Origin of the sequence: Paenarthrobacter sp. NPDC018779 (assembly GCF_044391085.1) — a bacterium.
Classification (GTDB): domain Bacteria; phylum Actinomycetota; class Actinomycetes; order Actinomycetales; family Micrococcaceae; genus Arthrobacter.
Genome location: NZ_JBIRZS010000003.1, coordinates 220,214 through 335,556, shown reverse-complemented (window position 1 = coordinate 335,556; position 115,343 = coordinate 220,214). Strand labels below are relative to the sequence as shown.

The 115,343-nt window shown below is 64.2% G+C and carries 98 protein-coding genes and 1 tRNA gene (1 of these 99 cut by a window edge); 58 read left to right on the top strand and 41 right to left on the bottom strand.

Annotated features, from left to right (window positions below; genetic code table 11):
- The 14 genes from murD to dnaE form a co-directional block, all read left to right on the top strand.
- A protein-coding gene (gene murD / locus ACH488_RS06000; RefSeq protein WP_397322888.1) for a UDP-N-acetylmuramoyl-L-alanine--D-glutamate ligase crosses the window boundary here: on the top strand, window positions 1-1,428 show its 3' portion. 153 nt of this gene lie to the left of the window's left edge; the window shows 1,428 of its 1,581 coding nt (coding positions 154-1,581); its start codon lies beyond the left edge, outside the window; it ends in the stop codon at window positions 1,426-1,428.
- A 2-nt stretch (window positions 1,429-1,430) separates the two neighbouring features.
- On the top strand, window positions 1,431-2,741 hold the full coding sequence (gene ftsW, locus ACH488_RS05995) for a putative lipid II flippase FtsW (protein ID WP_397322887.1): 1,311 nt from the start codon (window positions 1,431-1,433) through the stop codon (window positions 2,739-2,741).
- Window positions 2,738-3,856 carry an undecaprenyldiphospho-muramoylpentapeptide beta-N-acetylglucosaminyltransferase gene (gene murG, locus ACH488_RS05990; protein ID WP_397322886.1) on the top strand — a complete coding sequence of 373 codons (1,119 nt, stop codon included), beginning with the start codon at window positions 2,738-2,740 and terminating at the stop codon, window positions 3,854-3,856. The genes ftsW and murG overlap by 4 nt, the downstream gene beginning before the upstream one ends.
- The gene (gene murC / locus ACH488_RS05985; RefSeq protein WP_397322885.1) at window positions 3,853-5,223 is read left to right on the top strand and encodes a UDP-N-acetylmuramate--L-alanine ligase; all 1,371 of its coding nucleotides are present in this window, start codon (window positions 3,853-3,855) and stop codon (window positions 5,221-5,223) included. Before murG ends, murC begins: the two co-directional genes overlap by 4 nt.
- Entirely contained in the window at window positions 5,216-6,184 is a 969-nt protein-coding gene (locus tag ACH488_RS05980) for an FtsQ-type POTRA domain-containing protein (RefSeq protein ID WP_397322884.1), read from the top strand. The genes murC and ACH488_RS05980 overlap by 8 nt, the downstream gene beginning before the upstream one ends.
- Before the next feature lie 214 nt (window positions 6,185-6,398).
- Window positions 6,399-7,619 carry a cell division protein FtsZ gene (ftsZ, locus tag ACH488_RS05975; RefSeq protein ID WP_397322882.1) on the top strand — a complete coding sequence of 407 codons (1,221 nt, stop codon included), beginning with the start codon at window positions 6,399-6,401 and terminating at the stop codon, window positions 7,617-7,619.
- A 20-nt stretch (window positions 7,620-7,639) separates the two neighbouring features.
- Window positions 7,640-8,353 carry a polyphenol oxidase family protein gene (locus ACH488_RS05970; protein ID WP_397322881.1) on the top strand — a complete coding sequence of 238 codons (714 nt, stop codon included), beginning with the start codon at window positions 7,640-7,642 and terminating at the stop codon, window positions 8,351-8,353.
- Entirely contained in the window at window positions 8,340-9,095 is a 756-nt protein-coding gene (locus ACH488_RS05965) for a YggS family pyridoxal phosphate-dependent enzyme (protein ID WP_397322880.1), read from the top strand. The genes ACH488_RS05970 and ACH488_RS05965 overlap by 14 nt, the downstream gene beginning before the upstream one ends.
- 86 nt (window positions 9,096-9,181) lie before the next feature.
- Window positions 9,182-9,715 carry a cell division protein SepF gene (locus ACH488_RS05960; protein ID WP_397322879.1) on the top strand — a complete coding sequence of 178 codons (534 nt, stop codon included), beginning with the start codon at window positions 9,182-9,184 and terminating at the stop codon, window positions 9,713-9,715.
- A 109-nt stretch (window positions 9,716-9,824) separates the two neighbouring features.
- A complete protein-coding gene (locus tag ACH488_RS05955) occupies window positions 9,825-10,112 on the top strand; it encodes a YggT family protein (RefSeq protein WP_397322878.1) in 288 nt (95 codons plus the stop codon).
- Window positions 10,113-10,266: 154 nt separating this feature from the next.
- Window positions 10,267-10,977, top strand: coding sequence for a DivIVA domain-containing protein (locus ACH488_RS05950; RefSeq protein ID WP_397322877.1), 711 nt, complete (start codon window positions 10,267-10,269; stop codon window positions 10,975-10,977).
- A gap of 97 nt (window positions 10,978-11,074) precedes the next feature.
- Window positions 11,075-11,665, top strand: coding sequence for a signal peptidase II (lspA, locus tag ACH488_RS05945; protein ID WP_397322876.1), 591 nt, complete (start codon window positions 11,075-11,077; stop codon window positions 11,663-11,665).
- Complete coding sequence (locus ACH488_RS05940) at window positions 11,658-12,584, top strand: RluA family pseudouridine synthase (RefSeq protein ID WP_397322875.1); 927 nt, start codon at window positions 11,658-11,660, stop codon at window positions 12,582-12,584. Before lspA ends, ACH488_RS05940 begins: the two co-directional genes overlap by 8 nt.
- A 70-nt stretch (window positions 12,585-12,654) precedes the next feature.
- Window positions 12,655-16,212 carry a DNA polymerase III subunit alpha gene (gene dnaE, locus ACH488_RS05935; protein WP_397322873.1) on the top strand — a complete coding sequence of 1,186 codons (3,558 nt, stop codon included), beginning with the start codon at window positions 12,655-12,657 and terminating at the stop codon, window positions 16,210-16,212.
- Window positions 16,213-16,225: 13 nt separating this feature from the next.
- On the opposite strand, the gene ACH488_RS05930 is transcribed toward dnaE, so the two are convergent.
- Window positions 16,226-16,684: a flavin reductase family protein gene (locus ACH488_RS05930; RefSeq protein WP_397322962.1), complete on the bottom strand. Its 459-nt coding sequence runs from the start codon at window positions 16,682-16,684 to the stop codon at window positions 16,226-16,228.
- Window positions 16,685-16,842: 158 nt separating this feature from the next.
- Between ACH488_RS05930 and ACH488_RS05925 the strand changes: the two genes are divergently transcribed.
- The 3 genes from ACH488_RS05925 (at window position 16,843) to nrdR (ending at window position 19,413) form a co-directional block, all read left to right on the top strand.
- On the top strand, window positions 16,843-17,376 hold the full coding sequence (locus ACH488_RS05925; RefSeq protein ID WP_397322872.1) for a hypothetical protein: 534 nt from the start codon (window positions 16,843-16,845) through the stop codon (window positions 17,374-17,376).
- 4 nt (window positions 17,377-17,380) lie between these two features.
- A complete protein-coding gene (hisD, locus tag ACH488_RS05920) occupies window positions 17,381-18,745 on the top strand; it encodes a histidinol dehydrogenase (RefSeq protein WP_397322871.1) in 1,365 nt (454 codons plus the stop codon).
- Window positions 18,746-18,909: 164 nt separating this feature from the next.
- Window positions 18,910-19,413: a transcriptional regulator NrdR gene (gene nrdR, locus ACH488_RS05915; RefSeq protein WP_397322870.1), complete on the top strand. Its 504-nt coding sequence runs from the start codon at window positions 18,910-18,912 to the stop codon at window positions 19,411-19,413.
- A 93-nt stretch (window positions 19,414-19,506) separates the two neighbouring features.
- Here nrdR and ppgK read toward each other — a convergent pair whose 3' ends face one another.
- Both ppgK and map read right to left on the bottom strand, forming a co-directional pair.
- Window positions 19,507-20,310: a polyphosphate--glucose phosphotransferase gene (gene ppgK, locus ACH488_RS05910; RefSeq protein ID WP_397322960.1), complete on the bottom strand. Its 804-nt coding sequence runs from the start codon at window positions 20,308-20,310 to the stop codon at window positions 19,507-19,509.
- Window positions 20,311-20,380: 70 nt separating this feature from the next.
- A complete protein-coding gene (gene map, locus ACH488_RS05905; RefSeq protein WP_397322868.1) occupies window positions 20,381-21,259 on the bottom strand; it encodes a type I methionyl aminopeptidase in 879 nt (292 codons plus the stop codon).
- Between the two features lie 108 nt (window positions 21,260-21,367).
- Here map and ACH488_RS05900 point away from each other — a divergent pair, with 108 nt between their 5' ends.
- On the top strand, window positions 21,368-21,532 hold the full coding sequence (locus tag ACH488_RS05900; protein WP_397322867.1) for an SPOR domain-containing protein: 165 nt from the start codon (window positions 21,368-21,370) through the stop codon (window positions 21,530-21,532).
- Here ACH488_RS05900 and panB read toward each other — a convergent pair.
- Window positions 21,529-22,434: a 3-methyl-2-oxobutanoate hydroxymethyltransferase gene (gene panB, locus ACH488_RS05895; protein WP_397322866.1), complete on the bottom strand. Its 906-nt coding sequence runs from the start codon at window positions 22,432-22,434 to the stop codon at window positions 21,529-21,531. The two genes, ACH488_RS05900 and panB, sit on opposite strands and share 4 nt — an antisense overlap.
- Before the next feature lie 188 nt (window positions 22,435-22,622).
- Between panB and glnA (ACH488_RS05890) the strand changes: the two genes are divergently transcribed.
- A complete protein-coding gene (gene glnA / locus ACH488_RS05890; RefSeq protein WP_397322864.1) occupies window positions 22,623-23,963 on the top strand; it encodes a type I glutamate--ammonia ligase in 1,341 nt (446 codons plus the stop codon).
- Window positions 23,964-23,971: 8 nt separating this feature from the next.
- Complete coding sequence (locus tag ACH488_RS05885) at window positions 23,972-26,983, top strand: bifunctional [glutamine synthetase] adenylyltransferase/[glutamine synthetase]-adenylyl-L-tyrosine phosphorylase (RefSeq protein WP_397322863.1); 3,012 nt, start codon at window positions 23,972-23,974, stop codon at window positions 26,981-26,983.
- Here the strand turns inward: ACH488_RS05885 and ACH488_RS05880 are convergent.
- Window positions 26,971-28,455, bottom strand: a complete 1,485-nt coding sequence (locus tag ACH488_RS05880; RefSeq protein ID WP_397322862.1) for an arylsulfatase — start codon at window positions 28,453-28,455, stop codon at window positions 26,971-26,973. The two genes, ACH488_RS05885 and ACH488_RS05880, sit on opposite strands and share 13 nt — an antisense overlap.
- Window positions 28,456-28,545: 90 nt before the next feature.
- On the opposite strand from ACH488_RS05880, the gene ACH488_RS05875 reads away from it, so the two are divergent.
- Genes ACH488_RS05875 through ACH488_RS05865 form a run of 3 tightly spaced genes read left to right on the top strand, consistent with a single transcriptional unit; the run spans window position 28,546 to window position 29,638 of the window.
- A complete protein-coding gene (locus ACH488_RS05875) occupies window positions 28,546-29,085 on the top strand; it encodes a GNAT family N-acetyltransferase (protein WP_397322860.1) in 540 nt (179 codons plus the stop codon).
- A 56-nt stretch (window positions 29,086-29,141) separates the two neighbouring features.
- Window positions 29,142-29,357, top strand: a complete 216-nt coding sequence (locus tag ACH488_RS05870) for an AsnC family protein (RefSeq protein WP_397322859.1) — start codon at window positions 29,142-29,144, stop codon at window positions 29,355-29,357.
- 53 nt (window positions 29,358-29,410) lie between these two features.
- Window positions 29,411-29,638 (top strand): hypothetical protein, encoded by a 228-nt coding sequence (locus ACH488_RS05865; protein WP_397322858.1) that lies wholly within the window; start codon window positions 29,411-29,413, stop codon window positions 29,636-29,638.
- 375 nt (window positions 29,639-30,013) lie between these two features.
- Here the strand turns inward: ACH488_RS05865 and glnA (ACH488_RS05860) are convergent, their stop codons facing one another.
- Window positions 30,014-31,438 (bottom strand): type I glutamate--ammonia ligase, encoded by a 1,425-nt coding sequence (gene glnA / locus ACH488_RS05860; RefSeq protein ID WP_397322857.1) that lies wholly within the window; start codon window positions 31,436-31,438, stop codon window positions 30,014-30,016.
- A 311-nt stretch (window positions 31,439-31,749) separates the two neighbouring features.
- On the opposite strand from glnA (ACH488_RS05860), the gene ACH488_RS05855 reads away from it, so the two are divergent.
- Window positions 31,750-32,187 carry an RDD family protein gene (locus ACH488_RS05855; protein ID WP_397322855.1) on the top strand — a complete coding sequence of 146 codons (438 nt, stop codon included), beginning with the start codon at window positions 31,750-31,752 and terminating at the stop codon, window positions 32,185-32,187.
- Between the two features lie 74 nt (window positions 32,188-32,261).
- On the opposite strand, the gene ACH488_RS05850 is transcribed toward ACH488_RS05855, so the two are convergent.
- Entirely contained in the window at window positions 32,262-33,023 is a 762-nt protein-coding gene (locus ACH488_RS05850) for a DUF4191 domain-containing protein (RefSeq protein WP_397322854.1), read from the bottom strand.
- Window positions 33,024-33,219: 196 nt separating this feature from the next.
- Between ACH488_RS05850 and ACH488_RS05845 the strand changes: the two genes are divergently transcribed.
- A complete protein-coding gene (locus tag ACH488_RS05845; RefSeq protein WP_397322852.1) occupies window positions 33,220-35,244 on the top strand; it encodes a CDP-glycerol glycerophosphotransferase family protein in 2,025 nt (674 codons plus the stop codon).
- The gene (locus ACH488_RS05840; protein ID WP_397322851.1) at window positions 35,241-37,142 is read left to right on the top strand and encodes a hypothetical protein; all 1,902 of its coding nucleotides are present in this window, start codon (window positions 35,241-35,243) and stop codon (window positions 37,140-37,142) included. The genes ACH488_RS05845 and ACH488_RS05840 overlap by 4 nt, the downstream gene beginning before the upstream one ends.
- A 94-nt stretch (window positions 37,143-37,236) precedes the next feature.
- Here the strand turns inward: ACH488_RS05840 and lipA are convergent, their stop codons facing one another.
- Together lipA and lipB are read right to left on the bottom strand one after the other, a co-directional pair.
- Entirely contained in the window at window positions 37,237-38,244 is a 1,008-nt protein-coding gene (gene lipA / locus ACH488_RS05835) for a lipoyl synthase (protein WP_397322849.1), read from the bottom strand.
- The gene (gene lipB / locus ACH488_RS05830) at window positions 38,241-38,909 is read right to left on the bottom strand and encodes a lipoyl(octanoyl) transferase LipB (RefSeq protein WP_397322847.1); all 669 of its coding nucleotides are present in this window, start codon (window positions 38,907-38,909) and stop codon (window positions 38,241-38,243) included. Before lipB ends, lipA begins: the two co-directional genes overlap by 4 nt.
- Window positions 38,910-39,057: 148 nt before the next feature.
- Here lipB and ACH488_RS05825 point away from each other — a divergent pair, with 148 nt between their 5' ends.
- Window positions 39,058-40,797 (top strand): serine/threonine-protein kinase, encoded by a 1,740-nt coding sequence (locus tag ACH488_RS05825; protein WP_397322846.1) that lies wholly within the window; start codon window positions 39,058-39,060, stop codon window positions 40,795-40,797.
- A 17-nt stretch (window positions 40,798-40,814) separates the two neighbouring features.
- Here ACH488_RS05825 and ACH488_RS05820 read toward each other — a convergent pair whose 3' ends face one another.
- Complete coding sequence (locus tag ACH488_RS05820; protein WP_397322844.1) at window positions 40,815-41,714, bottom strand: TIGR01777 family oxidoreductase; 900 nt, start codon at window positions 41,712-41,714, stop codon at window positions 40,815-40,817.
- 85 nt (window positions 41,715-41,799) lie between these two features.
- Here ACH488_RS05820 and ACH488_RS05815 point away from each other — a divergent pair, with 85 nt between their 5' ends.
- Window positions 41,800-45,291, top strand: a complete 3,492-nt coding sequence (locus ACH488_RS05815) for a S41 family peptidase (RefSeq protein WP_397322843.1) — start codon at window positions 41,800-41,802, stop codon at window positions 45,289-45,291.
- A gap of 100 nt (window positions 45,292-45,391) precedes the next feature.
- Here the strand turns inward: ACH488_RS05815 and ACH488_RS05810 are convergent, their stop codons facing one another.
- Entirely contained in the window at window positions 45,392-45,820 is a 429-nt protein-coding gene (locus tag ACH488_RS05810; protein WP_397322841.1) for an OsmC family protein, read from the bottom strand.
- Between the two features lie 133 nt (window positions 45,821-45,953).
- Here ACH488_RS05810 and ACH488_RS05805 point away from each other — a divergent pair, with 133 nt between their 5' ends.
- The gene (locus ACH488_RS05805; protein ID WP_397322840.1) at window positions 45,954-46,334 is read left to right on the top strand and encodes a VOC family protein; all 381 of its coding nucleotides are present in this window, start codon (window positions 45,954-45,956) and stop codon (window positions 46,332-46,334) included.
- Window positions 46,335-46,404: 70 nt separating this feature from the next.
- Here the strand turns inward: ACH488_RS05805 and ACH488_RS05800 are convergent, their stop codons facing one another.
- From ACH488_RS05800 to ACH488_RS05785, 4 genes are all read right to left on the bottom strand, one after another.
- Window positions 46,405-46,758, bottom strand: coding sequence for a hypothetical protein (locus tag ACH488_RS05800; protein WP_397322838.1), 354 nt, complete (start codon window positions 46,756-46,758; stop codon window positions 46,405-46,407).
- Window positions 46,759-46,886: 128 nt separating this feature from the next.
- A complete protein-coding gene (gene sucB / locus ACH488_RS05795; protein WP_397322837.1) occupies window positions 46,887-48,653 on the bottom strand; it encodes a 2-oxoglutarate dehydrogenase, E2 component, dihydrolipoamide succinyltransferase in 1,767 nt (588 codons plus the stop codon).
- Window positions 48,654-48,767: 114 nt separating this feature from the next.
- The gene (lpdA, locus tag ACH488_RS05790) at window positions 48,768-50,150 is read right to left on the bottom strand and encodes a dihydrolipoyl dehydrogenase (protein WP_397322836.1); all 1,383 of its coding nucleotides are present in this window, start codon (window positions 50,148-50,150) and stop codon (window positions 48,768-48,770) included.
- A gap of 295 nt (window positions 50,151-50,445) precedes the next feature.
- Window positions 50,446-51,969, bottom strand: a complete 1,524-nt coding sequence (locus ACH488_RS05785) for a leucyl aminopeptidase (protein WP_397322835.1) — start codon at window positions 51,967-51,969, stop codon at window positions 50,446-50,448.
- Between the two features lie 335 nt (window positions 51,970-52,304).
- On the opposite strand from ACH488_RS05785, the gene ACH488_RS05780 reads away from it, so the two are divergent.
- From ACH488_RS05780 to ACH488_RS05765, 4 genes are all read left to right on the top strand, one after another.
- A complete protein-coding gene (locus ACH488_RS05780) occupies window positions 52,305-53,243 on the top strand; it encodes a proteasome assembly chaperone family protein (RefSeq protein WP_397322834.1) in 939 nt (312 codons plus the stop codon).
- Between the two features lie 35 nt (window positions 53,244-53,278).
- The gene (locus tag ACH488_RS05775; protein ID WP_397322833.1) at window positions 53,279-54,640 is read left to right on the top strand and encodes a nitrate/nitrite transporter; all 1,362 of its coding nucleotides are present in this window, start codon (window positions 53,279-53,281) and stop codon (window positions 54,638-54,640) included.
- Window positions 54,641-54,732: 92 nt separating this feature from the next.
- Window positions 54,733-56,082: a DUF4192 domain-containing protein gene (locus ACH488_RS05770; RefSeq protein WP_397322832.1), complete on the top strand. Its 1,350-nt coding sequence runs from the start codon at window positions 54,733-54,735 to the stop codon at window positions 56,080-56,082.
- Window positions 56,083-56,328: 246 nt separating this feature from the next.
- Window positions 56,329-57,645, top strand: coding sequence for an RNA polymerase sigma factor (locus ACH488_RS05765; RefSeq protein WP_397322830.1), 1,317 nt, complete (start codon window positions 56,329-56,331; stop codon window positions 57,643-57,645).
- Between the two features lie 153 nt (window positions 57,646-57,798).
- On the opposite strand, the gene ACH488_RS05760 is transcribed toward ACH488_RS05765, so the two are convergent.
- Window positions 57,799-58,020 (bottom strand): hypothetical protein, encoded by a 222-nt coding sequence (locus ACH488_RS05760; protein WP_021473125.1) that lies wholly within the window; start codon window positions 58,018-58,020, stop codon window positions 57,799-57,801.
- A 256-nt stretch (window positions 58,021-58,276) separates the two neighbouring features.
- Here ACH488_RS05760 and ACH488_RS05755 point away from each other — a divergent pair, with 256 nt between their 5' ends.
- A complete protein-coding gene (locus ACH488_RS05755; RefSeq protein WP_397322829.1) occupies window positions 58,277-60,385 on the top strand; it encodes a type IIA DNA topoisomerase subunit B in 2,109 nt (702 codons plus the stop codon).
- Here ACH488_RS05755 and ACH488_RS05750 read toward each other — a convergent pair.
- From ACH488_RS05750 to ACH488_RS05740, 3 genes are all read right to left on the bottom strand, one after another.
- Window positions 60,382-61,572: an MFS transporter gene (locus ACH488_RS05750; RefSeq protein WP_397322828.1), complete on the bottom strand. Its 1,191-nt coding sequence runs from the start codon at window positions 61,570-61,572 to the stop codon at window positions 60,382-60,384. The two genes, ACH488_RS05755 and ACH488_RS05750, sit on opposite strands and share 4 nt — an antisense overlap.
- Before the next feature lie 279 nt (window positions 61,573-61,851).
- On the bottom strand, window positions 61,852-62,841 hold the full coding sequence (locus ACH488_RS05745) for a M56 family metallopeptidase (RefSeq protein WP_397322826.1): 990 nt from the start codon (window positions 62,839-62,841) through the stop codon (window positions 61,852-61,854).
- Window positions 62,842-62,846: 5 nt separating this feature from the next.
- Window positions 62,847-63,233, bottom strand: coding sequence for a BlaI/MecI/CopY family transcriptional regulator (locus ACH488_RS05740; protein ID WP_397322825.1), 387 nt, complete (start codon window positions 63,231-63,233; stop codon window positions 62,847-62,849).
- A 282-nt stretch (window positions 63,234-63,515) separates the two neighbouring features.
- Between ACH488_RS05740 and ACH488_RS05735 the strand changes: the two genes are divergently transcribed.
- From ACH488_RS05735 to ACH488_RS05720, 4 genes are read left to right on the top strand one after another with little or no spacing between them, the layout of a single operon-like run.
- A complete protein-coding gene (locus tag ACH488_RS05735) occupies window positions 63,516-65,099 on the top strand; it encodes a cytochrome ubiquinol oxidase subunit I (protein WP_397322824.1) in 1,584 nt (527 codons plus the stop codon).
- An 18-nt stretch (window positions 65,100-65,117) separates the two neighbouring features.
- Window positions 65,118-66,215 (top strand): cytochrome d ubiquinol oxidase subunit II, encoded by a 1,098-nt coding sequence (gene cydB / locus ACH488_RS05730; RefSeq protein WP_397322823.1) that lies wholly within the window; start codon window positions 65,118-65,120, stop codon window positions 66,213-66,215.
- 6 nt (window positions 66,216-66,221) lie between these two features.
- The gene (cydD, locus tag ACH488_RS05725; RefSeq protein WP_397322822.1) at window positions 66,222-69,581 is read left to right on the top strand and encodes a thiol reductant ABC exporter subunit CydD; all 3,360 of its coding nucleotides are present in this window, start codon (window positions 66,222-66,224) and stop codon (window positions 69,579-69,581) included.
- 9 nt (window positions 69,582-69,590) lie between these two features.
- On the top strand, window positions 69,591-70,616 hold the full coding sequence (locus ACH488_RS05720; protein WP_397322821.1) for a GNAT family N-acetyltransferase: 1,026 nt from the start codon (window positions 69,591-69,593) through the stop codon (window positions 70,614-70,616).
- A 9-nt stretch (window positions 70,617-70,625) separates the two neighbouring features.
- Here ACH488_RS05720 and ACH488_RS05715 read toward each other — a convergent pair whose 3' ends face one another.
- Window positions 70,626-71,144, bottom strand: a complete 519-nt coding sequence (locus ACH488_RS05715; protein WP_397322820.1) for a DinB family protein — start codon at window positions 71,142-71,144, stop codon at window positions 70,626-70,628.
- Window positions 71,145-71,270: 126 nt separating this feature from the next.
- Here ACH488_RS05715 and ACH488_RS05710 point away from each other — a divergent pair, with 126 nt between their 5' ends.
- The gene (locus ACH488_RS05710) at window positions 71,271-71,663 is read left to right on the top strand and encodes a VOC family protein (RefSeq protein ID WP_397322819.1); all 393 of its coding nucleotides are present in this window, start codon (window positions 71,271-71,273) and stop codon (window positions 71,661-71,663) included.
- Window positions 71,664-71,720: 57 nt separating this feature from the next.
- Here the strand turns inward: ACH488_RS05710 and ACH488_RS05705 are convergent, their stop codons facing one another.
- Window positions 71,721-74,246, bottom strand: a complete 2,526-nt coding sequence (locus ACH488_RS05705; RefSeq protein ID WP_397322818.1) for a DNA topoisomerase (ATP-hydrolyzing) subunit A — start codon at window positions 74,244-74,246, stop codon at window positions 71,721-71,723.
- 55 nt (window positions 74,247-74,301) lie between these two features.
- On the opposite strand from ACH488_RS05705, the gene ACH488_RS05700 reads away from it, so the two are divergent.
- The 4 genes from ACH488_RS05700 (at window position 74,302) to ACH488_RS05685 (ending at window position 79,732) form a co-directional block, all read left to right on the top strand.
- Window positions 74,302-76,989, top strand: coding sequence for a GNAT family N-acetyltransferase (locus ACH488_RS05700; RefSeq protein WP_397322817.1), 2,688 nt, complete (start codon window positions 74,302-74,304; stop codon window positions 76,987-76,989).
- Window positions 76,990-77,068: 79 nt separating this feature from the next.
- Complete coding sequence (locus ACH488_RS05695; RefSeq protein ID WP_397322816.1) at window positions 77,069-77,794, top strand: DUF5998 family protein; 726 nt, start codon at window positions 77,069-77,071, stop codon at window positions 77,792-77,794.
- A 2-nt stretch (window positions 77,795-77,796) separates the two neighbouring features.
- Window positions 77,797-79,002 (top strand): alkaline phosphatase family protein, encoded by a 1,206-nt coding sequence (locus tag ACH488_RS05690; RefSeq protein ID WP_397322815.1) that lies wholly within the window; start codon window positions 77,797-77,799, stop codon window positions 79,000-79,002.
- Window positions 78,995-79,732, top strand: a complete 738-nt coding sequence (locus tag ACH488_RS05685; RefSeq protein ID WP_397322814.1) for a thymidine kinase — start codon at window positions 78,995-78,997, stop codon at window positions 79,730-79,732. The genes ACH488_RS05690 and ACH488_RS05685 overlap by 8 nt, the downstream gene beginning before the upstream one ends.
- Here ACH488_RS05685 and sepH read toward each other — a convergent pair.
- Window positions 79,729-81,108: a septation protein SepH gene (gene sepH, locus ACH488_RS05680; RefSeq protein ID WP_397322813.1), complete on the bottom strand. Its 1,380-nt coding sequence runs from the start codon at window positions 81,106-81,108 to the stop codon at window positions 79,729-79,731. The two genes, ACH488_RS05685 and sepH, sit on opposite strands and share 4 nt — an antisense overlap.
- A gap of 288 nt (window positions 81,109-81,396) precedes the next feature.
- Here sepH and ACH488_RS05675 point away from each other — a divergent pair, with 288 nt between their 5' ends.
- Window positions 81,397-81,696: a DUF4193 domain-containing protein gene (locus tag ACH488_RS05675; RefSeq protein ID WP_397322811.1), complete on the top strand. Its 300-nt coding sequence runs from the start codon at window positions 81,397-81,399 to the stop codon at window positions 81,694-81,696.
- Here the strand turns inward: ACH488_RS05675 and ACH488_RS05670 are convergent.
- Window positions 81,693-82,193 (bottom strand): DUF3093 domain-containing protein, encoded by a 501-nt coding sequence (locus tag ACH488_RS05670; RefSeq protein WP_397322810.1) that lies wholly within the window; start codon window positions 82,191-82,193, stop codon window positions 81,693-81,695. The genes ACH488_RS05675 and ACH488_RS05670 overlap by 4 nt on opposite strands.
- A gap of 54 nt (window positions 82,194-82,247) precedes the next feature.
- Between ACH488_RS05670 and dut the strand changes: the two genes are divergently transcribed.
- The 4 genes from dut to ACH488_RS05650 all read left to right on the top strand — a co-directional run bounded on the left by dut (window position 82,248) and on the right by ACH488_RS05650 (window position 84,761).
- Window positions 82,248-82,784, top strand: a complete 537-nt coding sequence (gene dut / locus ACH488_RS05665; RefSeq protein WP_397322808.1) for a dUTP diphosphatase — start codon at window positions 82,248-82,250, stop codon at window positions 82,782-82,784.
- Between the two features lie 108 nt (window positions 82,785-82,892).
- Window positions 82,893-83,627: a DUF3710 domain-containing protein gene (locus ACH488_RS05660; protein ID WP_397322806.1), complete on the top strand. Its 735-nt coding sequence runs from the start codon at window positions 82,893-82,895 to the stop codon at window positions 83,625-83,627.
- Complete coding sequence (locus ACH488_RS05655) at window positions 83,620-83,997, top strand: hypothetical protein (protein ID WP_397322805.1); 378 nt, start codon at window positions 83,620-83,622, stop codon at window positions 83,995-83,997. The genes ACH488_RS05660 and ACH488_RS05655 overlap by 8 nt, the downstream gene beginning before the upstream one ends.
- Window positions 83,994-84,761: a DUF3159 domain-containing protein gene (locus ACH488_RS05650; protein WP_397322804.1), complete on the top strand. Its 768-nt coding sequence runs from the start codon at window positions 83,994-83,996 to the stop codon at window positions 84,759-84,761. Before ACH488_RS05655 ends, ACH488_RS05650 begins: the two co-directional genes overlap by 4 nt.
- On the opposite strand, the gene ACH488_RS05645 is transcribed toward ACH488_RS05650, so the two are convergent.
- Window positions 84,728-85,465 carry a potassium channel family protein gene (locus ACH488_RS05645; RefSeq protein WP_397322803.1) on the bottom strand — a complete coding sequence of 246 codons (738 nt, stop codon included), beginning with the start codon at window positions 85,463-85,465 and terminating at the stop codon, window positions 84,728-84,730. The genes ACH488_RS05650 and ACH488_RS05645 overlap by 34 nt on opposite strands.
- Window positions 85,465-86,136, bottom strand: coding sequence for a potassium channel family protein (locus ACH488_RS05640; protein WP_397322802.1), 672 nt, complete (start codon window positions 86,134-86,136; stop codon window positions 85,465-85,467). Before ACH488_RS05640 ends, ACH488_RS05645 begins: the two co-directional genes overlap by 1 nt.
- Before the next feature lie 113 nt (window positions 86,137-86,249).
- On the opposite strand from ACH488_RS05640, the gene ACH488_RS05635 reads away from it, so the two are divergent.
- The 8 genes from ACH488_RS05635 to ACH488_RS05600 all read left to right on the top strand — a co-directional run bounded on the left by ACH488_RS05635 (window position 86,250) and on the right by ACH488_RS05600 (window position 97,171).
- Entirely contained in the window at window positions 86,250-88,226 is a 1,977-nt protein-coding gene (locus ACH488_RS05635) for an APC family permease (protein WP_397322801.1), read from the top strand.
- Complete coding sequence (locus ACH488_RS05630) at window positions 88,223-89,590, top strand: class I SAM-dependent RNA methyltransferase (RefSeq protein WP_397322800.1); 1,368 nt, start codon at window positions 88,223-88,225, stop codon at window positions 89,588-89,590. Before ACH488_RS05635 ends, ACH488_RS05630 begins: the two co-directional genes overlap by 4 nt.
- 189 nt (window positions 89,591-89,779) lie before the next feature.
- A complete protein-coding gene (gene acnA / locus ACH488_RS05625; RefSeq protein WP_397322799.1) occupies window positions 89,780-92,587 on the top strand; it encodes an aconitate hydratase AcnA in 2,808 nt (935 codons plus the stop codon).
- Window positions 92,588-92,765: 178 nt separating this feature from the next.
- Window positions 92,766-94,739, top strand: coding sequence for a 1-deoxy-D-xylulose-5-phosphate synthase (dxs, locus tag ACH488_RS05620; protein WP_397322797.1), 1,974 nt, complete (start codon window positions 92,766-92,768; stop codon window positions 94,737-94,739).
- Complete coding sequence (locus ACH488_RS05615) at window positions 94,736-95,305, top strand: DUF402 domain-containing protein (protein WP_397322796.1); 570 nt, start codon at window positions 94,736-94,738, stop codon at window positions 95,303-95,305. The genes dxs and ACH488_RS05615 overlap by 4 nt, the downstream gene beginning before the upstream one ends.
- Window positions 95,302-95,862: a hypothetical protein gene (locus tag ACH488_RS05610; RefSeq protein ID WP_397322795.1), complete on the top strand. Its 561-nt coding sequence runs from the start codon at window positions 95,302-95,304 to the stop codon at window positions 95,860-95,862. The genes ACH488_RS05615 and ACH488_RS05610 overlap by 4 nt, the downstream gene beginning before the upstream one ends.
- A gap of 44 nt (window positions 95,863-95,906) precedes the next feature.
- Window positions 95,907-96,140 carry a hypothetical protein gene (locus tag ACH488_RS05605; protein ID WP_397322794.1) on the top strand — a complete coding sequence of 78 codons (234 nt, stop codon included), beginning with the start codon at window positions 95,907-95,909 and terminating at the stop codon, window positions 96,138-96,140.
- A gap of 53 nt (window positions 96,141-96,193) precedes the next feature.
- Window positions 96,194-97,171 (top strand): aldo/keto reductase, encoded by a 978-nt coding sequence (locus ACH488_RS05600; RefSeq protein WP_397322793.1) that lies wholly within the window; start codon window positions 96,194-96,196, stop codon window positions 97,169-97,171.
- A 106-nt stretch (window positions 97,172-97,277) separates the two neighbouring features.
- Here ACH488_RS05600 and ACH488_RS05595 read toward each other — a convergent pair whose 3' ends face one another.
- From ACH488_RS05595 to ACH488_RS05555, 9 genes are all read right to left on the bottom strand, one after another.
- Window positions 97,278-99,416 carry a 3-hydroxyacyl-CoA dehydrogenase NAD-binding domain-containing protein gene (locus ACH488_RS05595; protein ID WP_397322791.1) on the bottom strand — a complete coding sequence of 713 codons (2,139 nt, stop codon included), beginning with the start codon at window positions 99,414-99,416 and terminating at the stop codon, window positions 97,278-97,280.
- Entirely contained in the window at window positions 99,413-100,666 is a 1,254-nt protein-coding gene (locus tag ACH488_RS05590; protein ID WP_397322789.1) for a thiolase family protein, read from the bottom strand. The genes ACH488_RS05595 and ACH488_RS05590 overlap by 4 nt, the downstream gene beginning before the upstream one ends.
- 159 nt (window positions 100,667-100,825) lie before the next feature.
- The gene (locus tag ACH488_RS05585; protein ID WP_397322788.1) at window positions 100,826-102,169 is read right to left on the bottom strand and encodes an HRDC domain-containing protein; all 1,344 of its coding nucleotides are present in this window, start codon (window positions 102,167-102,169) and stop codon (window positions 100,826-100,828) included.
- Between the two features lie 59 nt (window positions 102,170-102,228).
- Complete coding sequence (locus tag ACH488_RS05580; protein WP_397322786.1) at window positions 102,229-102,888, bottom strand: DUF3000 domain-containing protein; 660 nt, start codon at window positions 102,886-102,888, stop codon at window positions 102,229-102,231.
- 59 nt (window positions 102,889-102,947) lie between these two features.
- Window positions 102,948-104,048 carry a threonine aldolase family protein gene (locus ACH488_RS05575; RefSeq protein ID WP_397322784.1) on the bottom strand — a complete coding sequence of 367 codons (1,101 nt, stop codon included), beginning with the start codon at window positions 104,046-104,048 and terminating at the stop codon, window positions 102,948-102,950.
- Window positions 104,049-104,070: 22 nt separating this feature from the next.
- Window positions 104,071-104,799: an SDR family NAD(P)-dependent oxidoreductase gene (locus ACH488_RS05570; protein ID WP_397322782.1), complete on the bottom strand. Its 729-nt coding sequence runs from the start codon at window positions 104,797-104,799 to the stop codon at window positions 104,071-104,073.
- Window positions 104,799-106,166: a DUF6421 family protein gene (locus ACH488_RS05565; RefSeq protein WP_397322781.1), complete on the bottom strand. Its 1,368-nt coding sequence runs from the start codon at window positions 106,164-106,166 to the stop codon at window positions 104,799-104,801. Before ACH488_RS05565 ends, ACH488_RS05570 begins: the two co-directional genes overlap by 1 nt.
- A 183-nt stretch (window positions 106,167-106,349) precedes the next feature.
- A complete protein-coding gene (gene msrB / locus ACH488_RS05560; RefSeq protein WP_397322780.1) occupies window positions 106,350-106,778 on the bottom strand; it encodes a peptide-methionine (R)-S-oxide reductase MsrB in 429 nt (142 codons plus the stop codon).
- Between the two features lie 14 nt (window positions 106,779-106,792).
- A complete protein-coding gene (locus ACH488_RS05555) occupies window positions 106,793-107,284 on the bottom strand; it encodes a hypothetical protein (protein WP_397322779.1) in 492 nt (163 codons plus the stop codon).
- A 112-nt stretch (window positions 107,285-107,396) separates the two neighbouring features.
- On the opposite strand from ACH488_RS05555, the gene ACH488_RS05550 reads away from it, so the two are divergent.
- Entirely contained in the window at window positions 107,397-108,677 is a 1,281-nt protein-coding gene (locus ACH488_RS05550; protein WP_397322777.1) for an alpha/beta hydrolase family protein, read from the top strand.
- Here the strand turns inward: ACH488_RS05550 and ybaK are convergent.
- From ybaK to ACH488_RS05535, 3 genes are read right to left on the bottom strand one after another with little or no spacing between them, the layout of a single operon-like run.
- Window positions 108,667-109,164, bottom strand: a complete 498-nt coding sequence (gene ybaK, locus ACH488_RS05545) for a Cys-tRNA(Pro) deacylase (RefSeq protein WP_397322776.1) — start codon at window positions 109,162-109,164, stop codon at window positions 108,667-108,669. The genes ACH488_RS05550 and ybaK overlap by 11 nt on opposite strands.
- 3 nt (window positions 109,165-109,167) lie before the next feature.
- Window positions 109,168-109,626 carry a SufE family protein gene (locus tag ACH488_RS05540; RefSeq protein ID WP_397322775.1) on the bottom strand — a complete coding sequence of 153 codons (459 nt, stop codon included), beginning with the start codon at window positions 109,624-109,626 and terminating at the stop codon, window positions 109,168-109,170.
- Between the two features lie 37 nt (window positions 109,627-109,663).
- Window positions 109,664-110,590: a sulfurtransferase gene (locus ACH488_RS05535; protein ID WP_397322774.1), complete on the bottom strand. Its 927-nt coding sequence runs from the start codon at window positions 110,588-110,590 to the stop codon at window positions 109,664-109,666.
- Window positions 110,591-110,802: 212 nt separating this feature from the next.
- On the opposite strand from ACH488_RS05535, the gene zapE reads away from it, so the two are divergent.
- A complete protein-coding gene (gene zapE / locus ACH488_RS05530; RefSeq protein ID WP_397322958.1) occupies window positions 110,803-111,840 on the top strand; it encodes a cell division protein ZapE in 1,038 nt (345 codons plus the stop codon).
- Window positions 111,841-111,936: 96 nt separating this feature from the next.
- Here zapE and ACH488_RS05525 read toward each other — a convergent pair whose 3' ends face one another.
- The 4 genes from ACH488_RS05525 to ACH488_RS05510 all read right to left on the bottom strand — a co-directional run bounded on the left by ACH488_RS05525 (window position 111,937) and on the right by ACH488_RS05510 (window position 115,303).
- Window positions 111,937-113,151, bottom strand: coding sequence for a benzoate/H(+) symporter BenE family transporter (locus ACH488_RS05525; RefSeq protein ID WP_397322773.1), 1,215 nt, complete (start codon window positions 113,149-113,151; stop codon window positions 111,937-111,939).
- Between the two features lie 120 nt (window positions 113,152-113,271).
- Entirely contained in the window at window positions 113,272-113,505 is a 234-nt protein-coding gene (locus ACH488_RS05520) for an antitoxin (RefSeq protein WP_397322772.1), read from the bottom strand.
- An 84-nt stretch (window positions 113,506-113,589) separates the two neighbouring features.
- Window positions 113,590-115,044, bottom strand: coding sequence for an amino acid permease (locus ACH488_RS05515; RefSeq protein WP_397322770.1), 1,455 nt, complete (start codon window positions 115,042-115,044; stop codon window positions 113,590-113,592).
- A 183-nt stretch (window positions 115,045-115,227) separates the two neighbouring features.
- Window positions 115,228-115,303: transfer RNA gene (locus ACH488_RS05510), tRNA-Gly, on the bottom strand.
- Window positions 115,304-115,343 lie beyond the last annotated feature (40 nt).

Sequence of the window (115,343 nt, the reverse complement as noted above, 5' to 3'; positions counted from 1 at the left end):
ATCGAACTCGGTGCCCGCGTTGTGGTGGTGGATGCCGCCACTTCGGCGAAAGCCAAGGCACAGGCCGATACGCTGAAGATCGTCGGGGCCGTGGACGTGCTCCTGGGCGAAGACGCCGTCAGCGTCCTGCCGTTGATCGACGGTGAAAAGCCAGAGCTTGTGGTCACCTCCCCGGGATGGCGGCCCGACCAAGCATTGTTGGCTGCAGCCAAACGCAAACACATCCCGGTCTGGGGCGATGTGGAACTGGCATGGCGCCTCCGGGTGCGCGAGGGCCGGAAAACGGCGGACTGGCTCGCGATTACGGGAACCAACGGCAAAACCACCACGGTGGGGATGACCGAGTCGATGCTGCAGGCCGCAGGGCTCAAGGCCATTGCCGTGGGAAACGTGGGCACGCCCATCCTGGACGCCTTGCGTGATCCCGTGGAGTACGACGCCTTTGCCGTGGAACTGTCCAGTTTCCAGCTGCACTGGAGCCACTCACTCTCACCTGTGGCCAGTGTTTGCCTCAACGTCGCCGAGGACCATGTGGATTGGCATGGTTCCTACGAGTCCTACCTTGCGGACAAGGCCAAGGTGTATGAGAACACCCGGATAGCCGCCATCTACAACGCCGAGCAAATCGAAACCGAGCGCATGGTGGAGAATGCCGACGTCGTGGAGGGGTGCCGGGCAGTCGCGTTCACCACCAACACGCCGTCCATCAGCATGGTGGGCGTGGTGGAGGGCCTTCTCGTGGACCGGGCTTTCATCCCGGAACGGAAGGACTCGGCCGCGGAACTCGCTGCCATGTCCGACCTTGGGCCGGTGGCTCCGCGCCACATGGTGGCCAATGCATTGGCAGCTGCCGCACTGGTCCGTGCATATGGCGTTGAGCCGTCCGCGGTCAAGCAAGGGCTGATCAACTTCCTGCCGGGCGCGCACCGGATCCAGGCCGTTGCAAAACACAACGATGTCCTGTGGATCAACGACTCCAAGGCCACCAATCCTCATGCCGCCGCCGCGGCGCTCTCCGCTTTCCACAACGTGGTCTGGATTGCGGGCGGCCTGTCCAAGGGAGTCAACTACGACGACCTCGTCAAGGATCAGGCAACTCGCCTGAAGGCAGTCGTGCTGATTGGCACGGACACGGAGGCGCTTGAAGGCTCCCTCAGGCGACACGCACCCGATGTCCCCGTAATAGCGCAACCGAAGGGCGAAACTGAAAAGGTGGAGACCGCAGCCGCCTCACCGATTTTTGGTGAGACCATCATGGCCCAGGCCGTGGCATCGGCGGCGGGTGTGGCACAGCCCGGGGACACCGTCCTCATGGCACCCGCCGCAGCCTCCATGGATCAGTTCTCTTCCTACGCTCACCGTGGCGATGCTTTCATCCAGGCAGTCCGCGAGCTCGTGGAAGGGCAGGCACAGACCACCGAGGAGTAGCAATGGTCAGCACGCCCACCCGTAGCCGCGGCGACGCCGGCGGCACCGGGAAAGCCAAGACCCCCAGGGCTCCCGGCCAACAATCCACGGGACTCCGCGGACACCTCCGGAAATTCTGGGAGGGCCTGGAAGGCAAGAGCAAGGCTCCCAACAGCTCCACGTACTACCTCATTCTTGGCTGTGCCATGGCGTTGACGGCAATCGGCGTGATGATGGTGTTGTCGGCCTCCAGTGTCGAAGCCATCTCGGAAGGCAAGTCTCCGTATGCCGATGCCTTGAAGCAGGCGATGTTCGGCGTTGTGGGGCTGGTGGCCATGTACGTCATTTCCCGGACCAACGTGAGCTGGATGAAGAAGCTGTCGTGGTGGGGACTCGGCGGGGTCGTGGTCCTGCTGATCGCTGTCCAGGTCTTTGGGCGCAGCACACTGGGTAACCAGAACTGGCTGGACATCGGTGGGATCAGCATCCAGCCCTCGGAAATTTCCAAACTGGTGCTGTGCGTGTGGATCGCCGCGGTTCTGGCGCGCAAGGAAAAGTACCTGGACCGCTGGCTGCACGTCATCATCCCGGTTGTTCCGGGGGCCGGTTTGGTTCTTGGCTTGATCCTCATCGGCAACGACCTTGGCACGGCGATAGTGGTCATGGCCATCATCGCGGCCGGACTCTACTTTGGTGGCGTTCCCGGCAGGATGCTGGCGATCGCGGGCGCCGTCGGTGCCATCGGTGCCACGGCGATGACCGTGATCAGCCCCAACCGCATGTGCCGTGTGACAGCCTGGCTGGGAGTCGCGGGTGATTCCTGTACGGCGGACTCGGACTTCAGCTACCAATCCACCAACGGCATGTACGGACTTGCGCAAGGCAGTTGGACCGGGCTGGGCCTGGGCCAGAGCCGGCAGAAGTACAACTGGCTCCCCGAAGCCCACAACGACTTCATTTTTGCCATCATCGGCGAAGAACTGGGGCTGGTGGGGACCACTGTGGTGCTGGTCCTTTTCGCTATCCTGGGCATCGCGATCTTCCGCGTGGTGGTCCGCCAGACCGACCCGTTCCAGCGCACGCTCGCGGGTGGCATCATGGTGTGGCTGCTCGGCCAGGCCAGTATGAACATGGCGGTGGTCACGCAGCTGCTTCCTGTGATCGGTGTCCCTCTGCCGTTCATCTCTGCGGGTGGCTCGGCGCTGGTCATGTCCCTGTGCGGCGTCGGCGTAGTGTTGTCCTTGGCCCGTGGTCAGTTGCCCCCGCAGCAGAGGCCGCGCCTCCTGCCACGACGAACACCCAAATCCGCACGAAAGCGTACCCGTACTTCATGACTCCTGACTCGCCCCGGTCCAGCAGGCCGCTGTCCGTCGTTCTCGCCGGAGGCGGTACAGCCGGACACATCAGTCCGCTCCTTGCCATTGCGGACGCCATCAAGGCCAAGCGCCAGGACGCCGCGATCCTGGCGGTAGGTACGCCGTCGGGCATGGAAACCCGGCTGATCCCGGCGGCGGGCTACGAGCTGGCCACCATTGACCGGGTGCCGTTTCCCCGTCGTCCGTCCTTGGACCTGCTTAAGCTGCCCGGGCGCTTGTCCGGTGCCGTCAGGCAGGCCGGCCGCATCCTCGACGACGCGAAGGCGGACGTGCTTGTGGGCGTGGGCGGCTACGTGTGCACACCTATGTACCTGGCCGCCCGCAAACGCCGCATCCCGATCGTGATCCACGAGGCCAACATGAAGGCCGGGCTCGCCAACCGTGTCGGTGCCCGTTTCAGCGACCATGTGGCGGTGGCCTTCGCTGGAACCAAGCTGCGGGGCGCCCGCCATGTGGGCATGCCCATGCGCCGGGCCATATCAGGATTGGACCGCGCCTCGGCAGCCCCTGCCGCCAAGGAACTGCTCGGCCTGGATGCCGACCGGCCGGCACTCATCGTTACTGGTGGATCGTCGGGCGCAGCCAGCATCAACCGTTCCGTGGCGGCCGCCCTCCCCGCATTCGCCGCAGCAGGAATCCAGACGCTGCACATCACTGGAACAGGGAAGGCCATCCACGACGCCGACGGCGGCCTGCTCGCCGCCGAGGGATACCGGCAAGTCGAGTACGTGGATGGGATGGAGAATGTCTACGCCGCCGCCGACGTGCTCCTGGCGCGGGCCGGAGCTGCGACCGTCAGCGAAGTGGCGGCGGTGGGAGTACCCGCTGTCTTTGTTCCTTTGCCGATCGGCAACGGGGAGCAGGCCTTGAACGCTGCAGCTTTGGTGGAAGCGGGCGGTGCGCTCCTCGTCGAGGACAAAGCACTGACTCCCCACTGGTTGGAGACCCGGCTGGTGCCCCTGCTGTCCGACCGGCAGCGATTGGAAACCATGGCCCGGACCTCGGAGCACCTTGGTATTAGAAACGCCGATCAGCGCATGGCTGATCTTGTCCTGGAAGCGGTAGCCGCATGACCCACTCTCTCCACGCACTCGAGTCCCTTGGCCGCGTCCATTTCATCGGGATAGGCGGAGTGGGCATGTCTGCCGTGGCCCGGATCATGGTGGCCAGTGGCGTGCCCGTGAGTGGCAGCGATGCCAAGGACCTCCCGGTCATGCATGACCTTGCGGCCGCGGGGGCGCGCATCAACGTGGGCTATGAGGCCGGCCACGTGGGCGATGCCCAGACAGTCGTAGCCGGCTCCGCGATCCGCGACGACAACCCGGAGCTCGCCGCTGCCCGGCAGGCGGGCCTTCCCGTCCTTCACCGTTCGGAAGCGCTGGCTGCCACGATGGCGGGCCACAAGGTAGTGACCGTCGCCGGAACGCACGGTAAATCGACAACCACCTCCATGGTTGCCGTTTTGCTGAAGGAAGCTGGTTTCGACCCCACATTCGCCATCGGCGCGAATGTGCCGTCCCTCGGGGTCAACGCCGCGCGTGGCTCTTCGGACATCTTCGTGGCCGAGGCCGACGAATCGGATGGTTCCTTCCTGAACTACCGCCCCCTGATCGCCGTCGTGACCAACGTCGAGGCGGACCACCTGGACCACTACGGAACGGCGGAGGCCGTCTTCGCTTCCTTTGACGCTTTTGCCGCGCTCTTGCCGCCGGAAGGCCTCCTGCTGGCCTGCGCGGACGATCCCGGCGCCAAGGCACTTGCCGAACGTACCGCCGCCAGCGGAACCACCCGGGTACTTACTTACGGAACAGCGGACGACGCCGGTATCCGCCTTAAGGACGACGGAACCGGAAACGTTTCGATCGCCGTCGACGGTGCCAGCCACGGAGTGCACCTGCAGGTGCCTGGCCGGCACAACGCCCTGAATGCGGCCGCAGCCTTTGGTGTCGCGCTCGAACTTGGTGTGGAGCCGGCGGCCGCTGCTGCTGCCCTGGGGCACTTCACGGGTGCCTCGCGGCGCTTCGAATTCAAAGGAGAGGGCAGGGGAGTGCGGGTCTACGATGACTATGCACACCACCCGACCGAGGTCCGAGCGGCCCTGTCGGCTGCAAGGTCCGTAGCCGGTAACAACAAAGTGCATGTCCTGTTCCAACCGCACCTGTTCTCCAGGACCCGGGAATTCGCTGCCGATTTTGCCGGAGCCCTGGACCTGGCGGACACCGCCCTGGTGTTGGACATCTACCCTGCCCGCGAAGATCCGATTCCCGGTGTGACGAGCGCGCTCATCGCGGACAAGCTCTCGAGCGGCCGCCTGGTGGCGGCGGCCGATGCCGTCTCTGCCCTCGTTTCGGGCGCAGGGGACGGGGATGTTGTCCTGACAGTGGGGGCGGGGGACGTTACCTCCTACGGACCCGCGATCGTGGAGGCACTGGATGGCTAGTACCCGCAGGCCAACTTTCAAACCCGGAAGCGACGCCCAGCGCGCTGCACCGGGATCTCCGGCCACCGGGCAGCAGGACCCGGGCGTCATCAGTGCCGAGCGCGCAGTGGAGCCTGCGGTGAGTGCTGCCACTGGAAAAGCCGCGCCGGCCCCGAAGACCTCCCCGAAGGGCAAAGCTGTTCGGAGCGGCAAACGCGGTGACAAGGCGGGCCCGGCATCCGGCCAGATGGCCGAGCCGGGAAACGTCATTGCCTTTCCGGAACCGAAGCGCCGGCGGGTCAGGCGCCACGTCCTCTGGACCCTTTTGGGGGTCCTGGCCATTGTTGCCTTGGTGGTTGGTGGCGCCGTCTTCTCGCCGGCCTTGGCAGTCCGGACCATCACGGTGGACGGGACCAAGCTCCTGACGCCGGATGCGGTTCGGACTGCGCTGGCCAAGGTCCAGGGCAAACCGCTTCCCCAGGTCACCGAGCAGGAAGTGGGCGAACTGCTCAAGCCGTTGGTGCAGGTGCGTTCGGCCACCATCGAGGCCCGGCCCCCGTCCGAACTCCTGGTGCACGTGGAAGAGCGTGTACCGGTGGCCCTGTTGAAACAGGGGGAATCTTTCGTCCTGGTCGACGTGGACGGCGTGCAGCTCGGAGCCACGCAGGACCAGTCGGCGGTCGCGCTCCCACTGATTGATGCGGGTGCCGGGGCCGGCAACACGGCTCTCTTCAAATCGATCGCCGCCGTCCTGAACACTCTGCCGGCAGATGTGCTGGCCAAAATGTCCACGGCATCGGCTGCTTCGCCGGACGCGGTGGAGCTAAAATTGGTGGACGGAAAGACGGTAGTGTGGGGCAATGCCGAGGACAGGGAACTGAAGGCGAAGGCGCTTGAGGCTTTGTTGAAGATGCCGCCCGATCCCAAGGTGCCCGTGAGCGTCTATGACGTCAGCGTGCCGCGGCACCCGTTCACAAAATAGCTGTTTCACAAAGTAACCCAGCGGCCGGAAGGGCCTTATTTCTGCTGAATCAAGCGACACGCGCAAGCGGTCATTGCATGAGTGAAGCAGAGCAAATACCGTCGCTGTAGAGTTACTTGACATAACTATAACCTTCAACTAGAGGGTTAAGGTCCAAGGATTCACGTTGGACTCGATCAGTTTCGCAATAGGACACAAGCAAGGGGCACGAAACGTGGCAGCACCGCAGAATTACTTGGCCGTCATCAAGGTCGTCGGCATCGGCGGCGGTGGCGTGAATGCAGTCAACCGGATGATCGAAGTGGGCCTTCGCGGGGTCGAGTTCATCGCCATCAACACTGACGCGCAGGCGCTGCTCATGAGCGATGCCGACGTCAAGCTTGACGTTGGACGCGAACTCACCCGTGGCCTCGGCGCAGGTGCCAACCCTGAGGTTGGCAAGCAGGCCGCCGAGGATCACGCCGACGAGATCGAAGAGGTCCTTCGCGGCGCAGACATGGTCTTCGTCACGGCGGGCGAAGGCGGCGGGACCGGCACTGGCGGCGCCCCCGTGGTGGCCCGCATCGCCCGTTCGCTTGGCGCCCTGACCATCGGCGTTGTTACCCGCCCGTTCACGTTCGAAGGCCGCCGCCGTGCAGGTTCTGCCGAGGCCGGTATCGATGCCTTGCGCGATGAAGTCGACACCTTGATCGTCATCCCCAACGACCGGCTCCTCTCCATCAGCGACCGCAACGTCTCCGTCCTGGACGCTTTCCGCTCAGCTGACCAGGTGCTCCTTTCGGGTGTCCAGGGCATCACTGACCTCATCACCACTCCCGGCTTGATCAACCTTGACTTCGCCGACGTGAAGTCCGTGATGCAGGGTGCGGGTTCGGCCCTCATGGGCATTGGCTCCGCCCGCGGCGAAGACCGGGCAGTCAAGGCAGCGGAGCTTGCCATCGCCTCGCCGCTCCTTGAGGCCTCCATCGACGGTGCCCACGGCGTCCTGCTGTCCATCCAGGGTGGCTCGGACCTCGGCCTCTTCGAAATCAACGAGGCCGCCCGGTTGGTCCAGGAAGTGGCCCACCCGGAGGCGAACATCATCTTCGGTGCCGTGATCGACGACGCCCTGGGCGACGAAGCCCGGGTTACCGTCATTGCTGCCGGCTTCGACGACGTGAAGGCTACCTCGCCGTCCATGGACCAGTCTCGGCCCGCACAGAACCCGGTGCCGGCCGACCGTCCGGCTGCACCTTCGGCGGCCCCGGCCAGCGCGGCAGCACCACAGCACGCCACGGCCGGAGTTGGTGCTGCAAGCCTCAGCAACTGGGGACAGCAGCGTCCCGCGGCCCTGCCTGCCGATTCGGGCTTCGACGTGGACCTTCCGGCCGTCGTCGAACCGGACCTGTCCGGCAACCGTTCGGACGACCTCGACGTTCCCGACTTCCTTAAGTAAGCACCGGGAGTCAACGCCAGGTGTTTTGGTGGCGCAATGAAGTACGTCCCGGTGTCTCCGTCGCCTTCACGGACGTGGGTGCCGGGAACCTGGCACTGCATGTAGGGGATGATCCGGGAGACGTGGAAGAGCGTCGGATCCGCCTGGAGGCAGCAGCCAACCCGGGCGGACCACGCTTCCAGTACATGAACCAGGTGCATGGGAATGACGTCGCCGTAGTCACGGCTTATGGTCCCGGCCCCACAGCCGACGCCATGGTATCGGTAGCCGGGGCCGGGCCTGCACAGCCCTTGGCGGTCATGGTTGCCGACTGCGTACCGGTCGTACTCCTGGGTGAGTCGGATTCGGACGATCCTGTGCTCGCTGTTGCCCACGCGGGAAGGCCTGGAGTTGCCGCTGCCGTTGTGCCTGCCACCGTCGAGCACATGCGCCGCAACGGTGCCCGCGCCATCGAAGCCTGGTTGGGGCCGTCGATTTGTGGGAAATGCTATGAAGTCCCGGAGGACCTTCGCGCCGACGTTGGGCGGCTTGCGCCGGCCAGTTGGTCGGAAACGTCCTGGGGGACCCCTGCCCTGGACCTTCCTGCTGCTGTCCGGGCGCAATTGGCGGACCTTGGAGTGGTGGTCAGGTACTCGGGTGGGTGCACTTTGGAGAACGAGGCCCTTTTCTCATACCGGCGGGATTCCCGAACCGGTCGATTCGCAGGTTTGGTGTGGACCCATGACAAGCTTTGAGCCCGCTGCCACTGTTCCGCCTTCCGCGCCTGACGACCGCAGTTTGGTCCTCGCCCGGCGCCTGGAGTCGGTGGCACAACGGATTGATGCAGCCACCGCCGCAGCCGGACGCACAGACCGGCCCCGGTTGATCGTGGTCACCAAGTTCCACCCGGCGGCGGATGTCCGCAGGCTGGCGGCGCTCGGCGTCCGGGATGTTGGTGAGAACCGGGACCAGGAAGCTTCTGCCAAGGCCGCTGAGTTGACTGACCTGGACCTTGACTGGCACTTCATTGGCCAACTCCAAAGCAACAAAGCCAAGTCGGTGGCCAAGTACGCAAGCTCCGTCCAGTCCATTGACCGGATCCAGTTGGTGTCCGCCCTCGAAAAAGCGGTTGCCAGGGAGCGGGAGGCTACCGGTCGGGCTGACCTTGAGTGCTTTATCCAAGTCAGCCTTGAGGACGACGCCGGAGCCCACCGTGGTGGCGCGCGTCCAAGCGACGTAGATGCCATAGCGGAAGCCATTGGCCAGTCCGCTGGACTAAGGCTCGCCGGCCTCATGGCTGTCGCGCCCCTGGGGGCGGAACCCGAACCGGCGTTCGAAAGGCTGGCAGCAATCTCGGCCCAACTGAGGGCCCAGCATCCGAAAGCGGCAGCGATCTCGGCGGGGATGAGCCAGGATCTTGAATCCGCCATCAAATTCGGAGCGACACACCTGAGAATAGGCTCCGATATTCTCGGTTCACGTCCAGCCGTGGGGTAGCGTCAAAGTATTGGAATGACGGGCCGGGGTTCCAACTACGTCAGGTCATGGCGGCCCGCCTACTGCAGAAACGATAGGAGTGCACCATGGCTGGCGCTCTGCGCAAGACAATGATCTATCTTGGGCTCGCCGACGGCGATGAACACTACGAATCTGAGCAGGCCGTCGCGCACCACGAAGAAGAACGCCCCCAGCCGCAGGAACGGGAAGAGCGCCGAGCTCCTGCCCCGGTCCGGGAAGTTGTCCGTGAAATGCCCACAGTTGACGCCGAAGAGGAATACCGCGCACCCGTGACACCCATCAAGCGTGCGGCCTCCAGCCGCGAAGATGCCTCCGGCTTGAGGCAGATCACCACCGTCCATCCCCGTTCCTACAATGACGCCAAGCTCATTGGTGAGAGCTTCAGGGATGGCATCCCTGTCATCATGAACGTCACTGACATGGGGGAGGCGGACGCCAAGCGGCTGGTCGACTTCTCCGCCGGTCTGGTGTTTGGCTTGCATGGCAGCATCGAGCGGGTCACCAACAAGGTGTTCCTCCTCTCGCCGTCGTATGTGGAAGTCATCGGCGATGACAAGAAGGCCAGCGAATCGCAGGCGAGCTTCTTCAACCAGAGCTGAGAACGATCTTTATTTTTAGATGCCAGGCGGGTCATCCCGCCTGGCATCTGTGTTGCAATAGTAGGGACCGATCGGCATTCCGGAACAAGTGGGAGATCTGAGCTAACTCGTGGGCATTGTTTTCGGCCTTATCTATATTGTGTTGTTGCTGTTTTTCATTGCTCTGATCATCAGGTTGATCTTTGAATGGGTGCAGATGTTCGCCCGTCAGTGGCGGCCCCGTGGTGTGGCTTTGGTAACAGCGCATGTGGTGTATTCCGTGACGGACCCGCCGCTGAAGCGCTTGAGGAGGCTCATCCCTCCCTTGCAACTTGGTGGAATCTCGCTGGACTTGGGGTTCCTGATCCTGATAATCGCCGTTAGCATCGCCATGGCGGTGACCAACGGCCTGGCCTAGCAGCAAGCGGAGCCGTATGTCCTAATGGAACCGGCCCGTAAATTCGCCAAATCAACACGATGGTGTTGAATTGGAGGAACAAGATGATATTTAGGTACCGTAGTTTTGAACGGCCGGAAGGCCTACTGACTAACTAGACCAACGAGGTGACCAGATGGCTTTGACGCCAGAAGACGTTGTCAACAAGCGCTTTCAGCCGACTAAGTTCCGCGAAGGCTACGACCAGGACGAGGTGGATGACTTCCTCGACGAGATCGTGGTTGAACTGCGTCGCCTGAACCAGGAGAACGACGAGCTCCGCAAGAAGCTCGGCGAAGCTGGTTCGGCCACGCCTGCGGCAACTGCAGCGGCCCCGGTCGTCGAGAAGGTTCCGGCTCCGGCCAAGGCGGACAAGGAAGCAGAAGCGAAGGCTGAGGCGGAAGCCAAGGCTGCCGAAGCCGCCAAGAAGAAGGAAGCAGAGCAGGCTGCCGCCGCCGCTGCGGCCGCTGAAGCTGCCAAGGCCCCGGCTCCCGCCGCAAACACCCACACTGCCTCGGCGGAGTCTGCTGCAGGCCTGCTGGCCATGGCACAGCAGATGCACGACAAGCACGTGGCGGACGGTGCCCAGCAGAAGGACAAGATCATTGCCGAGGCCCAGATCGAGGCCTCCAGCTTGGTCAACGACGCACAGGAGAAGTCCCGCAAGATCCTCGGCGCCCTCGAGCAGCAGCGCTCTGTGCTTGAGCGCAAGGTTGAGCAGCTCCGTGGCTTCGAGCGCGACTACCGCTCCCGCCTGAAGGCCTACATCGAGGGCCAGCTGCGCGACCTCGACGCCCGTGGTTCCGTCGCCGCCCCTGAGGTTGGCGAAGCAACCGCTGACGTTTAGCAAGTATTCTGAAAGCCGGTGGCTGAGGACTCCTCGGCCACCGGCTTTTGCTGTTAAGGCCTTGGCAGCTCCCGCATGGTTCACGAATGAAAGCCTTATGACCGACGACATCACTGACGGCGCATCGCAGCCGGCTCCTTCTGTCCAGCGCAAGTGGCGCCCCGCCATGCTCTGGCTCTTTGCGGGCTGTGCAGCGTTTGCCTACACCTTTGACCAGCTCACCAAGCTCTGGGTCACCAGCACCATGACCGAGGGCGAGCGGATTCCCGTGCTTCCGCCCCTCCTGCACTGGTACTACATCAGGAACTCGGGAGCCGCCTTCTCCATTGGCGAGAACGTCACCTGGATCTTCACGATCGTCATGGCCGTGGTCTCCGTGGCCATCCTGTTCCAGCTCCGCAAGCTGGGGTCGGCGTGGTGGGCGCTGTCCCTCGGACTGCTCCTTGGTGGCGCGTTGGGGAACCTCACCGACCGCCTTTTCCGTGAACCATCGTTCGCCATGGGGCACGTGGTGGACTTTATCCAACTGCCGAATTTTGCGATCTTCAACATTGCCGACTCCGCGGTGGTCTCCGGTGTCGTCATTATCTGCCTCCTGACCTTGCGGGGAATCGGCATGGATGGCAAGCGGCACGTTGCCGAGCCAAAGCCCGCCAAGGGCGGGACGGGGGAGCCTGCCGGTGAGTGACTCGGTGGTTGTGCCGGAAGAACTGGCTGGCGCCAGGGCGGACGCCGGCCTGGCCAGGCTGTTGGACATTTCCCGTTCCGCCGCAGCCCTCCTGATAGCCGAAGGACATGTCACCAGTGGCGGAACGGCGCTGGGCAAGTCCGCAAAGCTGGTTGCCGGCGCTGTGCTGGATGTAGTGGTTCCGGAGCGCCGGGATCCCCTGGAAGTGGTGGAGGAAGTTGTGGAAGGCCTGAAGATCCTGCTGGATGACGAGGATTTCGTCGTCATCGACAAGCCGGTGGGGGTTGCTGCGCATCCCTCACCCGGGTGGGTGGGCCCCACAGTGGTAGGGGGACTGGCCGGCGCCGGCTATCGGATTTCCACGTCGGGGGCACCGGAGCGGGCGGGTATTGTCCACAGGCTCGACGTCGGTACTTCAGGCGTCATGGTTGTCGCCAAGACAGAGCATGCTTACGCGCTGCTGAAGCGGGCCTTCAAGGAACGCACAGTGGACAAGGTCTATCACGCCGTGGTCCAGGGCCTTCCGGATCCGCTGGAGGGCACCATCGATGCTCCGATCGGCCGGCACCCTGGGCACGACTGGCGTTTTGCCGTGGTGGAGGACGGCCGGCCCTCCGTGACCCACTACGAGGTGCTTGAAGCGTTCGGCAAGGCCACTCTGGTGGAAGTCCACCTGGAAACGGGCCGAACCCATCAGATCCGCGTGCACTTTTCCGCCCTCCGGCATCCTTGCGCGGGCGACCTCACCTACGGAGCAGATCCGCGGCTGGCTGCCACCCTTGGCCTGACCAGGCAATGGCTGCACGCCCGTCAATTGGGCTTCACGCATCCCCGTACAGGGGAATGGACAGTGGTTACCAGCGACTATCCTGCGGACCTGCAGTACGCCCTGGACCTGCTGGCCAGCGGCGCTGCCTGAGCGTCCGGCTGCGCGCCCGGTCCGACCCTGCCTCCCGGTGATGCCCGTGCTTGGACGGTAGACTGTCCGGGTGACTTCCAGCAATGATTCGTTCGTCCACCTGCATACCCATACCGAATACTCCATGCTGGATGGAGCAGCCCGGCTGGGTGAGCTGTTCGATGAAACGGAACGGTTGGGCATGCCTGCCCTGGCGACGACGGACCACGGTTACCTCTTCGGGGCCTTCGATTTTTGGCGCAAAGCCACGGACAAGGGCATTAAGCCGATCATCGGCGTTGAAGCCTATGTGACGCCGGGAACTGCGCGCGGAGACAAGGAACGCGTCCGTTGGGGCGAGGAGAGCCAGCGCAAGGACGATGTCTCCGGTGGTGGCTCCTATACGCACATGACCCTGCTGAGCTACAACAACGTTGGCATGCGGAACCTGTTCCGGGCTTCCTCCATTGCCTCGCTGGACTCCGTGTTCGGCAAGTGGCCCCGGCTGGACCGCGAACTCCTGAACACCTATTCGGAAGGACTCATTGCCACGACGGGCTGCCCGTCAGGTGAGGTCCAGACCCGGCTGCGCCTTGGCCAGTACCGCGAAGCGGTTGAGGCCGCCGCGGAGTTCCGTGACATCTTCGGGGCCGAGAACTACTTTTGCGAGCTGATGGACCATGGCCTGGACATCGAGCGCCGGGTCACCGGGGACCTCCTCCGCCTGGCGAAGGAACTGAAGCTGCCGCTGGTTGCCACCAACGACCTTCACTACACCCACGAACACGATGCCAAAGCCCATGAGGCACTGCTCGCCATCCAGTCGGGTTCCACGCTCCTGGAGCCCACGTACGACAACGGCGGCTCCAGGTTCGCCTTCTCCGGGAGCGGCTACTACCTGAAGTCGCCGCAGGAGATGCGCGAGCTCTTCCGCGACCACCCCGAGGCGTGCGACAACACCCTCCTGATCGCCGAGCGTTGCGACGTGTCCTTCAACACGGACGCCAACTTCATGCCGCGGTTCCCCTGCCCTCCGGGCGAAGACGAGACGTCCTGGCTGGTGAAGGAGGTGGACAAGGGCCTCGCTTACCGTTACCCGCAGGGCATACCGGACAACGTCCGCAAGCAGGCCGACTATGAGCTCGAAGTCATTACGTCCATGGGCTTCCCGGGATACTTCCTGGTGGTTGCCGACTTCATCAACTGGGCCAAGAACAACGGAATCCGCGTGGGTCCCGGCCGTGGTTCCGGCGCCGGCTCCATGGTGGCCTACGCCATGCGTATTACGGACCTGGACCCGCTGCGGCACGGCCTGATCTTCGAACGGTTCCTCAACCCTGACCGCGTGTCCATGCCCGACTTCGACGTCGACTTCGATGATCGGCGCCGTTCGGAAGTCATCGATTACGTGACCAGGAAGTACGGCGACGAGCGCGTGGCCATGATCGTCACGTACGGCACCATCAAGACCAAGCAGGCGTTGAAGGACTCTTCGCGCGTGCTCGGCTACCCCTTCAGCATGGGTGAGCAATTGACCAAGGCGCTTCCGCCTGCCGTCATGGCCAAGGACATCCCGCTGGCCGACATCCAAAACCCTGAGGCGAAGCGGTACAGTGAAGCGGGCGACTTCCGCCAGCTCGTCGCCACCGATCCCGAGGCCGCCAAGGTCTTCGAAACGGCCTTGGGCATTGAAGGACTGAAGCGTCAGTGGGGCGTCCACGCAGCCGGCGTCATCATGTCCTCGGACCCGATCATCGACGTGATTCCCATCATGCGCCGTTTCCAGGACGGCCAGGTCATTACCCAGTTCGACTATCCGACGTCCGAAGGCCTTGGCCTGATCAAGATGGACTTCCTGGGTCTTCGAAACCTGACGATCATTTCGGATGCCCTCGAGAACATCAAGATGAACCGGGACATCGACCTGGACCTCGAAAACCTCGAACTCGACGACGCGGCATCCTATGAGCTCCTGGCGCGCGGCGATACCTTGGGCGTGTTCCAGCTCGACGGCGGTCCCATGCGTTCGCTGCTCAAGCTGATGAAGCCTGACAACTTCGAAGACATCTCCGCCGTGCTCGCGCTGTATCGGCCCGGTCCCATGGGCGCCAACGCCCACACGGACTATGCGCTCCGCAAGAACGGCATCCAGGATGTCATCCCCATCCACCCGGAACTGGCAGAGCCGCTGCAGGACATCCTTGGTGGCACCTTCGGCCTGATTGTCTACCAGGAACAGGTCATGGCCGTGGCCCAGAAGCTGGCAGGCTACTCCCTGGGCCAAGCAGACATCCTGCGCCGTGCCATGGGCAAGAAGAAGAAGTCCGAACTGGACAAGCAGTTCGCCGGCTTCTCGCAAGGCATGCAGGACAACGGCTACTCGCAGGAGGCTGTCAAGACTCTTTGGGACATCCTCCTTCCCTTCTCGGACTACGCCTTCAACAAGGCCCACTCGGCCGCGTACGGTGTCATCTCCTACTGGACGGCGTACCTGAAGGCCCATTACGCGCCCGAGTACATGGCCGCCCTGTTGACCTCCGTGGGTGACGACAAGGACAAGTCGGCCATCTACCTCAACGAATGCCGCCGCATGGGCATCACGGTGCTGCCGCCGGATGTCAACGAGTCGTCGCTGAACTTCACCCCAGTGGGCCAGGACATCCGCTTCGGAATGGGCGCCATCCGCAACGTGGGCGTCAACGTCGTGGACGCCATGGTTTCGGCCCGGGCCACGGAGGGCGCGTACACCTCGTTCAAGGACTTCCTGATGAAGGTCCCAGCGATTGTGTGCAACAAGCGGACCATCGAATCCCTGATCAAAGCCGGGGCGTTCGACTCCCTCGGACACCACCGTCGTGCCCTGGCCATGATCCATGAAGAGGCCATCGACTCCGTCATCACGCTCAAACGCAACGAAGCGATCGGCCAATTCGACCTTTTTGCCGGGTTCGAGGACCAGGAGCCGGAAGCTTCGCTCAGCACGGAGATACCGGATCTTCCCGAATGGGAGAAGAAGGACAAACTCTCCTTCGAACGCGACATGCTGGGACTTTACGTTTCGGACCACCCGTTGCAGGGGCTGGAAGGCGTTCTCAGCCAGCACGCGGAAATGTCCATTACGTCCATCATTGCCGAGGACGGACCGCACGACGGCGCCATTGTCACCATCGCGGGCATGATCACCTCGCTCAGCCGGCGCATTGCCAAAGCCAGTGGCAACGCGTACGCCCGTGCAGAAATCGAGGACCTTGGCGGCTCGATGGAAGTGATGTTCTTCGGGCAGGTCTACGGGCCCATCGCTTCGGTGCTGGCCGAGGACCTGATCGTGGTGGTCAAGGGAAGGCTCCAGCGCCGCGACGACGGTGCGGTCACACTGAACTGCATGGAACTCTCCGTGCCGGACCTGAGCGAGAGTGTCAACGGACCCGTGGTCATCACCATTCCGACGTTCAAGGCTACGGAGACGGTGGTGACGGACCTGCGTGATGTCCTCAGGACCCACAGGGGGAACTCGGAAGTCAGGCTCAAACTGATGGGCGACACCAAGGTGGAAGTCATGGGACTCCCTGTCCACTTGCGGGTCAACCCCAGTCCATCCCTCTTTGGGGACCTGAAGGTCCTCCTGGGGCCGGCCTGCCTGGACAACTAGGCGTGGCCGGGGCCTAGATTTCGTAGTCCAGGGGTGCTGGCTTGCTGTAACTGCCGCTGTGGTAAAGCAGGGGAGTGCCGTCATCGCCCACCTGGCCGTCCACCACCTCCACGACAACCACGGCGTTGTTCTCGAAGGAGAGCCGCATCTGGATCTTTCCCACGAGCCATCCCGTGACGTCCTTCAGGATGGGGACTTCGTGGGGGCCCGGTTCCCAGTGGTCGCCTTCGAACCGGTCCCGGGTGCGGGCGAAGCGGTCGGCCAGGGCTTGGTTTTCCAGGCCCAGCATGTGGACGCCTATGTAATTGGCGTTTGCCACTGCCGGCCATGAGCTGGAGCTTCGGGCCATGTTGAACGTGAAGCGCGGCGGTTCGGCAGACAACGACGCCACGGAGGTTGCCGTAAAGCCGAAGGGCCTTCCGTCGAGATTTGCCGTAATAATGGCCACTCCGGCGGCATGGCGGCGGAACATTTCCCTGAAGGTCTGTTCGAAACCGGGTGTTGCACTTCCCACGTTGGTCTTGTCTCCTGCGCTGGTGCTGGGCGGGCATCTCCCATCAGGGTATTCCCCGGAGGGGCCGTGGTGACCTTTTTCATGAGCCAGCATGAACCTTTGTTAATGTGAGTTGCATGACCGAGCCCGCAGTCCACGTTGCTGCCGCCCCAGAAGCAGCCCCCACTCGCCCCCCAATGCAGGCCAAGGAGCTGTTGTGGCTTGCCGTTCCCGGCCTCTCGGGCGTTGTCCTGGGCCTCTTGTGGTGGGTAATGGCTCCGGGTGGGTTGAACATCTTGTCCGGCAATCCCGCGTTGGCCAATCCCTCGAATCCCGATTCCTGGCTGCCCAGGGACCTCGTCCTTGCCGCCCTGATGCTTATCGCGGGCTGCGCTGTGGGATTGGTGCTGGATGGCAAACTGCAGAGAAACGGGGCTGGCCGACGCCTGGGCTTTGCCTTGGCAGGAGGAGCGATCGGCGCTGGCCTGTCATGGTTGGCAGGACTTCTTGCGGCAATGCTCTGGGGCATGGCGCCGGATCCTTCGCTTGGCCCTGAGTACGGCTTCACCCTCCGTTCGTATGCGGTCCTCCTGTTGTGGCCCGGAGCCACCGCCTTCATGACGTTTGTCCTGGCCTTGTTCGGGGTTCTTTCCGGGAAGCCCGTAAAATAGGCGGGTGACCACTCCTTCGGATACTGCTTCCCCCGCCACTGATTCCCTGAACTTCCGCACCATCGACTTCCGCGGCCGCCGGCTCTCCCTTGCGGAGTTGCGGGCCGCTGTTCCGCGGGCGCAGCACCAGACGTTGGCAGACGCGGAGCACAAGGTCCTGGACATCATCGCGGATGTGCGCCGCCGCGGCTTCGCCGCACTGGGCGACCTCGCACGGAATTTCGACGGCGTTGAGCAGTCGCACCCGCGGGTTCCGGCAGAGGCCATTGCCAAGGCCCTGGCGGAGCTCGATCCCGCTGTCCGCGCTGCCTTGGAAGAGTCCATCAACCGGGCCCGCCAGTTTGCCGAGCGCCAGCGGCCGGCCAACGTGGACGTGAGCCTGGCCGATGGCGCGGTGGTCAGCCAGAACTGGATTCCGGTGGGCAGGGTGGGGCTCTACGTGCCGGGCGGTTTGGCCCCGCTGGCCTCGTCCGTGATCATGAACGTCGTCCCGGCGGTTGCTGCAGGCGTGCAGTCGATTGCCTTGGCATCGCCGCCCCAGAAGGACTTCGGCGGCCTCCCGCACCCCACCATCCTGGCTGCTGCATCCCTGCTCGGCATTGAGGAGGTGTATGCAATCGGTGGAGCCCAGGCAATCGTTTCATTTGCGTACGGCATCCCGGGCGACGGGGCGGAACAACCTATTGAGCCCGTCGACGTTGTGACCGGTCCTGGAAACATCTTCGTGGCCACTGCCAAGCGCCTGGTCAAGGGTGTGGTGGGCATCGATTCCGAGGCCGGCACCACCGAAATTGCCATCCTTGCCGATTCTAGCGCCCAGCCGCCGCTGGTGGCGGCGGACCTCCTGAGCCAAGCCGAGCACGACCCCAAAGCGGCGTCCGTCTTGGTGACTGACTCCCCGGAACTGGCCGACGCCGTCGTGCTTGAACTGGGCCGCCAGGCTGCAGCGACCAAGCACAGCGCCCGGGTGTTCGAGGCTCTTTCGGGGCCGCAGTCCGGTGTGGTGTTGGTTGATGACCTGGAACAGGGAATCGCCGTGTGCAACGCCTACGCGGCGGAACATCTGGAAATCATGACGGCGGATGCGTCCGCCGTTGCGGGGCGCATCCGCAACGCCGGCGCCATCTTCGTGGGCGACTATAGCCCTGTGAGCCTGGGGGACTATTGCGCAGGCTCCAACCACGTGCTGCCTACCAGTGGCACCGCAGCTTTTTCCTCGGGGCTCAATGTGACCACCTTCCTGCGGGCTGTCCAGGTCATCAACTACGACCGGTCGGCCCTGGAACAGGTCAGCAGCCACATCGTCAGCCTGTCCGGCGCGGAGGATCTCCCGGGGCACGGTGACGCGGTGAAGATCCGCTTCGCCTAAGCCCCAACCACTACATATGCGGGTAGCCACCACTACATATAGTAATTACACGCTTGTCATTAGCTGGCGCCCGAACGTAAACTGGTGCCGGAAGTGAATCTTCCGGCACCTTTTGCGTTCCCGCGCCGGGTGTCAGGCAACGGAAACCATCAGGGAGGCCCAACGTGTATTGTCCGTTCTGCCGGAATCCTGATTCCCGCGTGGTGGACAGCCGCATGGCTGACGACGGCTCATCGATCCGCCGCAGGCGCCAATGCCCGGAATGCGGCCGGCGCTTCACCACAGTGGAAACCACCAGCTTGTCCGTGATCAAGCGTTCGGGAGTCGGTGAACCGTTCAGCCGCATCAAGGTGATCAGTGGTGTCCGCAAGGCCTGCCAAGGGCGCCCTGTCACCGAGGACGACCTCGCCATGCTGGCGCAGGAGGTCGAAGAGAACATCCGCTCGTCGGGTGCGGCCGAGATTGATGCCCACGAGGTTGGCCTGGCCATTCTGGGGCCGCTGCGCAAGCTGGACGAAGTGGCCTACCTCAGGTTCGCGAGCGTGTACCAGGCCTTCGAGTCCCTCGAAGATTTCGAATCGGCCATCTCCTTGCTTCGCCATGAAGCTGAGGCGCACGTGAAGCCGTCCACCAAAGGAACCAAAGGCTCCGAGAAGAGCCAACTCTGACTCCGGTGGTGGCAGCGGAGGGGAAGCCGCAGCCACCACCGGCACCATTCCCGGACCAAGAGCGGCCCGGTCTGGCGTCGAAACGCTGGTCTGCTATTTGGCCAGCTTGTGATGGAGGGCCACTTCGAGGGCCGCGCCCACGATCCCGGCATCATTCTTCAACTTTGCCGTGACAATCTCCGTGCGCAGTTCCAAGTGCGGGAAGTACTCGTCGGATCGCTTGGAGATGCCACCGCCGATGATGAAGAGCTCAGGCGAGAACAAGAATTCGACGTGCTGCAGGTAGCGGTTCAGGAGCACCCCGTATTCATCCCAGCTCAGGCCATCCCGTTCGCGGGCCACTGCCGAGGCCTTCGTTTCAGCGTCGAAGCCATCCACTTCCAGGTGCCCAAGTTCGGCATTGGGAACCAATTGGCCGTTGAAGATGAATGCCGAGCCGATGCCCGTACCGAGGGTGATGACCAGGACAGTACCGTCAACGCCTTCGCCTGCGCCGTAGCGTGCCTCGGCGAGGCCGGCAGCGTCGGCGTCGTTGATGACCTCGACCGGACGGCCAAGCCGTTCCGTGAACTTCTTGTCAATGTCGGTGTCCAGCCAGGATTTGTCCACGTTGGCGGCCGAGTGGACCACACCGTGCTGGATAATGCCGGGAAAAGTGACGCCGATGGGAGAGTCTGCCGCGGGCGCATCGGGACGGTTGGAAAGTTCTTCCACGATTTCGGCCACGACCTCGGCCACTGCCTCGGGTGTGGCCGGCTGTGGCGTCGGAACGCGGAAGCGGTCGCCGATCAGTTTGCCCTTCTTGAGGTCGACAATGCCGCCCTTGATACCGGTACCGCCGATGTCGATTCCGATCAGCGGAGCGTTCTTGTGGGTCTTCTCATCCTTTTTGGACAATTCAATTCCGTTCATGGCAGGAGGGTTGGACATGGCGCAGCCACAGGGCGGCGTGCCCCTTCCGGAGGGTTCAGGGAAGGGTAAGGATTTCCGCGCCGGCCTCGGTGACCAGCAGGGTGTGTTCGAATTGGGCCGTACGTTTGTGGTCCCTGGTGACGACGGTCCAGTCGTCGGCCCACATGTCCCATTCGATGGTGCCGAGTGTCAGCATGGGCTCGATGGTGAACACCATGCCGGTCTCGATCACCGTGTTGTACGCCGGAGCGGCATCGTAGTGCGGAATGATGAGGCCCGTGTGAAAGGCCTCTCCGACGCCGTGACCGGTGAAGTCCCGGACCACGCCGTAGCCGAATCGCTTGGCATACGATTCGATGGCGCGGCCGATGACATTGATTTCGCGGCCCGGGGCCACGGCCTTGATGGCCCGGTTGAGCGACTCCTGCGTACGCTCAACCAGCAAACGGGACTCTTCGTCCACGTCGCCAACCAGGAAAGTGTAATTCGTGTCTCCGTGCACGCCGTTGATGAAGGCCGTGATGTCGATGTTGAGGATGTCGCCGTCCTGCACCACCGTGGAATCGGGGATGCCGTGGCAGATCACCTCGTTCAGTGAGGAGCACAGTGATTTGGGAAAGCCGCGGTAGCCCAACGTGGACGGGTACGCATGGTGGTCCAGTAGGTACTCGTGCCCCACCTTGTCCAGTTGGTCCGTGGTCACCCCCGGCCGGATGTGTTTTCCGACCTCCACGATCGCCTGGGCGGCGATCTTGCCCGCAACCCTGATCTTCTCGATGGTTTCCGCGGACTTGACCTCCGAACCGGTGAACTTGGCCGGGGCCTTCTTGCCGACGTACTCAGGACGGGCAATCGACCCGGGGACAGCCAGCTCGGGGCTGATGGTTCCGGGGGACAGCGTGCCGATGGGTGCGGTGGAGACTGGAGAAGGCATAGATTGATCATATAAGGCGGGCACGAGACGCAAGTAACAATGCGTGCCGGTTCCAAGAGGGCCCGCGAACGTTACGCGACGGAGAGTCCACTGACGCTAGGAGGAGACGTGACGGAGTACTGGTACAACGTCAAGACGCACCAGATCGAAGAGGACGCCATGTCCGACTGGACCCAGCTGATTGGTCCCTACAAAACCCGCGAAGAAGCCGAGCATGCCTTGGAAAAGGTGAAGCAGCGCAACGAAGCCTGGGATGCCCAGGACGAGGACTAGAAGGAGTGCTCCGGTCCCGGGAACCGGCCTGACCGGACATCGGCTCCGTAGGCAGCGGCGGCTTCGCCCAGAGTACTGCGGAGATCGGCGTACTGCTTGACGAACTTGGCCATCTTGCCGCCGCGGAGTCCTGCCATGTCCTGCCACACCAGGACCTGGCCCGTGGTGTCCTTGCCGGCGCCGATGCCAACCGTGGGAACACGCAGAGCGGCGTCGACGGCGGCAGCTGTCCCGGCAGGAACCATCTCCATGAGCACGCTGAAGGCTCCTGCGTCCTGCAGGGCCAGGGCGTCGTCGATCAGGCGTTGGGCATCGTCGCCGCGCCCTTGGACACGGTAGCCGCCCAGGGAATGCTCGCTCTGCGGGGTGAATCCAATGTGGGCCATGACGGGAATGCCGGCCTGCACCATGGCGCGGACCGTTTCGGCATAGTAGGCGGTCCCTTCGATCTTGACGGCGTGCGCCAGCCCTTCCTTCAGGAAACGCACCCCGGTCGCTACGGCCTGTCCGGGGGAGACCTCGTAACTGCCGAAAGGCAAATCGGCCACCACCAGGGCGCGCTTGGCGGAACGGCTCACGGCGCGGCACAAGGGCAGCAGTTCGTCCACCGTGACGGGAAGGCTTGTCTCATTGCCGAACACATTGTTGGAGGCCGAATCGCCCACAAGTAGTACTTCGATGCCGGCCTGGTCGAAAATCTCTGCCGTGTATTGCTCATAGGCGGTCAGCATGGCGAAGCGGCCGCCGTTGTCCTTTGCCTGCTGCAGGTGGTGGATCCGAACCTTGGAAAGGGGCTTCCTGGCGTCCGTGGAGGGTGATTGTGCTGCTGCGGCGGGACCCGAACCGTAAGGGGCGGGAACTTCGGCGGGCGTGCTGGACTCAGGAAGGTTGCTTGGGGCCATGGATAGAGCCTAAGCCGTGCCGGCGGGGGCTGCCAGCAATGTGCCAAGCGTCACCATTTGTAAACGCTGTGTTACGCGGGGTCCCTGCGGCGGCATCCGCCACGAATGCTTAGTAGAGTGAAGGCTGAGCTGCCGCGCCTTCCCAACGGAACCGCGCGGCGTGGATACCGACCGGAAAAGAGGCCCCAATGGACCGCCAGCAAGAGTTCGTTCTGCGGACGATCGAAGAGCGTGACGTGCGCTTCGTACGCTTGTGGTTCACCGACGTCGTGGGTTCGCTGAAATCCGTGGCCCTGGCGCCGGCAGAGGTCGAGGGTGCGTTCGAGGAAGGCCTCGGCTTCGATGGCTCCGCCATTGAAGGCCTGGCCCGTGTCTTTGAATCCGACATGCTGGCCCAACCCGACCCCTCGACTTTCCAGATCCTGCCGTGGCGCGGCGAGACTGAACAGACCTCCAGGATGTTCTGCGATGTGCTGACTCCGGACGGGGAGCCCTCCGCTGCAGATCCCCGCAACGTCCTCAAGCGCACCCTCGCCAAGGCTGCGGACATGGGGTTCACCTGCTACACGCACCCGGAGATCGAGTTCTACCTCCTCAAGTCCAAGGACCTTGGCCCGGACGGGGCTCCGGTGCCCGTGGATGAAGGCGGCTACTTCGACCACGTTCCGGGCGGAGTTGCGCAGGATTTCCGGCGCACGGCCGTCACCATGCTCGAATCAGTGGGCATTTCGGTGGAGTTCAGCCACCACGAAGGCGGCCCCGGGCAGAACGAAATCGACCTTCGGTACGCCGATGCGCTGCAGACAGCGGACAACATCATGACCTTCCGCACTGTCATCAAGGAAGTGGCCCTGCAGCAGGGCACCTACGCCACATTCATGCCCAAGCCGTTTACGGACCACCCCGGCTCCGGAATGCACACCCACTTCTCCCTGTTCGAGGGCGACACCAACGCCTTCTTCGAGGCCGGAGCCGAGTTCCAGCTCTCCAAGACTGCCCGCCAGTTCATTGCAGGCATCCTGAGGCACGCGCCTGAGTTCACGGCAGTCACCAACCAGTTCGTGAACTCCTACAAGCGGCTGTGGGGCGGCGGTGAAGCCCCGAGCTACCTGAGCTGGGGCCACAACAACCGTTCCGCCCTGGTCCGCGTCCCGCTCTACAAGCCGGGCAAGGGGCAGTCGGCGCGCATCGAGTACCGCGGCATCGACTCTGCCACCAACCCCTACCTCGCTTACGCGGTGCTCCTGGGCGCCGGCCTGAAGGGCATCGAGGAAGGCTACGAGCTCCCGGCGGCCGCGGAAGACGATGTTTGGTCGCTGACGACGGCCGAGCGAAAGGCCATGGGTCACGCTCCGTTGCCGGCCAGCCTCCACGACGCCATCCGCGCCATGGAAGAGTCGGAACTCGTGGCGCAGATCCTGGGGGAGCAGGTCTTTGAACACTTCCTGCGCAACAAGCGCGCCGAATGGCAGGACTACCGTCTGCAGGTCACGCCTTACGAGCTGCAGCGCAACCTCGGCATCCTCTAGGCGGCGCTGTGAGCCTTGCACGCCGGCTCATCTCGGCTGGATTCAGCGACCTCGAGAAGGGCGAGCGGTTCCTCGCTGCCCCGGAGTTGGAGGGCCTGGAACAAGAGGCCCTGTTCAGCGGCCTGTCCTTGGCCGCCAGCCCGGATACCGCCTTGCAGTCGCTGGTGAGGCTCATCGAGAAGAACCCCGGACTGAAAACGCTGGCTGCAGCGGACCCGGACTCAAGCGAGCCACTGTACCGGCTGCTGGGCGCGTCGGAGGCGTTGGGGGAGTTCCTCTTGCGCAGGCCCGAGCACCTGGATGTGTTCAACAACAAGGTGAGCCCGGAACCACTTTCCGCGTCCAGTGACGAACTTCGGTCCCTCCTCCTGCGGTCCGTTAAAGCTGAGCCCGGCTCGCTGCGTCCCGTTGCCGGCCTGACCGGCGTTCCCGCGTATACCGCCCTGCGCACGGCGTACCGGCGGGGATTGACCGAACTGGCCATCAAGGACCTGTGCGCGGCCTCGCCGCAGGATTTCATGCCGGCTGTCGGGGCCGAACTGGCGGACCTGGCCGGTGCGGCCATCGAGGCGGCCCTGGCCGTCTCCCGGGCCGAAGCGACAGGACAGTTCGAGGCGGAGGAGGTTGCCGGCGTCGGGCTGGCCGTCATCGGCATGGGCAAATGCGGCGCCCGCGAACTGAACTACATTTCCGACGTCGATGTCATCTACGTGATCGAGGCGGCGGACCTTGACGACGCCCGCGCAGCAACGATCGGCACTGCCTTGGCCTCCGGTATTTCCAGGGCGATCTCCTCGTTTGCGCCGGAACCCGGGCTGTGGGAGGTGGACGCGAACCTGCGTCCGGAGGGTAAGTCAGGGCCGCTGGTACGGACGCTCGCCTCGCACCTGAGCTATTACGCCAGATGGGCCGAAAGCTGGGAATTCCAGGCACTCCTGAAGGCAAGGACCATCGCGGGAGACCGGGACCTGGGCCAACGCTATGAGGAAGCCGTGCAGCCCCTTGTCTGGGCCTCTGCCGGCCGCGAAGGATTTGTGGAATCCGTCCAGGCCATGCGGCGGCGCGTCACCGACCACATTCCTGCTGCCGAGGAACAACGCCAGATCAAGCTGGGGCGGGGTGGGCTGCGGGACGTCGAATTCACAGTTCAACTCCTGCAACTCGTGCACGGAAAGTCCGACGAGTCCCTGCGTTGCCGCGACACCACGTCGGCGATCGCCGCCCTGTCCGCAGGTGGCTACATTGGGCGGGTGGACGCTGCAGCCTTCGACAACGCGTACCGGTATCTCCGCGTCCTTGAACACCGGATCCAGTTGTTCCAGCTCCGCCGTACCCACCTCATGCCCGTGGCTGAGGACGCCCAGCGTTTCCTGGCCAAAGCCGTCCTGGGGCCGTTCTCCCTGGAGCGGCCGCATCCGGACCAGCTGATAGCTGCGTGGCAGAAGACCAAGCGGGCGGTCCGGGACCTGCACGAGCGCATTTTCTATCGCCCCCTGCTGAATACGGCGGCGAAACTCAGCAGTGAAGATGCCAAGCTCAGCCCCGAAGCCGCACAGGGCCGGCTTGCCGCACTTGGCTACCTCGACCCGCAGGGCGCCATGCGCCACATCGAGGCCCTGACAGCCGGTGTCAGTCGTCGGGCGGCCCTGCAGCGCCAGCTTCTTCCCATCCTTCTGGGCTGGCTGGCCGAGGGCGTGGATCCCGACGCCGGGTTGCTGGCCTTCCGGCGGGTGAGTGAGGCGCTGGGGACCACCCACTGGTACCTGGGACTCCTTCGGGATTCCCAGGCTGCAGCCGAACGCCTGTGCCAGGTATTGGCGAATTCCCGCCTGATCGCGGATCTGTTGGAGGTCTCGCCCGAGTCAGTGGCCTGGCTGGGCAGTGACAAGGAACTGGCCCCCATCCCGTTCGACGCCCAGTGGCAGGAAATCCAGTCCAAGCTCTCGCGCCATCCGGACCCTGAGGGCGCCATGCGACTCATCCGGTTGATCCGCCGGCGGGAAATCCTGCGCACGGCCATCGCAGACAGTGCAGGATTGTTGGACCAGGACGCTGTGGGGCTGGCCCTGGCCGAAGCGGACCGCGCAGCCGTCCTGGGTGCCCTGCACGTGGCGGAAGCAGCCGTGGCCGACGCCGGACCACTGAAGACCGATGTCCTGGTGGTGGCCATGGGCCGGCAGGGCGGGCGTGAGATCGGCTATGGGTCCGATGCCGACGTCATGTATGTGCACCGGGCCCGTCCCGGTTTCACGGACGCCGAAGCACAGGAGCAGGCGACGGCGATCGTTGCCAGGATCTCAAGCCTCCTGACCCAGCCGCTCAAGCCGGCCATCATGGCCGAGAGGGTCCTGCAGGTGGATGCCGATCTTCGGCCGGAGGGCAAGAACGGGGCCATGGTCAGGTCCTTGGACTCTTATGCCGAGTATTACCGCCGGTGGTCATTGATCTGGGAAGCGCAAGCACTTCTGCGCGCCCGGCCCATGGCCGGATCGGACGAGCTCGCCCGGGACTTCGTCCGGCTCATCGATCCCATCAGGTACCCTGACGAATTGTCCGGACAGGATGTACGTGAGATCCGGCGCATCAAGGCAAGGGTGGAGTCCGAGCGGCTCCCTCGAGGGGCCGATCCTGCCCGCCACGTGAAGCTTGGCCGTGGTGGCCTGAGCGACGTCGAGTGGTTGGTGCAGTTGATCCAGCTCCAACATGCTGGAAAGCACCCGGAATTGCGGAGCACCTCAACGTTGGAGGCACTTGCCGCAGCTGAAGGGCTTGCCCTCATAGGAAAGGGCGACGCCGGTTTGTTGCGTCAGGCGTGGAAGCTTGCCAGCCGCATCCGGTCGGCAAACGTCATTGTGACGGGCCGGGCCTCGGACCTTTTGCCGTCGTCGCGCCGCGACCTGGAGGCGGTGGCCCGGTGGTGTGGATACGCACCAGGAACCGCGGGCAAGTTCGAGGAAGACTACCTGCGCTTGAGCCGACGTGCCCGGGGCGTGTTTGAAAAGAAGTTCTACGGAACCTGAGCCGGAGCTATTGCCTCGCGGGTGTGCCGCAGGATGGAGACCACGGGCGCGCCCGGGACCAGCCTGTCGCCAACCACGAAGCCTTCTTCGCGGTGGCGCAAAGTGTCCACCAGGCGGTGCCGCCAGAGTTCCACGTCGCCTTGGTGGGCAGGGTCCCCGGCGAGGTTCCAGCGTTCCTGGGGATCGTCGTCGAGATTGAACAACTCTTCGGCGCCTTTGCCCGAGCCCCAAATGTATTTGTAGTGGCCGTCGGTGAGCCAGTGCAGGTTCTGGCCCCAGTAGACATGTTCGCCATGGAGCCAGTCGCGGACCGGTCCGGTGCCATCACCCCGGACAAGCGCTGCCAAGGACTTGCCGTCCACGCTGTCAGGAATGGGCAGCCCGGCCAGTTCCAGAAGAGTGGGCATGAGGTCGCGGAGTTCCACCACATGGTCCACCACGGCGCCGCGCGTGGACGTTCCGGCACTGGGGGCATCCGCAATGATGAACGGGACCCGGGCGGAGCCCTCGTAGGGCACGGCCTTCCTGAACATGTGGTGGTCGCCCATCATCTCGCCGTGGTCGCTGGTGAAGGCTATGATCGTGTCTTCCAGCAGCCCGAAGTCGGCCAACGATTCCTTGATCCGGTTGACCTGGAGGTCGATCTGGGCCATGAGCCCGAAGTAACCCGCCCGGGCCCGATGGACCACGCGGTCCGGGATGTGTCCGTAGCTTGCCTGGTAGTTTCCATCTGCCCGGAACTCGTCCCAATGGTGTTCCCAATCGCCTTCCACGGTTTCGTAGGGCGGGATGTTGAGGTACTGCTCGAAAGCCCACGACGGCGGGTCGTAGGGCGGGTGGGGCCGGTGGAACGACAGGTACAGGAAGAAGGGCTTCACCGGATCCCGCCGTTGCATCCATTCGATGGCCTGCGTTCCGATCCAATGGCTGGGGTGCAGGTGTTCGGCCTTGTCCCATGGCCGGGCCACGATGGAGTTGCAATTGACGCCGTGGTCGAAGTAGTCGGCGTCCGCGGGCATTCCGGGTTGCCTCCGCAACCAGGGCACGTAGTCGTCAAACAGGGAAAAGTGCTGCCGATGCTCCTTCCTGGCGTGGTGCAGGTAGCCGTCGTGCAGGACGACGTCGTCAAATCCCACTCTCGAGCGCTCGGGCCAAACATGCATCTTGCCGATGGCCTGGGTGTGGTAGCCGGCCTTCCGGAACTCGCCCTGGACCGTGACCGGATGCGCTGCGTGGAAGGGGACTCCGTCGTCGTACCCCACGCGTCCGTGCCGCTCCTGCGATTGCCCCGTGAAGAGCGCGGCGCGTGCCGGGACGCAGGACGGAGTGGCCGAGTATCCTTTGGAGAACCGCACACCGTTCCTGGCTAGTTCATCAAGGTGTGGTGTCTCAAGGTGTGGGTGCCCGTCGGCGGACAAGCAGTCTCCCCGCCATTCGTCCACGCAGATCAGGATGACGTTCGGCTGGCCCATTTATGGCGTTCCTATCTCTAGGGGAGCGGCTGGACCCACCCTAGCCGGGAATTCGAAGAAGTGCGCGATTATGACGCAAAGACTGGAGTTATGAGCTACAAAGAGCAAAGTGGCACGGGTGTTGCGTGGCTGATTCCGCTTAAGGCGATCGATGCCGACGCCAGGGCGATCCACTTGGGCGACGTTGCGGAGCTCAGCCTGCTACCCGGTCAGTGGGAATTCGTGGGCGACCCGCTCCGAATGATGCTCGCCGGCCTCGAGGACCCGTCGCGGTTCCCGTTTTCCATTGAGGCCAATGGTGCGGTTGTGGGCGTCTTGACCCTCCAATGTGGTGCTGCGCGCCTCGCGGGCTGGGAGGACGACGATTCCGCGTGGTTGCTGAGGGGATTCGCGATCGATACGGCAAGCCAGGGGCGGGGGATTGGCCGGTCGGCTGCCGCGGCGGCCGTGGAGGAAGCGCGAAAACTGACAGCCTGGCTGGATGGCGGCCAGGACGGCGTCGTTCTTTCGGTCAACGAACGTAACCCGGCCGGCAGGGCTGCCTACGCCAAGGCCGGCTTCGTGGACAAGGGACGCTACCTTGGCGGGAGTTCGGGGCCCCAGCGGACGATGTTCAGGGCTTTCGCCTGAAGGCCGCCTTGTCAACAACGGTTGACGACATTTCGGACGTCAACTATGGTTGACGGATGGAGGTGGAGCGCATGAAAACCCTTGTTGGGCAGATGGACGGAATGGGGCCCGCCGAGGCACTGTACGCCGTGGCCGAATTGCAGAAGGAAGTCGGAAGGACGGAATCATCCCTGGTCCGGGCGGCCCGGCAAGCCGGTCTGTCCTGGGAAGCCATTGCCTTGTGCCTGGGAGTGTCCAAGCAAGCGGTGCATAAGAAATACGGCAAGCAGTAGGACCGGCACCAAACCTCTGTTCGCGGAGGCGTGTTTGGCCTAGGATTCATCCCGTGACGGTGAGGCTGGACGCGGAGGGCGCGTCCTTTTCGGATGCTTCCTGCTTCCGCTGTGCGCAGGCGGGCCCGCATTGGGCCTCCCGCCACGCGGCCCCCGGGCAGTACGCCTGCAGGCGCTGTTTTGCCACCTTCCTGGACGAGGATGCGCTGCCGGGCGACGCCGGTCTTTCCGGGATGGGCGTGGCGGTTCCCCACAACATGGGCCTCCTGGAAAACAAGTAGCCTGCAGGAAAGCAAGTAGTCGTTCCGGGGCGGCAGCGAAAAGACGAGTACACGCTACTCGTGTTCCCCGTGGGCCCGCTGGGCACTATTGAGGCTATGACAGCCTATGTAGTTGAAACAGCAGCACTGATCCACCGCTGCCAATGCTGCGGTGAGGAAACCGAGAGGGTCTTCTGCGACGAGTGCGCGGCCCCCGACGAGCCTGGAAAGTCACCCCACACCAAACACTAAGCAACCGGGACACTGAGCAATCGGCCCGGCCGTATGCGCTAACGGCGAAGGGCCGCCAACAGGAGTGTTTCCTGTTGGCGGCCCTCAGCAGTTGGAGGCCTGCCGGCCTCCGGCGGGTCAAAGCATGCTCTGCCCGGGAGTTGGCTAGACGCCGTAGTAGAGCTCGAACTCGTACGGGTTCGGGCGCAGGGACAGCGGACGGATCTCGTTCTCGTACTTGTACTCGATCCACGTGTCGATCAGGTCCTGGGTGAAGACACCGCCGGCCTGCAGGAACTCGTTGTCCTCACGCAGGGCCTCAAGGGCTTCTTCCAGCGTTCCCGGAGCCTTGGGGATGTCCTTGGCTTCCTCTGCGGGGAGCTCGTAGAGGTCCTTGTCGATCGGTGCCGGGGGCTCAATGCGGTTGCGGATGCCGTCGATGCCGGCCATCAGCTGGGCAGCGAACGCCAGGTACGGGTTGGACGAGGGGTCCGGAGCGCGGAATTCGATGCGCTTGGCCTTCGGGTTGGAACCCGTGATCGGGATGCGGATACCGGCGGAGCGGTTGCCCTGCGAGTACACCATGTTGACCGGAGCTTCGAAGCCCTTGACCAGGCGGCGGTAGGAGTTGACCGTCGGGTTGGTGAACGCCAGGACTGCGGAGGAGTGCTTCAGCAGGCCGCCGATGTACCAGCGGGCGGTGTCGGAGAGACCGGCGTAGCCCTTCTCGTCGTAGAACAGCGGCTCGCCGTTGCTCCACAGGGACTGGTGGCAGTGCATGCCCGAACCGTTGTCGCCGAAGACGGGCTTCGGCATGAAGGTCACGGACTTGCCCCAAGCGTCAGCAGTGTTCTTGATGACGTACTTGAACTTCTGCAGGTCATCGGCAGCCGCGGTCAGCGTGGTGAACTTGTAGTTGATCTCGGCCTGGCCGGCGGAACCAACTTCGTGGTGGGAGCGCTCAACCTCAAGGCCGGCCTTGTCCAGTTCAACACACATGGCGTCGCGGAGGTCAGCCTGCTTGTCGGTGGGGGAGACGGGGAAGTAGCCGCCCTTGACCGGGGTCTTGTAACCGAGGTTGCCGCCCTCTTCCTTGCGGCCGGTGTTCCAGTGTGCTTCTTCGGAATCGATCTTGTAGAAGCTGCCCTGCGGGGAGGATTCGTACTGGATGTTGTCGAAGACGAAGAACTCGGCCTCGGGAGCGAAGAAGGCGGTGTCTGCGATGCCGGTCGAAGCCAAGTAAGCCTCTGCCTTCTCGGCTACGCCGCGGGGGTCGCGGTGGTAGGGGTCACCCGTGCGCGGGTTGACGATGGAGAAGTTCAGGGCCAGGGTCTTCTCGATGCGGAAGGTGTCGACGAAGGCCGAGGTAACATCCGGGATGAGCTGCATGTCGGACTCGGCGATGCCCTGGAAGCCGCGGATGGAAGAACCGTCGAAGAGCTGACCGTTCACGAAGAAGTCGAGGTCAACGCTCTTGGCCGGCACGTTGAAGTGCTGCTGGACGCCCGGGAGGTCAGTGAAGCGGATATCGACGAATTTGACGTCTTCTTCTTTGATGAACTTGAGGACTTCGTCCGCAGTCTTGAACATCTATGCTCCTTATGCATATCAAGTAACAGGCCCGGAAGGCCGTGTGGTCCAGCCCAAGCCGAAGACCTGGAGACACAAAAATTTCCCCTTGCCGCGGTGGCTGGCAACTCCTATCACCTTAGGGAGACGGGATTTCCCGGGAGTGTCAGCATTGTTTCCGGCAGGTTACAGAATCATCTGTTGTGTAAACGGTAGTCGGCTTGCGGGTGTCCGGTCCATGCGCGTCCGGTGGACGAACACCGGGGCAGGCTCGGTGGGAACTTGATCTGTCCGGGTCGGAGGGGCGCACCACCAGCAGTTAAGCTTGATAGGTGGTTGATCGTAAAGACATTGGCTCCTGGTTGAGCGGTCCGGACACCTCCGGCATTTCCAAGTACCCCGGCGAGCGGCTGGGGCTGCCTGAATCGGGCCCTGGCTCCATGGCGCGTGCAGGGCGCCGCATCCTGGGCATCGTGATCGACTGGACCATCGCCTTGGTCATCAGCAACTTTGCCTTCGGCGGCAACCAATGGGCAACCCTGGCAGTCTTCGCCGTGGAGCAGATCCTCCTCATTGGAACCCTTGGCTACAGCATCGGACACAGAATCGCGGGCATCCACGTGGTGCGCCTCGCCGGTGGCCAGCCGGGGCCGTTGGTGGCTGTGGTGAGGACGTTGCTTGTGTGCCTGGTGATCCCGGCGGTGATCTTCGATCCGGACCAGCGGGGCCTCCACGACAAGGCCATGAACACCATCCTCATCCGCATGTAGCTTCCCACCTTGCGTCCTGACAACAATGCGCCCCGGGCCTCTATCGAGGATCGGGGCGCATTGTCGTTTTGCGGTCAGCGTCCGCGGGCCGCCTTGCGGTCCGGGCGGGCTTTGTAGGGATCGATACCCTTCGGGATCGGGAGGCGATTGCCCAGGGAGTTGATGCGCTTGGAGACAGCATTAACCTCGACCTTGGTCAGTTCATTCTTCATCTTGCCCATGGTCTTGGCGAGCTGGTTCAGCGGAACCTGGCCTTCGCCACGGCCGGACTCCAGGACATGGATGGTGACGTTGGGCAGGATCCTGCCCAGGCGCTTGCGCTCGGCGTCCGCCAAGGTCTTGACCCGGTGGCTGGGACCTTCGGTGACCAGGACGACTCCCGGGCGCCCTATGGCCATGAAAACCGCATCCTGGGTGCGGGGGTTCACGGCCACTGGCTGGTCCTGGGTGACCCAGCCGCGGCGGAGCGTGCCCAAAGCGGCGCCGGAAGCTCCAGGCTGGTTTTCGATCTGTGCAAAGGCGGCCCTTTCAGCACGACGCGAAAGGATGAAGACGGCGGCGAGCAGGCCCAAGGGGATACCGATGATCAGGCCGGTAATCCAGTTTTCCAGAAGGAAGCCAACGACGAAGGCGACAGCCACCACGGCAAGGAACGCCAGGAGCATGATCAGCACAACCTGCGGATCGTTGCGCCGGGTCATTTTGAAGACCTCGGCGATCTGCTTCAACTGGCTGGGCTTCTTGGCTTTGGCTTCCTTGGGCTTGCGCTGGAAGAGCCCACGCTTGGGTGCGTCGGCCGAAGGTGTCGATTTGTTGGAATCAGGGGAGTTCGCCATAGTGCCTTAATTCTACGTGATGTACGCCTTAGGGCCTGACCCCTGATCGCAGGTGATCCCGGCAACGGTTTTTTTCTTTTCCGTCACGATTCATATGGGTCCGGCACAGCATACGTGGGAGGCAATTGCCCGTGAATTGAGGAAGGAACGGGTCACCCATCAAACCACGCTGATTTTCAACCCGTCTAAGGAAAAGATGTCCGAGCTGCCATCGTTGCTGACCATCGTTCTCGAGGAACCTGGAACACTGGACCGCGAGTCTCCGATGTATCGAAGACTCGTGGCAGCAAGGCTGCGTTTCGACGCGGAGTTTTCCATCCTGCAGGCCACCGAACCATTGACCACGCGGTCCATCGGCCGGCTGTGCGCCGACATCACCAGCAAGTACGTGGTGTTCATGAGGACATCGCACCAGGTGTCGGCAAACTATGCGGCCACCATCATCGGTTACCTGAGGACCCGTACGGTGTACCTGGCGGAACCTGTCATGTACACGGGGCGGATCGCCGGGAACATTGCGGGAACGGCGATCGACGACGCCTACCACTATGCGCGGGACACAGACATCTTTGGCTCGGTGTTCAACACCAGGCGGCTCGCGGACGCGCTGGAGGCGGTCGGGGACGTGGACCGGGCCGGCCTATACATGAGCTACCGGCTGTATTGGTCGATCGAAAAGGTGAAACCCCTGCCCGCCGGTTATTCGGTGGCCACGGAAACCAAAGCCGCAATCGGACTTCAACTGTCCCCGGAAGCCAAGCGCCTGGTGCCGGTTATTCCCACATCATCCAAACAGCTCCGCTTGTACCTCCTGCGGTTCATGGCGCTTTTCCTGCGTGGAATGCGGGCCCAGAAGGCCACGGCTGTGAGCCTTGAACATCTGCGGGAACTCGTGACTGCGCACAACATGACGGAGATGCTCGGCATGGTGGAGCCTTTGCAGCCGTTCGAAGCTGCATGGATCCGTTGGCTGGCCGATCCCTGCGCCAACACGCACCTCTTCAAGCAGCTCAGTGACAAGGACAGCTACCTGGTGTTCCAGCAGGACCAGCCGGTGGAAGATCCTGCGCGGCTCCTGTATGAGCTGCTGTTCGGAGATGACGTCCTATCCATCGCCAAGACCTACCTGCCGCGCACCTTGCGGCCGGGTCATGCCCGTCCGGGCAGTTACAACTTCTACCAACGTCCCATCAGCCCCCGCTCCAGCATTCTCTTCTTCGACAGGCCGCTGCAGGCGGACGACAACGCTGAACATCTCTACGACTACTTCCGGATCAACCACCCCGAATTCACGGAGTCCTACTTCGCCATCAACCCGAAATCCCCGGATTGGGAGCGGCTTGAGAAGAAGGGCTTCAAGCTCATCCCCATTTTCAGCACGGAGTTCTATGAGAAGTTCCTGGTCTCCGATCTTGTGGTGTCTTCCCAGATCTACAACATCAGGTATCGCGGAAAGTCGTTTGCCAACTCCCGGTTTGTGTACCTGCAACATGGCATCCAACTCAACGACATGTCCGACTGGGTGTTGTCCAAGTATTTTGACATTTTCATTGCCACCGGACAGCTGGAAGCTGACTACATGGCTGGATTGGCGCCCGTTGAGACGCTCAACTCCGGCCTGCCCAGGCTTGAGTCGCTGGCCCGGGAACCCCGGGATTCGGCCCACCTCCTGTTCATGCCTACGTGGCGGTTCAACCTGAACCAGGTGTCCACGGAGCAGTTCCTCCAATCACGCTACTTCCAGGCCATTGACCAATTGCTCACCGATCCTGCGCTGCTGACCTTCCTCGAAGCCACTGACCGCAGGCTCGAAGTGAAACTCCACCCGAACGTGGAGAAGCGGACGGCACACTTCCGGTTCTCCGAGAGGGTGGTGTTGTCTGAACTCAGCTACCCGGAAGCCATCAGCTCCGCTGAGATGGTGTTTACGGACTACAGCTCGGCAGTCCTTGATGCCTCTTTCGTACACATCCCCATCGCGTACTACCACTGGGACCACGCCGAATTCTTCCGCGAGCAGCCTTATGAGGGCCGCCTGGACTATGAAGAAGAAGGACTGGGGCCGGTCTTTCATCAGCACGTGGATCTCATTGACTACCTGGTCAATGAACGGTTTGCCTCCGAGGACCCCTTGTACCGCGGGCGTCGTGACCGTTTCTTCAAGGGAGTTGACGCGGACCGGATCAACCGGAAGATCGTCGAAAGGATGCTGGCACTGTGACGTCGAAGTTCGGGGAGTTAAAGCGCAAAGCCACGGATCTGGGAAGAGCCGTTGCCTATTCGTCGACGGGCCGGGAAGTGGCGAGGTCCCTGATGGAATCGGCCCCCGAGTCGGCCGTCCGCAGGCTCATCAAAGCGAGGGGACTGGAAGCCCGGGTACGCAAAGTGGCCGCCGAGCACTTGCCGCAGGGGATCTATTTCGCCAAGCTCACCCTCCCGGACTGGGAGGATCACCAAGGCGAACCGTTCCAGCTGCTGCAGGATGGTGAGGTGGTTTACGGCAACCTGATTGAGCCGCCGGCCCGCGGTTTCCCCCTTGAGTACCGGAACATCATGGTCGGAACCGACGATCCCTCCCGGTTCAGACTCGCCTCGGGAGGCCCTTTCGAATTGGGCATCGGCAAAGGCCCCTTCACTACGCCGCAGCAAATCAAGTACGACGAGCAATACGGAGTAGAGCAACATGGCGATGCCTACTATTCCGTCCGGGGAAACACCACTGATCCGAAGAAGATGCTGCTCACGTTCCCGGGCTTCGGCCCTTCCACGACGCGAATCTCCTATGCCGTGAGCTACCTCAAGGGGATCACGGACGCCGATCTGGAAGACACCCTGATGGTTTGCTTCCAAGACCGCTATTTGGCGGCCGGGTCCTACATGATGGTGGACAACGCAGGCAGGCCGCTCGGTGGTCGGATCAATGCCGCCATAGAAAAACTGCGCAGCCAATTCAACATAGACCCCGCCCGCATGCTGTTCTTTGGTGCCTCAAAAGGCGCCTCCATCGCGATCCAGTACGCCAGGAACTTTCCGGCGGCCCGCTTGGTGCTGGCCGTTCCACAGATGAACCTGCCGTATTACTTCAGCAAGCCGTTCTTCAAGGACAACCTGTACAGGAACCGCGCCTTCCGCGAGGCTGAGCAGCCGGAGGACTACCTTCGCCAGTACTTTGCGGAGGGCCGGACCATCGACTACTTCTATACGAACTCGGACGAGCTCAGCAACCATTCGCTGATTGAGTTGGTGCAAGACGTCCCCAATCTCACCAAGTACCGGATCGACGGCAAGCACTCCTCGGTGGCCGGCACAGCCTTGCCGGCCATGCTTGGCATTATCCGGGAATTCCTGGCGGCCCCGACCCAGGAGAAGTTCGTCTGCGAAGAGCTGCGGTGGTTCGACACTACTGAGACCAGGCAACTCCAAGTACGGGTGGACGACCGGGCTTCAGGGATATCCCAGGCTAACTGGTTCGTGGGCGGGTGGGCCGGCAGGACGCGATTCATGCAGCTGATGACCGACCATTCCTACAAATTCGTCAAGTACACCTCCGGAGAGCAGGCGATGTTCCATCGCTACGACCCCGTGGAGCACCTCGACTCGCTCCATGCGATTGCGTCGAACGGCACGTCGTGGACGGCAACCCTGCCGGAGCAATCCGACGAACCGGGAAACACCGCCCGGCGGTTCCGCTCCAGACGCCGGGGCGAGGCATTTCAGGCGATCCCGCTTGATGTGGAGGCCAACGCACCAGCGGACTATGTGATTCTTGATGGGGACTGCCATGCACGGTTCCGGTACCGCTGTTCCCGCGCAAGCGCCGCTGGCCAGTCGATGGAGGTGCACTTCGTGCAGGACGCCGCCTCAGATGTCGTGAACGATTTCCCTCAAGATCCAACCCAGCGCCCCGCCTATGTGGCAGTGGTCCAACCGGTGGATGGCTGGGAGTTGGCTCACCTCATGGCCCTGCGGCTGGTCGTGGCTGCCAACGTGCCCCGCCTGGTAGTGGTGGTGCACGGCCCAGGGGCCGACGAGTGGCTGTCCGCGCTGGGCGCCGTGGAATGGGACCAGGTCGAGGTGGTGGCTTGGTCCTCCGAGGAGGCTCCGGCACCGCTCCGTTGACGCGAAACAGCCTACACACGAAAAGCAGGCTGCGCTGGCACTCAGTGGTGCCAGCGCAGCCTGCTTCGTGGCTTAAGGGATCAGCCCGTGGTCGTTAGCCGTGTGCGGCGAGGATGGTGGAGGCTTCCTGGCGGGTGGTGCCGGAGGATTCGATGTGGGCGAGGGCTTCGGGGATGTCCCAGCCCTTTTTGCGCATCGCGGTGGCCCAGAGCCGGCCGGCACGGTAGGAGGAGCGGACCAGGGGACCGGACATGACCCCGAGGAAGCCGATCTCTTCGGCCTCGTGCTGGAGGTCCACGAATTCCTGGGGCTTGACCCACCGGTCCACGGGCAGGTGCCGCTCGGATGGGCGCAGGTACTGGGTGATCGTGATCAGGTCACACCCGGCAGCGTGCAGGTCCCGGAGCGCTTCGGAGATCTCGTCCCGGGTTTCGCCCATGCCCAGGATCAGGTTGGACTTGGTCACCATGCCCAGGTCCCGGCCCTGGGTGATGACATCCAGGGACCGTTCGTACCGGAACGCGGGCCGGATCCGCTTGAAGATCCGGGGCACGGTCTCGACGTTGTGCGCGAACACCTCGGGCTTCGACTCGCAGATCGCCTGAATGTGTTCGGGTTTGCCGGAGAAGTCCGGGATCAGCAACTCCACCCCGGTGCCGGGGTTCAGTTCGTGGATCTTACGGACCGTTTCGGCGTACAACCACACGCCCTCGTCTTCGAGATCGTCACGGGCCACCCCGGTCACGGTCGCGTACCGCAGCTGCATGGTCTGCACGGACCGGGCCACCTTGGTCGGTTCGAACCGGTCCAGCGGGGAAGGCTTGCCGGTATCGATCTGGCAGAAATCACAGCGCCGGGTGCACTCGGACCCGCCGATCAGGAACGTCGCTTCCTTGTCTTCCCAGCACTCGAAAATGTTCGGGCACCCGGCCTCCTCACACACCGTGTGCAGGCCTTCCTTCTTCACCAGGTTCTTCAACCCCACGAACTCCGGCCCCATCTGAACCTTCGCCTTGATCCACTCAGGCTTACGCTCAACAGGGACAGCAGAATTACGCTGCTCGATTCGCAGCATCTTGCGGCCTTCAGGTGCCAGGGTCACTGGAGTGCTCCTTCTGGGGTGGAAACGAGTGCTTCTTCGTGCTTGCGGAACTCTTCCACAAAGCGGTCAACGATGTCTGCCGGGTTGATGGTCCGGCCAGTCTCCAGCGACATGGTGGTAACGCTGGCGTCGGTGATGCCGCAGGCGATGATCTGCGCGTAGGGCGCCAGGTCGTTGCTGCAGTTGATGGCCACACCGTGCATGGTGACGCCATCGAGGACGCGGATACCGATTGCGGCAATCTTGCGGTCCGGGCCCTTCTCATCCGCCAGCACCCATACGCCGGCACGGCCTTTGACGGTGACGGCTTTGATGCCGTAGTCCAGCATCACGGCGATCATGGTGGCCTCGAGCCGCTCCACGTAATCCCGGATTCCCGAACGGTTCTTGAGCTTGAGGATTGGGTAGGCAATCAGTTGTCCGGGGCCGTGCCACGTCAGTTTGCCTCCGCGGTCAACGGGTACCACGGGGGTTCCGTCGAAGGGGCGTTCGTGGTCTTCCGTGAGCTTGCCTGCCGTATAGACGGCTGCATGCTCGAGAAGCAGGACGGTACTGTTCTTCTCGCCGGCAACAACCTTGTTGTGGATCTCGCGTTGAAGGTCCCAGCCCTGCATGTAATCAACGAAATCCGGGGCAAGACCCAGTTGTGAAAACTCAAGAGTCATGCGTTCAAGCTTAGACCCCGCAGGACGTTGCCCATGCTTTTGTGGTGAACCTCTCAGTCGCATCCGGGACGCTGCTCCGATATCACTGCAGAGGGAGGGCCTGTGGATAACTTCTGCAGCGAAAGCCGACTTCGGGTAGACCTTTGACATGGACACTCTGGACTCCGGCTCCCCGTTGCCTCCCGTCATTTCAGGCTACACACCCGAACGGATCCTTGGGCAGGGCGGATCGGCATCGGTCTGGCTGGCCACCAGGGATGCAGACGGCGCCCGGTTTGCCATCAAGGTGGTGAAGAATTCGGAGGCTACTGATGATTTGATGCATCCACACGGCGCCGCCCACCCCATCCTTCGCGAGGCAAACATACTCGCATTCGCCTGGCACGAGCACCTGCTTGCCTTTCACGACGTGGTGCCTGCCGGGATGGAGGGCCAAAACTGCTGGGGTCTGGTGATGGAGTATGCCGCGGGGGGTTCGCTCGCGAACCTTGTCCGGGGGCGTCATTGTTTGACTGTTGGCGAAGCGGTCACTGTGTTGACGCCCTTGGCTCAGGCTTTGGCGTTCCTGCATGGCCAGGGGATCGTACACGGCGACATCTCCCCGGGAAATGTCTTGTTCACGGCCCATGGGAAGCCCTTGGTTGCTGACCTTGGGATGGCCGGGCTGCTGGGCGAGCTGCAGGAAGCCAAAGACGTGGGCACACCCGGTTTCATCGACGGCGATTCGGTGCCCTCCGCAAGCGGTGGCGGGATCAACCCCGAAGAGGATGCGGGCCTCGACTTTGCCGGTGATGTCTTCGCGCTGGCGGCGTTGGGGTGGTATTGCCTCGTGGGCGTTGCCCCCGAGCCTGCCAGGAGCCGTCCGCCGCTTTCCCTTCTGGTTCCCGACGTACCCAAAGGACTGGTGGGCGCCTTGGAAGCCGGGCTGGACCCGGACCCACATGCCCGGCCGAGCGCAAGAGAGTTCGGTTCGGCCATTTACCGCAGTGCTGCGCCGGAACCGGTGGACCTGGTCGGTTCGGTGCACGAATCCGTCATACCGGAGCTCTTGACGAGGCGTCCAGCCGATGCGCACCCGACCAAACGACGCACCTTTCGGCGGTTCTTCAAGGTTCCGCCCACGTCATGGGCGGAAGGCACTCCCACAAGCAGCACGAAGGCCCGGTTGACGTTCGGCAGACTGATGCCGCTGCCGTCCGACCGTCCCGCAACGCCGTACCGGACGGCGAGGGGACCGGGCGCGCGCCGGGCCCACCGGTCGCCGTCGAAGGTGGAACCGTCCCGACCCAACCACCGTCGGTCCGGAAAACGGCGCGGAACGAGGACAACCGCGCTGGTCTTGGGTGGTTGCCTGGTGGGCCTGCTGGCGTGGATCGCCTGGACCGGCAATGGATACCCGTCACAGCCGGGGGAGCCCACCGGGTCCGCGGTGCCACAGTCGGATGATGGCCGCGGGAGCCGGACAGATATCCTCCCAGCCGTGGCCCAGGCACTTGGCTCCAGCGATCCGGCAGTGGCCGTTCCAGCCCTTTCCGCGGTCCGGGACCAGGCCTTGGCCGAGGGGCGCCGGGACTTGCTTGGGCTGGTGAATGCACCAGGGTCACCTGCCGAACAAGCTGATCTGGTCCTTGCGAAGCAGCTGGAACCACAGGGGATCCGTTTCGTCGGCCTGAGGACAGTGCTGACCGGCGCGGCCGTGGATACTTTGCAGGCAGACCATGCCGTTGTCTCGCTGGCAGCGGTTTTGTCCGGTTACGAGGAACAGGATGCACAGGGGAAAGTCATCCGCTGGCAGCCGCCAGGGCAGCCGCAGCAACTGCGCCTGGTCCTTTCCAAAGTGGACGGCCAATGGCGGATTTCGGAGATACTGGGGACCGGGCCCCGATAGGCCCCTGGATCATGAACTCAGCGCTTGGCTTCGGCCACCAGCCAGGGCATGGCCTCACCCAGGCTGGGGTGGTTCCACTGAAATCCCGCTCCGGCCAGCCTGCCCGGATCCATGGCCTGGTTCGCCAGGATCAGTTCATCGGCCAGGCCGCCCAAAACCAGTCGGAGTGCCGGTCTGGGCACCCGGAGCAGCGCCGGGCGGTGGAAGGCCCTTGCGAGGCGGGAAACGATGGTGTTCACGTCCGCCAACCCCGGTGCGCACACATTGACCGGTCCCTCGAGTTCGGCAGTGATGAGGAAAGCAAGGGCAGCAGCTTCATCTGCCAGAGTGATCCAAGGCCAGTACTGGCGTCCGTTTCCGAACGGCCCACCCAGTCCTGCCTTGAGCAGGGGGAGCAACGGTCCCAAAGCTCCGCCGGAAGGACTGAGAATGACTCCCGTGCGGGGTGTCACCACCCTGACGGAATCTGGTGCCTGCCGGGCTTCTGCCTCCCATTGCACGCACAAAGGTGCCAGGACGCCGGTGCCGGGAGCCGAGTCTTCCGTGAGTACTTGGTCCCTGGAAGCACCGTAGTAGCCGGAAGCCGATTGGCTGATGAAGGCCTTGGGAGGACGGCCCACCCGACCCATGGCCGCTGCAAGGGTCCGTGTCGGCAGTATCCGGGAGTCATGGAGCGCCTTGATCCGGCCTTTGGTCCAGGGCCGGTCCCCGATGCCTGCACCGGAGAGGTTGACTACCGCATCCACTCCATCCACCACGGACTCATCGAGGATTCCGGCCGACGGATCCCACGAATGCTCTTCGGGGGTGCGGGCCGGACGACGCACCAGCTTGACCACGTCGTGGCCGTTTGCCATGAGCAGCGTGCCAAGGGCAGTTCCAATCATTCCGGAGGCTCCGGACATCACGATTCGCATGACCCATCTCACCATGCGGCGCCGCGGCCCGGAAACACCATCCAAAGGGCAAAGGCCAGCCCAACCATCTGGCTATGATCGAACAATGACCTCCTCCAGCTACCTCCGTTTCCCGCATGTCCACGGTGACCTTGTTACTTTCGTGGCTGAAGACGACATCTGGATCGCCCCTGTGACGGGCGGCCGTGCCTGGCGGGTTTCGTCCCAGCAGTTGCCGGCCAGGAACCCCCGCTTCACGCCGGACGGCAAGCGGCTCGTTTGGACTGCCGTCGTGGGTACCTCACCCGAAGTGGTGACAGCGGAGATCGACGGTGGTGGCTACAGGCAACTGAGCTACTTCGGACACAGCACAACCAAGGTCCGTGGTTTCACTCCGGCAGGACACATCGTGGTCACCAGCGCTTTCCAGCAGTCCGAAAGCCGGCACACACATGCCTACAGCCTGCCGCTGGATGGTGGAGCCGCCGTCGCATTGCCGTTCGGGCCGGTGGAAGCAGTGGCGTTCGGCCCTGAAATCGGCGACGAAAAGCCGGTGGTGCTGGCCAGCGTGCTGTCCCGTGAACCGGCGTGGTGGAAGAGGTACAGGGGCGGCACGGCCGGAAAGTTGTGGATCGACGCAGACGGAAACGGTGAGTACGAACGGTTGCTCCCGTCCGTTGAGGGCAACCTCACGGATCCGATGTGGATCCAGGGACGCATTGCCTTCCTCTCGGACCACGAGGGTTACGGAAACCTCTACTCGGTGCTGCCGGATGGTTCGGGTCTTCGGAGGCACACTGACCATGAGGACTTCTATGTGCGGCACGCGAGCACGGACGGAGAGCGGGTCATCTTTGAGTCCGCCGGCGAACTGTGGCTCCTGCCGTCCCTCGATCCGGGCGCCGTTGCCCGCAAGCTTGACATCACACTGGGCTCCGCCTCGCCTGCACGTCGTCCGGCACCCTTGAAGGTTGCCGCGCACCTCGGCGACGTCTTCCCGAACGAAGCGGGAACTGCCAGCGCCGTGGAGTCGCACGGTACCGTCCACTGGATCCGCCACAAGGACGGCCCGTCCCGCGTAGTGGAAGCTGCTCCAGGGGTACGGGCCCGGTTGCCGAGGCCCTTGACCGACGGGAGGATCACCTACGTTGCTGACCACGGTGGCGTGGAGGCCGTGTACATCAAGCGAATTGCCGCCCGCATGGTGCCCGCCGTGACGGCGCTGACTCCCCAGGCAGCGGAGGCGCCTGCCGAGGCAACCACCGAATCGGAGCCCCTGCCCAAGCCGGTTTCCGCCTCGAACATCGTGGGCAACGCGCATCAGCCGGCAGCCGCCGTTGCACAGGCTCCCGTTGGGGCCCAACCGGGCGAGCCTTCTCCTGACACAGCCTCAGGGGTTGAAGAGCCAGTACCGGCGCACGGGACTCCTGAGTCGGAAGCCGTCCGTGTGGACTTCCCTGCGCCTACGCGTGCCAGTGCTTTGGAAGCCAGCCCCGATGGCCGCTGGCTGGCCATTGGAACCTCTTTTGGCGACGTCTTTGTTGCAGACACCGTTTCCGGCGCGCTGAAATCCCTGGTGAGCCTTGGGGAAGGCAGCGTGGAGCAGTTCACCTGGTCCGCGGATTCGCAGTGGCTCGCCTGGTCTGAGCCCGTCACGTCCTTCGGTTCCCGCAGCAAGCTGCGGTTGGCCAGGCCCGACAAGGATGAGGCCCACGTCATCGACGCCACAGACGGCCGTTTCTGCGACGATTCACCGCGGTTCACCCCGGACGGGAAGTTCCTTGCGTTCCTTTCCAACAGGAGCTTCGACCCCGTCTACGACGGCCACTCCTTCGACCTGTCCTTCCCAAGCCCCATCAAACCCTACTTGGTAGCCCTCGCTGCCGACACTCCGTCGCCTTTCGGACCCTCGGTTGACACCTTGGGTGATGACCCCGCTGCTGTCGAAGAGTCCGACGACGGCGGCACTCCTGTCACGCGCGTGGATGCGGAGAACCTGGCCCAGCGCGTCATCGCGGTGCCCGTTCCGCAGGGAAACTACTCCGAGCTCACGGCGGCAGACGGCGCGCTCCTCTGGCTCGATACTGAGCTGTCCGGTGTGACCGGCGAAGGCAAAGGAACGCTGCAGGACAAAAAGGTTGCCCCGTCCCTGGTCCGCTACGACCTGGCCAAGCGCTCGCAGAGCACCCTGGTCAAGGCCGTTGACCGCTACCGCTTGTCCGCGGACCTCAAACGCGTTGTCTACGTCTTGGAGCAGCAGGTCACCTCGGTGCCTTCCGATGCCAAGGTCGATGAGGAATCCGGCGAACTGGTCAAGGTGGAACTGAACCGGATCCGGGTGGTCCTTGACCCCGTCGCGGCATGGGGACAGGCCTTCGAGGAAGCCTGGAGGTTGCAGCGTGATTTCTTCTGGGCCGCCGACATGGCAGGGCAGGACTGGCAGTCGGTCTACAACCGCTACCGGCCCATCGTGGACCGCCTGGGATCACATGACGACCTGGTGGACCTGTTGTGGGAAATCCATGGCGAACTGGGTACGTCGCACGCCTACGTGCGGCCTGCCCCGGTCAACGAACCTGGAAGGAACGGCCAGGGCCGCTTGGGAGCGGAGTTCCAGCTGGGTGACCAAGGCTGGGAAATCTCCGCCATCCTCGCTGGCGAATCTTCCGATCCGCTCGCAACGTCCCCGTTGACGCGTCCCGGAGTGGACGCGAAGGTGGGCGACGTCCTGTTGGCGATTGACGGCGTCGAACTTTCCGCTGCACTGACTCCAGCCATGCAGTTGGTGGGAGCGGCGGGCCGAACCGTGGAATTGACCCTGCTCAACGGCCACGGGCACGGAGAAGCCGCTGGAGCCCAGCGCAGGGTTGCCGTGGTGCCCATCCGTGACGAGGAACGGCTGCGCTACCAGGACTGGGTCCGTGGGAACCGCCGCACTGTCCGTGAAGCATCCGGAGGGACGTTCGGATATCTCCATATTCCGGACATGATGGCCAACGGCTGGGCTCAACTCCACCGGGACCTGGACACGGAAACGGCCTTGGACGGGTTGATCGTGGATGTCCGGCGCAACCGCGGTGGCCACACGTCCCAACTGGTGGCGGAGCTCATTGGCCGAAAAGTCACCGGGTGGAGCATGCCCCGCGGCGAGAAGCCCAGGACGTACCCGCACCACGCCCCGCGTGGTCCGGTGGTGATCCTGGCCGATGAGTTCGCCGGATCGGATGGGGATATCATCACGCAGGTCTCCAAGCTCAGGGGCATCGGCCCGGTGATCGGGACCAGGACCTGGGGTGGCGTGGTGGGTATCGACAACCGTTTCGCCTTGGCAGACGGCACCGGGGTGACGCAACCCCGCTATGCCACGTGGTTCGGCGGCGGCATTGGCTGGGACGTCGAAAACCGTGGCGTGGATCCGGACATCGAAGTGCTGTTCCCGCCGCACGCCTACGCCGCCGGCACGGACCCCCAGCTGGAGTACGGCATCGGGGCGCTCAAGGAAATGATCCAGGAGCTGCCAACGGACCGCCCTCCGCTCCGGGAAGGCTACCGCAGCGTTCGTCCAGGCCCCTTGCCTTCACGGCCACAGGCTGACTGAATGCCCGTCTGCAGGCAGCTGTCGCAGTAGGGCACAGAAAGGCCCCGCACCAGAACTGGAACCAGTGGTGGTGCGGGGCCTTTCCTGCAATGCGCAGTGACTACGCCTGGAGTGTTGCGTCCAGGGTGATGTCGATGCTGGCGAGGGCGCCCGACACGGGGCAACCGGTCTTGGCTTCTTCGGAGATCCGGCGGAAGTCCTCCTCCGAGATTCCCGGGATCTTTGCGCTGAGTGTCAGGTGGCTGCCGGTGATTCCGGTGCCGGGAACGAACGTCACGTCAGCCTTGGTGTTGACTTCCTCCGGTGTGAAGCCGGCCCCTGCCAGGGCGTGGCTGAAGGCCATGGAGAAGCATGCGGAGTGGGCGGCAGCGATCAGTTCCTCGGGGCTGGTCTTGCCGCCGGACTGCTCGGTACGGGCCTTCCACGTGACATCGAACGTGCCGAGGCCCGAGCTGTCCAGCGTCGTGTTGCCGGAACCCTCGATCAGGTTGCCGTTCCAAACCGTGTGTGCGGTGCGTACTGCTGCCATTTCCACTCCTTGGGGTAGTTGTGTATCGGCGGCCGGCGCCGGCCGGCTGCCACCGTGTCAATCCTAGGGACTCGCTGACGGCCGCGCACGGCCATTCCGCTGTTAGTGGATTGTGACACCTAGACTGGGCGGCATGGACAACCAGGAACACCCCGGAGGCGCACGCCGGGGACCGCGTATCGCTTCGCTCACCATCAACAGCAACGACGCCGACGGCCTCGCCGGATTCTGGTCGGAACTGCTGGGCCTGCCAGTGTCCGCCCAGCATGGGGGTTTCATCTGGCTGGAACCCGCTGGTCCCGGCGTGCCACAGTTGGCTTTCCAGCAAGTGGACCACCCCACGGAAGGGAGGCGGCGCTTGCACCTGGACCTGCATGACGACGACGCTGCGGCCTTGCGTGCGAAGGCGGAGAGGCTCGGGGCAGTCTTTGTGGAGGGGCATGACATTGGTGATTTCCATTGGGACGTCATGCTGGACCCCGAAGGCAACGAGTTCTGCATCGCGCAGGACTGATCCTCCGAACCACGAAAAACCGCCCTGCGTCAGACGCAGGGCGGTTTTTCACTGGAGTATGGGAGTGGATTCAGTTCCAGAGCGTGGCGATGGCTATGTTGACCAACGCCAAACCGCCTACGCCGTGTGCAAGGCCCGTGGAAACGGCTTCGCCCTTCTTGACCTTGCGCGATCCGATCACGGCAAGGACGGCCACGGCCACACCGATGGCGAACTTGATGCCGAGCTTGAAGTAGTTGGGGTCTGCGTCGGGCATCAGGGGAAGAACACCCATCATGGCGATGCCCGTGAGCAGCTGCAGGAAGGCGCCGTCACGCTGGCGCGGGTGCACCGTGGGTTCCTTGATGGTGGCGATCCAGTAGCCCACAATCATGGCTGCGCCGACGATGTGCAAGAACACCAGGATGCTGAAGAGAATACTCATGGACACAGCTTATCCAGTTGTTTCTACGTGTCGTAGCAAAGGCGCGCACTCAAAACGAAAGGCGGGGAAGGATTCCGGCAATTTCCGGAATCCTTCCCCGCCTTTGTCAGCAGGAGCCGCCTGAGGACCTAGAGACCCAGGTCAGCTTCGAAGGCGCCCTCTTCAAGGCGGGCCTTGAGCGTCTGCAGGAAGCGTCCGGCGTCCGCGCCGTCCACCAAACGGTGGTCGTACGTCAGCGACAGGTACATCATGGAGCGGATCGCGATGGAATCGTCGCCGTTTTCGTCTGCAACAACCACGGCGCGCTTGACGATCGCGCCGGTGCCCAGGATGCCCACCTGCGGCTGGTTGATGATCGGGGTGTCGAACAGGGCGCCGACGGATCCAATGTTGGTGATGCTGAATGTACCGCCGGAGAGCTCGTCCGGGCCGATCTTGCCGTCACGGGTGCGGCCAGCCACATCGGCAATCTTGCCCGCAAGGCCGGCAAGGTTGAGGTTGCCGGCGTCGGAGATGACCGGGACCAGCAGGCCCTTGTCGGTATCCACGGCAATCGCCAGGTGTTCGGCGTTGTGGTAGGTGATTTCCTGCTTGGACTCGTCGTAGGCAGCGTTCAGCTTGGGGTGCTGCTTGAGTGCCTCGGCAACAGCCTTGGCGATGAACGGCAGGAAGGTCAGCTTGACGCCGTTCTGGGCCTGGAAATTGTTCTTGGCCTTGAGGCGGAGCTTGGCGATCTTGGTCATGTCCACTTCGTGCACCTGCGTGAGCTGCGTGGAGACCTCAAGGGATTCGCGCATGCGGCGGGCGATGACCTGACGGATACGGGGCGCCTTTTCCGTGGTTCCACGGAGCGAGGAAGCAACGACGGGTGCGGCCGCCTTGGGGGCAGGAGCAGCTGCCGGAGCCGGAGCTGCGGCGGCCTTCTTGGCCTCGGCCGCGGCAAGGACGTCCTGCTTGCGGATGCGGCCGCCAACACCGGTGCCCGATACAGCGGAGATGTCCACACCGTGCTGGTTGGCGAGTTTGCGGACCAGGGGAGTGACATAGCCGGACTCGGAGGAACCCGTGGTCTCTGCGGGTGCCGCGGCCGGGGCAGCGGGAGCAGGTGCTGCGGCGGGCGCAGCAGGAGCAGGGGCTGCAGGAGCGGGCGCTGCTGGAGCGGGCGCTGCTGGAGCGGCCTGGGCGGCGGGTGCCGGCGCTTCCGCGGCGGGCGCTGCAGGAGCGGCAGGTGCCGGCGCTCCCGCAGCGGGTGCTGCCGGTGCCGCGGCTGCAGCAGGAGCAGCTGCGCCGGAACCAATTACTGCAAGGACGGAGCCAACTTCGGCGGTCTCGTCTTCGCTGACCCGGATTTCCTGCAGGGTTCCGGCCACCGGGGAGGGGATCTCGGTGTCAACCTTGTCCGTGGAAACTTCGAGCAGCGGCTCATCAACCTCGACGGTGTCGCCGACAGCCTTGAGCCAACGGGTCACGGTACCTTCGGTAACGCTCTCGCCAAGTGCGGGCAGCGTTACCTCGTGGCCTTCGCCGCCGGAAGCGGCGGGAGCCTCGGCGGCCGGTGCCTCAGCAGCGGGTGCTTCCTGTGCCGGTGCAGCCTGCTCGGCGGGAGCCTCGGCGGCCGGAGCGGGTGCTTCTTCGGCGGCCGGAGCGGCGGAGCCCGAACCATCGCCGATGCGAACCAGGGGAGCGCCAACCTCAGCGGTCTCGTCTTCGGCGACGAGGATTTCTTCGATGACGCCTGCGATCGGAGAAGGGATTTCGGTGTCTACTTTGTCGGTGGAAACCTCGAGCAACGGCTCGTCGATCTCTACCCGGTCACCAACCTGCTTGAGCCAGCGGGTGACCGTTCCTTCGGTGACACTCTCACCGAGGGCGGGCAAGTTAACGGATTCAGACATGTCGTCCCCGTTCTCCTTATTGATCTTTTTGTGCGGATGAATTCTGCTGGTCCGGGAGGGTGCACGCTGCAGATTCTGCCGCGTGCACCCCGCCCGTTTGTCTTGGGTAAAGACTTAGCCGTGGAGCGGCTTGCCCGCGAGGGCGAGGTGGGCTTCGCCCAGGGCTTCGTTCTGCGTGGGGTGGGCGTGGACCAACTGGGCCACGTCTTCCGGGTAGGCTTCCCAGTTCACGATCAGCTGGGCTTCGCCGATCTGCTCACCAATGCGCGAGCCGATCATGTGGATGCCAACCACCGGGCCATCCTTCTGGCGGACAAGCTTGACGATGCCGCCCGTTCCGAGGATGGAGCTCTTGCCGTTGCCGGCCAGGTTGTACTCCTGGGTCTGCACCTGGTCGTCGCCGAACTTTTCCTTGGCGAGTTTCTCGGTGTAGCCCACGGTTGCGATTTCCGGCTCGCAGTAGGTGACCTTGGGGATGTTGATGTCCTCGACAATCGCGGGGTTCAGGCCTGCGATTTCCTCGGCAACGAAGATGCCCTGCTGGTATCCGCGGTGGGCAAGCTGCACGCCGGGGACGATGTCGCCGACGGCGTAGATGTTGCCGACGCCGGTGTGGAGGCGCTCGTTGGTGATGACGAAGCCACGGTCGATGGTGAGGCCTGCTTCTTCGTAGCCCAGGTTGGCGGTGACGGGGCCACGGCCAACAGCGACCAGAAGGAGGTCTGCTTCGAACGTCTGTCCGTCTACCAGCGTGACCTTGACGCCGTTCTCGTCCTGCTCAACGCCCTGGAAGAAGATGCCGGTGCTGAACTTGATGCCGCGCTTCTTGAAGGCACGCTCAAGGTTCTTGACGATCGAGGCGTCTTCGTTGGGAACCAGGGAAGGTAGGCCTTCGATGATGGTGACGTCCACGCCGAAGGACTTCCAGACGGAAGCGAACTCGACGCCGATGACGCCGCCGCCGAGCACGATCGCGCTCTTGGGGATGTAGTCCATGGTGAGGGCCTGGTCCGAGGTGATGACCTTGCCGCCGATTTCCAGTCCGGGAAGTGAGCGCGAGTAGGAGCCCGTGGCCAGGACAATGTTCTTGCCGGTGTAGGCCGTACCGTTCACCACGACGGTGTTGTTGCCTTGGAGCTTGCCTTCACCTTCGATGACGGTGATGCCCTTGGACTTGATGAGTCCCTGGAGTCCCTTGAACTTACCGGCGATGATGCCGTCCTTGTAGGCGTTCACGGCGGACATGTCGATGCCGTCCAGGGTCACGTTCACGCCGTACTTGGCGGAATCGCGTGCATGGTCGGCCAGTTCGGCCGAGTGCAGGAGTGCCTTGGTGGGGATACAGCCATTGTGGAGGCAGGTTCCGCCGAGCTTTGCCTTTTCCACAAGGCCAACGGTGAACCCAAGCTGTACGGCCCGCAGGGCCGTGGCGTAGCCGCCGCTGCCGCCACCGAGTACCAGGATGTCGAATTCTTGCGCAGTTGCCTGATCGGCCACTAAAACGCTCCCTCGCGTGAATGATGACACGGGACTGCGTGTCATCGGGTCTTTGGAACTTGTTCTGCCGTGATTATGCCAGCACGTAAGTTCTCTTGCATTTGTGACTATCGAGTTCACCTTAGCGAACCACCTACCCATGCTCCACCCTCTGCGGGCGTTTGTGGAGCGCTTGTGTCGAGACTCACGTTCACTTGTGACACAGCCCTACACACCGCATAATTCCGGGGCGGGGCGGGCTTCCGGACGTGGTCCGGGAAGGCCCGCCCGTGCCTCGGCGGAGTGGCAGGAACGCCTAGGCGGAAGCTGTCAGGAGGTCTTCCGCGTAGGCCACCAGGGTACGGACAGTGCAGCCGGTTCCCTGCTTGGGCGTGTAGCCGTAGGGGCTGCCGTTGTTGAAGGACGGTCCGGCGATGTCCACGTGGGCCCACGGGATTTGTTCACCGTTGCCGTTCTTTCCGACGAACTCGCGCAGGAAGACGGCTGCGGTCATCATGCCGCCATTGCGTTCGCCGATGTTCGCGATGTCCGCAACCTGCGAATCCAGGCTGGGACGCAGCTCCTCGGGGAGGGGCATGGGCCACACCAGTTCGCCGGCACGGTCTGCTGCGGACTTGAGGGCGGCGGTCACGGAGTCCGAGCCCATCACGCCCGCGGTCCGCAGGCCCAAGGCGATCAGTTGGGCGCCTGTCAGCGTGGCGACGTCGATGATGGCGTCCGGGGCTTCGAGGCTGGCGGCGACGATGCCGTCGGCCATGACCAGGCGGCCCTCGGCGTCGGTGTTGAGGACCTCGACGGTCTTGCCGCCGTAGATAGTGAGGACATCGGCGGGCCGCTGCGCTGCGCCGGAAGGCATGTTCTCCGCGATGCAAAGCCAGGCAGTCGCTTTAATAGGCAGCCCGAGGGAGGCGATGGCCAGGACAGCGTTAAGGACGACGGCGGCACCGGCCATGTCGCTCTTCATGTCGCCCATGCCGAGGGCCGGCTTGATCGAGATGCCACCGGTGTCGAAGGTAATGCCCTTGCCCACCAGCGCAATCTTCTTGGTGGCCTTGGCCGGGGCGTACTCCACCTTGACCAGGCGGGGCTGGCGGGTAGAGCCCTTGCCGACGCCGAGGATACCGCCGAAGCCTTCCTTTTCCAGGCGCTTTTCGTCCCACGCGGTGACCTTGACAGGCAGGCCCTTGGCGAGCTCCTTGGCAGAGTCGGCGAACGATTCAGGGAAGAGATGGCTCGGGGGTTGGTTGACCAGGGTGCGCGTAGCGTTGACGGCACGGGCCAGGACAGTGGCACGGTCCAGGACGGGCTGTGCTTCCTTTGCGGCTACCTCGGTGCAGAGGAGGACTTTGCTGACGGGCGCCTTCAGGCCGTCCTGGCTTGAGCGGTGCTCGGTGTACGAGTAGGAGCCAAGGGCCGCACCTTCGGCAATGGCTGCGACTTCGGCCACCGTGGATGCCGGGAACGCGAGCGTTACCGTGGACAGGCCTGCGAGTTGGCGGACAGCGGAGCCAGCCGCGCGGCGCAGCGCCTCTTCGGTGAGGCGGCCGCCGTCGGACGTCTTTCCTGCACCGGCGAGGACGAGGATTTCCGAACCGGTTTCCGGAAGCCCCGGCAGGCGGTGCACTTGGTCGGCTGCGCCCGTGATGCCCAGGACCTTCAGGGAGCCGGTGATTGACTCGGCTGCTTTGGCGCTCAGGGGATTGGACAGCAGCACCGGGCCGTCGGCGCCTTGCGCCACGCCCACCACGAGGGCGTCGCTGGGGGACTTTTTCAGATCCTTGGCGATCACGCCGAGGAGGATGTCAGTAGTCTTGACCACGAGGATGTGTCCTCACTTCTCTCTGCATTGCATGGCAGGGCTGCATGTTTGGCGCCCTGCTCCGGTACGCGCCCGGCGTCTTGTTGCGACGGCGGCCTTGGTCTTCGGGACCAGCGTAGCGAAAGGGCGCCGGCCCATTTCGATCGTAGTCTCTCGCAGGCTGCGGAGAGCAATTAAATGAGATTTGCGGCACACCGGGCGGCAGGAATGCGCACTCGACGTGCTGCGTTGTATCTACAACGGACCCTCAAGACCGGTCCTTGGCCTGCACGGATTCCACGCGAATCCATGCGTTGGCCGGGCCCCGAACTTTGCCACTGTGAAAGGAACATGCCGTGTTTGAACGGATATCCGGCTCCCTCCTGGACCCCGAGGCGCTCTACGCGAGCAACATCGAGATTTTCCACAGCCCCGAATTGCGTGGACTGAACATGGTGATGGGCTTTACCGGTTTCGCCGACGCCGGACATGTGGTCCGGCAGATCAATGCGGAACTGCTTGACCAGCTCGACGCCGAAGTGGTGGCGATGTTCGACGCCGACCAGTTGATCGACTACCGCTCCCGGCGGCCGCACATCACCTTTGTCGAGGACCACCTGCAGGATTACCAGCCGCCGCGCCTGGGCCTGTACAAGCTGACCGACGGACTCGGGCAGCCCTTCCTCCTGCTGGCAGGGTTCGAGCCTGACCTGCAGTGGGAACGCTTCTCCAGGGCCGTTGTGGGCATTGTGGAAAAGCTCGACGTGAACCTCGTGACCTGGATCCACTCAATCCCGATGCCTGTTCCCCACACACGGCCCGTGGGCGTTACGGTCCATGGCAACCGTCCCGAACTCATCGAGGGCATTTCCAGCTGGAAACCAACGGTGGAGGTTCCTGCCGCGATCGGACACATCCTTGAGCTGCGGCTCACCGAAGCCGAACGCAACGTTGCAGGCTACGTCATCCATGTCCCGCACTACTTGTCCGAAGCGGAGTACCCGCAAGCGGCTGTCGCTGGCCTGGAGTACCTGGGAGCGGCAACGTCGCTGATGCTGCCCACCGACCGGTTGCGCGAATCCGGCCGGGAAGTGGGCCGGCAAATTGCCGAACAGATCGAATCGTCCGAGGAAGTGCAGGCCGTGGTTTCGAATTTGGAAGCCCGGTACGACGAGAAGTCCGAGGGCATAGTGCGACGTTCCCTCCTGGCGGACGAGAACGATGAACTTCCCAACGCTGAGGATCTCGGTGCTGCGGTGGAGGCCTACCTCGCCCGTAAGGACGCGCCCCAATAAATCAGCTTTGATCTCCTGACAGGCATAATTAAGGAGTGAATTCTCCCCGCGCCTGGCTCATCTGGACAATCGGCGTGTTCGCCTACCTCGTGGCCGTGGCGCAGCGCACCTCCTTTGGAGTTGCGGGCCTGGAGGCCACCGAGCGGTTCCACGCCAGCGCCGCCGCGGTTTCCTTCTTCACCGTCCTGCAATTGCTGGTCTACGCGGGTTTGCAGATTCCCGTGGGTGTCCTGGTGGACCGGTTTGGTTCCCGGGTGATGGTTGCCGGTGGCGCGGTCCTGATGGGCTTGGGGCAGCTGCAATTGGCCTTCGCGGACAGCGTTCCCGGTGGAGTCCTGGGCAGGGTGCTGGTGGGCGCGGGAGACGCCATGACCTTTATTTCGGTTATCCGGCTGGTGCCCTTGTGGTTCGCTCCGGCACGCGTACCGTTGGTGACGCAGTTGACCGGCATGTGCGGTCAATTGGGCCAGTTGTTCAGCGTGGTGCCGTTCGCGCTGTTGTTGCATTCCGCGGGGTGGACCCCTGCCTTCCTGTCGCTGGCGGCACTGTCCGTGCTCGCCGTCGTCCTTGTCCTTGTCCTGTTGAGGGATGCTCCTCCGGGCCACCCGCCCCGGGACACCTCCCAAGGGCTCAGGGCCACGGGAGTTTCCTTGTCGCGGGCTTGGAAGCAGCCAGGTACGAGGCTTGGGCTGTGGAGCCACTTCACAGTGCAGTTCAGCGGAAACCTGTTTGCCATGACCTGGGGCTACCCCTTCCTCCTTTCGGCCCAGGGGCTGGACGCAACCACAGTTTCTGCGCTGATGGCGTTGTTTGTGGCCACGGCCATTGTTTCGGGACCCGGCGTGGGGCGGTTCGTCTCCAAGCACCCCATGAGGCGTTCGGCCATGGTCCTTCTGATAACCCTTGCCACTGCACTGGTGTGGGCGGCGGTCCTCGTGCTGCCCGAGAGGGCGCCGCTCTGGCTGCTTGTAGTCCTCGTGGTGGTGTTGGCCGTCGGAGGTCCGGGCTCGATGATCGGCTTCGACTTTGCCAGGACCTTCAATCCCTCGCACAGGATCGGAACCGCAACGGGAATCGTCAACGTCGGCGGATTCATCGCGGCGCTTGTGGCGATCTACCTCATCGGCCTGGTGCTTGACGTCCTGAATGCCAGTGGCTTTTCCAACGGTGTCTTGTACGGACTGGCCCCGTTCCGGATCGCTTTGAGCATCCAGTTCGTGCTCCTAGCGCTGGGCACGGTGTTGATCCTCTTGACCCGGCGCAAGGTGCGCCGCCAGATGGCGGCGCAGGGCATCCATGTTGCCCCGCTGGTGGCAACGCTGGCCAAGCAACGCCGTGAGCGGATTGAGCGGCGGCGTACAGCGCGCCAGGCTTCCACCCACCCTGGCGACACATAGCAACCAGCTTCACTGGTCGTCCCCAAGAGCTCTTTTCCACATACGCCAAGAGGCGGCTGTGCGGTCCACTCCGCGCTGGCCAAGCTTGAGGCATGACCAGCAACGAGACCCTCAACATCTACCGGCCCGAAGACGTCCTGGGCTACATTCCGCATCTGCTCGGCTACTGGCCCCAGGACAGCCTGGTAGCCATCACCATGCAGGAGAAGACTTTCGGAGCTACCCTTCGGGTGGACCTGCCCACGTCAAACTCGCCGCGCGTCCGGGCTGCCTTTGCAGAGTACGTACGGAACCACCTCCTCGCCGACGAACATGCGGACGGTGTGGTCCTTGCCCTGTATGACAGTGCCGGTTGGGACGACGGCTCGGTGGTGTGCCACGCCATGCCGGTGTTGGTGGCGTTGCAGCAGGCTCTCGAGACTGTGGGGCTTTGCGTCCGGGAAGCGTGGCTGGTGGGAAACGACTATTGGCGCAGTGCTTTCTGTACAGACGCGGACTGCTGTCCGGTCCCGGGCTTGCCAGTAGAGCAGATCCGGAACAGCAGGATCAACGCCGAGATGGTTTACCGCGGAAGCAGTGTGGGATCGTCGCCGCAGAGCCGTGTGGACCCGCCCAGGCTCGCGCTGCCAGGAAAAACACCTGAGGGCGTGCTTGAGGCGGAACTGAAATTCGAGGGCCAGTTCACTGGTGCATGGCGCAGCCGGCTGTGCTTGGACGCCGTCATGGATGCCTGGCTCCAGATCCTGGACAGGCCGTGGGCGCGTGGCGAATCAACCCCGGACGGTGCGAGGGAGGTTCAGGGGTTCGAGGGGCCGGCCGCCGACGAGTTGGCGGGCTTCCTGCGGGCAAGCCTTGCCGTCCCGCCATGGCGGGACGCCATCATGGTCATGGCGGCGGCCGGGGTGCGGTCTGCGAAGGCCGGGGCGGAGGCCTTCAGCATCTTTGACGACGATGTCTCACCGTCGCTGCCCTTTGATCCACGCGAACTTGGGCTGCGTGCCGGCCATGATCCGTGCGGTTGGCCCGCAACAGCTTCTGGCACGGGCGGAGGAGGCGGGGTGGCCGGAAAGCCGGAAGTGCCAGAGCCGTCCCTGGATTCATGCCATGACGGGCTCTTCTCCTACGGAGAGGTGCTCCTGGGTGTGCAACCCGGCATTCCCGATTGGCCGCTCCTCGATGCCCTGCAGCGGGTGTTGTCCTTCCTGAGCTTCGACGAAGAAGAGAGCGAGGCCGCGGCGGCTGCACTGACCCTCCAAGGATGGATCGCCTGGTGCAAGGGGAGTGGTTCGTTCGCCCATGCCTGCCTGGACCGCGCCCTGGCTGCCAAGCCCGGATACAGACTGGCCGAACTCCTCGACGAGATCCTGGGCCAAGGCACCGTCAGCGGATGGGCCCGGCGTCCTGACTCGGCGTGGGGTACCTACGTTGCGGACAGGAAATAGGCCGCTGACCGGTCTGCTACGCGTGGGATTCGCAAAATCGTGAGACAATGGATGCCGAGACCCGGTTGGGTCCGCGTTTGAATGCCCGTTGGCCCCCGTATTCGGGGAACATTTCGGCGGCGTCGGCAGTTGTACCTAGAGACCCTGCGGACGGCGATTGCATTTGAAAATAATCGCGGACTTGACAGGGTCATAGTGGTGTTGCCCGCATGGTGATTCCACAGACCGCCGCTAGAAAGGTTTTCTGTGACCCCGTCTTCCGTCGAGAAGGAACCCGCCGCCCAGGCCGAACTGTCCGCTGAGGAAAAGAAGGCGGCTTCGGCAAAGAGCGCGGCGACTCGTGCTGCCAACAAGGCGTCAGAGGGAAACCCTGACAAGCCTGCACCCAAGAAGCGTGGACCCAAGCCCGGTGCCAAGGCCGCGGCCGAGGCTGCCAACAAGTCTTCAGACGCCGAAGACGACTCTGACGATGTGGAGGTCGAGGACGAAGAATTCGATCCCTCGGCAGCTGAGGAAGTGGAAGTCGGCGACGACGAGGCTGAAGAGGGTGCTCCTGCCGGCAAGGACAAGCCTGCCCCCACTGGTTCCGGCTTTGTCTATTCCGATGCCGATGACGACGACGCCCCCGTCCAGCAGGTCATGTCCGCCGGTGCAACCGCAGACCCCGTCAAGGACTACCTGAAGCAGATCGGCAAGGTAGCTCTGCTGAACGCCGAGCAGGAAGTCGACCTGGCGCTCAGGATCGAAGCCGGCCTCTTTGCCGAAGAAAAGATTGCCGCCGATGACGGATCCATGGACCCCAAGCTCAAGCGCGAGCTTGAGTTTGTTATCCACGACGGCAAGCGCGCCAAGAACCACCTGCTTGAGGCGAACCTGCGTCTCGTGGTGTCCCTGGCCAAGCGGTACACCGGCCGCGGCATGCTCTTCCTGGACTTGATCCAGGAAGGAAACCTGGGCCTTATCCGCGCCGTGGAGAAGTTCGACTACACCAAGGGCTTCAAGTTCTCCACGTACGCCACGTGGTGGATCCGGCAGGCCATCACCCGTGCAATGGCCGACCAGGCGCGGACCATCCGCATCCCGGTCCACATGGTTGAGGTCATCAACAAGCTGGCCCGTGTGCAGCGCCAGATGCTGCAGGACCTCGGACGCGAACCCACGCCGGAAGAACTGGCCCTGGAACTTGACATGACCCCTGAGAAGGTTGTGGAAGTCCAGAAGTACGGCCGCGAGCCGATTTCCCTGCACACTCCTCTGGGTGAAGACGGCGACTCGGAGTTCGGTGACCTGATCGAGGACTCGGAGGCCGTTGTTCCGGCAGACGCCGTGAGCTTCACGCTTCTCCAGGAGCAGTTGCACTCCGTACTGGACACGCTCTCCGAGCGTGAAGCCGGTGTGGTTGCCATGCGATTCGGCTTGACTGATGGCCAGCCGAAGACTTTAGACGAAATCGGCAAGGTCTACGGAGTGACGCGTGAACGTATCCGCCAGATCGAATCCAAGACCATGTCCAAGCTGCGGCACCCGTCCCGCTCGCAGGTCTTGCGGGACTACCTGGACTAAGAACCGCTGGAAGTGAACAGCAGCCCTGCCGGATATCCGGGCAGGGCTGCTTGTTTTAAGCCCCGGGGCGGCGAGGCACCCCTGGGCAGGGCCGTTAACAAGAACAGGGTCTCTCCCTGGTGGGAGAGACCCTGCTGCGGTGTGTTGTCCTTGCTAGTCGACCGGAACGGGTGCCTTCTCGTTGAGGCGTTCGGTCTCATCGTGCCAGTCGGAGGTCAGGGGCCGGAGCGTGGCCTCAACTGCGCGGGCGTGGTGGCCGCAGAAAAGCAGCTCACCGCCGGAGGACTCGAGTACAACGCGGACATATGCTTGAGCCCCGCAACGATCGCATCGGTCAGCTGCGTTAAGCGTGCGGTCTGCAACTGCTGTTGTCATGTCGGCCTCCTTAGTAGTTCTGTACATCCATATAACCAGTATTCGAAGCAGAACCATGGCAAGGATGGATCACTTTCGCTGTCCGCGTATCACATGTGCGTAACGTAACGGGACCGCCGTGCCGCTTACGGGAGTGGCAAACCGTTCCCGGCGGCGCCGGCGGCTACCCTAGTATGGGCAGAGTTTGCCTTGATTTTGGCGGATGCAAACACTGCTGGAAACACCCTGAGATATACCCCGAAGGAGCACACCGCGAGTGGCACCGAGTTCTGAATACAACGCCCGGCATCTTTCTGTCCTTGAGGGCCTGGAAGCTGTCCGCAAGCGCCCGGGCATGTACATCGGTTCCACGGACTCCCGTGGCCTCATGCACTGCCTCTGGGAAATCATCGACAACGCGGTGGATGAGGCGCTTGCAGGATTCGGCCACGACATCAAGGTCATCCTGCACGCTGACAACTCGGTGGAGATCCATGACGACGGCCGTGGCATCCCGGTTGACGTTGAACCCAAGACGGGCCTGACAGGCGTCGAGGTGGTCTTCACCAAGCTGCACGCGGGCGGTAAGTTCGGCGGCGGCTCCTACACTGCATCGGGTGGCCTGCATGGCGTCGGCGCTTCTGTGGTCAACGCTTTGTCAAGCCGATTGGACGTCCAGGTGGACCGCGGCAGCAAGACTTACCAGATGTCCTTCCGCCGGGGCGAGCCGGGTCGTTTCCAGGATTCGGGCGCCAAGACTGGTCCCGAGTCGGCGTTTGAGCCGTTCGTGGAGGGCTCGGTGCTTGACGTCGTCGGTAAGGCCAAGCGGGGAGTCACCGGAACCCGCGTCCGATACTGGGCGGATCGTCAGATCTTCACGCCTGATGCCCGGTTCTCCTATGAGGACCTGGTTGCCCGCGCCCGCCAAACCTCGTTCCTTGTACCGGGACTGAAAATCACCGTCCGCGACGAACGCAAACTGCCAGGCACCCCCGGTGAGGCCGGCGTGCATGAGGAAGTCTTCCACCACGATGGCGGAATTTCCGAGTTCGTCGATTTCCTTGCCGCCGACTCCGGCGTGACGGATGTCTGGCGCCTCCACGGATCCGGAAAGTTCAAGGAGACCGTTCCCGTGCTTGACGAGAACGGCCACAGCAAGATCGCCGAAGTGGAGCGTGATTGCGAAGTGGACATTGCGCTGCGCTGGGGCATCGGCTACGACACCACGATGCGCAGTTTCGTCAACATCATCGCAACTCCCAAGGGCGGAACCCATCAGGCAGGCTTTGAGGCGGCACTGCTCAAGACATTCCGCAAAGCGGTGGAGGCCAACGCACGCAAGCTCAAGGCCGGCAACGACAAAATCGAGAAGGACGATGTCCTGGCCGGGTTGACGGCAGTCCTGACGGTGCGTCTGGCCGAGCCACAGTTTGAGGGGCAGACCAAGGAGATCCTGGGGACCTCGGCCGTGCGGGCCATCGTGGCCAGGGTAGTGGAACAGGAAATCTCAGCGAAGCTGGCGTCTGCCAACCGCAATGACAAGGCGCAATCCTCGCTGCTCCTCGAGAAGATCGTCAGCGAAATGAAGTCGCGCATTTCAGCGCGGGTGCACAAGGAAACCCAGCGCCGGAAGAATGCGCTGGAAACGTCTTCGATGCCTACCAAGCTTGCCGATTGCAGGACGGACGATGTTGCGCGTTCGGAGTTGTTCATTGTGGAAGGTGATTCCGCCCTGGGCACCGCCAAGCTGGCACGTTCCTCCGATTTCCAGGCCCTGCTGCCCATCCGAGGCAAGATCCTCAATGTCCAGAAAGCCTCGGTGGGGGACATGCTCTCCAACGCCGAGTGTGCAGCACTGATCCAGGTTGTGGGCGCAGGATCCGGCCGCAGCTTTGATATCGATGCTGCCCGCTACGGCAAAGTCATCCTCATGACCGACGCGGATGTTGACGGCGCGCACATCCGGACGCTGCTGCTGACGCTGTTCTTCCGGTACATGCGTCCGATGGTCGAAGCCGGAAGGGTATTCGCCGCCGTGCCTCCGCTGCACCGGGTTGAAGTCATCAACCCGGGCCAGAAGGCGAACGAGATGATCTACACGTACTCGGAGGCCGAGCTCCACGTCCTCTTGGCCAACCTCGCCAAGGAAGGAAAGCGTTACAAGGAACCGATCCAGCGCTACAAGGGCCTTGGCGAGATGGATGCCCAGCAGCTGGCCGAGACCACCATGGACCCGAGGCACCGCACGCTGCGTAAGGTGGGCATCGACAGTGCCCAGCGTGCCGAGGAAGTCTTCGACCTGCTGATGGGATCCGACGTGGCACCGCGCAAGGAGTTCATCATCGCCGGTGCCGCGACGCTGGATCGGGAGCGCATCGACGCCTAGCGTTGCGCGGGACGAACGGCGTCGTCGTCTGCCTTTGACGACGGCGCGGCCAGGGATGCTGCCGCTGCGACGGCGGCAAGAGCGCCGAGCCCCCACGGCAGGCCGGCAACGACGGCGACGCCGCCCACCAGAAGGGGACCTCCGGCGTCGCCAAGTTCCCGGCCGAGTTCGGCCGAGCCCATGGTGCGGCCCAGCCGCTCGGCCGGCGTGGAGTCCGCAAGGTGCGCGAAGGCCAGCGGCGTCGCGACGCCGATGCCCGCCCCGATCATCAACGCAGAGGCGTAAATGGCGGCCGGGCCGGGAAGCAGCGCTGCCGTGAGCGTCCCGGCTGCGATGGCCAGGAGGCCGGACACCATGCCGGGCCGGTCGTGCAGGATTCCGCGGTCCCGGAGCCTTCCGATCCGCGGTTGGATGAGCGCGGAGGCTATGGCCAGGACGGTGACGACGGCGACACTCCCCGCAGTGCCAAGTCCCTCCCTGGCTGCCAACGCGGGAAGGAAGCCGACGGCCGCTCCCAAGGCCCCGGTGCCGGCGGCCAAGACGATCGTTGGGCCGAGGAAGGACCGCTGCGTGCTTTGCCGCCAGACGTCCAGGATCGTGTATCGGGGCCGGGGGAGCGGCTGGAGGCGTGGTACGGCCACAGCAGCCCAGATTGCGGTCAGCAAGCCCACCATGGCCAACACCCCGAACAGCAAACTGAAGCCACCAGTGATGATGGCGAGGGCGCCCAGCAACGGGCCGATGGCATATCCCAGGCCCTTCCACGAGCCATAGCGGCCGAAGTAGTGTCCCGTCCTGGTGCCTGCCAGGCGCGCAACACTGGCGGAAGACGCAGGCGAGAATGCCGAGGCGGCCATTCCCTGCCCCAGCCTCGCGGCTGCGAGCATGAGCGGCTGTTCGGCCCAGAGTCCGAGGAGGGAAGCGCCGGCGAAGGCTACGAGACCCCCGACGATGACCGGTTTGGGCCCGATCCGGTCGCTGAGTGAGCCAAAGACCGGCTTGAGAAAGACTTCGGCGACGTCGTAGAGGGCGAGCAGGACGCCCAAACCCAGCAGGTTGAGGCCGATGTCGGCGCTTTCGGCTCCCAAACCGGCCGCCACTGCGTGGGCGCCGAAGGCTGTGGTGAAACCGGCTGCGTAGAGCGGCCATCGATGGCTGTTGTGGAAAACGGGGGATTCAGCGTTCACATCAGTCAATGTACCGGGAGCCGTGTGGAGGGAGCTGCTGAAGGCCGGGCAGTGCCGCTGTCGTCAGCAATCTGGGTGTTGCCCGCCCATCCCGCGTTCGAGGAAGGACTCGCCAGGTCCAGCAGTTCGTTGACACGGGATCCGGGACGTGGGCAGCTGTGGACAGGCCTCGGAGGCCGCCGACCGCTTGGCACAGTGCTCTGCAGACTTGGATGGCTTTGCCGAACTGGTCTATGAGGCTACCCTGACGTAGCCGTTCCCGGGGCCGGAAGCCCGAGCTCAGCCGAGCAATCCCGGAACAATCAGCAGCGCTGTCGGGACCGCGAGCAACAGTGCCGAGACCACCAGAACCAGCGTTCGCAGTCCCTTGGCGAGTGGTGGCTGAGGCGAGAGCAGGCGGCTGACGCGTGACGCCGTCGTGCGTGGGGAGTCGGCCCCACCGGTGGCGCTGACGGATCCGCCCTCGATGATTCCGCTGCCTCCCGCCAGCGAGCCGGCTGAAAGTGTGCCAGGCGACGCGGAGCCACTGGAGACTATTGCGATTGCCTTGATGAGCGTGCCCTTGCTTTCGGTCCGCAGGGCAACGTCGTCGGCGAGCATTTCGATCAGCGAATTCACCGCAGTCTGCGCCAGCCTGGTGGTGGGAAACCACGGCAACGCCTGCCGCCAGGCTGCAAAGGCCCAGAGGAGGAGGTCGTGCCGTTGGGAGAGGTGGGCGTTTTCGTGGATGAGGACCGCCCGGAGTTCCGCCGGTTCGAGAGCCGCCATGAGGCCATCGGAGAGGACTGTCACCGACCGGGCGCCGCCTGGGAGGCAATAAGCCACGGGGGAGTCGTGGTTGATGACCACAGTCCCGGGGCCATCGGCGGAGGGAGAAGCGAGCAGGGCGAGCAATTCACGGTGCCTGCGCCGCTGCCGTTCGATCTTGTAATAGGTCAGCAGCAGCGTGAAGACCAAGTGGGCCGTCAGCAGGGCGGCTGCCGAGAGCGCAAAGAGGTGCCAGAACCCCAGCGCGGTGGTTGGTGCGTTGTTGAAGACCATGCCCGCCAGGCCCTTCAGCCCCGCGATCAGGGTGTCGCCTATGGGCTCCAGCCCGTAGACCAGCATGGCGCCGATCATCGACAGGCCACCGGCAAGTGCTATGGCCTGCCAGAGCACCATGGCGGTGAAGGGGGAGCGCGCCGGCCACTGCGCCCGGGAGAGAAGCACGGGTACGGGCCATGCCAGGATCAATGCCAGGACCGCCAGGAGATATGAGGTCCAGAACATAGTGGCTAATTGTAGCCGAGCAATTTGCGCAGTGTCGCGGCTTCACTTTCTGAAACGGAGCCAATGAAGCGGGCCAGGACGGCTTCCCGGTCCGGTGCCGAGCCGAGGACCTCGTGCATGAGTTCGGCCGTGTGGTCCGCCCGGCTGGAGACAGCCTGGTAGCGGTGCGGGCGCGTGCCGCGTTCGCGCTCCACGAGGCCCTTCTTTTCCAGGCGGGACAGCACGGTCAGGACCGTGGTCACGGCGAGGTCCTTGCCCTGGTGCCCAGCGGAGCCATCCCCCGCTTCGGAGTCCTGGGCCAGCAAGTCACGCAGCGTGTTGGCGGTTGCGGCTTCTTGTCCCGCCCAGAGCAGATCCATCACTGCCCGTTCCAGTTCCCCAAGACTCGCCATCTATACGTCCCTACCTTCCGCGCCCCGCCATCCTTCTGGCGAGCCGCGACGATCCAACATTCCACGATAAATCTACCGCTTTTCAGGCCCCCATTCTACGCGAAGTAGAACTATCGGCGCGCCGCGTCCCCCGGCAGTCGCTGCACTGCCCCCTTGCGGGTGTGTAACGCCACTTGAAGAATTGGACTGAGCTTGCCACATCTGTTCTACACTGTGTAGAAGATTAGTTCTACGCGACGTAGAACTAAGCACCCGCTATGGGCCGCCGGACAAAGGACAGCCATGGACGCCTTGGAAATTGCACGTTGGCAATTCGGTATCACCACCGTCTACCACTTCATGATGGTTCCCCTCACCATCGGGCTTGGCCTGGTGGTGGCCATCATCCAGACCCTTTGGTACCGCACTGGAAAAGTGGAGTACCTGAGGATGACCAAGTTCTGGGGAAAGCTCTTCCTCATCAACTTCATCATGGGCGTGGCCACCGGCATTGTGCAGGAATTCCAGTTCGGCATGGCCTGGAGTGAGTACAGCCGCTTCGTAGGTGACGTCTTCGGCGCCCCCTTGGCCCTGGAAGCACTGCTGGCCTTCTTCGTGGAGTCCACGTTCCTGGGGCTGTGGATCTTCGGCTGGAAGCAGCTCAAGCGTGGCGTGCACCTGGCGTGCCTGTGGATCGCCGTGATCGGCTCCATCTTCTCTGCGTACTTCATCATTGTCGCCAACTCCTGGATGCAGCACCCCGTCGGAGTGGAAATGGTGGATGGCCGGCCCGTCATGACGGACGCGTGGGCGGTGTTCACCAACAACACGGCATTGGTAGCCGTTCCACACACGCTCTTCGGGGCGCTGGGCGTTGCCGGGGCCTTCCTGCTGGGCATCGCCTGGTACCACCTGTGGCGCAGGCGGCATGACGGCATTGACGTCGTTGGCAAGGACGGCAAGCTGGTGCCGGGTGAGGCTGCCATCCCCGGCCGCGACAAGACCGACTACACCGTTTGGATGCGCTCCCTCCGGATCGGCGCAGTAGTGGCCATGATCTCCTTTGCCGGTACAGCCATCACCGGCGACCTGCAGGGAAAGCTTATGTTCGAGCAGCAGCCCATGAAGATGGCCGCAGCCGAAGCCGCCTGCCACGACGGGACCGGGTTCTCCGTCCTGAGCGTGGGCAACCTCGGGGCCAAGAACTGTGACGACATCGTGGCGGTGATCGAGGTTCCCGGAATCCTCTCCTTCCTCGCCAAGGGCGACTTCACCACCGAGGTAAAGGGCGTCAACAGCCTCTTGGGCGAGTACAAGGAGAAATACGGCACCCACCTGCCGGACAACCCGCTGTACGGTGACCGGGCCGGCAAGGAGATCCAATATGTCCCTGTTATGGAAGTGACCTACTGGGGCTTCCGCATGATGATCGGATTCGGCGGCGTCGCTGCACTGGCAGCCCTTCTTGCCCTCTGGGTGACCCGCAAGGGAGTTGTTCCCGAATCCCGGTGGCTCATGCGCCTGGCAGTGTTTGGCATCCTTGCTCCGTTTGGCGCGAATGCGGCCGGGTGGATCTTCACCGAAATGGGCCGGCAGCCCTTCGTGGTGGCACCGAACCCGGACATGAACGGCATCGACCAGGTGTTCATGTTCACGGCCGCCGCCGTCTCCCCGGGCGTAAGCGCCGGCGAGATCATGGGCTCGTTGGTGGTCCTGACTGCCATTTACGCCGTGCTCCTGGTGGTGGAGGTCAGGCTGCTGGTCAAGTACGTCCGAGGCGGTGTCGCTTCCGCCATGCCGGAACTGGCCCACAGCAAGGACGACGGGGACGACCATGACTCTTCCGCCCCGGACAAGCGCGACGACGTGCTGGCCTTCGCCTACTAGAGACAGAGGAAACCACCAATGGAACTGTTGCCAACAATCTGGTTCGTGGCCATCGCTGTGTTGTGGACCGGCTATCTCTTCCTCGAAGGCTTCGACCTGGGCGTCGGGATGCTCATGAAGCTCTTTGCCCGGAACAACACGGACCGACGCGTGCTGCTGAACACCATCGGACCCGTATGGGATGGAAACGAGGTGTGGCTGCTCACGGCGGCCGGAGCGACCTTCGCGGCGTTCCCCCTCTGGTACGCATCCCTGTTCTCCACGCTTTACCTGCCCCTGCTGCTGGTCCTGGTGGCCCTCATCTTCAGGGCTGTGGCTTTCGAATACCGCGGCAAGGTGGACACTGAACGCTGGCGCAACGGGTGGGACTGGGCCATCGCTTTGGGCTCTTTCGTGGCCGCCTTCGGCATCGGCGCCGCGCTGGCACTGACCACCACGGGCCTGCCCATCGACGCCAACGGCGACCGCACCGGAGGTCCGCTGGCCTGGTTCAGCGGCTATGCGCTGCTGGGTGGCCTTGCTGTGGTGGCATTCGCCCTGGTGCACGCGTTGGCTTTCCTCGCCTTGAAGACCGACGGCGAAGTGCGGCACCGGGCGCGCCGCTGGTTCGTGCGTATGGTTGCCGTGGCCGCCTTGCCACTGCTCGGATGGATGGTTGCCGTGCAGTTCCTGAGCGGGAAGCCGTGGACCTGGGCACTGGTGGTTGCCGGAGTGGTGGTCGTGGTCCTGGCATGGTTGTGGGCCCGGAAGGGTGCCGAGGGACGGGCATTCGGGGCCACCGGGGCGTTCGTTGTGTGCGCAACGGCCTCGATCTTCGGGGCAGCGTTCCCTGTGGTCATCCCGTCCACCCTGGACCCTGCCTTCAACCTGACCATCTCCAACGCCTCATCCTCGGACTACACCTTGGGCCTGATGAGCGTCGTCGCTGCCGTGGGCCTTCCGCTGGTCATCGCCTACCAGGCCTGGACGTACTGGGTCTTCCGGCGGCGCGTAAGCTCTTCGCACATTCCCGAGGCCCACGGCTTCCTGCCTGCCATTGCGTCCAAGGTGCTGCTGAACGCGGGTCCCCAGCAGGATCGGCAGCAGCCCGGCAACGCCTCCAGCCCGGGAGCCTAACCCTCCATGAAACCAGTGTTCCCCTCCGGTCCTGCAACCCGCGCCGCGCTCTACGGAACAGGCGTCCTGTCTGCACTCAAAGCACTGGCCCTGGTCCTGATGGCCCAAGCCGTGGCCGGGATGCTCGCGGGCCTTGCCGGAGGTGAAGCCGACTGGCATGGCGGCCTGGTGTGGGGTGCCGTGGGTGCGGTGCTCAGGTCCTTCGCCGTGTGGGGCCAGGGCATCGCGTCCCGGCGTGCCGCCCTGGGCGTCAAAGAGGAACTGCGCGCGCAACTCCTGCGCAAAGCGCTGACCGACGGCGGAGCCTCCACCGGTGCCCGGGTCAACGATGGCGGACTGGCCATTCTTGCCACCCGGGGCCTGGACGCCCTGGACGACTACTACACGCAGTACCTCCCCGCCTTGGTTAACTGCGCGACCATACCCCTGTTGGTAGGTGCCAGGATTCTTTGGGCGGACTGGGTCAGTGCTGTGGTCATCGTCCTGACCGTGCCCTTGGTGCCGCTCTTCATGGTCCTCATTGGGCGGCACACCGAGGACAAGGTCCGCGAGGCGCAAACCACGCTGCGCACCCTGTCCGGCCACATCCTGGAATTGGCCAAGGGCCTGCCTGTCCTGGTGGGCTTGGGAAGGGCGGGCGACCAGCGCGCCGCCTTGGAGGATATCTCCGAGCAGTACCGGTCCCGGACCATGGCCACACTGCGTACCGCGTTCCTGTCAGCCCTGGCCCTTGAACTCATCGCCACGATCTCCGTGGCGGTGGTGGCAGTGTTCATCGGCGTGCGGCTGGTGGGTGGGGACATGGCCCTCGAAGCAGGTCTCCTGGCCCTGATCCTTGCGCCCGACTGCTACCTGCCCCTGCGCGAACTCGGTACGGCGCACCACGCCAGCGACGACGGCCGGGAGGCCCTCGAAACCACCAACGCCGTGCTGGCCGCCCCTGCCAGCACCCCGGTCACCAGTGATGCTCCCGGCACGTCCGGGCCGGCCGACGTCGTGGTTACCGATCTGGTGGTGGGCTATGCGGGAAGGCCGGGACCCGCCGTCGGGCCTTTGACGTTCACCGCACCAGCGGGGCGGGTTACCGCCCTGGACGGCCCAAGCGGTGCGGGAAAGACCACTGTCCTGGCTGTCCTGGCCGGCCTGGTGGGCAACGGAGCCGAAGCATCCGTAGCCGGCACCGTTGCGGGTGCCGGGACGGTTGCCTGGGTTCCACAGCATCCGGTCATGGCACGCGCAACGGTGCAGGACGAAATCCTGCTCTACCTCGGCGAAGCGTCGCAGGATCCGGCGATTGTTGCCCGGTTGCTGGACCAGGCCGCGGCCGGACATTTGGCAGGCAAGCATCCGGCGGAACTGAGCCCGGGAGAGCTGCGTCGGGTTGCCTTGGCACGTGGGCTCGCACGCCTTGAGTCAGGAGCCACGTTGCTGCTCTTGGACGAACCAACGGCCCACCTGGACCAACAATCAGCAGCCGTGGTGCGATCCGTCATCGGGTCCCTGCGTGGCCGTGCCACGGTGATCCTGGTGGCCCATGACGCCGCGACGCGACGGCTCGCGGACCACACCGTCCCCCTGGGGCGGGCCGGCGAACCAGCGGCTCAGGTGCCGGAACCCCTGTTGACTGTCAGCGGAACAGGGGACGTGGGGGCGGACGTCGCCGCGAAAGCCCGCAACGGTGTTTCCGTTACCGGTCGGACGGCGATTCTGGCATCCCTGGGCTCAGTCCTGAGACCGGTCCGCTGGAAATTCGCCGGTGCCGCCATGGTGGGCGTACTGGCCGCCTTGTTCGCGGTGGCGTTGTCCGGTTTGTCCGGATGGCTCATTATCCGGGCGAGCGAACAACCTCCCATCCTCTACCTGCTGGGCGCGATCGTGGGCGTCCGTTTCTTCGGCATTGGCCGGGCCGTGCTCCGGTACACCGAACGGCTGCTGACCCACGACGCCGTGTTCGCCGCGATGAGCCGTTTGCGTGGCTCCTTGTGGGAGGCGTTGAGCCGCCGTGCGCTGGCCCTGCGCAGACTGCTGCAGGGCGGAAACGTCCTGGGTTCGGTGGTGGATGACATCGACACCCTCCGGGACCTCCTTCCCCGGGTGGTTCTTCCACCCCTGGCAGCCGCAGGCGTTGCGGCCGGCGCCATCATCGCCACTGCGTTGGTGCTGCCCGCCGCGCTCCCGGCCACCCTCTTGGCGGCCGCCCTCGGCCTGGTGGCAGCTCCGTTGCTGGCACTTTTTGCTGACCGCAATGCCGCGACGGCCGAACAGAAACTCCACGCCACTATCCTGCGTGGAACCGCAGCGGCCCTGGACGCGCGTGCCGAACTCGCTGCCAACGGTGTGGCGGGTCCCGTCCTGGAGGCGCTCAAGGAACAGGACCGGGAAGCCACCCTCGCCGCGCAGCGTTCGGCATGGGCTGAGGGGCTGGGCCAGGCCGTCATTGTGCTGGCCTGCTCGCTGGCCGCGTTGTGGACCGGAGTCCTGGGTTCCGCGCCATCGTTGGACGGTGCAGTCAACCCCGCCTTGGTGGCCGTGATCGTCCTCATGCAGCTCGCCCTCGTGGAACCATACGCCGGAGTGGTGCCAGCCATCCGCCAAGCCCCTGCGCTCGCAGCCGTCCTGCGGCGGGTGGCCGGCGCAGGCGCGTTGGACGCAAGCCATGCCGGGCAAACCGACGACGGCGGCATCCACCCGCTGCCCGACCGGGACGGCGGCCCGGGACTCGAGCTGAGGGACGTCTCCGCGGCATGGCCGGGCGGCCCTGAGGTCTTCTCCGCGCTTTCCGCTGAGGCTGCGCCCGGACAGTGGCTCGCCGTCACCGGACCGTCGGGGTCGGGCAAGTCCACCTTGTTGTCGGTTCTGCTCGGCTTCCTCCAACCGTCCTCGGGGAGTGTCCGGCTAACCGGGAGTGCCGCGTGGTGTCCCCAGGAAGCACACCTCTTCGATTCCACGATCCGCGGCAATCTCCTCCTGGCCAGGCCTTCGGGAGACAAGCCGGGTGAAGCTGAGATGCGCAAGGCCCTCGCGGACGTGGGGTTGGATTCCTTGGTTGGTGGCCTGCCGGAGGGATTGGATACCAGGATCGGTCCCGGCGGAGCATTCCTCAGCGGCGGTGAACGGCAGCGGCTTGCCATGGCCCGGACACTCCTGACAGGGGCACAGGTGCTGCTGCTCGATGAACCGACGGCGCACCTGGATGCAGCCTCCGCCCGGGACATGATGGCGACCCTTCGGCACGGACTCCGGGATGTCACGGTAGTGCTGGTGACGCACAATCCAGCTGATATCGATGCCGCTGACGCCCGGTTGGAGCTGCAAGGGAAGTCCAGGGTCGCAGCTGAACTGGTGGCCCGCCAGACTCCTCAGTAGCCTGTTGGCATGGCCGAAGAGCACCCTCATGACGTTCCGCCGCACCAGGACTTACCGGCGGCCGAGGCAACGGGCCTGCGGTGGCAAGCCGCCACCGTGGACCAGCTCCACAACTGGGCCGCACTGATCGCCCGGACGGCCGCCGTCGAGCATCCTGCGTGGTTCGAGAAGTCCGGCGACCTGCTCCACATCCTGGAGTCAACCACCAACGATGCCCGGACCAGCACGCTCCTGGGCCTCGATGGCGACGGTGTGGCCCGGGCCTACGGCCGCATCGCCAAGAACCCGGACGGGGACAAGGCCACCGGCATGGGTTGCGTCGATCCTGGCTGGCAGCGTCGGGGGATCGGCTCGGCCGTCCTTGCCTGGCAGGAAGCGCGGACCATCAAGCGGTTCGCCGCGGATGCCGGGTCGGGGCACCTGGCGTCACAGCCCCGGCTTCGGGTGCGGACGGAAGAGCAGCACCGGCACCAGGCGGCCCTGCTGGAATCGCGTGGCTATGCGGCTGTGCGTTGGTTCAATGAGATGCACCGTCCACTGTCGGATCCCGCGCCCCTGGCGCCGCTCCCTCCAGGACTTGAACTGCGGACCCTGGACGCCTCGCTGCACGAGCAGGTCCGTTTGGCCCACAACGACGCGTTCAGGGACCACTGGGGCAGCGAACCGAGGGACCGGGAATCCTGGCGATTCACCATGGAAGAGCCCACGGCCCGGCACGACTGGAGCACGGTGGCGATCGACACGGCCTCGGGGACGGTGGCGGGATACCAGCTGGCCAGCTTCGACCCCGACGCAGCCGCTGACCGCGGGTTCACCGAGGGCTACACGGAACTGCTCGGTGTCCGGCGCGAATTCCGCGGCAGGGGGATCGCCCAGGCCCTGCTGGCCGATGCCATGCGCAGGTTCGCGGCGGACGGCATGGACATAGCCTCGCTGGATGTGGACTCGGCCAATCCCACGGGAGCGCTCGGTTTATACGTGGGCATGGGCTACAGGCCGGTGAGCCGGAGCATCACGTGGGAGAAGCGGTTGTAGCGCTGGCCTTCAGCCGTCGACGTCGTGCAAATGATGGACGACGTCGTGCAGGAAGTACTGCGAAAACGTCAGGACGGTGAAGGCCGAGCCGTTGCTCCGCGTGCCGGTCCGCTCCCATTCGTCCTGGACAACGCGTGCGAACGACTCAGCCACCTGCTCGCCTTCGGTGACCAGTTCGTCGGCGACCTGGCCGGGGTCGGACGATGCGTAGTCGCCATCGATGGCTGCCTGGTCCTGGTCCCAGTTGTCGAAGGCTGCATTCTCCTGCGTGAGCATCAGGTTCAAGCGCTGGCCAAAAAGCTCGAAGACGTCCCTGACGTGGCACGCATATTCCACGGGAGACCACGTGTGGTCATTGGGCCGGGTTGTTGCATCCTCACGCTTGAGGACCGAACGCCACCGGGGAAGCATGCTCAGGACGCTTCCGGGTACGGTCGCTGGCGTGACCGTCGAAGCATCGAATCCACATTCGGGGCAGGGCTCGGCGAGCACCCACGTCCAGTCTTTGTCCTCAGGAATGATTGGCATGCCGCCAGTCTATGCGGCTCCCTGCCCTGTACTGCGCAGGCGGTTAAACAGGTTCCGTTTGCCGATTGCTTCGCGTCGGCGCAGGAGTAGAGTTCGTTCCGGGAGGAGAGCCGGAAAGAGAGAATCATGCTCAAAGATCAGCAAGTGGCTGCCGTCCTGCCAGCATCGGACATTGCCCGGGCCCGCGCGTATTACAGCGAAAAACTCGGCCTCGAACCCGACAATCCGGACGACGACGACAACCTTCAATACAGGTGCGGAGATGGCACGGGATTCTTCGTTTACCAAACCGCCAACGCCGGAACAGCCAAGAACACCCAAATGGGCTGGAATGTGGATGACCTTGCCGCCACAGTGGCCGAACTCCGTGGAAAGGGCGTGGTTTTCGAAGACTACGACTTCCCCGGATTGAAGACAGAGGATGGCATCGCCACCATGCCCGATGGCACCGCGGCGGCCTGGTTCCTCGATACCGAGGGAAACATCCTGAGCCTGAACCAGATGGGCCGGAACGGCTGACACCCAAGGGGACGGGCCGGCAGCCTATTGAGGCCGCCGGCCTTTCCTTTGCTTCGCCTAGGCGCCGTCCGGAGCGGTTTCGGGCCACGCCATGCTCGGACCGATCGCCTCCACTGGTTGGGACAACGGCACGCCGGACCCATCCCTCCGGCCGTGTTCCTGCGGTAGGGCACGGGCAACGCCTGCACTGGTTGACGCCTTGGCCGGGCCGTGCCCTGCCCACGCCAGCAGGAGCGTGTCTTCGCCCTTGAGGAAACGGTGGGCTCGGACACCGCCCGTGGCGCGGCCCTTGGCCGGGTACTCCTCGAAGGCAGTCACTTTCGCCGTGCCCGGGGCCGTACCGGGCAGGGCGCCAACGGTCCCGGCGATGGTCACCACGACGGCGGCAGGATCGTTGGGGCGCACGGTACCGAAGTGGATCACTTCGTCTCCTGCAGCCAACTTGATGCCCGCCATGCCCCCAGCCGTGCGGCCCTGAGGCCGGACGTTGGACGCAGTGAACCGCAGCAACTGGGCTTGCTTGGTCAGGAAGACGAGATCGACGTCGTCCTCGTGCGCCGGTTCTACGGCGAGGACGGTGTCCTTGTCCTTGAGCGAGATGATCTCCCAGTCCTCGCGGTTCAGGGGATAGTCGGGCTGGACGCGCTTCACCACGCCCTGCACCGTGCCGATCGCCAGGATCTGGTCCAGCGGGACGAAGGCCACCAAGGCCTCGCCCTTGAGCAGCGTGATGAACTCCCTGGCCGGCACTCCGCCGGCCAGGTTCGGCAAACCGCTCACCGGCGGAAGCACAGGCATGTCCATCACCTGCAGGCGGAGCATCCGGCCCGTGGAGGTCACGGCCCCGATTTCGCCGCGGGCCGTGGTCTTGACCACCGAACGGAACACATCGTGTTTTGCCCGCGGACCCGATTCGGCGAGGGGTTCCTGGTTGGAGGTCCGGGCGATCTGGCCGGACATGCTGAGCAACGCCCAGCAGGGGTCGTCCGGAATTTCCAAGGGAAGCGCGGCGGCCTTGCCCTTGGGGCTCGGGGCGGCAGACGCCAGGGCGGCGGCGACCGTAGGAGACACGGCCTCGGATTCCAACAGGACTGTCCGGCGCGGAGTTCCGTACTTCTCCGCGATCTCGGCCAGCTCGCCGGAAACCAGCTCACGAAGCAACTGGTCGCTGCCCAGGATCGCCTCAAGGGCTTCGATTTCCCTGCGCAGCTCGTCCTGCTCTTTCTCCAGCTCGATGCGGGAGTACTTGGTGAGCTGGCGAAGGCGGAGCTCCAGGATGTAGTTGGCCTGGATCTCGGTGAGGTCGTAGATGGACATGAGGCGTTCGCGGGCCGCGGAAGCTTCATCGGATGACCGGATGATCTGGATGACTTCGTCAATGTCCACGATCGCGATCAAAAGGCCCTCCACCAGGTGGAGGCGGTCCTTCTTCTTGCCCAAGCGGAACGCCGTCCGCCGGCGGACCACATCCAGGCGGTGGTCCACGTACACCTGCAGGAGCTGCAGGAGCCCAAGCGTCTGCGGCTGGCCGTCTACCAGGGTGACGTTGTTGATACCGAAGGAATCTTCCATCGGGGAGAACCGGTAGAGCTGCTGGAGGACAGCGTTGGGATTGAAGCCGTTCTTCAGCTCGATCACCAGGCGCAAGCCGTGGTTGCGGTCCGTCAGGTCCACGACATCGCTGATGCCGGTCAGTTTCTTGGCGTTGACGGCATCCTTGATGCGCTCGATCACCTTCTCCGGGCCAACCATGTAGGGAAGTTCCGTCACCACCAGGCCGGTCCGCCGGGCAGTGAGCTGCTCCACTTCCACCTTGGCCCGGGTCTTGAAGGAACCGCGCCCGCCCGCGTAGGCGTCGCGGATGCCGTCCAGGCCGACGATCCGCCCACCCGTGGGCAGGTCAGGACCCGGGATGAACCTCATGATGTCATCCAGCGTGGCCTCGGGGTTGGCGATCAAATGCCGTGCGGCCGCGATGACTTCCACCAGGTTATGCGGAGCCATGTTGGTGGCCATGCCCACGGCGATGCCCGTGGTTCCATTCACCAGGAGGTTGGGGAACGCCGCCGGCAGGACTTCGGGTTGGGTCAGCTGGTTGTCGTAGTTGGGAACGAAGTCCACCACGTCTTCGTCGAGGTGGTCGGTCATGGTCAGGGCCGCTGCGGCCAGCCGGGCTTCCGTGTAACGGGGCGCGGCCGGACCATCGTCCAGCGAACCGAAGTTGCCGTGGCCGTCGATCAGCGGCAAGCGAAGGGAGAAATCCTGCGCCATGCGCACCATCGCGTCGTAGATCGCGGCGTCACCATGCGGGTGGAGCTTACCCATCACTTCGCCCACCACACGGGCGCTCTTGACGTGTCCGCGGTCGGGGCGGAGGCCCATGTCGGCCATCATGTAGAGGATGCGGCGTTGGACGGGCTTGAGGCCATCACGTGCGTCGGGAAGTGCACGCGAATAGATCACCGAGTAGGCGTACTCCAGGAAGGAGCCCTCCATCTCGGAAGTGACGTCAATGTCGACGATCGTCTCGGTGAAATCGCCGAGGGGCTCGCCTTTGCGTGCTGAAGTTTGGCTGCGGGCCATGGGTGCGGTGGATCCTTGAAAGTTGTACTGCGGATGTTTTAGCTAGGCTAAGCCTATGGTGGATCAGCCCGGGGTCGGCATTTATCCGGAATATTGGGAGGCCGATGTCGTCCTGCGCGACGGCGGAACCGCCCACCTTCGCCCCATCCGCCCGGAGGATGCAGACGCCCTGCAGGCCTTCCACGCAGGCCAGTCACAAGCCTCCATCTACATGCGTTTCTTCTCCTTCAAGGCCAAGCTCTCCGGCAAGGAAGTCCGGCGCTTCACCGAAGTGGACCACGTCAACCGCGTCGCGTTTGTCATCACCATCGGCGGCGAGATCGTGGGCGTCGGGCGCTACGACCGGCTGGACGACCCGGCCGAGGCCGAAGTCGCCTTCAACATCTCCGATTCCCATCAAGGCCGCGGCATCGGCTCCATCCTGCTGGAGCACCTGGCCGTCGCTGCCCGAGAAAACGGCATCCGCCGCTTCACCGCCGAAGTCCTGCCGGAGAACCGCAAGATGCTCATGGTCTTCGCGGATGCCGGTTACGACCTCACCCGCCAGTTCGACGACGGCGTCGTCAGCGTCGAATTCAACATCGACCCCACCGAGAAGTCGCGGGCTGTCATGGAGGCACGTGAGCACCGCGCAGAGGCGCGCAGCGTGCGCGACTTGCTGGCGCCGTCGTCCATTGCCGTCATCGGTGCAAGCCGCAAATGGGGAACCGTCGGCTACCAACTCCTCGAACACCTCATCGAAGGTGGCTTCAAGGGCCCCGTCTACGCCGTCAACCCGGAGGCGTTCGAACTGGCGGGCATGATCTCCTTCGCCCGCCTCTCCGACATACCTGGACCGGTGCAACTCGCCATCATCGCGGTTCCCTACGAGGAAGTCCCGGGAGTGGTGGATGATTGCGCGGCGGCCGGCGTCAAGGGACTCGTGGTGGCCACGGCGGGCTTCGCGGACGACGGCGAGCGGGGCCTCGCCCGCCAGCATGAACTGGTCAGGCGTGCCCGCGCCAACGGCATGCGCGTGATCGGCCCTGAATCGCTGGGCATCCTGAACACCCACCCGGACATCTCCCTCAACGCCTCCATGGCACCAACCATGCCGCCCAGGGGAGGGCTTGGCCTCTTCAGCCAGTCAGCAGCAGTGGGGGTGGCCGTCTACGCGGCAGCGAGCCGGCGCCGCCTCGGACTGTCGTCGTTCCTGTCGGCGGGGAACCGGGCCGATGTCTCCGGCAACGATGCCATGCAGTTCTGGGAAGACGATGCAGACACCTCCGCCGTCGGGCTTTACCTCGAATCCATTGGCAACCCCCGCAAGTTCTCCCGTCTTGCCCGAAGGTTGTCACGCAGCAAGCCCGTGATCGTCGCGAAGTCGGACGTGACCGGCCTCAGGCTTCCACCCGGACACGAAGTCCGGACCACCCAGGCGCCCGCGGCGGCAGTGGATGCCATGATGCGCCAGGCAGGAGTGATCCGCGTGGACACCATAGAGCAGCTCATGGACATCGCCCAGATCGTCTCCACACAGTCGCTCCCAGCCGGACCCGGATTGGCGGTCTTCGCCAATTCGGTGGCTCTTGCCACGGTGGTGGCGGACGCAGCGGCCCCCGCCAGACTCGACGTCAGGCGAACCATAACGGACGTTGACCTCGACGCCGGGATGTCGCTTGCGCTGCCGGCTTTCCGCAGTAGCCTGCAGGACATCCTCGCCGACGAATCGGTACACGCGCTCATTGCCGCGCTCCTGCCGGCGCGGGGCCTGACGGTGGCGGCGCTCGCAGAAGTCCTTGCCGAGTGCGCTGCGGAGGCCGGCAAACCAGTGGTGGCCGCGTTTACCGGAATCCTGGATCCGTCCGTGCATGTCGAGGGCATGGTGGGGCAGGACGGCGCACCGCAACTGCCTTGCTATTCCAATGCGGGGTCCGCGGTGGCCGCGTTGTCCGCGATCGTCCGTTACGCGCAATGGCGCGACCGCGACCAGGGCCTGTTCGTCGAGCCGGACGGGTGCGACGTCGAGGGCACCCGGGAAGCGGTGGCGTCGATGCTGTCCGGGGTGACAGGGGAGAAACTGCGAAAGCTCGACGCCGGAGCTGCCGCGGCGTTGCTGGCCGGTTACGGAATCGGCGTCGTACCGGCGATCGGCTTCGGCACGCCAGAGGAGGCCGTCGCGGCGGCCGAATCGATTGGATGGCCGGTGGTGCTCAAGACCACGGACCCCGCGCTGAGGCACCGGCTGGACCTTGGCGGGGTGCGCCTGGACATCCAGGACGCTGCATCGCTTCGCCAGAACATCGGACAAATGCGCCGGGCGCTGGAACCGTATGGATCCTCGTCGCTGGAAGTCCAGGCCATGGCTCCAGTGGGCCAGGCCTGCACCTTCCGGGCCATGGAGGACCCCTTGCTGGGGCCTGTAGTGTCCTTCGGCCTGGCAGGGGACGCCGTGAACCTCCTGGACGATTGGGCGCACCGGGTTCCGCCCCTGTCCGCAGCCGATGTGCATGACATCATCCGGTCGCCACGGGCATCCCGGAAGCTGTTCGGCTACCAAGGCCTGCCGGCGGTGGACGTCCCGGCCTTGGAAGACCTGGCTGCCCGGTTGGCAAAACTCAAGGACGACCATCCGGGGATCGCCCTGATCGAGTTCAACCCCGTGCTGGCCGGCCCCACGGGGGCAACCATCCTGGGGGCCGAAGTGTGGATCGGCAATGCGGCGCAACGGACGGACAGCGCGCGCCGGGCCATGCGGAACTAGTCCCTGACCACGCACGGCATGCGTTTGCTGCTGTGGGTTGCGGTTAGGAAGTCACCAAGCGATCTGTGAAAATGGGGGAATGAGCACCCAGTCTCCGACGCCTCAATCCCGCCCGTCCAACACCGGGCACCACACCGCGCGCAACCACAGTTCCCAAGCACAGAGCCTGGACCAGGCCCTGCAGCAGGCAGGTTTCTACCCGCGACTGGTGGCCGACGTCGTCGATGATGCCCTGGACGGCCGTGATTGCCTGTCCCACCTGGTGCACCTGGAAACCCATTTCGACAGGGCCGAGGTCCGGCGCCACATCACCGTGCTGGTACTGACGGAGGACATGCTGGTCATCACCCACGTGGACGACCAGCAACTGGATGAGGCCGGCGAGCAGATCGTGGCGCAGATTTCCACGGAGTCGGTGCCCGTGGCCCAGATCCGTTCCGTCGTGCTGAGCTACATGTACTCCCAACCCCAGGACTACAAACCGTCCGATCCTGTCCGCGAGCTGACACTCTCCATTGCCTGGTCCGGTGGACAGCGGCTGGACATGGGCCCGGCCAGTTGCGGCGATCCGCAGTGCGAGGCGGACCACGGGTACACGGGAACCATTGCACAGGAGGACATTGTGCTGCGGATCAGTGCCGAGGCGGACGGGCTCCAAGCCGTCCAGGATGCCAAGGTCTTCGCCCGGGCCTTGCGCGCCGTGAACACGGGCGTTTCCACACCCGTTCCGCATGCCGGCATACCTGCGCCGCGGCCACGCTCAGGCGTCTTCAGCAACCGCCTGGGTCGCGGACACCAGCGTTGAGGGTGGCGGGGCCAAACAGCGCCAACGCCGTGGCCGACGTGCCTTCACCGCCGCTGTTCGGCGATAAGTCGATCGCCGAGGTCCTGACCAGCGCCGCCGCCAGCCTGGGCGTTCCTGGCTTTGCCAACAAACTCCAGCTTCCGGCCAGCCAACGGGTTTGCGTAGTCCTGGCCGACGGATTGGGCCGTGCGCTCCTGAAACAAAAGGCATCGCATACACCGTTCCTTCGCTCTGTCCTCGCGGCAGGCCAGGGCAACGTCCCCACGTGGATCGACTCGGCCTTTCCGAGCACCACCGCGGCATCCCTCGCCAGCCTGGGGACGGGCTTGCCTGCCGGAAGCCACGGCATGGTGGGCTACGATGTCCTGGATCCCGCCCAGGACAAAGTGGTCAACCTGCTCGGCAACTGGGATGCCCACGTGGATCCCGCCCGTTGGCAACCCCACCCCACAATCTTTGAGCGGGTGTCCGACGAGGTGGACGTCGTGACGGTGAGCCTCCCGCAGTTCGGCAACTCGCCCATGACACAGGCCGCGCTTCGGGGCAGCCGCTTCGTCGGCGGCACAACACTCCATGCGCGGACCGCTGCTGCTGCCGAGGCGATGGCGTCCGGCGGGCCGTCGTTGATGTACTTCTACGTCAACGAGCTGGACAAGGCGGGCCACCGCCACGGCTGCCAGTCGGAGCGCTGGGAGCACCAACTCGAAGAGCTCGACGCCACGGTGAAGCGCTTGTCCACGTCCCTTCCCGCAGGCACCACCATCCTGGTCACGGGAGATCACGGAATGCTTGACGTTCCGGAGTCCCAACGCATCGATTATTCGGCCGATGCGTCCCTGGTGGAGGGCGTCCGTCATACGGCTGGAGAGCCGCGCATGGTCCATCTGTACCTTGAGCCGGATGCAGGCGAGGCCACGCGGGAGTCACTCATGGCGGCGTGGCGGAAACGGTTCGGGGAGCGGATCTGGTTGTTCACCCGCGAACAGGCCGTCTCGGCCGGTTTGTTCGGCGACGTCGAGGCACAGGTGTCGCCCCGCATCGGAGACGTCATGGTGGCGGCACGGGACACGCTCGCGCTGTACGACACCAGGCGTGTCCGGCCGACGTCCCTTGAAGTAGTGGGTCAGCACGGCTCCCTGACCAAGGCTGAACGGGAAGTTCCGTTCCTCTGCCTTTCTGCCACCGGCAAGAAGGGTGCCCGTGGCTGAGCTGGTCTTCTTTTCCGGCACCATGGACTGCGGGAAATCGACGCTCGCGCTGCAGATGGACCACAACCACAGGGCACGGGGCCGGGGAGGCGTGCGTTTCAGCTGTAATGACCGGGCGGGGGAATCCATTATTTCCAGCAGGCTTGGGCTGCAGACCGACGCCGTGGAGGTGCACGGCTCCACCGATTTTTGGGATGAGGTGGTGGTCCGGCGGACCAGCGGACTCCGGGTGGACTACCTGATTTGCGACGAAGCCCAGTTCTATTCGGCGGCCCAAGTGGAGCAACTGGCCCGCCTGGTGGACGAGATGGATGTGGATGTCTTCGCCTTCGGGATCACCTCGGACTTCCGTACCAGGCTGTTTCCCGGTTCGCAGCGCTTGATTGAACTCGCGGACAAAGTCCAGGTCCTCCAGGTCGAGGCTCTGTGCTGGTGTGGCCGCCGCGCTACCCAAAACGCCCGGACCGTGGACGGCATCATGGTGGTGGAGGGCGAGCAGGTCATGGTTGGCGACGTCGCGCCGGGGGATGACGCACTGATGGATGACGCTCTGATGGATGACGACCCGCCGGTAGCCGGCGTGGTGGAATACGAGACACTCTGCCGCCGGCACTACATGCGGCGCGTCACGGCCCACGGTGCCAACCTCATGGCAGGGTCCGACCAAACATTGCCGTTCGACATTGAGGCATGCCTGTGGCCAGGGGCAGGGGAGTTGCGTCGGAGTTAGTCTCCCCGGGCCCCGAAGACGATCTCGTCCCAACTGGGGATGCTGGACCGCTTGGGCCGCGAAGGCTGGCGTTCGGCGGGTGCTTCGTCTGCCTTGGGAGCGGGGCGTTCTTTGGGGCCGGCGGCGGAGCCATCGCTGGGCGCGGGGTGGCGCCGGGATCCGGCCGGGGCTGGACCACCCAGCAACTCATCGAGGCCTGCCCGCTGGACAGGGCCATCGCCCGGAGTGTCGGCTGCGGTGGATGCTTCCTCGTCCGCGAGGGGTGCATCGGCTGACGCCGGCAGTTCGTCAAGCGGGGGTACCGGCCGCAGCGGGCCGGCCACGACGGTAATCTCGCGCGTTTCGGTACTGACGCCGTCGTGCAGCCGAAGGGAATCGTCGGCGTCGTCGGATTCAACATGGCGGGGTGCGAGGCTGAGCCGCGACAGGATGGACGGGCGGCCGTCCCCGCGTGCAGGTTCGCTTGCCGGCTGGGTATCCGGTGCGGTGTGATCCCCGCCGGTTTCATCGTGCTGGTCCTGGCCTTCGTCTTCGGGGCGGGGGTGCGCGGCCGGGACGTTGCTCAACAGGACGGCCAAGGCGTCGTCGGCGTCTTCGTCCACTCCAAGGCGCTGTCCACGCCGCGAGCGAAGCATCTCCAGGAGATTGTCCGAATCCTTCGCAGAAGCCCGCAAGGACGCGCCGGCGTCTGCTTCGACGTCGAAAGGCCGGTCCGAGACGGCCGCCAGCCGGCGCGCCGGAACAGGGCCGTCCAGCGGCTCAAGTTCGCTTAGCTGCTGGGCCCAACGGTTGGCGTTGTGCAGTGACTTCCGTTGTGGACTGAAAGTCCACATGGCAGGGGGTTCTTCGCCGATGGTCCCGTCGGAGCCGGGCACGGTTTCAAAGCGCGCGACGACGGTCCACGTGCCGTCGGTGCGGCGCCAGGAATCCCATTCGACGGTGGCAGGGTCAATGCCGTGGGCCGACAACCTGTGGGCGACCATCTCGCCCAGAGTGGCGGGGTTGTCCCCGAAGGCCGAACGGTGGGCGTCATGGCCAGGGGAGGGAGCAGCCACTTCCACGTTGCGTGCCTGCTGTGCCACATACTCGCGTTCGGCAAGGACAGGTCCTTCGTAGCGTTGGACGTTCGCGAGGGGTATGCCGGACAGCTCGGACACTTCTGCGGCGGTTGAACCGCTGCGGATCCTTGCCTGGATGTCCCTGGGCGACATGGCCACGGGAGTGATGGAGGCGCGTGCTGCGACCTGGGCAGGGGTCCGGCTCGCCGCGGCCCGCAAGGCCTCGTCGATCGGAAGCTGGAACATCGCACCGCCGGGACCGCTCAAGAGGAGATGCCCGCCGTCGTCGTGGACGCCTACCAGCCGTAGATCCTGCATAACACCCTCCACCACATGGCATAACTGACATTCGAAACTCTGCCACCCACGCTGCCCTTTTCCTACTAGGAGAAAGGGCGTGCCGTGATATTCCGGCGAAAACAGCCTTCTCCGCCGTCGGGAGAGGCCACTGCCCGAGCTATGGACAATCGTGTGTCAGGGGAGGAAAATCTGGCCGATACCGGGCACAAATCCGGGGAGTCCTACGTTACATCCCTACAGCCGCTGCGGGCTGCGAAGCCCACCGCGGAATTCCAACCGCATCAAGCATCGAGGATAAGAAAGACCATGGCCACGGACTACGATGCCCCTCGGAAGACCGAGGAAGACGTCAGCGAGGACTCGATCGAGGAACTCAAGACGCGCCAGTCGGGAAAGCAATCCTCGGCTGTGGACGTGGATGAAACGGAACTGGCCGACGGCTTCGAACTGCCGGGAGCCGACCTTTCAGGCGAAGAGCTGCTCATCCAGGTCATGCCGGCCCAAGCCGACGAGTTCACCTGCTTCAACTGCTTCCTGGTGAAGCACCGTTCACAGATCGCCGCCGAGCGGAACGGCCACCTGTACTGCACGGAGTGCGAAAGCTAGGAAACCTGCTGTCGGTCCAGCGCGGCAACCAGTTCCTGTGGCCTGCGCGAGGAAGCAATCCAGTAAGGCGTGCGGTCGGCAGGATCGGTGATTTCGATCTTGACCACGGGATCGATCCAGCCGCGGAAGCACATATAGGCCAGGCCATTGAGGCGGGGACCGCGTTCGGCGGTCGCTTCGCCCTTGGTAAACGCCTCAACGGATCCGACGAACTTCCGGTCGATGCTGGCCCTGCCCACCCGCAGGGTGTCCTTGGTGACGGAAATCGTGGGGGTGGAGAGCACCAGCAACGTGGTCATGATCGCGAGGAGCACCAGTGCGGCGATGACGCCTGCAGCGGGGCTGATGGGAGCGAACATCAGGATCCCGGCGCTTGAGAGGCCAACCACCACAATCCAGATCCAGATGGTGGGCCACAGCTTTTCCTTGAACAGGACCTCTCCTGGAGTGGAGGAGTTCCGGGCAGGCAAAGGGGCGGACTGGTCAGGCGTAGGCATGGGTCCAGCTTATCCGCCGTCGAGGGGAGGCCGCTCCACGTAGAATGGACCACTGTGAGCAATGAGACCGCAGTATTCAGTAATGACTCCCTTTCCCCGGAAGCCGAAAGCGGTGACTCCGCCTCCTACGGCGCGCCAACCCTCGAGGTACAGCTGAAAATGCTCGACGCCGGCTTGGAAGCGCCCTCGTATGCGCACCCGGGTGATGCTGGTGCTGACTTGCGGGCACGCGTAGACGTGTCCCTGGCGCCAGGGGAGCGGAAACTTGTTCCCACCGGTGTCTCGATCGCCCTACCCAACGGCTTTGTCGCACTGATCCACCCCCGTTCCGGCCTGGCAACCAAGCACGGACTGACCGTGGTGAATGCTCCGGGAACAGTCGACGCCGGGTACCGGGGCGAAATCGCCGTCACTTTGCTCAACACCGACCAGAGCCAGGCGATTGAGCTCAAGCGCGGGGATAGGATTGCCCAAATGGTGATCCAGCGCGTGGAATATGCCCGCTTCGTCGCCGTTGACGAGCTTTCCGATTCCGTCCGTGGGACCGGCGGCTTCGGTTCCACCGGTGGCTTCAACGCCCCGGTGGCCTGACCATCCACACCCACCAGGCAGATGCGCAGGCTGTTGCCCGCCGCATTGCCGTACTTCGGCATGGGTGCGGTTTACTTGGGGATAGACCACTACTAAGGAGAAAACCCAATGGTTTTTGGGCGCGGCAAGAAGTCCAAGGCTGAGCGGCCGGAAGCGGCCGTCATCGACGAGGAGAACGCAGCCCCGGGGCCGGCCGACGCCGAGCCCGCCAAAGGCGACCTTCGGCTGGCCAAGGGTCCGTGGGACAGCGACGAGATCGAGGACCGGGACGGTTACGTCGATCTCGGAGCCTTGCTGATCGCCCCCGCCGAGGGTCTGCAGCTTCGGCTCGAAGTCGAGGAAGCCACCCAGCGCGTCGTGGCAGTGACCATGGACCTGGCCGGCTCCAGCCTCCAGCTCCAGGCCTTCGCGGCTCCCCGTTCAGAAGGTCTGTGGGAGGAGATCCGCGAGCAGATCAGCCAATCCGTGGCAAGCCAGGGCGGCGAGACTGAAGAAGTCGCCGGTACCTTCGGCACCGAGCTTGTCGCCAAGCTTCCGGCCGAAGCTGCCGATGGCAGCCGTGGCTTCCGGGCAGCCCGCTTCATGGGCGTGGACGGTCCGCGCTGGTTCCTTCGCGGTGTCCTTGGCGGTGCCGCCGCGCTGGAGAAGGATGCCGCGGCCGGGCTGGAAGAGTTGTTCCGCCAGGTTGTGGTGGTTCGCGGGGACAACCCCATGCCTCCGCGCGAACTCCTGCAGCTGCGGTTGCCGAAGGACGCTACTGCCTCGGGACAGCCGGCCGCCCCGCACGACGAACCCTCCGTACAGCGGCCGGAGCGGGGTCCGGAGATCACCCAGATTGGCTGAAACCGCAGGACGGCCCGTTCAGGGCACCCAACGGCAGGGCACCGCGCCGGGCGTCAGGGACCTCCCCGTCCGTGGCCGGGCCGTGTGCACGGGCTTCATCGAATCGGTAACCCACCAGCCACCCAGCGAACAGCCGTTCTTTTCGGCGATCGTAGTTGACGCCCTGGAGCACAGCTCACTGTCCACGCTCGGTGGGACGGCCAGGAAGCCCTATGAGCGGCTTCGGGTCATTTGGCTGGGCAGGAACCGGGTTCCCGGCATCGAAGCCGGCGCCCAGTTGCGGCTGAATGGGATGGTCACCGAGGTCGATGGCTTGCCGGCCATGTTCAATCCACGCTACGAAATACTTTCCCGTCAGGAGCACCGATGACCTCCGCCAATGGACCGGACCCCAAGGACCCTGCCGGGGCAAACCCTGCCGCCGATCCCGTGCAGCCACCGTCGCCGGAAGCGCAGACAATGGCCGGCCTTGCCGCAGGTTATGCGGAGAAAGCGGGACTGCACCGGAACAGCTCCGGACACGTGGACCTGCTCAAATCAGCCGGGGGTGTGCAGGGTATCGCCGAGAGCATCCTCCCGGGCCTGGTGTTCCTGGTGGCCTTCACCATCATGCGGGACCTGACGGTTTCCCTGGTGGCCGCCTTGGCGGTTGCCGCCGCTTTCACCGTGGCCAGGCTTATCCAGAAGCGGCCGTTGACCCAAGCGCTGGCCGGAGTGGTCGGCGTCGGAATTTCCGCTTGGCTCGCCAACACCACGGGTAAGGCCGAGGATTTCTACGTCCTGGGCTTCTTCACGAACATCGCGTACATCGCGGGCATGGTGCTTTCGATCGCCCTGAAGTGGCCCATCGCCGGACTCCTGTTCGGCTTTGTGCGCAACGAAGGCCTGGACTGGCGCAAGGACCCCGAGCGGCTGCGGGCCTACCGCCTGGGCACCTGGATTGTGGTGGCCGTGCTGGCCTTGCGGTTGGTTGTCCAGGTTCCGCTCTACTTCATGGGTGAGGCGGGACTGACGGCCCTCGCTACCACCCGCCTCATCATGGGAGCGCCGCTGTACATCCTGGGACTGTGGGTGGCTTGGCTTGTGACCAAGCCCGCGCCTCAGCCGTCGAAGCCGTCGTCGTCCGCGGACTGATCAGAAACTTCCGCCGACCCGTCGCGCGGTCCCTGCCCGGCCATCGAATCCGGGGACAGGAGCGCCCGGAGGCCGTCCTCCGCGGCGATGGTGGTGACGAAGAACAACTCGTCGCCACCGTCCAGGACATCGTCCCTGCTGGGCGTGATGGGGGCTTGGTCGCGCAGGATGGCCACCAGCGTTGAATCCTCGGGCCACTCGATGTCACCCACCGTGCTGCCGATGACGTGCGAGTCGTGGGGAACGGTGAACTCGACGATGGAGGCCACCCCGGTTTGCAAGGTCAGCAGGCGGACGATGTCACCAATTTCCACCGCTTCCTCCACCAGGGCGGTCATGAGTTGGGGCGTGTTGACCGCGACGTCGACGCCCCAGGAGTCGTTGAACATCCAGTCGTTCTTGGGGTTGTTGACCCGGCCAACCGTTCGGCCCACGCCGAATTCGGTCTTGGCCAGGAGCGAGACCACCAGGTTGACCTTGTCGTCGCCTGTAGCCGAAACCACGACGTCGGCGTCCTCCAGTTTGGCGTCCTGCAGCGTGCTCAGTTCGCAGGCGTCGCCCACCAACCAGCGTGCACCACGCAGCCCGCTGCGCCCGATGACTTCCGGCTTGAGGTCGATCAGGAGGATCTGGTGGTTGTGGGCCAGCAGTTCACGGGCGATCGACGAGCCGACGCTGCCTGCTCCAACGATGACGACTTTCACTAATTCTCCTTGGCAGGGGCTTTGGCGAGGATCCGGCTGATATCCGAGGACCGGTCCAGGCTCAGCATGGCGTGCACAGTATCGCCTTCCTGGTAGGCCGTACCGGCCTGGGGCAGCAGGCCTTCGCCGAAGCGGGTGAGGAAGGCAATGCGGATCCCGGCCGCGGCCTCGATGGAGTCCAGGCTGTGGCCGATCCAGCCCTCGTGAAGGTCCACTTCGGCCAGCACCAGCCGTCCGGACGGCTCGCGGTAATCGCCTGAGAGGTGCTGCTCCGGAAGGATGCGGCGCAACACCTGGTCCGCGCTCCAACGCACGGCGGCAACGGTGGGGATGCCGAGACGTTGGTAGATTTCGGCCCGGCCGGGGTCGTAGATGCGCGCCACGACGTGGGCTACGTGGAAGGTTTCCCGGGCTACGCGCGTGGCGAGGATGTTCGAATTGTCGCCGCTGGAGACTGCGGCGAAGGCGTAGGCCTCTTCGACGCCTGCCTGCTTCAGGGTGTCCCGGTCGAAGCCGACGCCGGTTACCTTGCGTCCCGTGAAGGTGTTGCGCAGCCGGCGGAACGCGCGCTCATCCTGGTCGATGATGGCCACGGAATGCCCCGCATCCTCCAAAGTGTGTGCCAGGGTTGCGCCAACGCGGCCACAACCCATGATCACGAAGTGAGCCACCGTGTCTCCTTTTGTCTTTGTCCGTGCCGCTGCGTATGACTTTACCGGTGCGACGGGCGTAAGCAGGCGACCGCCGTCATGACATCGCGGGGGATTCAGAGTAGCTTTGCGGAGTGCTGACAATACTGAATGCAGTGAAGCGGGTGTTGGTGGGCCGACCCTTCCGGAACGACCGCTTGTCCCACACCCTGTTGCCTAAACGCATCGCCTTGCCGATCTTCGCCTCGGATGCCCTGTCCTCCGTGGCTTACGCACCCGACGAAATCCTCCTGACACTCGCGTTGGCAGGCGTCAGCGCCGTGGCGTTCTCCCCGCTGGTTGGCCTGGCCGTCATGGTGGTCTTGCTCACAGTGGTGGCCTCCTACCGCCAGAACGTGCACGCCTATCCCTCCGGTGGCGGCGACTATGAGATCGCCAACGTGAACCTCGGAAAATACGCCGGCCTGACGGTCGCGTCGGCCCTCCTGGTGGACTACGTCCTGACCGTGGCCGTGTCCATGTCCTCGGCGGCCGCCTACCTCACCACGGCCATTCCTGCCCTGCACGGCGAACAGGCCCTCATCGCAACCATCGGCGTGGTGATCCTGGCCCTGGTCAACCTCCGCGGCATCAAGGAAGCGGGAACCGTCTTTGCCGTTCCCACCTACATCTTCATGGCCTCGATCCTGGGCATGACCGTGGTGGGCATCTTCCAGGCCCTCACCGGCCAACTCGGCGAAGCCCCCTCCGCCAACTTCACCATCGTCCCGGAAGCCGGTTTCGACGAGGGCCTCGTGGGCCTGGCCGGCGCGTTCCTCCTGCTGCGGGCGTTCTCCTCCGGCGCCGCGGCGCTGACCGGCGTCGAAGCCATCAGCAACGGCGTCCCCAACTTCCAGAAGCCCAAGAGCAAGAACGCCGCCACCACCTTGCTGCTCCTCGGCGCCATCGCAGCGGCCATGCTTGCCGGCATCCTCTACCTGGCCAACGCCACGAAGGTACACATCGTCCTGGACCCGGCCACCGAGTTCCTGATGGACGGCAAGCCGCTGCCGGAGGGGTACATCCAGAACCCCGCCATCAGCCAGATCGCCGATACCATCTTCGGTGCGGGCTCCATACCCTTCTACATCGTGGTGGCGGCAACAGGCATCATCCTGGTGTTCGCCTCCAACACGGCGTTCAACGGCTTTCCGGTGCTGGGCTCCATCCTGGCCCAGGACGGTTACCTCCCGCGCCAGCTGAGGACGCGTGGCGACAGGTTGGCGTACAGCAACGGTGTCCTGGCCCTTGCCGCGGGCGCGTTGGTGCTCATCCTGTCCTTCAACGCCGATGTCACCAAGCTGATCCAGCTGTACATCGTGGGTGTTTTCATTTCCTTCACCGCCAGCCAGCTCGGCATGGTCCGGCACTGGGGCCGCGAACTCAAGCTGGCCCGGGACAAGGCCATCCGCCGCAGGATCATCAAGTCGCGCACCATCAACATGGTGGGCTTCGGCATGACCGCGCTGGTGCTGGTGATCGTCCTGATCACCAAGTTCGAGCAGGGCGCCTGGATTGCCTTGCTGGCCATGTTCGTGTTGTTCCTCATTATGTGGAGCATCCGGGCGCACTACGACAATGTGGCCAAGGAACTGGCCGTTGACGAGGACTCCTCGCCGCGGGCCCTGCCCACGCGCGTCCACGCTGTGCTCCTGGTCTCGCATGTGCGCAAGCCTGTGCTCCGTGCACTGGCCTACGCCCGTGCATCCCGGCCGTCCCGCCTGGATGCCATCACGGTGGACATCAACGCAGAAGAGACCGAGCACACCGTCCGTGACTGGGAGAAGCTGGAAATTCCCGTACCCTTGACTGTTCTGGCCAGTCCCTACCGTGAGACGGTCACGCCCATCATGGAGTACGTCAAGAACATGCGGCGCGACTCCCCCCGCGACCTGATCGTTGTTTACATCCCCGAATATGTGGTGGGCAAATGGTGGGAACAACTGGTCCACAACCAAACCGCACTCAGAATCAAGACGCGGCTGCACTTCGAACCCGGCGTCATGGTCGCCAGCGTTCCATGGCAGCTGAAGTCCTCCGAAGAAGCAAAGGCATTGCAGGATACCCAATGAGTTCCAACAGCGTTTCCCCCCACTCCGCAGGCACGGGCAAGCACGAGGGGCCCGGCACTGAGCTGGTGGTGGACGTTGGTCCGATCGCCCACGGCGGCCACTTCGTCGCCCGCCACGAAGGACGGGTTATCTTCGTCCGCCACGGCATTCCCGGCGAGAAAGTGCGGATCCGGCTCACCGACTCCGGCGACTCGTCGCGCTTCTGGCGGGCCGACGTCGTCGACGTCCTGGAAGCTTCGCCTGACCGGGTGCAGCACTTCTGGAAGCCGGCCGACTCGCCAGGCTCGTGGCGCCGCGGCGGCCCGCCGGTGGGCGGCGCCGAACTCGGCCACGTGTCCCTCCGCCGGCAACGGGCGCTGAAGGCCGAAGTGTTGGCCGAGCAGCTCAAGCGGCTTGCCGGCCTCGACCTCGCCACCGAGGTGGAACCGGTTGGAGATGCGGACGACGCCGGACTCGGCTGGCGTACGCGCGCCAGCTTCGCCGTCACCTCCAAGGGCCGCCTGGGCATGCATGCCCACCGGTCCGACGCCGTGATCCCGGTCCACGAAATGCCGTTGGCCCATCCCGGAATCAATGATCTCCGGCTGTGGGACCTTGACCTGACGGGAATTGCCCGGGTGGAAGTCGCCGTTCCGGCAAACGGCTCCCGGCCCCTGGTCCTGCTTGCTCCGGAGGAAGGAACCAGCCCCAAGCGCTTGCACGGCATCCTGACGCGGCTGCCGCAGGACATTTCCGTTGCGAGCTTCGACCCCACCAAGGGCCACGTGTTGCAACTTCGCGGACGCACCTGGGTGCAGGAGTCGGCAGCGGGGCACGAATACCGCGTGACGGGGGAGGGCTTCTGGCAGATCCACAAGGATGCTCCGGAAACCCTGGTGAACGCCGTGACCGGCTACCTCAGTGGTGGCGGTTACCTGCAGCCGGGCGCCGCAGTGGCGGACCTGTATGCCGGCGCAGGCCTCTTTACGGCACCGCTGGCGGACGCCGTCGGCGTGACCGGGTCCGTCCTTTCGGTGGAAGGCGCCCCGGGGACCAGCCGCGATGCCCGCAAGAACCTGCACGGCGAACCGCAGGTGGAAATCGTCCAGGGCAGGGTTGAGCGTGTCCTGCACCAGAGGGCCAGGAGCTTCGATTCGTTGGTCCTCGATCCGCCGAGGGCCGGTGCCGGCAAGGCCGTTGTGCGTCAGTTGATGGAAACCGGACCCCGCGCGATCGCTTATGTGTCATGCGATCCGGCATCGTTTGCCCGTGATTTGGGTTACTTCCACCAGGGAGGTTGGAGGTTGGAGAGCCTCCGGGCCTTCGACCTCTACCCGCATACGCACCACCTTGAGACGGTGGGGCTCTTGGTTCCGGCAAGCTAGGCAGGGAACAGTGCGGCAAACGGGATACATGCCACTACGATGGGCGTAGTAGTCCCGGTCCGCTGCCGCACTGTGCCTCCGGACCGGGGTGACCAAGAGAAAGTGCCGCCGGGCTAAGTAAGGTGCGCCTAACTGGCTAGCGGCCAACCACGCGACAAAGATAAAACCTGTTGCGAGAGGAGTCCTGCCATGAGCACTGTGGACAGCTTCGGTTCCAAAGGCGTACTGAATGTAGCCGGCACCGATTATGAAATTTTCCGGTTGAACTCCGTAGAGGGCGCAGACAGCCTTCCGTTCAGCCTCAAGGTATTGCTTGAAAACCTCCTGCGGACTGAGGATGGCGCCAATATTACGGCTGACCACGTCCGCGCCCTGGCCGGTTGGGACCCCAATGCGGAGCCCGATACCGAAATCCAGTTCACCCCGGCCCGAGTCATCATGCAGGACTTCACCGGTGTTCCCTGCGTTGTTGACCTCGCCACCATGCGTGAAGCAGTCAAGGAACTCGGCGGCGACCCCAAGCGCGTCAACCCGCTGGCACCCGCAGAAATGGTCATCGACCACTCCGTCCAGATCGACGCCTTCGGCAACGCCGGCGCGCTGGAGCGCAACATGGAGATCGAATACCAGCGCAATGGCGAGCGTTACCAGTTCCTGCGCTGGGGACAGACCGCCTTCGACGATTTCAAGGTTGTTCCTCCGGGAACCGGAATCGTCCACCAGGTCAACATCGAATACCTGGCACGCACCGTCATGACCCGCGAAGTGGACGGCGTCGTCCGTGCCTACCCGGACACCTGTGTGGGTACCGACTCGCACACCACCATGGTCAATGGCCTTGGCATCCTTGGTTGGGGCGTTGGCGGCATCGAAGCCGAGGCAGCCATGCTCGGCCAGCCCGTTTCCATGCTGATTCCCCGCGTTGTTGGCTTCAAGCTCAACGGCAGCATCCCGGCCGGTGCCACCGCTACCGACGTCGTTCTGACCATCACCGAAATGCTGCGCAAGCACGGCGTGGTGGGCAAGTTCGTCGAATTCTACGGTGAAGGCGTCGCCGCAGTGCCGCTGGCAAACCGTGCAACCATCGGCAACATGAGCCCGGAGTTCGGTTCCACGGCTGCCATGTTCCCGATCGACGACGTCACCCTCGATTACCTGCGCCTGACCGGCCGCTCCGAGGAGAACGTCGCCCTGGTGGAGGCGTACACCAAGGAACAGGGCCTCTGGCACGATCCTTCCCGCGAACTGCGCTTCTCCGAGTTCCTTGAGCTGGACCTGTCCACTGTTGTTCCGTCCATCTCCGGCCCGAAGCGTCCGCAGGACCGCATCGAGCTCAGCGATGCCAAGGAGCAGTTCCGCAAGGACATCCACAACTACGTCGCCATCGAAGACGGCAGCGTGGATGAGTCCCTGGATGAGTCCTTCCCGGCCTCGGACGCCCCGTCCTTCACGCACGCCGATTCCCACACCACGGACACGGCACGTGTTGCATCCGCCGCGAACGGTGCGCACGGCCGCCCGTCTTCGCCGGTGCATGTCACCACTGCTGACGGCCGCGAATTCGAGCTGGACCACGGTGCTGTGTCGATCGCGTCGATCACGTCCTGCACCAACACCTCCAACCCGTCCGTCATGCTGGCAGCGGCCCTCCTGGCCCGCAATGCCGTTAACAAGGGCCTGACCGCCAAGCCGTGGGTCAAGACCTCTGTTGCTCCCGGCTCCAAGGTGGTCACCGACTACTACGAGAAGTCCGGACTGACCCCGTACCTGGAGAAGCTCGGCTTCTACATCGTCGGCTACGGCTGCGCCACCTGCATCGGCAACTCCGGCCCGCTGGAGCCCGAAATCTCCGAGGCCATCCAGAAGAACGACCTCTCCGTGACAGCGGTCCTCTCGGGTAACCGCAACTTCGAAGGCCGTATCAACCCGGACGTCAAGATGAACTACCTGGCGTCCCCGCCGCTGGTCATCGCTTACGCCCTGGCCGGCTCCATGGACTTCGACTTCGATGCCGATGCCCTGGGCACCGATTCCGAAGGCAACGAAGTATTCCTGAAGGACATCTGGCCCAACCCCTCCGAGGTGCAGGAAGTCATCGACTCCTCCATCGACGAGGGCATGTTCGCCAAGGGCTACGAAGGCGTCTTCGAGGGCGACGAGCGCTGGAAGGCACTCGACACCCCCGCCGGCGACACCTTCGCTTGGGCTGAGGACTCCACCTACGTCCGGAAGCCCCCATACTTCGAAGGCATGAAGGCGCAGCCGGATCCGGTCAAGGACATCCAGGGTGCACGCGTGCTCCTGAAGCTTGGCGATTCCGTCACCACGGACCACATCTCCCCGGCCGGCTCGTTCAAGTCGGACACCCCGGCCGGCCAGTACCTCCTGGCCAACGGTGTGGAGCGCAAGGACTTCAACTCCTACGGTTCCCGCCGTGGCAACCACGAGGTCATGATCCGCGGTACCTTCGCCAACATCCGCATCAAGAACCAGCTCCTGGACGGCGTCGAAGGTGGCTTCACCCGCGACTTCAGCCAGGAAGGTGCCCCGCAGGCCTACGTCTACGATGCCGCCCAGAACTACCAGGCCGCAGGTACGCCGCTGGTTGTCCTGGCAGGCAAGGAGTACGGCTCCGGCTCGTCCCGTGACTGGGCAGCCAAGGGCACGGCCCTCCTGGGCGTCAAGGCTGTCATCGCCGAAAGCTACGAGCGCATCCACCGCTCCAACTTGATCGGCATGGGCGTCCTTCCCCTGCAGTTCCCGGCAGGCGAGTCCGCAGCAACGCTCGGCCTCACCGGCACGGAGACGTTCGCGGTGGAAGGCGTGACCGAGCTGAACAACGGCACCACGCCCAAGACGCTCAAGGTCACGGCAACGGCAGAGGACGGTTCCACCAAGTCCTTCGACGCCGTGCTGCGCATCGATACCCCGGGTGAAGCGGACTACTACCGCAACGGCGGCATCCTGCAGTACGTCCTGCGCCAGATCTCGGCATAAGGAACCGGCTGCACAGCTGATTCCGTGCATGGCAGCCCCGGCTGGTCACCAGACCAGCCGGGGCTCGCTGCGTTTGCGGGGATAAATGGAAGCCAGGGGGCGCGCCCTGGCGCTAGACAACGGGCCACCGGCAACGCGCTAAAGTTAACAAGCACGTCATTGACCGTAAGGAGGGCCCTTGGGACTCTTGGAAACCATCAAGGATCCACTGGACCTGGCCAAACTGTCCAGTTCCGAACTGGACCAGTTGGCCGGAGAAATCAGGGACTTCCTGATTACCAACGTGGCCGCTACCGGCGGACATTTGGGGCCAAACCTGGGCGTTGTGGAATTGACCATGGCCGTGCACAGGATTTTCGAATCGCCGCGGGACAGCATCGTCTTCGACACCGGCCACCAGTCGTATGTCCATAAACTGCTGACCGGACGGCAGGACTTCAGCACTCTCCGGCAGCAAGGCGGCCTCTCCGGATACCCCGACCGTGCGGAATCCGAACACGACATTGTGGAAAGCTCCCACGCGTCGTCGTCGTTGTCCTGGGCGGACGGCATTTCGCGTGCCCGCCAGTTGACCGGAGAAGGCGACCGGTTCGTCGTCGCCGTCGTGGGCGATGGTGCGCTGACTGGCGGCATGACCTGGGAAGCCATCAACAACATCGCCGCGGACAAGCGCCGCCGCGTGGTGATCGTGGTCAATGACAACGGCCGTTCCTACGCGCCGACCGTAGGCGGCCTGGCCGACTACCTCGCGTCCCTGCGGCCCACCATCGATTCGCTGCGCACGGCCCCGGCCTACGAGCGCATGCTCGACTGGTGGAAGAAGAGGCTCCAGAACGGCGGCCCGGTGGGGCAGTTCACCTACAAGAGCCTCCACGCCATGAAAAAGGGCGTCAAGGACTGGTGGGCACCCCAGGGCATGTTCGAGGACCTCGGCATGAAATACATCGGGCCGGTGGACGGCCACAACCTGCAGGCCCTGGAGAACGCCCTGAGCACGGCCAAGGCGTACGGCGGGCCGGTGATCGTCCACGCCATGACGGAGAAGGGCCACGGCTACGCTCCTGCCCTGGCCAACGAGGCCGACCAATTCCACGCCGTGGGCATCATCGATCCCGAAACGGGCGAGCCGGCCGAGACTCCGGGTGCGCGTTCGTGGACGTCCGTTTTCGCCGAGGAAATCGCCGACATTGCCGATGAGCGGCAGGACATCGTCGGCATTACGGGCGCCATGCTCATCCCTGTCGGCCTGCACAAGTTTGCTGAGCGGCACCCGGAGCGCGTGATCGACGTCGGCATCGCCGAGCAGCATGCGCTGACGTCCGCGGCCGGGATGGCTTATGGCGGGTTGCATCCGGTGGTGGCGGTGTACGCTACGTTCCTCAACCGCGCCTTCGACCAGTTGCTCATGGACGTGGCGCTCCACAAGGCGGGTGTCACCGTGGTGCTTGACCGGGCCGGCGTGACTGGCCCTGACGGCCCCAGCCACCATGGCATGTGGGACATGGCCATGGTCCAGATTGTTCCGGGCCTGCATCTTGCCGCGCCCCGGGACGCCACGCGTCTTCGCGAGGAACTCCGGGAAGCCGTTGCCGTGGACGATGCTCCCACGGTGGTTCGCTTCTCCAAGGGAAGCGTCGGAACGGAAATTGAAGCGATCGAACGGTTGAAGGACGGCGTGGACATCCTTGCCCGCCGGCCCGAGGGCTCAACCGAAAACGACGTCCTGATTGTCAGCGTCGGAGCCATGTCCGAGCTCGCCCTGGACGTGGCAGGCCGCTTGGGAGCGCAGGGCATCAGTTCCACTGTGGTCGACCCGCGATGGGTCCTCCCGGTACGGAAGTCGATCATTGCCCTGGCTGCCCGCCATCGCCTGGTGATCTGCATCGAAGACGGTGTCCGTGCCGGCGGCGTGGGTTCCCGCATCCGGCAGGAAATGCGTGCGGCCGGTGTGGACACGGCCCTCAACGAGGTAGGCCTGCCCGTCGAATTCCTGGTCCATGGCTCCCGCAGCCAGGTTCTGGAGCGGGTTGGGCTGACGGCCCAGAAGATAGCGCACGACGTCGTAGCGCAGGTTTTGGGAACAAAGGTTCCGTTTGCCAGGCCCCTTCCGGGCCAGGAACACCCCACCACGGGAAGCCTGCCCACGCTGTGACCGCCGGACGCGAACCCGGTGCGTTGCAGCCGGGCGACCTCGTGGTGGCACGCAACCGGAAATGGGACGGTACGGCCCATTGGGTAGTGCCGGGCCGGTACCTCGGCGAGGACATCCACGGCTGGTGGATCTTCCAGGGCCAGGGGGAGTTCTGTTCCCGCCCCGGGGCCGCTTTCTACACTGCATCCGATGCCGTCCTGCTGGTGCCCCGAGCAGGGGAGTATGTGGCAACGTTCTACGACGACACCTATCCGGGGGACTTCAGAATCTATGTGGATCTTGCTACAGCCCACCAATGGAAAACCATCCGGCCGGGCGTGACGGAATTCCACATGGTTGACATGGATCTCGATGTGATCCGCTCGGCCACCCGCGGAGTCTTTGTTGACGATGAGGATGAGTTCGAGGACCACTTGGTACGGATGGACTACCCCGTGGATACAGTGGCGGTAATGCGGGACGAATGTGCGGCCCTTTTGGCTGCCGTAAGCACCATGGAGGCGCCCTTCGACGTTTCGGCGCCGGAGAGCGCCAGCACGGAGTGGTTCAGGAAAGGACGGGCATGAGCGGCATTATCCGCACCTACAAGCGGGACGAGGACGCCGTCCTGCATTTTCGTGAAGCCTGGTACGACGAGGACGATCAACAGTTCGTGGTCAACTACGGCGTGGTGGGCCACCAGAGCCGCACCGAGGAATCGGGGATCGACGGCGATACGTCCCCGGAAGGGCTCATGGCGGCATTCGCGGCACAGTGCGAGGAAGACGGCTACGCCGTGATTCCCGAAGCCGAACAGTTCTGGGTGGTGGCGCAGTTCGCGTTGAAGAGCAAGGACGGGACCGAGCGGGACAGATATCTGGAACGCAAAGTGAAGGCTGCGCTGACGGGTGAGCTTGCCTGGCGGGGCCTCGGGGTTGTTGACCGCACCGACATCGGCAATTCCCGCCTGAACGTTTTCTGCCTGTGCCCGGATGTCACCAAAGCGGTCAACGCCATCAAGGTCTGCATCCGCAACGAGGATCTGGACTTCACCAAGCTCAGCATCGCGGCGGCTCCGCACGGTGATCCCACTGCATTCAAGGTGAAGCACTCGCCCAAGCAAGGCGCTGGCTTTACGCTCTAAGTACCAGCCATCGCAGGCCTCAACCGTACAAAGAGGGATCTCCCATGCCGCACAAGAGCAACTGGCCAGGACACACACCGCTTCCCAAGGGCCTGGCGGCTCCTGCCAGACGGGCGCTGGCCCACCAAGGCATTGAAACACTTGAGCAGTTGGCCGAGTTCGGCGAGCTGGAGACCTCCAAGCTGCATGGCATGGGGCCAGTGGCCATTGCCCAACTGGAGGATGCCATGGAGGAGTACGGGATCGGCTACGGCACGCCCGGCACCACTGGCCGCTGACATTGTTGCCTCGGGTGACTATGTGTCCGGGGTGTGCGTTATAGGCTGACTTCATGACTGAATACCGACGCCTTGGCCACTCAGGATTGACCGTCTCAGCCGTTGGGCTGGGCTGCAACAACCTTGGCCGCGCCAATACTCCCACGGAGTCCCAGGAAGGCACCGACGCGGTAGTCCATGCCGCAATCGACGCCGGAGTGACCTTCTTTGACGTCGCCGATGTCTACGGCCGGGAGCCGGGCCTGAGCGAAACCATGCTCGGAAAGGCGTTGGAAGGCCGCAGGGACGACGTCGTGATCGGCACCAAGTTCGGCATGGACATGCGCGGCGTCAACGGCAACGACTTCGGCGCCCGCGGGTCCCGCCGATACATTGTCCAGGCCGTGGAGGCTTCCCTCCGGCGCCTTGGCACCGAATGGATCGACCTCTACCAATTCCACACCCCGGATGCAGGCACGCCCATCGAGGAGACGCTGGCGGCGCTGGATGATCTGGTGCGCAGCGGCAAGGTCCGGTACATAGGCCACTCCAACTTCGCGGGATGGCAGATCGCCCAGGCCGAGTACGTCGGACGGGAGCTGGGCGGAGCACGGTTCATCTCCACGCAAAACCACTACAACCTGCTGGACCGCCGGGCCGAGCTGGAGGTCCTGCCCGCGGCCGTGGAGTTCTCCTTGGGCGTCCTGCCATACTTTCCCCTGGCCAACGGCCTGCTGACGGGCAAGTATTCGGCGGGCAAGGCCCCGGAGGGATCGCGGTTGAGCCACACCCGGACCAATCTGGTGGACGACGCCGACTGGGAGCAGTTGGGCCGTTTCGGCCAGTTTGCCAAGGAGCGTGACCTCAGCGAGTTGGAGCTGGCCTTTTCCTGGCTTGCCGCGCAGCCGGGCGTGGCCAGTGTCATTGCGGGAGCCACCAAGCCGGAACAGATTCGCCAGAATGCCGAAGCCGTGCGGTGGGTGCCCACGCAGGAGGAACGCGAAGAGTTGGACGAGATCTTTCCCAGGGCGCCGAAGGTAGCACTCTTCTAGGAAGTCCCTCCAGCCGGTTGGAGCAGCCGGCAACACCGAAGGGCTGTGGAACGGATGCTTCCGATCCACAGCCCTTCGTATTGTGTGGCCTGCCGCTTGGAGCGAGCTACGCCGAGGCGACTCCCGGTGCGAGGAACCGCTTGCCATTCACTCTTTCCGAGGCGCCCACACGGTCCAGGTAGGGCGTGATCCCGCCCAGGAACATCGGCCAGCCAGCGCCCATGATCATGCAAAGATCGATGTCTTCCGGTCCGGCCACCACACCTTCGGCGAGCATCAGCCCGATCTCTTCCGCCAGCGCGTCCTGGGTCCGGCGCAAGACATCGGCGCCAGTGGACGGTGTGCTTCCGAAGGACAGGATGGCGAGGGTCTCCGCGGGGATGGCAGGCGTTCCGGCTGCGTCCGGAACCCACAATGAGGTGATCCCGTTGTCGATCAGCTTCTGCAGGTTCTGGGAGACGGGGAACCGGTCGCCGAAAGCTGCATGGAGCGATTCCTGCACATGCTGGGCGACGGGGAGGCCCACCATGGCACTCAGGGTGAACGGTGTCATGGGCAGGCCCATGGGTCGCAGCGCAGTGTCCGCCACGTCGGCAGGCGTGCCTTCGTCGAAGGCCGCGATGACTTCGCCCATGAGGCGCAGGAGGATGCGGTTCACCACGAACGCAGCCGCGTCCTTCACCAGTACCGCGGTCTTCTTCAGGCCCTTGGCGAGCTCGAAGGCCGTTGCCAGGACGGCGTCGTCCGTTGCGGGGGCTTTGACGATTTCCAGGAGCGGCATGACGGCCACCGGGTTGAAGAAATGGAATCCCACAAGGCGTTCCGGATGCCGAAGGTCCTCCGCCATGGCGGTGACGGACAACGAAGAGGTGTTCGTGGCCAGGATGCATTCGGGGGAGACGATGGCTTCCACCTCGGCGAAGACCTGCTTCTTGACATTCAGTTCCTCGAACACTGCCTCGATCACGAAGTCGGCGTCACTGAAGGCTGCCTTCGAGACCGATCCGGTGACCAGCGCCTTGGTGCGGTTGGCGGCGTCGGCTTTGATGCGCTTCTTGGCGAGCAGTTTGTCCACTTCGGCGTGCACGTAGGCCACGCCTTTGTCCACGCGGGCCTGGTCGATGTCTGTCATGACCACGGGCACCTTGAGCTGCCGGGCGAAGAGGAGGGCAAGTTGGCTCGCCATGAGGCCGGCGCCCACCACGCCCACCTTGGTGACGGGCCGGGCAAGTTTCCGGTCGGGAGCTCCTGCAGGGCGCTTGGATCTCTTCTGGACGAGGTCAAGGAAGGCGTAGACGGTGGAACGGAACTCGTCCGTCTGCATCAGGTACGCCAGCGTTTCGCACTCAAGGGTGGCAGATTCGGATTGGCTCATGGTCCGGTTGGCTTCCATGATGTCCAGGACCTTCGCCGGCGCCGGGGAAGCGTCGGAGGTCTTGGACTCCACGAACGCCCGCCCAGCCGCCACGGCGGAGGCCCAGCGGCCGGCTACGCCTTCTTGGGAAGGGTCGACGGCGTTCTTCCGCACGGGCGTGGTGTGGCCGGTGATAACACTCGCAGCCCACGCGAGTGACTGCTCCAGGAAATCGGCCGGTTCGAACAAGGCATCGGCGATGCCCAGCTCGAAGGCCTGGGGACCGGTCAAGGTGCGGTTGTTGCTCAGCGGGTTTTCAATCATCACCTTGACGGCGTTCTCCGGACCGATCAGGCGGGGCAGGATGTAGACGCCACCCCAGCCGGGTACCAGTCCGAGGAAAGCTTCGGGCAGGGCCAGTGCGCCTGCTCCGGTTGACACCGTCCGGTAGGACGACTGCAGTGCGATTTCCAGGCCGCCGCCCAAGGCCAGGCCGTTGATGAAAGCGAAGCTCGGCACCCCGAGATTGGCCAGCGTGGCGTAGACATCGTGCCCCAGTTGCGCCATCCAGAGGCCGTGGTCCCGTTCCCTGAGGTTCTTGACTGCCGAGAGGTCCGCACCCGCCACGAGGAAGTAGGGTTTGCCGGTGACGCCAACGCCCACGATCTCGCCGCGGCCGGCGCGTTCCCGGAGGGTCTCCAAGACGTTGCCGAGCTCCACCAAGGTGTTGGGCCCCAGCGTCGTGGGCTTGGAGTGGTCCAGCCCGTTGTCCAGGGTGATGAGGGCAAAGGTTCCAGCACCACCTGGAAGGGCGATGTCCTGCACGTAGGAATGGGTCACTACCTCGTCCGGGAACAGGGCGGCTAGTTTCCGGAAGTCGTTGGCGCTCATGCGGCGGCTCCTTCTGTGGTGTGCGTGCTGGTTCCGTACTCGGCGTGGTGCGGATTCTCCCAAATGACAGTGGCTCCCATGCCCAGGCCGATGCACATGGTGGTGATGCCGAACCGCACCGAGGGATCTTCTTCGAATTGGCGGGCCAGCTGGTTCATGAGGCGGACTCCCGAGGAGGCGAGGGGATGCCCGACGGCGATCGCGCCGCCGTAGCGGTTGACGCGGGGATCGTCGTCCGCGATCCCGAAATGATCCAGGAAGCTCAGGACCTGGACGGCGAAGGCCTCGTTGATTTCGAACAGGCCGATGTCGTCGATGCCAAGTCCGGCGTTCTTCAGCGCCTTTTCGGTGGCCGGAACTGGTCCGATGCCCATGACTTCCGGCTCGACTCCTGCGAACGCGTAGGAGACAAGCCGCATCTTGACCGGCAGGCCCAGCTCTTCGGCAGTGTCGGAGGCGGCGAGCAGAGCGGCAGTTGCGCCGTCGTTCAAACCGGCGGCGTTACCGGCGGTGACCCGGCCGTGGGCGCGGAACGGGGTCCGCAGCCCGGCCAGATCCTCAACAGTGGTGCCTGGACGCGGTGGCTCATCCACAGTGTGGAGTGCCCAGCCTTGACCGGGCTTGAGGGTGGCCACGGGAACCAGGTCGCCCTGGATCTGTCCGTTGCCGTAGGCTGCGGCAAGTTTGGCTTGGGAGGCGGCCGCGTAGGCATCCGTCCGGTCCTTGGTGATCGCGGGGAAGCGGTCGTGCAGGTTCTCGGCCGTGTTGCCCATATTGAGCGCTGCCGGATCCACCAGCCGCTCGGACATGAACCGGGGGTTGGGATCGGCTCCGGCGCCCATGGGGTGGTTGCCCATGTGCTCCACTCCGCCGGCAATGACGACGTCGTACGCGCCAAAGCCGATGCCGCTCGCCGTCGTCGTTACTGCGGTCATGGCGCCTGCACACATGCGGTCGATCGCGAAGCCCGGCACCGTTCGCGGGAGACCTGCGAGGAGGGCGGCGGTGCGGCCGATGGTGAGGCCCTGGTCACCGGTCTGGGTAGTAGCCGCGATGGCTACCTCGTCCACGCGCCCGGCCGGGAGGGAGGGGTTGCGGCGGAGCAACTCCCGGATGCATTTCACGACGAGGTCGTCGGCGCGCGTTCCAGCATAGATGCCCTTCTCTCCGGCCTTGCCGAAGGGCGTGCGGACGCCGTCCACGAAGACGACGTCGCGGATGTTCCGTGCAGCGGTTCGGGTGGGACTCATGCGGTACTCCTCTTCGGGACATGGTGCCGGGACCGCAAGGCGGCTCCCGGGTGGCATTGCTGCTATGTTACTCATCAGTAACTTAGCATGCAAGGCCGGGAGAACGCAGGAGGCCCGCTTCCGAACCGGGGTTCGGAAGCGGGCCTCCTTGGTATGGAGTCAGGACGCGTCCTTGGTTTTGGGCTCCTTGGGCTCTTTCGGTTCCTTGGGCGGAAGCGGCTGAGGGTTGAGGCAAGCTTCGGCCAGGATCGGCGCTGTCAGGGCGATCTGCCACTCGCGTGCACCCAGTGTCCGCAACTCATTGGACACTGTTTCGAGCGAGGCGTCCGACGGCGGCCGCCACATGACGCGGCGGAGGTAGTCCGGGGTGAGCAGGTTCTCGACGGGCAGCTTCAGCGTGTCCGCCTTCTCCTGCAGGGCGGGCCTGGCAGTGGCCAGGCGTGCTGCGGCTTCGGGATCCCGGTCAACCCAGACGCGCGGGGGCGGCGGAGCGTTGGTAGGCAGGTGCAGTGGCGGCAGTTCGGTGAGGCTGCGTGCTGCGCTGATGCAACGCAGCCACCTGGGGGCTTCGCGCTGTGCGGACCTGCCATGGAAGCCTTTGGTAGCCAGCAATTGGGGAACCGTGGTGGGCAGGGCCTTGGCTGCGGCAACCAACGCGGAATCGGGGATCAGGCGCCCCGGTGCGACATCGCGTTTGCGGGCCAGTTGGTCCCTTTCCAGCCAGAGTTCCCTGACTGCCGCCAGCTGCCGTCGGTCCCGGATCTGGTGGAGGCCTGAGGTCTTGCGCCAAGGGTCCACCCGCGGCGGAGCGATGCCCGCGGCGAGGATGCCGGCGAACTCCTGCTCGGCGAAGTCGAGCTTGCCGTCGGCTTCGAGGAGCTCGATCAATTCCTCCCGGAGCTCAGCAAGGACTTCCACGTCGAGGGCAGCGTAACGCAGCCACGGCTCAGGAAGGGGCCGGGTGGACCAGTCTGCCGCAGAGTGCTCCTTGGCGAGGCCGAAGCCGAGCAATTGCTCGATGACCGCGGCAAGTCCCACCCGGGGGAGTCCGGCCAGGCGGGCCGCCAGCTCGGTATCAAACAGCTTGTCCGGCCACATGCCCAGTTCAGACAGGCAAGGCAGGTCCTGCGTGGCCGCGTGCAGGATCCACTCAACACCGCGGAGGGCGTCATTGACGATGTCCAGGTTGTCGAAGGGTTCGGGGTCGATGAGCCAGGTTCCGGCTCCTTCCCGGCGGATCTGCACCAGGAAGGCGCGCTGGCCGTAGCGGAAGCCGGACGCGCGTTCGGCGTCGACGCCGGCCGGTCCGGTCCCCGCGGCGATGGCGGCTGCGCAGCGCTCCAGGCCGGACGGGGTGTCAATGACCAACGGCACGCCCTCCCGGGGCGTGTCCAGGTCAATGACAACAGGTACGTGGCCGTCGAAGCCTTCAACCTTGATGTGTGTTGTGGGATCAGCAACCGGGTCGCCGGCAGTGGTTTTTTCCAGGTTTTCAGGGGTCATGATTGCTTAAGCTTACCGATACCCGCCGAAGACGGCGGGGGCAGGGGTGGCTGCAGGGGTCAATTGAGCCTCCTGTTGGGCAGGCCGGTCACCCCGGGAGGCAGTGGGGGAAGGCCTGCGAAGGTACAAACCATGTCCGACCACGCTTCCAGGTGGGCCTGGACGTTGGAGTTTGCGGGCGTCCACGACGCCCGGAGTTCTATGTCGATGGTGTCCGGGCGTTCGGCCAGGGTTCCGAAGCTCTCCGAAAGGATGCGGGTGGCAGTCCCTCCCGCCGCCCGGTACGGTGCGGCGTGGTTCTCGAGGGCTTCAACCAACCACGTCCAGGCAACGGAGCCCAACATCGCGTCATTGCCCATTTCCGCGTCCATCTGGGCGCGGATGTAGGTGACGATCCGGAACTCGCCTTCCCAGACGGCGGAGCCTTCGGGGTCGTGGAGGAGGATGAAGCGTCCGGTGGCCAGTTCGTCGTCTTCGTCGTCGGACGGGCTCCCGCTGGTGTTGTCCGCGAAGGCCTTGGCTGCTGGTCCGTGGACGGGTACGCGGCGGGTGGCGGCGGTGGGCCGGAAGACTTCTGCGCCAAGGGCAACGGCATACGGCGCCAACCGGGCGGGAGCAGGGATCTCGTCCAGCCGCAATTCGCTGCGGCATTGTGCTTTTCGAAGCGTTCCCAAGGCAAAGAGAAAATCCGCGGGAACCTGTGCGAGGGCGTTCACCATCGCAGATTATGCGCCCGGGGCGGCGATCCTGTGCAGGCTCGCCGCCCCGGAATGCCGTATTATCCGGCGGCCAACTCCCGTTTGATGGCGGAAACGAAGGCGTCGATGTCTTCCTCGGTGGTGTCGAAGGAACACATCCACCGCACCTCGCGCCGGGCGGCGTCCCAGTCGTAGAAGGCAAACGAGGAACGGAGCCGGTCCGCAACGCCTTCCGGAAGGACGGCAAAAACGCCGTTCGACTGGGTTTCCTGGGTGGGCTCCACGCCGTCAATGCCGTCGATGGCCGTGCGCAGGCGGGATGCCATGGCGTTCGCGTGGCCGGACGAGCGCAGCCAGAGTCCGTCCTCCAGCAGGGCGATGAACTGAGCGGAGATGAAGCGCATCTTCGAGGCCAGTTGCATGTTCATTTTGCGCAGGTACTTCAGGCCGTGCGCAGCATCCGGATTCAAGGCAACCACCACTTCGCCAAACAGCAGGCCGTTCTTGGTTCCGCCGAAGGACAGGATGTCCACGCCGGCGTCGCGGGTAAACGTGCGCAGGGCAACGCCAAGGTGCGCCGCCGCATTCGCCAGCCGGGCGCCGTCCATATGCAGCTTCATGCCCTTGGCGTGGGCGTGGTCGGCAATGGCGCGGACTTCCTCAGGGGTGTAGCACGTACCCAGTTCGGTGGTCTGCGTGATGGAAACGGCCAATGGCTGTGCCCGGTGTTCGTCACCCCAGCCCCAAGCTTCGCGGTCAATGAGCTCCGGGGTGAGCTTGCCGTCGGGGGTGGGAACATGGAGGAGCTTCATGCCGCCGATGCGTTCGGGCGCACCGTTTTCGTCCATATTGATGTGCGCCGTTGACGCACACACCACGGCTCCCCAGCGGGGCAGGAGCGATTGCAGGGAAAGGACGTTGGCGCCCGTGCCGTTAAAGACCGGGAAGCATTCAATTCCTGGACCGAACTGCTGCTCCATGACCTCCTGCAGGCGGGCGGTGTAAATGTCCTCGCCGTAGGAAACCTGGTGTCCGCCGTTGGCACTGGCCAAGGCCGCGAGGACTTCGGGGTGGACGCCGGAGTAGTTGTCCGATGCGAATCCGCGGACCGAAGGGTCGTGCAGCCGGCTGTTATCCGTTGTGCTGCCTGCCGAGTGGATAGCTTCTGTTGTGCTCGTCACTTGTTCATTCACGCTTTCAAGTCTATTTCGCCAGGAGGATACGCTGGCCGTTCAAGGATTCGGCGGGCTGGTCAAAGAGCCCGACGACGGCGGCCGCCAGGTCTTCGACGTCGGTATAGCCGGGAAACTCCCGGTCGGGATTGGCCCGCCGCATACCCGCGTCCACGAGGGACTTCACCACGAAGACCACTGCTGCGCTCCGTTGCCCGGCCGGCCCGGTGCCGTCGCCTTGTTGGTCCTGCGCGAACCCGTCCGCAACCGCCAGGGTCCACGCCTCGGCCGCTGCCTTGGCCGCGGCGTAACTTGCCGTTGCCGCGGTGGGAGCTGCCGCCGTCGTCGATGACACCATGGCGAACCGCCCCGTGGCTGAGGATGCCAGCTGCCGGTAGAAGACGCGGGAGACGTTGCGCACGGTGGTGATGGCGCTGGATTCCAGGTCCGCCCAATCGTCGTCGCCCTGGTCTTCGATGCCGGTGGCGCTGCGCCAGCCTCCCACCAGGTGGATGAGTCCATCCACACGTTCCACGCCCAGTCCGCGAAGGGTCGCGTCAAGCTCGCGGACGGCCGCCAGACTCCCCAGGTCGCATGTCAGCGGTGTGACGCCGTGTCCGGCGTCGTGGGCGGCCGCGCCGATCCTGGCGGAGTCCGAGCCGACAGTGAATACCTTGTGGCCGGCGGCCGCCAGCGCCCGCGCGGTGGCTACACCCGAAGCGCTGCTTCCGCCGGTCACAAGGACTGTCAGTGGTGACATCAGGCCGCCATCGCGCCTGTGATGCCGGTGGTGGACTCGATGACGGGGCGCATCTTCTTCTCCAGTGCCTCGTAGAACATGGACAACGGGAATTCGTCGTCGAGGACCTGGTCGGTCAGTGCCCGCGGCGGTCCGGCGAGGGGGAGCGCATCGGGGCCCTTGGCCCATACCGAGGCAGGGTGCGGGGTGACGGTCTCGGAGATGAGCTGGTAGGCGGCAATCCAGTGCGCGGCCTTCGGCCGGTCGATGGAACGCCAGTACAGGTCCTCGATGCGGGCGCCCAGTTCAACCACGACGGCGGCAGCTTCCTCCCAGTCGATGCTGAGTTTGCTGTCGGTCCAGTGGAGCACGCGGTGCTGGTGCATCCACGCAAACAGCAGCTGGCCGCCCAGGCCGTCGTAGTTCCGGACGCGGTTTCCGGTGATGGCGAACCGGAAGATCCGGTCGAAGATCACTGCGTACTGGACCAGCTTCGCGTGCTTGCGTGCGTCCGCGTCCGCCTCTTCGTCCTTCTCGATCCGGACCGCTTCGCGGAAAGCCGTCAGGTCGCAGCGGAGCTCCTCAAGGGAGTAGAGGAAGAAGGGCATCCGCTGCTTGATCATGAAGGGATCGAAGGGCAGGTCGCCCCGCATGTGGGTGCGGTCGTGGATGAGGTCCCACATGACGAAGGTGCGCTGGGTCAGCTCCTGGTCTTCAAGGAGCTGGGCGGCGTCCTCGGGCAGTTCCAGCGAAGTGGTCGCGGCAGCTGCCTTCAGGACGCGCCGGAAGCGTGCTGCTTCACGGTCGGCAAAAATGGCACCCCACGTGAACGTCGGGGTCTCGCGGACCGCGACCGTTTCCGGGAAGAGCACGGCTGAGTTGGTGTCGTAACCGGCGGTGAAATCGACGAACCGGATCGGTACGAACAGCTTGTTGGAGTATTCGCCGGCTTCCAGGCCGCCGATGAACTCCGGCCAGATGACCTCGATCAGGACGGCCTCCACCAAGCGGTTGGTGCTGCCGTTCTGGGTGTACATGGGGAACACCACCAGGTGCTGGAGGCCGTCGATGCGCTGCTGCTGCGGCTGGAAGGCCTGGAGCGAGTCGAGGAAGTCCGGGACGCCGAAGCCGTCGTTGGCCCAGCGTGCAAAGTCAGCCACCAGGAGCTCCAGGTAGCGGGCGTCGTGCGGGAAGCTGGGTGCCAGGTTGGTGATGGCCTCGGAGATGGCGTCCACCAGGGCCGCAGCTTCGGCGTGGACGGCGGGATCGGCGATGGAACCGTCCTGCTCCTGGTGCGCTTGGAGGGCCGTGGCAGCGGCCTTGAGTGCCGTCCAGTCCGCGTTGTCGGCAGTGACAAGCGGAAGGGTGGAGGTAGCGATGGTTGTCATGGAACTCAGCCCTTTCGAAGTAGGTATTGCTTCTGAGGCGAGCGTAGCAACGGGAGAAGCATCGCTAATGCAAAATTGGGTAGAGCGTAAGAGATACTGTTGCAAACCGTACGCGTGGGACCCTCAAGCTCCAGCGGAAGCCGCTGAACGGTGCGGGCTCCGCTGGAGCCCGCACCGGGGCGATCAGGACGCTTCGGTCTCTATGAGGCGAAGCGAAATCGAATTGATGCAGAACCGCTGGTCGGTGGGAGTGTCGTAGCCCTCGCCCTCAAAGACGTGGCCAAGATGGGAATCGCAGTTGGCGCACCGCACCTCGATGCGTTCCATGCCCAAGGTGCGGTCGTGCAGGTAACGGACGGTTCCCTCGGCCAGCGGCGCCCAGAAGGACGGCCAGCCACAGTGGGAATCGAATTTCTCTCCGCTGGTAAACAGTTGGGCGCCACAGGCACGGCACTGGTAGACGCCCTTTGTGTGGGTGTCCCAGTACTCGCCCGTGTAAGGCCGCTCGGTTCCGGCCTGCCGCAGCACGCGGTACTCGTCCGGGGTCAGTTCCTCGCGCCACTGGGCATCGGACTTCTCCACGGGCACGCTGGTGTTCTCAAATGACGTCATGTCTTATGCAACGCTCACGAGTCGCCGATAAATCCCGAACCGGCATACAGATGCAGCACCGGGAGTCCCAGCTGGTCCTGCGCCTTGTTGGCCCAGTCCGTATGAAAAGTGTCGGCTATGGCATGCGGCCGGGTGACAACTACCGCCTGGGCGGCATCGAGCGACCTGACCTTGGACACCAGTCCGGTCACGGCACCGCCGTCCACGATCTCGCCGGTGACGCCGCTGCCCAGGCCGGCCAGGGCAGCCAACGATGTTGCCAGGGCCTCCGAAGCCTCGGCCCGCTCAACCTGCGGGTCCGGGGACTTCGCACCAAGTTCCTTGAACGCCTTGGCGATATCAAGCAATGAAAGGTTCTCCAGGAAGTCCACCAGGAGGTGCCGCTCAGTGTTGGCCGGAACCAGGACGACGATCGGCGCGTCGCCGTCGTCGAGCAGTTTGGCAATGTTCGCACGGTCGTCGTGCCCCAGGGGCTCTTCTGTCAGGATGACGATGGGATCGCTCATGGCTACAGCGTAGACCCGCCGAACTCCACACCGCAGGCTTTTGACCAGCAATTCTCCTCCGTCCGACGCGGGCGTGTGCGCACCAAGGCGGCCGAGCAGAGAGAATGGAGCCATGGCATCGAAGAACAGGCCAGCGGGCGACGCTGCAGACTCCACCCTCTCCCTTCGCGCCAAATGGGCCATCGCGGGAATCCTTACCGGCGGGTCCCTTGCGGCCTTGGTGGGAGCAGGTTCTTCAGCGCTCGCGGTCTATTTCGCACGCCGGGTCATAACGCCGGCGGCACGTAACGAGGACCAGGAGGTCCTGGCGGTGATCCGAGGGGACAAGGGGCCGCAGGTTATCCTCGCCGCCACGCCCGACACCACGATCGACGGTGTCTTCAGCCTTTTCTTCGACGGCGGCAAGGGGCATGCCAGGATCGGCAGGATCGTGTCCTACTCGCCGGCTGAGCAGACCGTGCTGCGCGAAGTGGAGCAGGTCTACAGTGGCGACCTTTCCGGGGCGAGGCGCGGTTGGTGGAGCGGCGCCGTCTATCCTGACCCGGCAGCGATCGGGCTGGCTGCCGAGGACGTGGACATTGCCGTGGAAGGCGGCAAGGCTCCGGCCTGGCTGGTCAGGGCGGACGCGGCGGCACCGGCGAAAGTCTGGGCGATTATGGTGCACGGCCGGGGCGCCAACCGGCTTGAGGGACTGCGGGCGGTGCGGACCGCCAAGGCATTGGGCTTGGACAGCCTGCTGGTTTCCTACCGGAATGACGGCCTGGCGCCCTCCGCCCTGGACGGCAGGTACGGACTTGGCTCCACGGAATGGCGCGATGTGGAAGCCGCGATCGAGTACGCCCTGGAGCATGGGGCCGAAGAAGTGGTTCTCTTTGGATGGTCCATGGGCGGGGCCATCAGCCTTCAGGCGGCAGACCTTGCCAAGCACAGGCACCTGATCCGTGCGCTGGTGCTCGATGCCCCGGTCATCAACTGGGTCAATGTCATGGCCCACCACGCCGAGATGAACAAGATCCCGTACAACGTGGGCAGGTACGGTCAGCTGATGCTCACGCACCCGCTGGGACGCCGATTGACCGGCCTCGCCGCGCCCGTTGACCTCAAAGCGATGGACTGGGAAGCCAGGGCAGTTGAGCTGCGGACTCCCACGCTGGTGATCCACAGTGTCGACGACGATTATGTCCCCTTCGAACCCTCTGCGAGCCTGGCGGAGAAAAACCCGGAGATGGTGACGTTCGAACCATTCCACGGGGCGCGCCACACCAAGGAATGGAACGTCGACCCGGACAAGTGGGAACGCCTTGTCACGTCCTGGCTGCAACGGCAACTGGCTCCCCGCAACAACCCGGGAGACCCTGCCGCGCGGCCCGGATCGGGGGACCTTAGTTCTTGACGGTGCCGATCCTTGCCGTGACGGCTTGTGTCAGGCGGACGAGGTCGGCCGGGGACAGTTCAAGGTCCAGACCGCGGCGGCCACCGGAAACAAGGATCGTGTCAAAGTCGAACGCCGACTCATCCAGGACCGTGGGGGAAGGCTGTCTTTGGCCCAAGGGGGAGATCCCGCCGAGGACGTAACCTGTGCGACGCTCGGCGGCTTTGGGATCGGCCATGGCGGCTTTCTTGGATCCGAGCGCACCCGCCACGGCCTTGAGGTCCAGGTTTCCGGAGACGGGAACGATCCCCACAGCGAGCCTGCCTTCGACTTCCACCATGAGCGTCTTGAAGACCCTGGCAGGATCCATGCCCAGGACTTCCGCGGCTTCCAGCCCGTAGCTGGCGGCCGAGGGATCGTGGGCATAGGGGTGCGCAACGAAAGGAACGCCGGCCGCAGTCAAAGCTGCTGTAGCCGGCGTTCCTTGTGAAGCCGTTTTCTTGGCCATGGCCTAGCGTTCCAGCCTGCTGGCCGCTGCCACTTTCCGCTTGATGCGTCCCAGCATGGCCGTCATTCCGCGCATGCGCAGGGGAGTGATGGCCCGGGTCAGTCCCAGCAGTTCCGGCATGTCGTCCGGAACCGCCAGGATCTCTTGTGCCGTCAAGCCATCGAGTCCCTCGTGCAGGACGCCGGCGAACCCACGGGTAGTGGGGGCCTCCGGGGGAGCCTTGAAGAACAACCGGTAGGCGCGGTCACCGTAGGGGTTCTTTTCGGACTCGATGGTCAGGAACAGCGGGGACTGGCACTCGACAACCTGCTCCAGCAATTCCGGATGGTTGGTGAGGCGCTCCGGCAGTTCCGGCAGGCCACGGGAAAACTCAAGCAGCAGCTGCAGGCGCTCCGGCTCGGACAGTGCCTGGAAGTCATCGACGATTTCCGCCAACGCGGCGGGCAAAGTGTTGGTACTCATCACTTCCAGCTTACGCACTGCTCCGCCGGATGACGCGCTAGTTACGGACCAGGGCAGCAGGAACAGAACCGCGTTCGGCACCCTTGACGATCGGAACGCGGACAGCGTTGCCCCATTCGGTCCAGGAACCGTCGTAGTTGCGCACGGAGTCGAAGCCCAGCAGGTACTTCAGTGCGAACCAGGTGTGGCTGGAGCGCTCACCGATGCGGCAGTAGGCCACGACGTCGTCGCCGGCCTTCAGTCCGGCTTCGCCGAGGTAGAGGGCTTCGAGCTCTTCGCGGGTACGGTAGGTGCCGTCCTCGGCAGCTGCCTTGGCCCAGGGCACGGACGCGGCGGTGGGGATGTGGCCGCCACGGAGGGCGCCTTCCTCGGGGTACGCCGGCATGTGCGTGCGCTGGCCCGTGTACTCCTCGGGGGAGCGGACGTCGATCAGCGGGTTGCCCAGGTGGGCCAGGACGTCTTCCTTGAAGGCGCGGATGGGGGCGTCGTTGCGCTCGATTTCCGGGTAGCTTCCGGCAGCCGGGGCAGGGACGTCAGTGGTGAGTTCGCGGCCTTCGGCGATCCACTTGTCGCGGCCACCATCGAGGAGGCGGACGTCCTCGTGGCCGAACAGGGTGAAGACCCACAGGGCATACGCGGCCCACCAGTTGGACTTATCGCCGTAGATGACCACCGTGCTGTCGCGGGAGATGCCCTTGGCGGCAACCAACGCCGCGAACGCTGCGCCGTCCACGTAGTCGCGGGTGACTTCGTCATTCAGGTCGGTGTGCCAGTCGATCTTGACGGCGCCGGGGATGTGCCCGGTTTCGTACAGGAGGACGTCCTCATCGGACTCCACCACCACGAGCTTGCCGTCGGCGAGGGCGCCGTCTGCCAGTGCTGCGGCGAGCCATTCGGTGGATACGAGTCGTTCAGGGTTCGCGTACGCGGCGAACTTTTCGTTCTGTTCAACGGGGTAGGACATGGAGGTGGCCTTTCACTGACATTGGACGGAGCCAGGCACTTCGATGGTGCTGCACTTGCCTGCCGGGCTTGCTCCCAACACTAACCACGGGCCGCAGCCAATGCTTCCCGGCTGTTCATATGGTGAAACATGGCTTTGGTCACGTGCCCGTTCGTGAAGCCTCCGATGCCGGTATTCTTGCTGGGGACCCACAACCTGAAGAACGGACCACCGTGGTACAGATCGAACAATTGGCTGCACGTACACCGGCAGTCTCAGTGGAAGAACTCCTTAAAGGGTTCTACCCCTCTCCGCGGTTCGGCGAGGTTTCGTTCGACAGCTACCGGCCGGACCCCTCGCAGCCCAGCCAGGCCAACGCCGTGAAGCTGCTCTCGGCATTTGCCGACAGCGTCGGCGCCGATGACAACGGCGGGCTCTTCAAGAAGTTGTTTGCCAAGAAAGCTCCCACCCGGGCCGGAATCTACCTCGACGGCGGCTTCGGCGTAGGGAAGACCCACCTTTTGGCCTCCTTGTGGCACAGGTCCCCGGGTCCCAAGGCCTTTGGCACGTTCGTTGAATACACCAACCTGGTTGGCGCGTTGTCCTTCCGGAAGACGGTGGAGGCGCTCAGCAGCTACAAACTGGTGTGCATTGACGAATTCGAACTGGACGACCCCGGCGACACGGTCCTGATGTCACGCCTCATGCGGGAACTGGCCGACGCCGGCGTGAAGCTGGCTGCCACGTCCAACACGCTGCCGGGTTCTTTGGGTGAGGGCCGTTTCGCCGCTGTGGACTTCCAGCGGGAAATCCAGGTCCTCGCCGACCAATTCGACGTGGTGAGGATCGATGGCGAAGACTTCAGGCACCGTGGCCTGCCCGCCGCGCCTGCGCCACTCAAGACCGAAGAGCTCAAGCACCGCATGCAGGCAGAGTTCGACGGCAAGACCGTGGCGGTGGACGATTTCCGCACCTTGGTGGACCACCTCGCAGGCGTCCACCCGAGCCGCTACCGCCAGTTGATTTCCGGCATCGAGGCCGTGGTCTGGCGGGACGTGGAAACGATTACCGAGCAGGCCGTCGCCCTGCGGTTCGTTGTCCTTGCCGACCGACTGTATGACAAGGATGTGCCCATCCTGGCCAGCGGTGTCCCGTTCGACAAGCTCTTCACCGAAGAAATGATGGGTGGAGGCTACATGAAGAAGTACTTCCGGGCGGTGTCCAGATTGACCGCGCTGGCCCGTGAAGGCCAGAATCACGAGCCTGCCTGATTCCTCGGACCTGATTCCATGGACCTTACTCACAGGACCTGACTCAAAGAAATGACCGCCCGGGGTTTGCCCGGGCGGTCCTTTTGTTGGCCACCTTTACCGCGGCTGCAGCGGTTCCCTCGACTTCAGCAACCAGCGGATGAGGATGCCGCCGGCCAACGCCCAGAAAGCGGCGCCGATTCCGGCGAAGCTGAGCCCGGAGGCAGCGAGGAGGAAGGTCACGGATGCGGGAATGCGGTCTTCGGCGACGGCCAGTGCCGAGGAGATGGAGGAGGCCAGGGTGCCGAGCAGTGCCAGGCCCGCAACAGCCTCGAGGAGGCCCGGCGGCGCGGCGGCTACCACCGTTACAAGGGCCGCGGAAAAGACTGCCAGAAGCAGATAGGCGACGCCGGAGGTGAAGGCGGCGATCCAGCGCCTGCCCTGATCCCGTCCGGCTTCCTCTCCTGCCGCCAAGGCGGCACTGAGGGCGGCAAGGTTGATGGCGTGGCCGCCAAAGGACGCACCTGCAAGGGTCCCGGCCCCCGTCACCAGCATGGACGGCCGCCATGGGGTAGTGAATCCAAAGGACTTCAGCACCGCAACGCCGGGAATGTTCTGCGAAGCCATGGTGACAATGAACAGGGGCAAGGCTATGCCGACTGCGGCTTCCAGGGTGAAAGCGGGTGTGGTCCATTCAAGCCGTGGCATCAGTGAATCAAGGGGTAGTTGGACGCCGTTCAACCCCATGTGGATGCCGATGACCCCCAGCGCCACGAGCAGGGAAGCCGGGACCGCCCAGCGTGCCGCGAACTTCATCATCAGCAACCAGCACAGCGCCACGGGGCCAACCAGGAGCGGAGCGGAGCCCAGCGATTTGAACGGGGCAAGGCACAACGGGAGCAGGACGCCGGCAAGCATGGCCTGCGCGAGGGTTGTGGGAATCCTGGTCATCAGCCTTCCGAGCACAGGAAGCAAACCTGTCAGGAGGATCAGCACCCCGACGATCAGGAAGGCACCTACTGCCGCCGGCCACCCGCCGTCGACCATTCCTGCTGAGGCGAGGAGCGCCGCGCCCGGCGTGGACCACGCCAGCGTGATGGGGAGCCTGGACCGCCACGACAGCCATAGGATGCCAAGCCCAAACGTCAGGGTCAGCGCCAGGAGGCCACTGGAGGCCTGCACTTGGTTGGCGCCCACCGCACGCAGCCCGGCGAGGACCACGGCGAAGGAGGAGGTGAAACCGACCAACGCGGTCACGATGCCGGCGGAAAGGGGTGGGCCGAGTCCCTCTTTGCTGGTGGGGCGTTGGACCGCTGAAGAGGGTGAAGGCATAGTCTCCAAACTACCCGAGGGCCTGCCCTGATGCGGGTTCGTTAAACGCCAAGGGCACCGGCGGCGCCTCTCGGCGGGACCGGTGCCCCCTTGACGTATCTGGTGTGGCGGCTCAGGCAGCTACGGCTGCTTTGGCTCATCCGCGACGGGAGCCTCGCCGGCGTCCCCATCTGACTTGGCCACGAAATCGGAAGCGGCGTTCTGGACAGCATCGACCTGGTTGGCGAACTTGCCGCCGGTCTTTTCGTCGATGAAGTCTCCGGCCTTTTCGATGCCATTCTTGATGGCTTCTTCGTTGCCCTGAATGAGACCCTGAGCCTTGCCCTTCAGGTCGTCAATTAATCCCACGGGCACCTCCTTTCCGTCGCGGAGCCAGTTCGCTCCTCCGAGAGTGACCCTAACACCAGCCGGCGGGGGTGCCAAGGCTCCGGTAGTCCGCTACGCCAAGGGCTTACTGGACTCCAGATGGCGGGGACTGTCCGGGTTCATCAAGGAGTGCTTCCTGCCGTAGAAGAAGTAGATGATCAAACCGATGATGAGCCATGCGCCGAAGCGGAGCCACGTCTGCCAGTGCAACTGGGCCATCAGGAAGGCCGACGCCAGCACGCCGAACGCGGGGACCACGGGCATGAGCGGAAGCCGGAAGGTCCGGGGTGCATTGGGTTTGGTGTAGCGGAAGACGATCACCGAGACACAGACCACCACGAAGGCCGCCAGGATGCCGATGTTGGTCAGGTCCGCGACTTCCTTGATGGGGAAGACCCCGGCAAGGAAGGCTGAACCGACGCCGGCAATCCAGGTGACGCGCTGCGGGGTACCGTGCTTGTCCGTCTTTGCGAACCATCCCGGCAGGAGGCCGTCCCGGCTCATGGAGAACCAGACACGCGTGACTCCCAGGAGGAACGTGAGCATCACCGTGAGGATGGAAAGGACGGCGAACACCGAGATGATCGTGGCGATCACGGGCAGGCCTACTCCTGCGAAGGCCGAAGCGAAGCCGGCCTTGGGATCGATGTCCTTGTAGTTCTGCATTCCGGTGAGCACCAACGTGGCGGCCACGTAGAGCAACATGGCGATGATGAGCGACAGCACGATTGCCTTGGGCATGTGCTTCTTGCCGTCCTTGGCTTCCTCGGCGGCCGTACTCATGGCGTCGTAGCCGAATACGGCGAAGAAGACCGTGGCTGCGCCTGCCAGGACCGGGCCGAAGCCGCTGGGCATGAACGGGTTGAAATTCTCTGTGTTGATGTAGAAGATGCCCAGTCCAATGATGAAGAGGATCAGGACTACTTTGATGGCTACCGCCACGAGTTCAAAACGGCCGAAGGCCTTGGTTCCGCGGCTGAGGATCCAGGTGACCAGGAGACACACGAGGATGGCGGGCAGGTTTATGACGCCGCCCTTGCCTTCATCCGCAGTGGAAGTCATCCACGTGGGCATGTGGATGCCAATGCCCGACAGGAAGGCGTCGAAGTAGCCGGAGATGCCGATGGCGACGACGGCGACGATCGCGATGTACTCCAGCAGGAGGTCCCAGCCAATGAACCAGCCGATGATCTCCCCGAGGGCGACGTACCCGTAGGTGTACGCAGAACCGGCCCGCGGAATCATTCCTGCGAATTCGGCGTAGGAAAGTGCGGCTGCGCCGGAGGCGAGGCCAGCCACCAGGAAGGAAATGAGTACCGCCGGGCCCACGCCGGGGTTGTTGGCGTCGCCATGGGCCACCAGTCCGGCCAGCGAAAAGATGCCGACGCCGATGATTCCGCCAACGCCGATGGCCGTCAGTTGCCAGAGGCCAAGACTCTTGAAGAGTCCGCTGTGCTTGCTTTCTTCTTCGATGTCGTCGATCGGCTTGCGCCTGAGGACCGACTGCGAAGCGGTCTGTTGATTCATGGGTACTCCTGCCAAGGGGCGATTGGTGATGAGTTCGCAGTACATTATGCGAGACCAATCACATTGGATAAAGCGATTTTTTCTTAGCCTTATAGATTAAGTGGGCTGATGAATTGCGGCCCAATAACCCCACTTGGCCGGAAGAGGGCATAAAAAAAGCAGCTCCGAGGAGCTGCTTTTCCGTGGAGCGGACGACGAGATTCGAACTCGCGACATCCACCTTGGCAAGGTGGTGCTCTACCAGCTGAGCTACGTCCGCACATGTTGTATGCCTGGTTGGTACCGGGCTTCCAACAACA

Bases quoted from the DNA above. Each gene is read 5' to 3' on its own strand.
- ftsW (WP_397322887.1), top strand. From the start codon at position 1,431: ATGGTCAGCACGCCCACCCGTAGCCGCGGCGACGCCGGCGGCACCGGG.
- murG (WP_397322886.1), top strand. From the start codon at position 2,738: ATGACTCCTGACTCGCCCCGGTCCAGCAGGCCGCTGTCCGTCGTTCTC.
- murC (WP_397322885.1), top strand. From the start codon at position 3,853: ATGACCCACTCTCTCCACGCACTCGAGTCCCTTGGCCGCGTCCATTTC.
- ACH488_RS05980 (WP_397322884.1), top strand. From the start codon at position 5,216: ATGGCTAGTACCCGCAGGCCAACTTTCAAACCCGGAAGCGACGCCCAG.
- ACH488_RS05965 (WP_397322880.1), top strand. From the start codon at position 8,340: ATGACAAGCTTTGAGCCCGCTGCCACTGTTCCGCCTTCCGCGCCTGAC.
- ACH488_RS05960 (WP_397322879.1), top strand. From the start codon at position 9,182: ATGGCTGGCGCTCTGCGCAAGACAATGATCTATCTTGGGCTCGCCGAC.
- ACH488_RS05950 (WP_397322877.1), top strand. From the start codon at position 10,267: ATGGCTTTGACGCCAGAAGACGTTGTCAACAAGCGCTTTCAGCCGACT.
- lspA (WP_397322876.1), top strand. From the start codon at position 11,075: ATGACCGACGACATCACTGACGGCGCATCGCAGCCGGCTCCTTCTGTC.
- ACH488_RS05930 (WP_397322962.1), bottom strand. From the start codon at position 16,684: ATGTTCCGCCGCCATGCCGCCGGAGTGGCCATTATTACGGCAAATCTC.
- ACH488_RS05925 (WP_397322872.1), top strand. From the start codon at position 16,843: ATGACCGAGCCCGCAGTCCACGTTGCTGCCGCCCCAGAAGCAGCCCCC.
- map (WP_397322868.1), bottom strand. From the start codon at position 21,259: ATGCCTTCTCCAGTCTCCACCGCACCCATCGGCACGCTGTCCCCCGGA.
- panB (WP_397322866.1), bottom strand. From the start codon at position 22,434: ATGGCCCCAAGCAACCTTCCTGAGTCCAGCACGCCCGCCGAAGTTCCC.
- glnA (WP_397322864.1), top strand. From the start codon at position 22,623: ATGGACCGCCAGCAAGAGTTCGTTCTGCGGACGATCGAAGAGCGTGAC.
- ACH488_RS05880 (WP_397322862.1), bottom strand. From the start codon at position 28,455: ATGGGCCAGCCGAACGTCATCCTGATCTGCGTGGACGAATGGCGGGGA.
- ACH488_RS05875 (WP_397322860.1), top strand. From the start codon at position 28,546: ATGAGCTACAAAGAGCAAAGTGGCACGGGTGTTGCGTGGCTGATTCCG.
- ACH488_RS05870 (WP_397322859.1), top strand. From the start codon at position 29,142: ATGGAGGTGGAGCGCATGAAAACCCTTGTTGGGCAGATGGACGGAATG.
- glnA (WP_397322857.1), bottom strand. From the start codon at position 31,438: ATGTTCAAGACTGCGGACGAAGTCCTCAAGTTCATCAAAGAAGAAGAC.
- ACH488_RS05850 (WP_397322854.1), bottom strand. From the start codon at position 33,023: ATGGCGAACTCCCCTGATTCCAACAAATCGACACCTTCGGCCGACGCA.
- ACH488_RS05845 (WP_397322852.1), top strand. From the start codon at position 33,220: ATGTCCGAGCTGCCATCGTTGCTGACCATCGTTCTCGAGGAACCTGGA.
- lipB (WP_397322847.1), bottom strand. From the start codon at position 38,909: ATGACTCTTGAGTTTTCACAACTGGGTCTTGCCCCGGATTTCGTTGAT.
- ACH488_RS05825 (WP_397322846.1), top strand. From the start codon at position 39,058: ATGGACACTCTGGACTCCGGCTCCCCGTTGCCTCCCGTCATTTCAGGC.
- ACH488_RS05820 (WP_397322844.1), bottom strand. From the start codon at position 41,714: ATGCGAATCGTGATGTCCGGAGCCTCCGGAATGATTGGAACTGCCCTT.
- ACH488_RS05815 (WP_397322843.1), top strand. From the start codon at position 41,800: ATGACCTCCTCCAGCTACCTCCGTTTCCCGCATGTCCACGGTGACCTT.
- ACH488_RS05810 (WP_397322841.1), bottom strand. From the start codon at position 45,820: ATGGCAGCAGTACGCACCGCACACACGGTTTGGAACGGCAACCTGATC.
- ACH488_RS05805 (WP_397322840.1), top strand. From the start codon at position 45,954: ATGGACAACCAGGAACACCCCGGAGGCGCACGCCGGGGACCGCGTATC.
- ACH488_RS05800 (WP_397322838.1), bottom strand. From the start codon at position 46,758: ATGAGTATTCTCTTCAGCATCCTGGTGTTCTTGCACATCGTCGGCGCA.
- sucB (WP_397322837.1), bottom strand. From the start codon at position 48,653: ATGTCTGAATCCGTTAACTTGCCCGCCCTCGGTGAGAGTGTCACCGAA.
- ACH488_RS05770 (WP_397322832.1), top strand. From the start codon at position 54,733: ATGACCAGCAACGAGACCCTCAACATCTACCGGCCCGAAGACGTCCTG.
- ACH488_RS05760 (WP_021473125.1), bottom strand. From the start codon at position 58,020: ATGACAACAGCAGTTGCAGACCGCACGCTTAACGCAGCTGACCGATGC.
- ACH488_RS05745 (WP_397322826.1), bottom strand. From the start codon at position 62,841: ATGTTCTGGACCTCATATCTCCTGGCGGTCCTGGCATTGATCCTGGCA.
- ACH488_RS05740 (WP_397322825.1), bottom strand. From the start codon at position 63,233: ATGGCGAGTCTTGGGGAACTGGAACGGGCAGTGATGGATCTGCTCTGG.
- ACH488_RS05735 (WP_397322824.1), top strand. From the start codon at position 63,516: ATGGACGCCTTGGAAATTGCACGTTGGCAATTCGGTATCACCACCGTC.
- cydB (WP_397322823.1), top strand. From the start codon at position 65,118: ATGGAACTGTTGCCAACAATCTGGTTCGTGGCCATCGCTGTGTTGTGG.
- cydD (WP_397322822.1), top strand. From the start codon at position 66,222: ATGAAACCAGTGTTCCCCTCCGGTCCTGCAACCCGCGCCGCGCTCTAC.
- ACH488_RS05720 (WP_397322821.1), top strand. From the start codon at position 69,591: ATGGCCGAAGAGCACCCTCATGACGTTCCGCCGCACCAGGACTTACCG.
- ACH488_RS05715 (WP_397322820.1), bottom strand. From the start codon at position 71,144: ATGCCAATCATTCCTGAGGACAAAGACTGGACGTGGGTGCTCGCCGAG.
- ACH488_RS05710 (WP_397322819.1), top strand. From the start codon at position 71,271: ATGCTCAAAGATCAGCAAGTGGCTGCCGTCCTGCCAGCATCGGACATT.
- ACH488_RS05705 (WP_397322818.1), bottom strand. From the start codon at position 74,246: ATGGCCCGCAGCCAAACTTCAGCACGCAAAGGCGAGCCCCTCGGCGAT.
- ACH488_RS05700 (WP_397322817.1), top strand. From the start codon at position 74,302: ATGGTGGATCAGCCCGGGGTCGGCATTTATCCGGAATATTGGGAGGCC.
- ACH488_RS05695 (WP_397322816.1), top strand. From the start codon at position 77,069: ATGAGCACCCAGTCTCCGACGCCTCAATCCCGCCCGTCCAACACCGGG.
- sepH (WP_397322813.1), bottom strand. From the start codon at position 81,108: ATGCAGGATCTACGGCTGGTAGGCGTCCACGACGACGGCGGGCATCTC.
- ACH488_RS05675 (WP_397322811.1), top strand. From the start codon at position 81,397: ATGGCCACGGACTACGATGCCCCTCGGAAGACCGAGGAAGACGTCAGC.
- ACH488_RS05670 (WP_397322810.1), bottom strand. From the start codon at position 82,193: ATGCCTACGCCTGACCAGTCCGCCCCTTTGCCTGCCCGGAACTCCTCC.
- ACH488_RS05660 (WP_397322806.1), top strand. From the start codon at position 82,893: ATGGTTTTTGGGCGCGGCAAGAAGTCCAAGGCTGAGCGGCCGGAAGCG.
- ACH488_RS05650 (WP_397322804.1), top strand. From the start codon at position 83,994: ATGACCTCCGCCAATGGACCGGACCCCAAGGACCCTGCCGGGGCAAAC.
- ACH488_RS05630 (WP_397322800.1), top strand. From the start codon at position 88,223: ATGAGTTCCAACAGCGTTTCCCCCCACTCCGCAGGCACGGGCAAGCAC.
- acnA (WP_397322799.1), top strand. From the start codon at position 89,780: ATGAGCACTGTGGACAGCTTCGGTTCCAAAGGCGTACTGAATGTAGCC.
- ACH488_RS05610 (WP_397322795.1), top strand. From the start codon at position 95,302: ATGAGCGGCATTATCCGCACCTACAAGCGGGACGAGGACGCCGTCCTG.
- ACH488_RS05605 (WP_397322794.1), top strand. From the start codon at position 95,907: ATGCCGCACAAGAGCAACTGGCCAGGACACACACCGCTTCCCAAGGGC.
- ACH488_RS05600 (WP_397322793.1), top strand. From the start codon at position 96,194: ATGACTGAATACCGACGCCTTGGCCACTCAGGATTGACCGTCTCAGCC.
- ACH488_RS05595 (WP_397322791.1), bottom strand. From the start codon at position 99,416: ATGAGCGCCAACGACTTCCGGAAACTAGCCGCCCTGTTCCCGGACGAG.
- ACH488_RS05590 (WP_397322789.1), bottom strand. From the start codon at position 100,666: ATGAGTCCCACCCGAACCGCTGCACGGAACATCCGCGACGTCGTCTTC.
- ACH488_RS05585 (WP_397322788.1), bottom strand. From the start codon at position 102,169: ATGACCCCTGAAAACCTGGAAAAAACCACTGCCGGCGACCCGGTTGCT.
- ACH488_RS05580 (WP_397322786.1), bottom strand. From the start codon at position 102,888: ATGGTGAACGCCCTCGCACAGGTTCCCGCGGATTTTCTCTTTGCCTTG.
- ACH488_RS05570 (WP_397322782.1), bottom strand. From the start codon at position 104,799: ATGTCACCACTGACAGTCCTTGTGACCGGCGGAAGCAGCGCTTCGGGT.
- ACH488_RS05565 (WP_397322781.1), bottom strand. From the start codon at position 106,166: ATGACAACCATCGCTACCTCCACCCTTCCGCTTGTCACTGCCGACAAC.
- msrB (WP_397322780.1), bottom strand. From the start codon at position 106,778: ATGACGTCATTTGAGAACACCAGCGTGCCCGTGGAGAAGTCCGATGCC.
- ACH488_RS05555 (WP_397322779.1), bottom strand. From the start codon at position 107,284: ATGAGCGATCCCATCGTCATCCTGACAGAAGAGCCCCTGGGGCACGAC.
- ACH488_RS05550 (WP_397322777.1), top strand. From the start codon at position 107,397: ATGGCATCGAAGAACAGGCCAGCGGGCGACGCTGCAGACTCCACCCTC.
- ybaK (WP_397322776.1), bottom strand. From the start codon at position 109,164: ATGGCCAAGAAAACGGCTTCACAAGGAACGCCGGCTACAGCAGCTTTG.
- ACH488_RS05540 (WP_397322775.1), bottom strand. From the start codon at position 109,626: ATGAGTACCAACACTTTGCCCGCCGCGTTGGCGGAAATCGTCGATGAC.
- ACH488_RS05535 (WP_397322774.1), bottom strand. From the start codon at position 110,590: ATGTCCTACCCCGTTGAACAGAACGAAAAGTTCGCCGCGTACGCGAAC.
- ACH488_RS05525 (WP_397322773.1), bottom strand. From the start codon at position 113,151: ATGCCTTCACCCTCTTCAGCGGTCCAACGCCCCACCAGCAAAGAGGGA.
- ACH488_RS05515 (WP_397322770.1), bottom strand. From the start codon at position 115,044: ATGAATCAACAGACCGCTTCGCAGTCGGTCCTCAGGCGCAAGCCGATC.